Genomic DNA, 115,343 nt, shown 5'->3' with positions numbered 1-115,343 from the left:
CCGAGGATCGCCTGAAGATCCCGCACTGGCAGAACAAAGCCTGGGGCGCTCCGTGCCAGACCTCCTGCCCGAGCCTGATCCCCACCCAGGACCGCATCAACCTGCTCCGTCAGGGGAAAGTACAGGAAGCGCTGGAGATGGTGCTGCACTACTCCCCCTTCCCGGCGAGCGTCTGCGGCCAGGTCTGTCCGAACCTCTGTATGGACTCCTGCTCCCGTCGCCACGTCGACTACCCGGTGGCGATGAAGGAACTCGGCCGCCTCTCCGAGGTTGCCGCAGCCCCCGCCACGAAGGCGGAAACCGGCAAGAAGGTCGCAGTCATCGGCGGCGGCCCGGGCGGCCTCTCCGCTGCATGGCAGCTGAGGCTTCTCGGCCACGAAGTCACCGTCTTCGAAGCTGACAAGGAAGTCGGCGGCAAGCTCCTCCAGGCGATCCCGATGGAGCGACTCCCCCGCGAAGTCCTCTCCAACGAGATCAACCGCATCAAGGGGATCGGCGTGGAGATCCGCACCTCCCAGAAGATCGACAAGGGGAGCTTCGACTCCATGGTCGGCGGCTACGACGCGGTGGTCATCGCCAGCGGCGCCCACAACCCCGTCGTGATCCCCTTCCCCGGCCACGAGCGGCTGGTGAAGGGCCTTGATTTCCTCAAGGGGATCAACAACGGCGAGAACCCGAAAGTCGGCAAGCGCGTCGTCGTCATCGGCGCCGGCAACGCCGGCATGGACGTGGCGCTCGGCGCCTACGCCATGGGAGCCCAGAAGGTCGTGGCAATCGACGTGCAGCGTCCCGCCGCCTTCCAGAAAGAGATCGACCACTTCACCGCGCTCGGCGGCGAGATCCAGTGGCCGGTCTTCACCGAGAGCATCAGCGCGGAAGGTCTGCGCACGAAGGACGGCCGCCTCATCGAGGCAGACACCGTCATCATCGCCATCGGCGAGCGTCCCGACCTCTCCTACGTGCCGCGCGAATGGCTCACCGACCGCGGCATGATGAACGTGAACGACTGCTGGCAGTCCCAGAAGGAGTCGAAGGTGTTCGCCATCGGCGACACCATAAAGCCGGGCCTTCTCACCCACGCCATCGGCGGCGGGCGCGAGGTTGCCGAGTACATCGACCAGTACCTGAACGGCTGGGAGCTGGTGGCAAAGAAGAAGCCGGAGATGATCCCGCAGGAAAAGCTCTCCCGCGAGCTCTTCCAGCCGCAAAACCGCGGGCGTTTCCGGGTGAAGGACGCCAAGGACGAGGTGCACCGCTGCATCTCCTGCGGCACCTGCCGCGACTGCAAGATGTGCCTCGAGTCGTGCCCCGAAGGCGCGATCGTCCGGAACGAGAAGGAAGACGGCTCGTATGAGTACGTCTCCGAAGAGCAGTACTGCATCGGGTGCGGCATCTGCGCCGGCATCTGCCCCTGCGGTGTCTGGGCGATGGAGAAGAACGTTTCCTAGCACGGAAGGCTGCCTCACCCCGCGTGCGGCAGCCATTTCCTTTGAGACGTGCAGAAAGAGTGAAAGCCTCGGAGAGATCCGGGGCTTTTTCTTTTTCTACCGCAACGAGAGCAGCCAACCGTGATTATGTAGCTATAATTACTAGCGCCGCGGGCGACGATGGTTAACTACACTACAGGAGGGTTCGCCATGTATCGAAAGATTGCAGCAGGATTAGCGGTTGCCAGCATGGTAATCGGTCTGGTCTCGGGGTGCAAAAAGGAGGAGTCGGCTCAGAAGGCGGAAATACAACCGACAGAAGCGCCGAAGACGGCCTCGACGCCGGCCCAGACGCCACCGACGACGGAGGGGGCCTCGGGTGAAGGGCTCTTCAAGATGCACTGCTCCGGATGTCACCCGAACGGCGGCAATGTGGTGAAGCCCGAGCACACCCTCAAGCGCGACCACCTGAAGGCGCACAACATAACGAAGGCCGAGGACATCGTGAAGATCATGCGCAACCCCGGGCCGGGCATGAACAAGTTCGACGCAGCCACCGTCCCCGACAAGGACGCCACGGCGATTGCAGAGTACGTCCTGAAAACGTACTAGTTAAACCCACGGGATGCTGCCGGCAGCACGTCCCTCCCCTTTCAAGGGGGAGGACAGGAGGGGGATGGGGTTCAGCTCCCCGGCCGTCCAACCCATCCCCACCCTGTCCCTCCCCTTGAAAGGGAGGGGACGCGTAAGCTCCTGCGCTGCTGAAGAAAAAAAGGAGGAATGTCGGCCTCTCTCTGTGCCGCCTTTCCTCCTCTCGCACCTCGGCCAACCGCTCATGCCGGCGCCGCACAAGCGTATGCCACACTACCGTCTGATCTATCCCCCCTCTTCCTCCTTCAGACCGTGCCTCTCCAGCAGTGCAATGAACTCGTCGAAATCGATAGGTTTCGTCACATAATCGTCCATCCCCGCCCTCAGGCATTCCTCCCTGTCCTTTTCCAGAGCATGGGCCGTCATGGCGATGATGGTGACGTGACCGCCGCGCGCCGCCTCCTCCTCCCTGATCAGTTTTGTGGCGTCTATACCGTCGACGTGAGGCATCTGGAGATCCATGAGGATGATGTCGAACCCTCCTTCCTTCCAGGCAGCAACCGCGCCCTCCCCATCCTTGACGACGCGGAAGGGGATCTCCCTGCGCGAAAGAAGTGTGGCTATCATGTGACCGAGAACGGCGTCGTCCTCGGCTATCAGTATGCGCATAAAGCCCCCTCTGGCATTTCCGCCTCAGTCGATCGGATAGCTGAAGCGGAATGTGCTCCCGGCGCCGATGAAGCTTTCGGCCCACAGGCTCCCCCCCATCGCCGCAACAATCTGCCTGGAAAGAGCGAGCCCCAGCCCGGCGCCGCCATGCTTTCTCCTGGAAGTGGGGTCGACCTGGATGAACTTCCCGAAGATACGCTCCACATTTTCGGGGGCGATGCCGATACCGGTATCACGCACGGAAAAGAGGAGAAACTGCCGCTGCGGTGACGCGAGGTCGCAGAATGTGGAGACAAGAAGCTCCACCTCGCCCCTCTCGGTGAATTTTACCGAATTGCCGAGCAGGTTAACAAGGACCTGTCGCATCCTCCCCTGGTCGCCGCGCACCTTGTCCGGCACGTCCCCCGTCAGCTGCCACCGCAGCTCAAGCCCCTTCTCCCTCGCCTGCAGCGACACCACCTCCACCGCGGAGTTCACGAGGTCGATCAGGGAGAACTCCTGCCTTTCAAAGGAGAGCATCCCCGCCTCCAGCCGGGAGAAGTCCAGGAGATCGCTCATCAGCCTCAGAAGCGACTCTCCGGACCTCTTCGCCATCTCCAGCAGCCCTCTCTCCTCCTGGCCTATATCCATGTCCAGCACAAGTGAGATCATGCCGAGCGTCCCTGCGATGGGGGTGCGCATCTCGTGGCTCATGTTGGCCAGGAACTCGCTCTTGGCGACGTTTGCCGCCTCAGCAGCCTCCTTTGCCTCCGTCAGCTCCTGCTGTCGCGCCTTCGTGTCGGAGACGTCCAGCTTCGTGCCGACCATGCGGGTCGGGGTGCCGTCCGGATCGAAAAAGATCCGTCCGGTGCCGTGCATCCAGCGAACCTCCCCGTCCGGCCGGACGAAGCGGTATTCGAACTCGATGTGGTTTAGCCTCTCGGCGATGGCGTGTGCGAAGAGCGCTTCCAGCTCCGGCAGGTCCTCGGGGTGCACCAGCCTCGCCCACTCCTGATAGCTGAACTCGCCGGAGCTGATCCCGAACAGCTCTTCCATGCCGGTCCACACTCCGTTTCCGGTGATCTGGTCCCAGTCGTACACCCCGACGCGCCCCGCGCGCTGGGCCAGCATGAGGCGTTCCCTCATATTCATCAGCGCGCGCTCCGCGCCCCTGCGCTCTTCCACCTCCCGCCGCAGCGCTTCCGTAGTACGGCGCACCTCCTCCATGTGCATCTTCAGGTCGGCCACCATCTTGTTGAAGGCCGCGGCCAGCTCCCCCAGTTCATCATGGGATCGGACCTCCACCCGGTGGTCCAGATCCCCATGGGCAAGCCGGACCGTCGCGTCTCGCAGCGAAATCAGAGGAAGTGTGAGGGTACGGGAAAAAAGGAGGCTCATGAGGACGGCAAGAACGCCGATGAAGAGGGTTGCGAGGATGGCGATACCGAATACGCTCCCCCGGAATTCGGAGAGGATCTGCCCCATGGTGCGGTGCTGAAGCGCGATTGCCCGCTTCAACGGCTCGTCCGAGAAGATCATCTCTCCAAAGCCGGCTACGTATTCTTCAACACCAATCCGGAAAGTCACCCGGTGCCCCCCCGCCACCTCCTCGATGACCACCGGGGTCGACTCCAGCCGCTTCCGATCGACGCTCAGCACGACACCGTACGACCGGTTCTCCTTCGTGCCGTCAGTCAGCACTTTTCCCGAAGGGTCCGCTATCCGCACCGAGGTTATCGGAATCCCCTTGTACAGGTCGCGGATCGTCCGGTCGATGTACTCGATATTCAGCTCGTACAGAGGGGTGAAAAGCTCCCTGCGCAGGAAATCGGAGACGTTGTACATAGTGGTGTGTTGCAGCGCCTCGAAGCTTGCGACCGTTTCCTCATCCATCCTCTCTTTCAGCGTCTCCGAGCTTTTCCAGATCACCGCTCCCGTCGCCAGAAGGACGGTGAGAAGCAGCATAAAACTTATTGCGCTGAAAAGAAGAGCATACCTGTTGCTTATGCCGAGCTTCACCTGACGCCTCGCAGGTCCTTTGCTACTTTTGCATCTGCTCCCTGATGAACCGGAGGGATTCCCGGTCCGTAGCCGAGAGCGGCTCCATCTTTCTTATCCCCGATGCCTTTTGAAGTACCTTCTGCCCCTGGGGGTCGCGATCCATCTGAACGAGCACGTCCACGATGGCCTTCCTGAGGCCCGGCTTCAGTGCGGGGTGAAACGACGCGACGTACCGGAGAAACGGCCTGCTGGTGTGGATCACCTTCAACTGTTCCTTTTCCGGTGCGGCGACATCCTCCCAGTCGTCGGAACCGAAGGCCGCCGCATCCGCTTTCTTTTCGGTAACCCAGAAAACCTGATTCTTCTCGTGCCCCACCAGGACGTATCGTACAGCGGAGGGGTCAGCCTTTCCCTTCGCCGGCGCCATCCGCATACCCTGCCGCCGGAGCTCGGCCGCAGGTATCAGAAAGGCCGATGTAGATCCCGGGTCCTGGAGTGCCAGCACCTTCCTCTTCAGGTCTTCCAGCCTCGTCAGTCCGCTATCCTTGCGGACGAAGAAGACAGTGCGGTACTCCTTCTTGCCGTGCTTCCACACCAGCAGCGTGGGCTTCATTCCTCCCTTTTCCTGCATCCTGAGGGTCCAGAAAGGGCTCTCCAGCACCACGTCCACCTCTCGCCGGGCAATCATGCGGAGCATCTCCTCCAGGCTGCCTGCCACCACCACCCTGCCGCCGGTAACCCCCTGCGCGGAGAGGTGGGCGGCGACGTACCTGGCCAGAGGGGCATACCCTTCGACCTTCTTCTCCACCGGTTTGTCGCTGATAATGCCGAGGCTGAAGACCTTCCCCTCAGAAACGAGCGGGAAGCACAGAAAAAAGAGTATCAGGAGGAACTTTCGCACTGTCCGCGACATGGGAGCCTCTTCGCACGCTAGAAATAAAGCTGTAGCAGGAGCTGGTGCAGGTTCCTGTTCCGGTCGCTGGCCGCTTCCGCCACCCCCTCGTCGAAGCGGGTATGAATGAAATTATAGGACCATTTGATGCTGTGCTGTAAGAGGTAATGGTTGAAGCCCAGGGTGTACGACCTCTCAATCGTCCCGCTCCCATCTTCATTCTCTATCCTGTCGTGATCGAAGAACTCGAACCGTGCGGCAGGTTCGAGCTTGCCGAGGAGAACCGTCCACGGAAGGAGGTATCCAGCCTGCACATAGGCTCCCCGAGGAGTCTCCCCCCCTTTGTAGTTGAAGTCCCTCCAGAGGGAGACGTATTGAAGCTGTCCCGTGACGGTGCCTGAGGACCCGAAAGTGTACCTGCCGGCAAGGTCGACGCTCACCACTGAAACGTCGGCCTCCGCGGAGGGAACGTCCTCCGTGGCATAGCGCACCCCCTCCTGAAAACCGCCGTCCACCCCCAGGGTCAGGTGGTTTTCGCCGCCGATACCGGTGTCGTCCTTCTTCTTCTCGGTGAAGCCGCCCCTGCCGGCGAACCCGAAGGGAGCGAGTTCCACGCGCCCGACGAACGCCGGCCCCCAGCCATGGTTTTGCACCTCCGTCGCCGCGGGATCGAGATCACGCACCTCGCTGAGATCTGCCACCCCGTCGAGATAGGATAGGTAGTAGCGCAGCGCCCCCTCATTGAAGGAACCGTGCGCCATGATGTGGGGCTGCTCATACCCGCCGAAGGCGTCCTCGGCGACCCCGTCGACGGCGGGGCGCTCGATGAGAAGCTGCCGTGAGGACGACGTGAGAGGAGCGCGCAGAAAGGGGAGCTTGTGCTTCCCGACTTCCACCGCGAAGGCATCGACAAAGGTCCAGTCGCCGTAGATGTAGTGGACATCGACACCGTTGTCGCTGCTTCGGCGCCTGCCGTTTCTGAAGTCCTGGCCGGCCCGGTCCGCCTGCAGGGTGAGGTTGAGATCAAGCTTTTTCCCAAATGGCGGCGTCTTGAACTCCTTGTCGATCTCCAGCCGTATCCTGCGCATGTACAGGTCACTTTCGGTGCGGTAGCGGCCGTCGTCTCCGACCAGGAGGTCTCCGGTGTCGAGACGAGTCTGCGCCCGAACCTTGAGCTCGAATGGGAGCTTCAACTTTGCTGTCTTTGACTCCGTCCCTTCCCCCTTACCCTCCGCCCCCCCCTTCCCCTCCGACGCTGCGACAGGAAGAGGCGGGGCCGACTCGGACAGCTCATTCTTTACCGGAGCAGGCGGCCTCGAACCCGCCACCTCCTTGCTGATCTCATCTTCGAGCTGGCGGGCATCCTCGCGCGTGATCACCCCCTTCTCCACCAGTTTGCGCATCAGCGCGTCCACGGCAGGATTACCCGTCGCGGCACTGGCGGTTCCCGTTATCAGCATCAGAACCACGGTACAGCAAGCACAGCAAGAAGCTTTCATCCCGTAGCCTCCTTCCCGCTCCCCGACGGCACAGGCGTTCAGACAGCGGCATCGTTACATGGAAAATATTGGAAAATAGTACCTCCCAGCGGCGGACAGGGCCACGCCTTGGAGGATAAAAAGCCGGAAGTCCAGCACGCATCGGGACGCACCGGGGTCAGGTCTTGAATTATAAGGTGGCAGCCCCGGGGGTCACGCCAGCACCGGGGTCAGGTCTTGAATTATAAGGTGGTGGTTTACCCGGAGCACCGGGGTCAGGTCTTGAATTAATAGGGTGGTGGCTTACCCGGAGGGTGTGGCGGACGGACGGGTGTCACTGTGGCAGGTGAGATAGTGGTGGAAGGAGCCGGAGGGATCCGGCTCCTATAAGTGGAATGTTGTAAGGCAGAGTCTTTAGGCCACAGAACGCAGCAGGCGGTTCATCTGCCCCCACCCGCCGTTCATTCCAGCGGCTGCGAGGAATTCTTTTACTGCGGGCTTCATCTCTTTGCTCACTTTGCTGATCTCGTCGTTGAGGTGATCCGCCCCTCCCGCCTCGGACGCCATGGCGAAGCTGAAGCTCGAGCTATTTGTTTCAGCAGAAAGGCTCTCAGAAGTTACCGTTGCACCCGTTGAATCTACTTCAACCCGAGTTGACGCCGCCGACAGGGAGGCACGTTGGAACCCGACTCCGAGGGTAAAGTCGATGTCGCCTGCCCCCTTCTTCCCGGAGGTCGTGCCGCTGATGGAAAGGGAGCCGGATTGCGAAAGGAGCGCAGCCTCCGAGAGCTCGACCCGATCGCTCCCCGTCGAAGCCCCTGCTGGCGCGGCCGGAAGGGAAAGCCGTACCTCCGATGTATTGCTGGTAAAGGAAAGGGACGTCGCACTGTAATTTGCCGAAACTTGCATACCCCGCCTCCTGTCTTCACGTATTGCCTTCTTAATCGGCATCAATACGTCCAGACTTGAGCGGGAAATGGGGAGCCGCGCCCCACCTTTTCTGCGCTCTCCTTACCTGATGCGGCTGCGGCGCTTTCCCCCTACTCTTTCACGGGCGCCAGTCCTCTGTTGGCAGGTCCGGTTATCACCTCACCAAACCTGTCATATCGTGAGCCGTGGCACGGGCAATCCCAGCTCTTCTCCAGGCTGTTCCACTTCACCACGCAGCCGAGGTGAGCGCAGAGGGCTGATCGCTTGTAAAGGTTCCCCTGCTCGTCCTTATATACTGCCATCTTCGTCACTCCGAGGCCGATGACAGCGCCCTCCCCCGGCGCGATCTCATCCGGGGAGCCGACGTCCCCGCCGGTGACGTACTCGGAGAGGTACTGGCCGGCAACATTGACGTTCTCGCCGACGAACTCGAGGATGCCGCTCACTCTGAGGCTCTTGCGCGACGGGTCGTAAAGCGGCTCCCACGGGGACTCCCGCCCCATGATCTGGTCGGTGATGAGCATGCCGCCGATGGTGCCGTGAGTCATCCCCATTCCGGAATCGCCGGTGACGATGTACATGTTTTTATCGAGCCCAGGATTGCGCCCGAGGAAGGCGATGCCGTCCACCGGTTCCATGACCTGCCCCGACCAGCGGAACTCCACGTCCCCGATGGGGAAGCGCTCCCGCGCCCATGCCTCCAGGCGCTGGTGCCGCTCTTGGTAATTTTCCGCCTGCCCCGTCTTGTGATCTTCTCCGCCGACGATGAGAAGGTCTTTTGCGCTGCCATCGGCACTCCGCATCGTCTGCAGCCTCACGTAGTGGTAAGGGTCAGGAGTGTCCCAGTACAGCGCCTTGTGAACGGCTCCAGCCGGCACAGTGGCAGCAATGACATAGGTGGTGTACGGCGCCTGCTTCGTATGCATCGATACCAGGTTGGTGACCGGGGTGTTCGTGGCGACGACGATGGCATCGGCAGTGACGAGGCGCCCGTCACTGGTCTCCACCCGCGCACGGGAGCCCCCCGTAATTGAAGCTGCATGGCTGCCGGTGAAGATGCGCCCGCCGCGCCTCTCGACGGCCCGAGCAAGGCCGGCCACGTATTTCGTGGGGTGGAATTGCCCCTGCCTCGGGAAACGCAGCGCCATCCCGGTGTAAAACTCGATGGGGGCCCGCTCGACCTTCTCCACATCGGTAAGCCCCGCCCGGTGCGCCGCCTTCAGCTCGCGGTCGAGCTCTTCCTTTGGCTCCCCCGGCGGTGTAAAAAGGTAACCGTCCACCCGCTCGAAGTCGCACTCTATCCCCTCTTCCTTCGCGATAGCCTCTATTCTGTCGATGGCGGAGCAATGGCTGTCGGCGGCAAGGTGTGCACCCTTTTGCCCATGCAGCCGCTCGATCTCATAGTAGCGGTCGTCGATGGCGCAGGAGAGGTGGGCCGTGGTTCGCGCGGTCATCCCGGAACCGATAGGGCCGTCATCGAGCACCACCACCGATTTCCCTTCCCGCGCCAGAAGATAGGCAGTTGTGAGACCAGCTATGCCGGCGCCGACTATGCAAACATCTGCATGAGTATCGGCGCGAAGCGGAGCATAGGTCGGCACCTCCACCGTCATCCATATCGAAGCTGTTCCTCCAGTTTTATCGTCCATTTGCGATCTCCCCGGTTTCGCCTTCCGTATCACTTCAGATGTGAAGCCACACCTTTAGGATAGCGTAAAGCGTGCGCGTCCGCCGCTACGGGGGGATCTGTAACGGAGAGGGATGGCCTGTGGAAACGCAGGAGTGCACGAACGACGAGAAGGAGTTATTTACGCTACAGGAATTTGGGGGAATGCTTTGGCTGGGGGAAATCGGGTGAGGCAGGGAGAGTTGAGGCGCTGGCTGGGAGAATGGGTCCGAATCTTGGCACCGTAAGGGCGCGAAGCGCCGGCTTAAACGGAAGGCCAACAGGAGGTGAGCAAGGGTCGAATCGGCCTCGACTGGTCCTGCTCGGTGTTGCTTCAACATGCAATGCGAGACGCTTCGCGTCCCTACGCTGTCAAGATTCGAGGCGGTGAAGCGGACGCCAAAGCGCCCTTCCACCGCGGGAAATTTGGTGCCGGACAACCGACCCTCTTAATGAAGCAGCGACCGTGCCGCCGGAGAGCCTAAAAAGGTATACAGTATCGAAGTAGAGGATAAAGATGCATTCCGCACGCTAAAACATTGATAAGTCTACAGGTTGCGCCGCAATGTGGAGAAGCGATACTGTGAGAAAGGATGAAAGAAAGGGACTAAAGTTTTTCCTGGAGGAGGCATAAAGTGTACTGATGGAACACCTGTGCGCCACCTGCGGCACAAAGTGCAGTCTGTTGCGACGGGGGGGCGGAGAATGGGGGACCTCTATATCCCCCACGATCAGATCTGTTGCAGTACTGCGGCAATCGCCTGCTGATCGAGTTTGTGGCCGGTGCTGCAGATGACGTAGCGGTAGTCGAAACCGAGGCTGAAGCTAAGCCAGGAGAAGCAGTCGAGGATGTAGTTCTTCGGGAAGATCTCGACGACCCTGCAGGGGGCCTCGGACCAGACCAGATTGCTCAACCCCGCGCCGTGCGTCGCGACCACAGTTTTCGCGCGGTGAAAAGCGTGTACCTGCTCGGCGAAGGAGAGCTCCTCGCAGTGCAACACGGTAAAGCCGAGGTCGCGCAGCTTCCCCTCGAGAAGGTCCTCGCCAGCCAGGCGCCGCCTTCTGCTTCTTCGCCGCGATACATAGAGGTTCTCCCCGACGTCGGGGTGCCGCGCAACGTTTGTACCCCCCTCCCCCATTACCTTCGACTTCACCTCCGACTTCAGGAGATCCATCACGTCGGGATGGGTGAATTCCGGCACCGTGTGATACTGCGGCATCACGAGTGTCGCCACCCTCACGGGGCTTGGACAGGTAATAAAGCGATCACTTGCATTGGCCCCAAGGGCGGTAGCCAAGCCCTCCGCAATATAGCCCGGAACCTTTTCCGGCACCACGATCTTTACGTCCGGAAATCTGGAGATGGCAAAGAGAAGGTTCGGCAGAACCTCCAGGAGCCAGTGGTAGTAGCTGGCGGGATGGCAAACGACGACCGGTTCCCGCACGTGCAGCTTTCTCACCGGCAGGAGCGGCTCATGCAGGATGTCCCCCCAGTCCATGATGCGGCGCAGGGAACCGACGCTCTCCTCCACTATCCTCTTCTCGATCCACACCATTCCCGAGTGCGGTGATACGACGGCATCGTTCAGCACATACAGGTTACGCTTTCCGAAAGCCGCCTCCGTTCGCAGGAAGGGTGGAAAGGGTGCGTCGATCTCGTGCCTGACAATCTGGGCATCCGCCACCGGAATGATGTCCTGTATGTGCCTCTCGATCTTCGGCAGGTAGGAGAGCTTCTCCAGCGACTCGATGCTCGATTTCGGCATCTTCCCCACAATCGGCCCCAGCAGCGCGCGAGAGACGAGGCGCACCAGCTTTCTCCTTCTCTTGGCCATTCTTTCACTGAACTCGTGCTTCATGGAAATCCTTGACTGCAGGCGGTCCGAGGTGACGCGACGAAGCCGCCAGCAAGGTACCTGTACTACCAAGATCAAATGGTGGTCGCCGGAATCCGGCATTGGACGAGAGATCCTCCGGATCGGCAGACGGAGGATGGATGTACCAGTTTCTCCAGGCGAAATGGAAGGCGGTGACAAGGCTGAATCTCCCCCACCGCCTCGAGTTGCGGCTAGGGTAGGAGTTGGAGGCGGGCGCGAACCTCACCGGACAAACCGCTTAGTTGCTCCTCCGAAAGCAGCTTATGCTGGCGGAGAAGTAACAGTTTGATCAAAAGGTTGGAGCGCCGCCAGTCGTCAAAGCAATCCGCCACCACCCGGTCCGAATCTTCCATGTGTTTGTACAGCTTCACATATTTCTCATGTTCAGACAGAGTTGCAGACGCCAAAATCTGTGCAGCCGATTCGTTGATTCGTCGGTAAAGAGTGGCAAGAAGCGTTTCCCGCAGATTCCGCAGGTACTTCCAATCCCTTTCAGGCAGTGATAATGACATAAGCAGCCCCTCCTGGATAATAAGACAAACAGATGGTACTTGATCAGCCGCGAGTAGTGGAGTTTCCGAAATGTATTGAGGCAGCGACATTTCCTTAAGCTAGAGCAACCTTTTGGTGCCCTGTAAAGATTCTGAGGAGGATATTACACCTTTCCCAACAGGTCAATACGGTGAATTCAAGTTGTAAATGCACCACCGAATGATGCACGCAGAACTTCCGCAGGAGTCCGGTAGCCGAGGCACTTTCGTGGTCGATCGTTGACCTGTTTCACGACCTGCTGAATTTCTTCCTCTGATAGGGTCCTGAAGTCGAACCCCTTCGGAAAGTAGTGCCGCAAGATGCCGTTTGTGTTCTCATTGGTGCCACGCTGCCAAGACGCATAAGGATCCGCGAAATACACGGTAAGCCCTGTCTTAGTTTCCAGATCTTTGAATTCCGCAAACTCACTACCGTTATCAACGGTTACTGTCTGGCAGAGGATCTCGGGCAGAGGGCTGAAGCACCTCGCGCTATGATCCGTCATGGTTGCGGCCCTTCTGTCTGCGAGTCTTGCGGCAAGTAAAAAGCGGCTCTTGCGCTCAACGTACGTGGCAAGGTTTCCTGCGCCTTTCGCACCGTGCAGCGTGTCGCCTTCCCAGTCCCCAAATCGTTCTCTGGTACCAACTACTGCCGGCCTCTCCTTAATTGAGACTCGACCCGGAATGAACCGCCGTCCTGCGCAGTAGCGCGTTTGCCTACGGCGATTCCGCCTCCGACGGCGAAGATGCTTGTGAAGCTCGCCACCTTCTCTGGCGTCTAGGTAAATCCAGCGGTAGATGGTTTCATGACTGATGCGCATCGCCCGGTCCATTGGGAAATCCATTTTGAGCCTGGCGGCAATGGCTTCAGGTGGCCAATCCAGCATCAATTTCTCTTCAACGTAAGCGACCAGATCGGCGTTGTCCTGCCGCCGGAAAGACCTGGGCTGGTGACGACGTTTAAGCGCAGTGCCATGCGTGAAGGTGTACCAGTAAACTCCATCGGGGTATGTCGGGCCGTTGCGCGCAATCTCGCGCATGATGCTTGTGTGATGGCGTCCAAGCCTACGGCCGATTTCGCGAAGGCTAAATTTCGCCACCTTCAAATGGCTGATGACATATCGCTCATTTTCTGTAAGATGCGTGTGGGACATGGCGGGCTCCTCCTGGGGTATGTGTTGGTCGCGCTTCACACACTACCAGATTTGCCTGTCATGTCCTGCTTTTACATCAACTGGTGCAATTAAGAATAGAATCCACCTACCAGCACTGCCTCTGCTGGGGTCAGGCTTTGCATTTGGGCATTTGAGATGCGGGTCACATGATTGGGGCCATCAGCATCGGTGGGGTCAGGCTTCGCGTTTTATGGCTCTGCTGGGGTCAGGCCTTGCATTTGGGCATTTGATCTCGGAGGAGTCGGGGCGGGAGGCTTTGCATATCTGGATTCCGGAGTTACAGTTTCGTAACATCAACGCTAACTACAGCTGGACCCAATGGATCCTTTATGGCCCGCAAAGCTCGCATCCATTACCCCGGCGCATTTTATCACGTCATCCTCCGCGGCAATTGCAGAGCAGATATTTTTTTTGCGGAGGAGGACCGATTAAGGTTGTGCCTCCTCCTGCAGGAGGGAATTGATCGTTTTCAGCACACAATTCACGCATTCTGCCTCATGCCCAATCACCTCCATCTGGTCATGCAGGTAGGACGCATCACCCTCTCCCGCATCATCCATAACCTCTCGTTTCGCTATACCCAATGGGTTAATTGGCGCCACACACGCGTCGGCCATATCTTCCAGGGCAGATACAAGGCTATTCTCGTGGATGCAGATTGCTATCTTCTTGAACTTGTACGTTACGTCCACCTCAATCCCGTACGAGCGGGAATAGCGCCCTCGCCTTCGGAGTACCGTTGGAGTGGCCATGCGGCCTATTCGCAGGAGGCGGTAATTCCGTGGCTGTCTACGGATCACGTGCTCAGTCAATTTTCAAAAGACCGAGAGGTAGCAACTGAGGCGTACAAGCGGTTTGTGGAAGCCGGCACCAGTGAGGGAAGAAGGAGCGACTTCCATGGGGAGGGCAATGACGACCGTAGAATCCTTGCGGGGAAGGAGTTCGTTCGGCACCTGCCGAGGCAAGCAGGCATTGGCGAGTCCCCAAAAATCTCGGTTGGAGATGTCATCTCCGCAGTCTGCACTCGGCTCAACATTGAGCCTGGCGTGCTTGCGCAGCGAGGGAAGAACAGGGTCTCTTCGCGTGCGAGGGGAATGGCGGCGTGGATTGTTCAGGACCTGCCGTCGTGCACGCTGACGGAACTTGCACGCTTCACAGGAAGGGATGTCTCGACTCTCAGCGCTGCAGCACAGCGACTAGAAACGCAGGCTAAGACTAAGGCCGACAGTACCGTTCTCACGGAGAAAGCAGAGATCTGCTCCCAAATCACCAAATGCAAAGCCTGACCCTGGTTAAGTCGCGTTCAAATCCCCAAATGCAAAGCCTGACCCCAGGGTCAAAAAAAAGCCGGGTGGCGGCAAAACCATCCGGCGTTTCTTTTCAGGTGCCCCTTTATGAGCTTCATCAAGAAATTGTGCTCTCACTGTATCCAGCAGAAAGTGGCGGCGGTGAGAGGGGCACATTTACTTCCGGGCGGCCGCCCCCTTCCTCTCCTTCCTGATGCCCCAGGTACGCTTCCTTCACCCGCGGGTCGTGGGCCAGATCCCTTGCACTTCCTTCCAGAACGATCCTGCCCGTTTCCAGAACGTAGCCGCGATCGGCTATCTTCAGCGCCATGTTGGCGTTTTGCTCCACCAGGAGGATGGTCGTTCCCTTCGCGTTGATCTCCCTGATGATCCGGAAAACTTCCTTCACGAGAAGGGGCGAAAGCCCCATGGACGGCTCGTCCAGAAGCATCACCTTGCAGTCGGTCATCATGGCACGGCCAAGTGCAAGCATCTGTTGCTCGCCGCCGCTCAGGGTGCCGGCAAGCTGGGACTTGCGCTCCTCCAGCCGCGGAAACAACCGGAACACCTCCCGGCGCAGATCGGGAATCCTGCTCTTCTCCTTGCAGGTCCAGGTCGCCAGCTTCAGGTTTTCCAGCACGGTAAGGCTCGGGAAGATGCCCCTCCCTTCGGGGACGTGGGCGATGCCGAGAGAGACGATTGAGTGGACAGGCACCGCGGCGATGCTCTTCCCCTGAAAGAGGATGTCCCCCCGTTCTATGGGGAGAAGGCGTGAAACAGCCCGCAGCGCGGTGGTCTTCCCCGCCCCGTTTGCTCCCAAAAGGGAGACGATCTCCCCTTCCTCGATCGTCAGGTCGATCCCCTGCAGCGCCTTTATGGCGCCGTAGGAGACGGTGAGACCCTTTATCTCCAGCAGACTCATAGCCCTTCCTCCTCATCTCCCAGATACGCCTTGATGACCAGCGGATCGCTCGTCACTGCATGCGGGTCTCCGGCAGCTATCGTTTTCCCGAAGTCCATCACCTGGACGTGACGGCAGAGCTTCAGGACTACCGGCATGTGGTGCTCGATGAGGAGGATGGAAAGATCGAAGTCCCGGTGGATGTCGCGAATCAGCCCGATCAGCCCCTCCACCTCGACCGGATTCATGCCGGCTGCCGGCTCGTCCAGGAGGAGGATGCGCGGATTGGTGGCCAGCGCCCGGGCTATCTCCAGGCGCCGCTGCTCGCCGTACGGGAGGTTCTCGGCCAGTTCATGACGGCGGTCGGCAAGGCCGAAGCGCTCGAGGAATTCCATGCTCTCGGAGCAGACCTGCTGCTCCCGCATCTTGAAGAGAGGGAGACGGAAGATCGCGTCGAAGAGTCCGTAGCCGATACGCTGGTGAAAGGCAATGAGGACGTTGTCCCACACCGTCATCTTTCCGAAAAGGCGTATGTTTTGAAAGGTACGGGCGATGCCGCGGCGGGAGATCGCATCGGAGCGGAGACCGGCAACCTCCTCTTCACAGAGCCTGACCTGGCCGGTGTCGGGGCGGTAGATCCCGGTGATCAGGTTGAAGACGGTGGTCTTCCCCGCCCCGTTGGGGCCGATGATCCCCTGGATGTCGCCGGGACCCAGATCGAGGCAGAACTCCTGGGTCGCCGCAAGGCCGCCGAAGGACTTGGAGAGATTTTCTACCTTAAGCATCGCTTCCCTCCGCCTTTTTTTCATCCGGCAGCAGCCAGCGCCACTCGCGATTCCCCATGAGTCCGTACTGACGGGTCAGCATGATGAGTACGAGGATCAAAGGACTGAGGAGCATGCGCATGTCCGCCAGTTGCGGGGCAACGATGCCGAGGATGTTGCGCAGGAGCTCCATGAGGAGGGTGTAGAACACGACTCCGAGGATGGAGCCGGAAAGACTTCCCATCCCCCCCAGGTAGAGCATGACCAGGATGTCGGTCGTCTTCAGATAATCGAAGCTCTTCGGGGTGATGAACTGCTGATACTGGGCGTAGAGCCCCCCCGCCAGACCCGCGAAGGCGGCGGCGATGGTGAAGGCGAGGTTCTTTACCCGGTTCACGTCGATCCCCATCAGCTCGCCGGCGATGGCGTTCTCCCTGATGGAGAGCCACATCCGGCCGTAGATCGAATCGACCAGGTTGCGCAAAATCCAGTACGTCAGGACCGTGCACACCGCCACCGTCACCAGATTGGTCCCCTTGGGGATCGCGGTGAGCCCTCGCGGACCACCGAGGTAATCGATGTTCTGGATGGCGTTCACGATGATCATGTTGAAGCCGAGGGTAATGATCGCCAGGTAATCCCCGACCGTCTTGAAGGTCACCAGCCCCACGAGGTAGCCGACGAGCCCCGCAGCGAGGACCCCACCCGCGAGAGAAAGGGGGAGGCGCGCCAGCGCGGGAAGGGGAAGCTTCAGCGCGATGAGCGCCGCGGCGTAGGCGCCCACAGCCATGAAACCGGCGTGCCCGAGGGCGAACTCCCCCATGTACCCGTTCACCAGATTGAGGCTCGCCACCAGGATGATATTCATCCCGATGATCGCCAGAATGTGCAGGTAGTAGTTGTTGAAGAGGCCGGCATTTCCGAGGAGCTGCACGAGAGCGGCAACTATCAGTGTGGCGACGGCAACGTTGCGGAAGGTGACGTGCGTTTTCCGTGGTTCTCCCATTTTCATACCTTTTTCAGTTCGGCCCTACCCATGATCCCGTTGGGCCGTATCAGAAGGAGGATGATAAGGAGGCCGAAGGCGATGCCGTTTTTCAGATTGGAGGAAAGATAGGCGACGGTGACGACCTCGACGCCGGCCAGAAGGAAAGAACCGATCACCGCCCCTTCGATGGAGCCGATCCCGCCGATAACCGCGGCGATGAACGCTTTCCACCCGAGATCGATCCCCATGTACGGGTCGATGGAGTAGGCCTGGCCGAAGAAGATGCCGCCGGCTGCGGCGAGCGCCGAGCCGACGGCAAAGGTGGTAGCGATGATGAGGTTGAGGTTGATCCCCATGAGCTGGACCGCGTCCCTGTTGTCGGCAACTGCCCGCATGGCCGTCCCGATAAGGGTCTTGTTCACGAAGATCCAGAGGATAACCATCAGAAGAAGCGAAATCACGATGATCAGGAGCTTGTCTTCCGTTATGACGACGCCGTTGGCGAGCTTCAGCACCTTGTTGGGGAGCTGCGCCGGAATCTGGCGGGCCTGGGGACCGACCAGGATCCGCACGAGGTTTTCCAGGAAGATCCCCACCCCCAGCGCAGTGATGACCAGAGACATCCTCTGGGCACCGCGGAGCTTGCGGTAGGCGGCCCTCTCGATGAGGACCCCCACCATCGCGGTCAGAAGCATGGCGAGCGGGATCATGACCGCCACCGGCAGCCCCGGAATCAGGGTCACCAGAAGAAAGCCGATGAACCCGCCGAGCATGAAGATGTCGCCGTGAGCGAAATTGATGAGGCGGATCGTTCCGTACACCATAGTGTAGCCAAGGGCGATCAGAGCATAGACCGCCCCCAGTTGCGCGGCATTGAAAATCTGCTGAATTGCGGTCTCGATCACTAATTCACCGCGCTGTCGAAGACAAACTTGCCGTTGGAGATACGGATGATGACGGCGCCCTTCGTCGGGTCACCGGAGCCGCTGAAGCTGATAGCGCCGGTTGCGCCCTCGAAGTTCTTCGTGGAGGCAATGGCGTCCCTGATCGCCTTCGGATCGGCCTTCCCGGCCTTCTCGATGGCATTCACGAGCAGGTAGACCGAGTCGTAGGTCAGGGCGGCTGCGGCGTCGACCTGGGAGTTGAACTTCTTGGTGTACTTCGCGATAAAGGCCTTGGAGGCCGGGCGATCCACATCCGGGGAGTAGTGGTTGGTGAAGTAGGCACCTTCCATGTCCTTGCCGCCCATCTTGATCAGCTCCTGGTTATCCCAGCCGTCGCTTCCGACGACCTTGCAGGTCATGCCGAGCTTGCGGGCCTGCTGGATCTGAAGCGGCACGTCGTTGAAGTAGTTCGGAAGGAAGAGGACATCCGGGGTCGCGCCTTTGATCTTGCTGAGCTGCGCCGAGAAATCCTTGTCGTTGGTGTTGTAGGTTTCGAAGCCGACGACCTTCCCGCCACTTTTGGCGAACTCGTCGCGGAAGACTTCGGCAATTCCCTTGTTGTAATCGCTGGCTACGTCATAGAGAACCGCCGCGGTAGCCGCTTTCATCTTGTCGCGCGCAAACCCTGCCACGACCTTACCCTGGTACGGGTCGATGAAGCAGGCGCGGAAAACGAACTGCTTCCCGCTGGTCACGTTGGGGTTGGTGGACCAGGGGGAAATCTGGGGAATCCCTGCTGCCTCGGCGATGGGAGCGCCGGCGTTGGAACATTTGCTGGACTGGGAGCCGATGATCGCCACGACCTTGTCCTGGTTGATCAGCTTCTGGAAGACGGTGGCCGCCGCTTCGGGCTTGTTCTCGTCATCCTCGATGATGAAGGTGACCTTCTGCATCTTTCCGCCGACGTTGATCCCGCCCTTGGCGTTGATCTCCTCCTGCGCCAGGAGGACCGCATTCTTGGTGGACTGTCCCAAGGCAGCGATATCGCCGGAGATGGGCGCCGAGACGCCGATCTTCACGCCCTTTTCATTGCACCCGGTAATACATCCCATAACAAACAGCGCCGATAGCAACCATACCGATCTCTTCATCCTGGACCCTCCATTTTTAGTATCGTGCATTAACGGATCACCGCCGTCGCGTGACAGCTGGAAAGCGGAGACGACCACAAGTGTACGCATGCTGGCGCCCTCTCAGGCACAGAGCCCCCTCAATACCACATATACGTAATAAAATAAAGACCTTTAGTAGGATCCACACTTGGACGGGACCGGCTCCTCCAGCCGAAAGAATGAGCGTGTACCTTCATGAGAATCCACCTCCATCCCAGGTCACCGAAATACTTCACCCCCCGGCAGCACGCCCCTCTTCTTTCAAGGGGTCCATCAGGAAATTCCGGGGGAGCGTGAGTACATTGCCACGAAGCACTGCAGAAGGCCTGACGTTCCCCCCTTTGCGAAGGGGGGGCAGGGGGGATTTGATCTTCAAGTCTCCCTCCAGAACCGCAGCCCGTCTAACAGTACATCTCGGTCGTGGAACTGCAATGCTGGGGCAGTCTAAAGATCAACGACATAGGCCCCGCCAATTCTTGCAACTGCAATCAGAGAAATTGCTTGAGATCACAGCAGTTGCGCACTTTGCAGGACCGTTCTGGCCAAGTCAAATCCCCCCTGCCCCCCTTCGCAAAGGTTCTTCCGGAAATTCCGGGGAGCCAGCGTCAGGAAAATCCCCCCTCCCTTGACGGGAGGGGGACAGGGGGTGGGTGAAGCTGCTATGTGGCTGAAATGGTGGCACCTTCCCCCCCACCCTGTCCCTCCCCCGCAAGGGGGGAGGGGACGTCCGACCGGCTGTCCCCGGAATTCCCGGATGAGCCTTCGCAAAGGGGGGGACGCGACGCCTCGTACGGCCCTTGATTGGAACATACTACTGCTTCCCCGGAATTCGGATGAGCCCAAGGGGGAGGACGGGAGGGGGATGGGGTTCAGCGCGACCAAAGACGTGGCACGACACCTGTCAAAGGCGGCAGCGGCGAAGCCTGATGAAGACATTATTAAAGTTCACACATCTAAACCCGAAAAGGGAGGAAGTGCCTGAAGTTTCCGAACCTCCCCCCCTCAGCGCACAGTGCAACATCTGAAACGACAGGGCTTCTGGGGCGCAAGAGGAATCCTTCTGCAACTGCCCTCCCCTGCCGCCGAAGTCTTAACCGAGGAGATTGCCATGAACGACAGCGGAGCTCACCCCGCAGAACATGCGGAAGCGTTGATACTGGTGGTCCATGACGATGCCGCGGTGCGCCAGCTGGCGTGCGCCGCCCTGGAACAGGCCGGCTTCAGCATCGCCGAGGCGGAAGACGGTCGCCAGGGGCTGGAGGACTTCGAAAGGCTGCAGCCCGACATCATCCTGCTCGACGTGATGCTGCCCGGACTCGACGGCTTCTCCATCTGCAGCGCGATCCGGCAACTGCCGGTCGGGAGCGACACCCCCATACTCATGATGACGGGGCTCGACGACACGGAAGCGATCAACGAAGCGTACGAGGCGGGCGCCACCGATTTCATCACCAAGCCGATCTCCTGGCCGGTTCTCTGCCACCGCGTGCGTTACATTCTCCGGTCCAACAGGGCGATCCAGGACCTGCGGGTCAGCGAGTCCCGGCTCAGCAAGGCGCACCGCATCGCCCGCATGGGGGTGTGGGAGTGGGCCTTGCAGCGCGACAAGCTGTACTGGTCAAAGGAGGTGTACCTGATCTTCGGCATCAACCCCGCCGGCTTCGAGGTCACCTACCAGTCCTTCATCGATACCATTCACCCCTCCGACAAGGAGTCGTTCCAGCGGGCGATGGACCGCGCACTTTCCGGCAACAGGATCCTCAGCGTCGACAACCGCATCGTCCTACCAAACGGGGACGTACGCTTCTGCCATACGGAAGGAGAGGTTTTTTACGACGCGCACGGGCGTGCAACGAAGATAGCCGGAACGGTCCAGGACATCACCGAACGAAAGCGGACCGAGGAACAGATTCGCTCCCTCGCCTACTTCGACAGCATCACGGGGCTCCCGAACCGCCTCCTTTTCCACGACCAGCTGGAGCGCGCCATCGCCTTTGCGGCCCGGCACCGCAGGAAGGTGGCGGTGATGTTCCTCGACCTCGACCGATTCAAGGAGATAAACGACACCCTCGGCCATGCGGCAGGGGACGACCTCCTGAAGGGGATAGCCGGCCGCCTGCAGCAGTGCCTGAGAGGGTACGACCTCGTGTCCCGCAACTGCGCCCTGGAGGGAAGCCGGGGCAACAGCACCATAGCGCGCCTGGGGGGGGACGAGTTCACCGTCATCCTGCAGGACATAGGAGGGGTGCAGCACGTAACCACCGTTGCCCGGCGAATATTGAAGGCGGTGGCCGAGCCGTTTTCGCTGGGCGAGGTGGAGATCTGCATCTCCGCAAGTATCGGCATCAGCATCTATCCCGATGACGGTAACGATTCGGGGGCGCTGGTGAAAAACGCCGATGCCGCCATGTATCACGCGAAGAAGGAAGGTCGGAACAACCTGCAGTTTTTCACGCAGGCGATGAACGACGCCGCGCTGGAAAGGCTCGTACTGGAACAGCAGCTGAGAAAGGCGCTGGCAAACGAGGAGTTCACCATCCACTACCAGCCGCAGGTGGACGCGGCGAAGGGGGAGGTGGTCGGGCTCGAGGCACTGATCCGGTGGCAGAGCCCGGAACTCGGGTTCATCTCCCCGGCGAAGTTCATCCCCTTTGCTGAGGAAATCGGGCAGGTGGTGGCGATCGACGAGTGGGTGGTAGCCGCGGTATGCCGGCAGATCAAGACGTGGCTGAACCTGGGGATCACCCCTCCGCGGGTAGCGGTGAACCTGTCGGGGCATCACCTCATCAGGATGAATCTTGTGGGAGTGATGATGAGAAGCCTCGCCGAGGCCGGGATTGAAGGGGAGCTGCTCGAGCTGGAACTTACCGAAGGGGTTTTCATGCAGAAGAGCGAAGAGGTGATCGCCACCCTCCACAGCCTGAGAGAGTTGGGGCTCACCATCTCCATCGACGATTTCGGCACCGGCTACTCATCGCTGAGCTACCTGAAGCGTTTTCCGATCGACACCCTGAAAATCGACCGCTCCTTCGTGAACGAAGTCAGCCACGACGCGGACAGCGCCACCATCACCAGCACCATCATCTCCATGGCCAAGAGCCTGCGGCTCGGCGTCATCGCCGAGGGGGTGGAAACAGAGGAGCAGCGGGAATTCCTCCAGGAAAATGACTGCACGATCATGCAAGGCTACTACTTCAGCCCGCCGGTACCGGCCGAAGAGGTGATCCAGGTGATCACCGACGGCCTCCCCGCCCCCAAAGGCGGATTACTCCTAGGGGCTGGAGTAGCGGCAGTGGGTGTACAGCAGTAGACTGATTCTTCCCCTCCCCTGCGACACCGGCAGCAACGGTTGAGGGAGGGGGAGCCAGCGGTACGGGAATGGAACGCCTCCTGCGCCCGCCCCCGGCAAAACGGTGCGCGGCCAGGTGAGGTCACGCCGTGCGGTAGCAGATCACCTTCTGTTTCAAAGCATCAGCTGAGAGGTACAAGGCATTCCCCCCTCCGGCGATGTCGGCGGCGTGCACAACCCGTACTGCTCCAGCCCAGCGGTCCTCGCCCGGGACGTATTCCAGCAGCCGGTTCGGCAACTCCTTGAAAAACTCCTCACGCAGGAAGTTCCCCCCTCTGCGCGGAAAGAGCGCCAGATAGAGCATATCCATTTCGATCAGCTCGTTCAGAAAGTGCGTGCCGAGCGAGACGTCGGGGGCAAGGTGCTCCCGCATCGCCACGATCTCGCACAGGACGGCGCTGCGGCTGATATCCGAAAAGGTCACCGGAACCCCCAGCGAGGGACAACTGGTGCCCCAACGTCCCGGCCCCATCAACATGACGTTTTCCTGCTGCGGAGAGATCGTCTGGTTCAGGCGGCCGATCAGCCTTGCCACCTCGTACCGTTCCTGCATCGTCATCGAGGAGTACACCTCCGGCACCACGTAGATGAATCTGTCCATCCTGAGGTGACGGCTGTGGCCGATGACAGCCCCGCAAGCGGAGATGACACGATTCTCCTCCGGAGCATCCATGGGAACAGGCGCAGTCGTATCGATCCCCTTTACGGGGAGGGGTCGGCACTGGACCACGTGAATGCGGTAGTCGTCGTACTCCAGGAAGTTGAGGGTGAATTCCACGTCGATTGCGTGGTCGTACGCTTCGTGCAGGACCCGGAGTATCTCCCTGATGTCCTCGACAAAGCCCGTCGTTTCCAGGAGCTTGTCGAATGTGAGGACGTAGGTCGGGCGGTTCGCATTCTCCATGCTCCAGTTCGCGCCGTCGTCGGTGGAGGCAAAAAGGCGCACCGGAACGTCGGGGCTCACCGCAATGACATCGAGGAAGTGGCCGGAAACGAGGCGGTTGGCGTCGAGATCGAGGAAATCGACCCTCCTTTGGGCATACTGCCGCACCTCCTCGAAATTGGTTTCAGGACGTTGCGCCGGGGCGTTCAGCGCGACCACGCGGGTGTAATCATCGTCGGAGCGATCGACCGCCCGGGTTCCGAGCCCGAAGACAAGCCTCATCACTCCTGCCGCAGGGTCGATGTTTTCGTTCCACACATACGGGTTGTAGGAGAAGGCGACGCCGGCGGCGTGGGGATAGAAATATCTGCCGTGGGCCGCTCCAGAGACGCGCATCACCAGCAGGGCCATCTGCTCGTCCTGCTCCAGGAGCCCTTTCTCCCGTCTGTAGCGCAGCGCCTTCTCGCTCATGCTGCTGGCGTAGATGGTGCGCATCGCCGAGATAAGATCCTCCAGCCTCCGTTCCCGTGGCCCCTGATTGGGGCAAAAAATGGTTTCGTACTTCCCGGCGAAGGGATTGCCGAAGTTGTCCTCGAGAAGGGAGCTGGAGCGCACGATGATCGGTGCCTGCCCAAAGTAGTCGAGCATCTGCTCGAACTGCTTCACCATGTATTCCGGGAACTTCCCGGTAAGGATCCGCTGCCGCGCCAGTTCGGAGCCCTCGAGGAATGTCTCGGGATTTCTCTGCTTCTCCCGCACCCACCACGCGCCGTTGCAAACGAGGAAGGTGTAGAAGACGTCCGAGCCGATGTAGAAAGAATCATGCGCTTCCAGCAGCCGTGCCAGACGCTCGGAATGCTTCTGCAGAATCCGCCGCGCCAGGAGCATGCCGACTGTCTTCCCCCCCACCAGCCCGGTCCCGATCATCCTGTGGCGGATCTCTATCAGGTCCTCCAGGCTCAGGTACCGCGAGATGAGCTTCAGCATGACCGGGTCACGGGATATCATCATCCTGGAGAGGCGCCTGAACATCTCCTCTTCCTTTTCCGGTGAGACCCTCCCCCTTTTGACCTCGTCCAGAAATTCCTCCGCCTCCTCGAACGCGCGCTGCCAGATCCCCGGACGCATGTCGGCATTCAGTCCCGACCACGTCGTGGAGGTAAGGATCGAACTAATGACGGAGCTCGCGGTTACCGGGCGGAACTCCTCGTCCCTCCACTCGTGCAGCATGTTCATGGTCGGCGAATAGCGCAGGTGGACCTTCATCGGGTAGATGTAGCGGGTGTCGCGGTGCCGGAAGACGTCGAGAAAGAGCTGGGTCGTCTCCACGATCGGGTTCAGCGCGAGGGATGAGTGATGGTTCCGGAAGAGGGCGAAGTACGCCACCGTCTCGAGGTCGAAGAGGTAGGGACAGGTGAGCATGAAAAAGTTGCCGAGCATCTGGTCGGAATACCAGTCGGCGGCAAGTTCCGAAAGTGAGTCAAAGACGTAGAGCGCGCCTCTGCCGACATTTTCCAGCGTCTCGTGAACGAGAGAGATGAAGGTCTCGAACCCCTCGTTCGCATCGAGGTCCACCCTCATCACCCCGCTCTCCCCCTGCACCAACGGGGGGTGGCTGGCGAAGCGGAAGTACACCACCTTCCTGCCGCTGCCGACTCCGGCTTCGACAAACGGGGTCACCAGCGCCTGGTAATCCTCGATGGCATCCACCTGCCACACGATGTTGTCCCCCGCGAGGATCCCCTTCAGGGCGCCGTCCAGTCCGGGCAACCCTGTGGTGAAAGCAGTCTGATAGCCGTGCATACGCTCCCTCTCTGAACAAGTCTTCTCAGCCGCAGTATACTGATTCGCCGCCCAAAGGTAAGCAAAAAAGAGGCACCGACCTCACGTCGGCGCCTCCATCTGATTCACTGAATGTTCTTTCGCCGGCGGCGACGTATCACCGCCGCTGGTGCTGCTATACGACCCCCTGATCGATCATCGCGTTGGCGACCTTCAGGAAGCCCGCGATGTTGGCGCCCACCACATAGTTGCCGGGGCACCCGAACTCGGCGGCGGTGGTGTATGCGTTGTGGTGGATGTTCTTCATGATCGTCTTCAGTTTCGCATCGACTTCCTCGCGCGACCAGCTCATGAACTGCGCGTTCTGGGACATCTCCAGCCCGGAAGTCGCCACGCCCCCCGCATTGGCCGCTTTTCCCGGCCCGTAGAGGACCTTGTTCTGCAGGAAGCAGTCCACCGCATTGGGATCGCTCGGCATGTTCGCCCCTTCGCTCACCAGCTGGCAGCCGTTCTTCACCAGCGCGCTAGCGTCGGCGCCGGAGATCTCGTTTTGCGTGGCGCTCGGGAAAGCACAGTCGCAGGGGATCCCCCACGGGCGGGCGTCGGCAAGGTACCTGGAGCCGGGGAACTTGAGCTGGTACTCGGAGATACGGCCGCGGCGCACGTTTTTCAGCTCGAACACATACTGGAGTTTCTCCAGGGTGATCCCCTCCGGGTCGTGGATGGTGCCGTGGGAATCGGAGAGGGAGACCGGCTTCGCGCCGAGCTCCAGAAGCTTCTGCACGGTGTACTGGGCGACGTTCCCCGATCCGGAGACCACGCAGGTCATCCCCTCGATGGAGCGCCCCTGCGCGGCCAGCATCTCCTGTGCGAAGTAGACGGCACCGTAGCCGGTCGCCTCCGGACGGATGAGGGACCCGCCCCAGCCGAGCGCCTTCCCGGTGAGCACACCGGTGAACTCGTTTTTCAGCCTCTTGTACTGCCCGAAGAGGTAGCCGATCTCGCGCCCCCCTACCCCGATATCCCCGGCGGGCACGTCGGTGACCGGGCCGATGTGACGGTACAGCTCGGTCATGAAGGACTGGCAAAAGCGCATCACCTCGTTGTCGGACTTCCCTTTCGGGTCGAAGTCGGACCCGCCTTTGCCGCCCCCCATCGGGAGGGTGGTCAGGGAGTTCTTGAAGACCTGCTCGAAGCCGAGGAACTTCAGCACCCCCAGGTTCACCGACGGATGGAAGCGCAGCCCCCCCTTGTAGGCGCCGATGGCGCTGTTGAACTCGACGCGGTACCCCTTGTTCACATGGATCTGCCCCTTGTCGTCGACCCAGGGCACCCGGAACATGATCACCCGCTCCGGCTCGGTGATGCGCTCGAGGATACGCTGATCCTCATATTTGTGGAAGCGCTTGAAAACCGGCTCCAGGGACTCCAGCACCTCCTTGACGGCCTGGTGGAACTCAGGCTCGTTGGGGTTTCTTGCTACCACGGAATTCAGTACAGACTCGACGTACGACATGCGGCCTCCTCTTTGAGGTTGAATCGTAGCAGTGCTACGTTATTGGGCTTGGCTGGTTCCAGCCGGCTCATGCTTCGGCAAAGTCAGGCCAGCGCGAGTCCAGAAGATACTCGTGCATGGCCCGCGCCGCCTTTTTCCCCGCCCCTATGGCAAGGATCACCGTTGCGGCTCCGGTAACTATGTCCCCCCCGGCAAAGACGCCGGGTTTTGTTGTTCTTCCTTCCGCGTCGGCCTTGAAGTAGCCGCGCCTGTCGGTCTCCACGCCGGTAGCAGTGGAGGCCACGATAGGGTTCGCGTTCTGCCCGATCGCCACGACAACGGTGTCCGCCTCGATGACGAACTCGGACCCTGCTACCGGTATGGGGCGGCGGCGACCGGAGGAATCAGGCTCTCCCAGCTCCATGCGCACGCACTCCACGCCGGTGACACAGTTGTGCTCACCGCCGACGATGCGGACCGGGTTCGCCAGGAAAGAGAACTTTACCCCCTCCTCCTCGGCGTTCTCGATCTCCTCGAGACGGGCGGGGAGCTCGTTGCGGCTTCTGCGGTACAGTATCGACGCCTCGTCCGCCCCCAGCCGCAGGGCCACCCTCACGGCGTCCATGGCGACGTTGCCTCCCCCGAGGACAACCACCTTTCTCCCGCCGGCCACCGGTGTGGCATTGCGCGGGAAGTCGTTCGCCCTCATGAGGTTGCACCGTGTCAGGTACTCGCTGGCGGAGTAGACCCCGTTCAGGTTCTCCCCGGGAATGCCGAGAAAGGACGGGGCTCCGGCCCCGTTCCCGAGAAAGACGGCATCGTGTTCCTCGAGGAGCTCGTCCACCGTCGCGGTGCGCCCGACCACGAAGTTGGTCACGAGTCTCACCCCGAGACTGCGGATCAGATCGACTTCCTGCCGCACGATCTCCTTCGGGAGCCGGAATTCCGGGATGCCGTACACGAGGACTCCCCCCGGCATGTGCAGCGCCTCGAAGAGGGTAACCTCGTGCCCGAGCTTTACGAGATCGCCCGCGACGGTAATGCCTGCGGGGCCCGCGCCCACCACGGCGACCTTTTTACCGGTGGAGGGGGGGAGGGCCGGAAGCGGGACATCCGAGCGCAGAGCGTAGTCGCTGACGAAGCGCTCCAGGCGCCCTATCGCCACGGGCTCGTGTTTTTTCCCCAGCACGCAGAGCTGCTCGCACTGCGTTTCCTGGGGGCAGACGCGCCCGCAGACCGCGGGGAGGGCGGAGCTCTCCCTCAGAATCGTTGAGGCCTCGCGGAAGTTCCCACGCGCCGTTTCGGCGATGAAGCCGGGAATGTCTATTTCCGCCGGGCAGCTCGCGACGCACTGCGGCTTCCGGCACAGAAGGCAGCGCTGCGCCTCTTTTACCGCGGTTTCAGCGTCCCACCCGAGTGCCACTTCGTCGAAGTTGCCGACCCGCTCACGGGGGTCCTGGTGGGGCATCGAGTGCCTCGGGATGGCACAGCGTTCGGCGACGGTGAGCTCTCTCATAGACTCCCTCCCATGCACGCCCCGTTGTGGTGATAATTGCTGAGGGCCTCCGACTCCTGCGTCCCGTACATCTTCTGGCGGGACATCATCTCGTCCCAATCCACCTCGTGGCCGTCGAAGTCGATCCCCTCCGAGCAGACGAACCGGGTCTTTCCCCCGACCGTCACCCTGCAGGAGCCGCACATGCCGGTGCCGTCCACCATGACGGAGTTGAGGGAAACGACCGTCTTTATGCCCAGCGGGCGCGTCATCCCCGAGATGATCTTCATCATGATCGGGGGCCCCACTGGGAAAACGAGGCTGATATCCTCCCCGCGCTCCAGAAGGGTGCGCAGCACATCGGAGACGACCCCCTGTGTTCCGTAGCTGCCGTCGTTGGTGGCCACCAGTACCTCGTCGCATACCGCTTTCAGCATCTCTTCACAGATGAGAAGATCCTTCGTCCTCGCGCCCAGCACCGCAACCACGCGGTTGCCGGCCTCCTTGAACCCGCGCGCCACAGGGTATCCGGCCGCAATGCCGAATCCCCCTCCGACCATGACAAAGGTGCCGGGCACTTTTTCTATCTCGGAAGGATTTCCGAGCGGACCGACCACGTCCCTTACGGAGTCCCCAACCGAAAGGGTCGCCAGCAGGTGCGTCGTGGCGCCCAGCTCCTGGAAGTAGATGTCGATGGTGCCGGCGTTTCTGTCCCAGTCGGCGATGGTAAGGGGGATGCGCTCCCCGTTTTCGCGGATGCGCAGCATGAGAAACTGTCCCGGCTCGCACTTGCGCGCCACCAGCGGTGCGTGAAGACGCATGTGCCAGGTGCGCTCCGCCAGCATCTCCTTCAAAAGGATCTTGTGCATGATCAACTCCGTCGAGTATTGAGGTAACACACTCTTCCCGGGGAGGCACCGCACAGAGGGGGCTTCTCCTCGGATTTGCGAAGCGGGTATATCCAGAATTTCCGGATAGGTAAATTTTTTTTTCAAAGGCCCACCCGAACCCACTTTCTGAGTTTGAAAGCTATTCAGAGACTGTGTACGCTGTGCACACACCTCCCTCCACGCGGTACGTCGTGGTGCCCGCACCCTCCCCTTACCACCCGTCAAAGATCGCGAAAATGCAGGCTTTTCAAATGAAGCGTCGCAGGAGGGGCAAACTGAGACTTCTTTCACGTTCACCATGTTGACACGGTACACAGCGCTGAGCCACAATCCACTTAGCCGGCAATCTCGTGAACTATGTAGGAGGGTCATCGATGACTGAGTACCATGCTTCAACTCCCCTCACCCCGGAAAGCCACCGCTTCGGCCAGTTGAACACCGCACTGTACGAAGCGGGGCAGGTCCGCCGTGCACTGCAGTCATCGATCGAGAACTTTCAGGCTTCTCTCGATCAGGAACATGAGGTGGCAATCCGTGTCGCGCCATGCGGGGCACAGGGGGAACTCCACGCAGCAGAGGTCAGGTTTGCTCCGGCGAACCTCGTCGTCTTCCAGGGGTATTCGGTGACCGGCGAGCCTCTCCATCTGGTCCAGCACCTGTCTCAGGTGAACTTCACCCTTGTCGCTGCGAGGAAGGTGCACGAGGCACCCCTGCGGGTCGCTTTCGTGCACGCCGCGGAGCGGGACAGAGGATCTGTATGACCACGACCGAGGCGACGCTGCACCAGCTTCAGAAAAAGATCGCGAGGTTTGGCAAGGAAAACCTGGAAGAGATCGTCTTCACCGCCGCCGAAGGTATTCAGGCAATTTCCGGTCGCGGCAGAATCAGGATCTACCTCGAGGACGTCACGGGGGGCGCGCTCTCCTGCTGCTATGTCGCCGGTCCGCATGGGGAAGAGATCATGGGAACAACCTTCCCGATCGTCTCCAGGAGCTCACTCGTCTCCACGGTCTTTGCCACGCAGGCGCCGCGGATGGTCTCCGATACGGCGAGCTCCGGGCTTTCACTGGACATGCGGCTGGACCGGAACTGCGCCATCGGCTCGACCTGCCAATACCCACTCGTCAACAGGGGGAGGTCGATCGGTGTGGTCTGCCTCGACGAGGAAGCCCCGGGCGCTTTTGCGACCGACCCCAATTCCGAGGCGCTCCTTCGTTTCCTCGTTTCCATCGCCGACAAGGTAGATGAGGCACGGAAGTACAATCAGCAGATCCTTTTGACCCGCCGTGTGGAGGAGTACAAGAAAAGGGAGGCTGCCGCGTTCATGGTGAAGTCGGCGGTGCGGCTCATCGATCGTCTTTCCCTTGCCTCCGTGCTCGTTCCCACCATCGGAAGTCATGGCAGGAAACGGATGGAGATCCTTGCCAGCTACTCCGCCGACCCCCGGCTGAAGGCCCTCTACGACGACCTCGGGGCGATCAAGCTGGGGAGGGGGAGGTCCCTTGTCTCCCAGTACATCGGGGACGACGGCTACATCAATAACGACACCCTGCTGGAGCCGGTTTTCATCCCCAACCTCACCCAGCAGGTGCTGCAGAAACGGGCGCTCACGGAGAAGATGTTTCTCCGCTCGCTGTACATGGTCCCCCGCTACGACCCGGACACCAGGAAGGTCATCTGCCTGGTCAATTACTACTCCAGGGAGAACAGCAGCTTTACCGAGTTCGAGGCCGGTATCCTCCAGACTCACGCGGAGATGGTGGAGCGCGTCATTCGCGAGATCGGCGACGAGCACCTGGAAGTTCGGGTCTTCGCCGAGATCACCGATCTTCTCAGGGAGCGAAAGTCCAATCTCCCGACCTTCCTCGAGAAGGTGCTCTCCAAGGCAACGAAGCTGATCGGCGCCGACACCGGGAGCATCGCCATGGTGCAGGAGCGGGACGGAGAGAAGTGGCTGGTGGTTGAAGAGGAGAACGGGACGATCGTCGGGGCGAAGAACAAGGAGTGGGTGAAGAAAAAGATCCCCGCGTTCCGCGTCGGGGGGCATGAGCTCCCGGTTGCGCAGAGGAGTCTGACCGGATACGTCGCCTGGTCAAAGGATCCGAAGATCATCTCGGACATAAAGGCGGAGATCACGGGAGAGGGCTTCCACTACACCACCAGCGAACTCATCAGGAGCGAGATCGCGGTTCCCATCATCTGCGACGACATGGTGCTCGGGGTAATCTGCCTGAATTCGCTGCGAGAAGGATATTTTTCCGAGGAGCACAAACGCATCCTGCAGATCATCGAGAGCCTCACTTCCCGCCATATTGCGGACATTCAGCAGATCGAGACCCTGCAAAGCCAGGTCGCGCGCCTGACCAGTGACGTCGCCTACAAGGACCCGACCGTCTCCTCCTATCGTCTGGGGAACATCATCGGCAACAGCAGGAAGGCGCAGGAGGTGGTCGATTTCATCAACACCGTTTCCGCCCCTCTTCTGAACCGGATCCTCTTCTGGAGAACCGCCGCCTGGCAGGAGGCGACTATCGGCCTCCCCTCCGTCCTCGTCCTCGGGCCGACCGGGTCGGGGAAGGAGTTCTTTTTCAACAACCTCTACAACAAGCTTACGGAGATGTACCGTGAGCGGGTGAATGCCGGCGTCGAGCTTCCGGTCCGAAAGATGAACATCGCCGCCTACAGCGGGGAGCTTACCTACTCGGAACTCTTCGGCCACAAGAAGGGGGCGTTCACGGGGGCCTACAGCGACCGCAGGGGTATTCTCGAGGAAGCGCAGGGGGGAGTCGTCTTTCTGGACGAGATCGGCGATGCCGATCCGAAGACACAGGTCCAGTTGCTGCGCTTTCTCGACAACGGCGGCTTCATACGGCTCGGGGAGAGCGCGGAGCGTTACGGCCGGGTGCTGCTGGTGGCGGCAACGAACAAGAACCTGCAGGAAGAGATCAAGGCCGGGCGATTCCGGGAGGACCTCTATCAGAGACTTTCCGAGCTATCGGTGACGATACCGCCACTGAGCGAGCGCAAGGAGGACATCCCCGACCTCGCCGTACACTTTCTCGGCAAGCTGCACCGCACCTACCGCGGAAAAGACGATCCGGAGCAGGAGACGCCGGTGCTGAGCGAAGGTGCCAAGGGTGCCCTGGTGAACCACTGGTACGAGGGAAACGTCCGCGAGCTGCGCAGTATCCTGCTGCGAGCTCTTTTCTTCCGCTCGGGAGAGGTGATCACCGAGGAGGACATCCGCCGCGCAATCGGGCAGGCAGCAAACGAGCAGCAGGAAAACTCGCATACCCGGCTGCAAAACCGGGTGGCCGATGACATCGTGGCGCAGATCAGGTCGGGAATGGATTTCTGGGAGGCGGTGTATGAGCCGTACTCGAAAAACCGGATCTCGCGGGACGTGGTCGGGCTGGTAATCGAAAGGTCCCGGTTGGAAGCCGGGCGCACTATGCCGCAGATTGCCAGGCACCTGAAAGCGACGACGGGGGACATAGAGGGAGATCCCGCAGAGCGCCGGAAGTTCTTCAAGTTCAAGAATTTTCTCTACAAGACGGTGCGCATATGAAGTCTGGCGAGGCCGGGTGAGTGACCGCACCACCTTTGCAGCCGACGGATGAGCTCCAGGGAGGATAGATATATATGCTGCACTCGGAACAGTGGCGACAGCACGTAGCGCTCGATGTCGGCACCGCAACGACACGCATTGCCATAGGGGGGTCCCCTGCCATCGAGAAGCCTTCGCGCCTCGGGTCGGAGCCGGCACTGAGCGGGGGGGTTGTGGTCAACGCCGAGGCAATGTCACAAATACTGAAGCCTCTATTGGAAAAGGCACGTTCTTTCGGCGTGATAAAGCCGTGGGTGCTTGCCTGTGCGCCGAGCGACGCGAGCAGTGAGGAACGGCAGTTGCTGACGGAGTCGATAATGGGAGCCGGAGCCGCCTCGGTATCGGTAATTCCCGAGCCGCTTGCCGCCGCCATCGGAGCAGGCGTCGACGTTTCCTCCCCCTATGCGCAGATGGTAATCGACATCGGTGAAGGAGTCACCGACTGCGCGGTGATACGTGCCAGTAAGGTATATGCCACCGCTGCGGTAAGGATCGGGTGCGCCCGCATGCGCGCGCGTCAATCACGGTGTTCCGGCCGCTCCAGCGGCGTCGCCGTTGCGGGCTGCGATTCGGACGCTGCAGCCGTTGCCGTCGCAGAGTTCCCCGTTCTGGCAGAGATCGCCGACACAGTAGATCTTTTTCTGAGGAGCCTGCCGGACCATGTGGGGTGTGAAGTGATAGAGAGCGGCATCTGCCTCACCGGAGGCGGAGCGCTCATTCCCGGCGTGAGGGATTACCTTGCCGGGCGTACCGGCATAGAGGTGAAGGTAGCTGGCAGCCCCCGCAATGCCGTAGTAGAGGGGGCGCGAGTCATCCTGCCCGTCATTCTGATGCTCAACCGGTGGAAGTGATCAAGCCCCATCTTCAGCTCTGCTGGACGCGGCTGCGGGTATCACCCCTCCGCGGGTAGCCGGCAACCTGTCGGGCACCTCATCAGGATGAATCTGGAGGGAGTGATCCTGAAAAGTCTTGCCGAAGGCGCCGAAGAGTCGCCCTGGATTCAACAAGGGCTAGCTGACTGAGCTAGCCCTTGTGAAGATGACGCCTTATCGATTTCTCCTTCCGCGACACCTGCGCCAACCGCCGCTGCAACCGCATCGGCGCCAAATACCCAAATGCAAGGCATGACCCTATCCTCGCCTGACCCTATCCTCGCCTGACCCTATCCTCGCACTGCCCTTCCTTTTGTCCGCTCTGGCACTTTGTTATTGCAGACCTCGTCGTCCGGCACGAGCAGGCAATCTTTACCAATTGCCTTAGGTTTTCATTGACAGAGTGACCTACTTCGCCTATAACGTCGGCATTTTCAATATATATCGGGAGGTAAATGTTGGAATTCGACAAGAGCATTGAACTTACTGAGGAAGCGGAAATCCTGAAGGTCCTCGGGCACCCCATCAGGCTGAAGATCGTTACCGGCCTCTGTTACCAGGCCTGCAACGTCAAACATATCTGGGAATGCCTGGGGCTTCCGCAGGCTACGGTCTCCCAGCACCTCACACTGCTTAAGAACAAGGGCATCATCCGCGGCACCCGCGACGGCGTGGAAGTACACTACTCGGTAATCAACGACTTCACCAGAGGGCTGGTAGGGGTCCTGTTGCAAGGGGGGGAAACAGCAGCTGATGCAGCCAATTACCTGGAGCCGGCCAGCTTTAAGGGGTGGCTGAATAGCGGGAGGGAGGTGCACATAGTGGACCTGCAATCCCCCGAGGAGTATGCCCAGCACCACTTCAAGGGCTCCATTGAAACGAACGCCTACCCCGCCAAGACTGAAGAGGAAAAAAAGCGCCTAGACCCAGCACTCGACATAGTAGCCACCACCAAAGCTGACGTGGTCATCGTCTGCCCCCGCGGCGAGGTGGGCTCCAGGAACGCCTACCAGTACCTGCTGGAGCAGGGAATCGGCGAGGACCGGCTCCACATCCTGGAAAAGGGTGTAGCCGGCTGGCCTTATCCGGAGCTTCTGGAAAAGAAATAGTTTCCGCCACAGCGGCCGCGCCACCTTCCATGCCCGTAGCGCGGAGGCGAGGGGTGCGTCTACACGTTTACCAAACGAGCTCTCTCGGACCAATCCTATTGAGAGATAGGAAAATTCAGACTTGCCGCTAGGCCATACAAGGCGTGCTGAAGCCTCTTCCGCACGGTGCGAGCCTGCGGCTCGTCATCATCGCCGAAAGCGGTGGAAACGGAGGGCGTACGAGAGGGACAGGCGTACGAGGGGGACAGGCACCATTTAATGTGCAGCATCTTGTGGACTGGCACCTGCAGAGCCACTCTCCCCCCCGTCACGGCAAAACAACGGTGGTGTCTGTGGTCTGACAGGAGGGAACTGTAGGGCAGGAAGATCTTGACGTGCAAACCAAAAAAGCGAGACCGAAAGGCCTGGCTGTGAGGTTCCAGGGGTACAAGAAACAGCTGAAAAACCACAAAAAGTTAACACATTACAGAGAGCACCTGAACCTTCAGCGTGTCTAAAGTCAAACACAGTACAGCAGAAATCAGATTATGCTGTCTCGTTAAGCAACAATATGCGGATAGGTTGGCTCCCCGAAATCAATATTTCAGATAGAGCACTGATATTGAAAACGCCCACAAACTTAAGAATGTGGCGGTAGTTTCGCAGACGTTCCAAATCCCAATTTTTTTGGAAAAGTAGAGATTGACGGATTTATCTGAGAATGTCTTTCAGCAACAACAGTCCAAGCAGGAGGAACACACCTATGGCCAAAGATGTCAATATGGGTAACCAGTCTTCTGACCGTATTGGCTGTTTTAATCCACCAGACCACTTTATCGCAGACCAGTAGCTAACTTCTCGCCAAAATTCTTTAGTCTTCACTCTCTTTAGCTCTTTAACCACTTTCATTGAATGTTTAGTTGCTTGCGCCATTTAACCCTGCCAAGGGCGTACGAGGAGCGTGATACGGCATCGGTCTTCCCTTTGTCAGGCAAAGGGGGACTGGCACCTGCGGAGCCAGTCCCCTGCCGTGTCGTGAGAAGGATCAGCTCGCCATAACCACACAGGAGGTGTGGGTGGCTGCAAGGAGGCGCGGCTTGTAGCGATTTTCCCTGATCAGCGGTATCGCCTACTGGTCAAAGGCCAACCTGCGGTGAGTAAGAAGGACACCTTTGGGCAGTAAATGTACAGCGAGTAAATACAAAAAAAGCCAGACCCGAAGGCCTGGCTGTGATGTTTTTTTGGAGCGGGAAACGGGATTCGAACCCGCGACTTCAACCTTGGCAAGGTTGCACTCTACCACTGAGTTATTCCCGCTCAACAAGCTCCCGATATATAGCAAAGCCCGCTTTTGCAGTCAATACTTTTTTTCCTACCTCTGGATTTTATTCACTCTTCTCCGATAATCACGTAATATAGCGCTGGCTGCAATACTCTCCATCCCCTCCCCTTCAACGCTGGAGATGTCGATGCCAAAGAAGGATTCCATACGTGACCTCATCGCTCTGGAGGCGGCCCGTCTCATGTACGAGGAGGGGGTCGGGGAGTACCGCGATGCGAAGCGAAAGGCGGCCAAACGCTTCGGACCGGAGAAGACCCTTTCACTCGGCTCGCACCTCCCCTCCAACGCGGAGATCCACGCCCAGTTGAGACGCCTCATCGAGACGTACGAGGAAAAGGAGCACCCGGAAAGGCTCTTGAGGCTGCGCCTGATCGCCCTCTCCTTCATGGAGATGCTGCAGCGGTTCTCGCCCTATCTCGTCGGCTCGGTTCTCACCGGTGCGGTCACCAGCAGCAGCGACATCGACATCCACCTCTTCCCCCCTTCTGTTGAGGATGTGGAGGAGCTCCTTGACGAGCTCGGGATGCCGTTCGAGACGGAGACGGTGCCGATACGGAAGGGGAACGAGTTTCTGGAGTACACCCATATTTACATCGAGCAGGAGGACACGGAGATTGAGTGTTCCGTCTATCCTGCCGAAGAGAGAAACCGCAGGTTCATAAGCTCCATAACGGGGAAGCCGATGGAGCGGGCAGGGATCGAGAAATTGAAGAAGATTATCGCGCAGGAAGCAGAGGAGAGTAAGAATGGTTAATCGCCAGGGGATGCTTATCGAAACACTTCTCCCCAAGGACACCAACGGATACGGCAACATCTTCGGCGGCGTCATCATGAGCATAATGGACAAGACCGCCGGCGTCGCCTGCTGGCGCTATGCGAAAAAACGGGTGGTGACGGCGTGCGCTGAGCGCATCACCTTCCACACTCCTATCACTGTCGGAGAGGTCGTCTATTCCCGCGCAACCATCATCCATGTCGGGCGCACCTCCATGACGGTGGAAGTGGAGGTGGAAGTGGAGAATGTGGAGAAAGGGACCACACGCCGCGGCGCAAGCGGGCTCTTCACCATGGTTGCGATGGACGATGAGTGGCAGCCCTCTTCGGTTCCCCCGTGGAAGCCTGAGACGGAGGCGGATATTGCCAAGTGGCAGGAAGTGGAGGAGCGGAGGAAGCGGAAATGAGAAGAGTGGCTCTACTGATCCTAGCAGCCGGAATGCTCTCCGGTTGCGAGGGGATGAATGATGCGATGGTGCGCAGATGGCACATGGATCGCCAGCTCGGCACGGAGATGAATGATCAGATACAGGAGGGATACCGCAGGAGAATGGAAGTTCCGCCCGCACCCGCCACAGCCCCGAAAACGCCTGCGCCGACGGGGCTCGATCAGGGGTAGATGTGTGCCCCCTTCAACTGGTCCGTATGGCCTGGCTAAGGGAAATCCCCCCTGTCCCCCCTTCGCAAAGGGGGGAACTCCGGTTCACTTGCAGTGCTTCGTGGCAAATACTCCACTGTTCCCGCAATTCCCGAAAGAAGCATCGCGCCAAGGCCTGCCACCGTGATCCCTACAGATGAAATGAAGCGGAGACGCGGGGGACTGCGGCGGGATCGAAGTTGGCCACTCCCCATTGCAGGATCTCCGACGGCGCTCCCCTTTCAAGATCGGCCGGCGGCTTCTGCCCGAGGAAACGAAGCGCCGACACCAGCAGCTTCCCCCCTTCCCTGCGAAGATCTCGCCCGGCTGCCAGAGAGACCGCGTTCTCCCTTTTGCTCAGTTTCCCGCCATTGCCTCCGATAACCAGCGGCAGGTGGCCGTATTGCGGCGTGGGAAGCCCGAGTAGACGCTGCAGGTAAATCTGGCGCGGCGTGGAAGTCAGCAGATCCGCCCCCCGCACCACCTGGTTCACTCCGGCAGCCGCATCATCGACGACGACAGCGAGATGGTAGGCAAAGGGACCATCTGCCCGCTGGATCACGAAGTCGCCACACTCCCTACCCAAATCCTGCGCACTCGCCCCCATCACCAGGTCCGCAAAGGTCACCGTCTCGTCCGCGACCCTCACCCTCAGTGCGCGCGCGGTTTTATGCGCGGAGAGGCCGTTGCGGCAGGTTCCCGGGTACACCAGCGCGGCATCGTGGGGGGCAGAGGCCACCTGCGCAATCTCCGTCCTGCTGCAGCCGCACGGGTAGACCAGTTCCCTTTCCACCAGCCGATCCACAATCTCCCGATAGTAATCGCCGCGCCTGCTTTGATAGACGATCTCGCCGTCCCATTCAAAGCCCAGGCTCTCCAGCGTCGCCAGCATGTCGTCGGCCACCCCCGCCACCACTCGCGGCAGATCGAGATCCTCCATGCGCAGGAGCCATAACCCGCCGCAGCGCTTCGTCATGAGATAGCTGCCGAGCGCGGCGACCAGGGACCCCAGGTGCAGCGGGCCTGTGGGGGATGGCGCAAATCTTCCTATGGTGAGGGTTTCGTTATTTGATGTCGTCATCAGGCGAAGTGAGTGCGTATCAGGATGAATCAGCTGACATCCCCTGCGCGCCCCCTCCCCTGACGGTTCAGGAGAAGGGGCGGCTATCAGGATTAGAGGAAAGAGCAGCAGTAGTCGGAGACGGTTTTCACCTTCATGGTGAAGCTGGAATTCCCCGGCACCTGGAAGGACTCGCCCCCTTGGACCGTTGCCCAGTCGCTGGAGCCGGGAAGCTGCACCTCGAGTTCGCCGGAGAGGATCTCCATGAGCTCCGGCGCGCCGGTGTTGAAGGTGTATTCCCCGGGCATCATGATCCCGAGGGTCTTCTTGCTCCCGTCGGCAAAGACGATCGTGCGGCTCGTTACCGCGCCGTTGAAGTAGATGTTGGCTTCCCTGACTACCGTTACGTTGTTGAATTCAGACACTGTTGCTCCCCCTTTTCTAAATTACTGCATAAAGATAATGCGACCACCGCATGCACCTGCCGGGTCGCGTTTCTGCCACTAGTGCGGCCATTCACCCGACTCCCACAGCTCCAGCGCCACGGAAGCACGGAAACCGAGGAGCCCCGGCTCCTGGGCGAGTGCGGCGAGAACCGCCGTGCAACGCTTCGGCGCGTAGCGCATCCCGTACACGGCAGCCATCCCTGAAACCGCCGGTTCCTTGTTGTTCAGGAGGACGAGAAACTCCTCGAGCCCGTCTTCCCGCAGCAGCGCGGCAAAAACCCTGTCCAGCCGCTCGGCCTGCAGGGTGGCCGCCTCCTCGTGCATCACTTCCATGGCCGCAGCGTGCGCCAAGGCGGCGCGCTCGAACCAGTCTATAAGCTTTGCCAGCCTCTCTTCGTGTTGCACCGTTTCCCCCAAAAAAGTTGCGTCCTGCTGTTGACAACTCGTTCAAATTAGCAGGTTTTTTCGGGGCCTTCAAGCCATTTTGGCACGGTTCTGGTTGACGCCGCCACGCCTCCGAATCATACAGAAAAAGGCGGGGTCGCCCCCGCCTTTTCCATGCTGCTCTTGCCGCGTGCGGCCTAGATGTCGTAGTAGAGGTGGAACTCGAGCGGCACCGGACGCATGCGGACCGGATTGACTTCGGCTTCCATCTTGTACTCGATCCACTTCTCGATGACGTCGGGGGTGAAGACGTCCCCTTTGAGGAGGAACTCGTAGTCGTCCTTCAGGGCGTTCAGAGCCTCCTCGAGGCTCCCCGGAGCGGACGGGATGTTGGCGAGCTCTTCCGGAGAAAGGCCGTAGATGTCCTTGTCCAGCGGCTGGCCCGGATCGATCTTGTTCTCAATGCCGTCGAGACCTGCCATCAGCATCGCTGCGAATGCGAGGTAGCCGTTTGCCGACGGATCCGGAGTACGGTACTCGATGCGCTTCGCCTTCGGGTTGCTGGAGAACATCGGGATACGCAGGGAGGCGGAACGGTTACGGCTGGAGTACGCCATGTTCACCGGAGCCTCGAAGCCCGGTACCAGACGCTTGTAGGAGTTGGTGGTCGGGTTGGTGAAGGCGCAGAGCGCACGGGCGTGCTTGATGATGCCGCCGATGTAGTACAGGGCCATCTGGGAAAGCCCGCCGTATTTGTCGCCGGCGAAGAGGTTGGTGCCGTCTTTCCAGAGGGACATGTGGCAGTGCATACCGGAGCCGTTGTCGCCGTAAAGCGGCTTCGGCATGAAGGTTACCGTCTTGCCGTTCCTGTTGGCCACGTTGCGGATGATGTACTTGAACCACTGCAGCTCGTCAGCCATGGCGACAAGGGAGTTGAAGCGCATGTCGATCTCTGCCTGGCCGCCGGTCGCCACTTCGTGGTGCTGGCACTCGACGCGGATCCCGACTTTCTGCAGCTCGAGGACCATCTCGTTGCGGAGATCGTTCTGGGAGTCGGTCGGGGAAACGGGGAAGTACCCTTCCTTGTGGCGCGGCTTGTAGCCGAGGTTCGGGAACTCTTCGCGGCCGGTGTTCCATGCACCCTCGGAAGAGTCGACCGAGTAGAAGGAAGCGTTGGCGGTGGAGTCGTAACGGACGTCGTCGAAGATGAAAAATTCGGCTTCCGGTCCAAAGTATGCGGTATCGGCGAAACCGGTCTGCTGCAGGTATGCTTCAGCCTTGCGAGCGATGTTGCGCGGGTCGCGGGTGTAGTCTTCCTTGGTGATCGGGTCGAAGATATTGCAGATGAGGGAGAGGGTCGGGATCGCAGTAAAGGGATCGAGTTTTGCGGTCGTCGGGTCCGGGATGATGATCATGTCGGAGGCATGGATCGGCTGCCACCCGCGGATCGAGGAGCCGTCGAAGCCCTGCCCTTCTTCGAAGGTGTCTTCGCCGAACTCGCTCATGGGCACAGTGAAGTGCTGCCAGATGCCGACGAAGTCGAGGAACTTGAAGTCGACCATCAGCACGCCGTTTTCCTTGGCAAACTCTACTACTTGTTTTGGTGTCATCTGCCTTCTCCTTTGAATGATGATTGAAAATCAGCCCGGGCTACAGTGCGTCTTCGCCGCGCTCACCGGTTCTGATACGAACAACTTCTTCAACGGGGGTGACAAAAATTTTGCCGTCGCCGATGCGCCCGGTTTTTGCCGCCTGCTCGATCACCTCAACTACCTTTGCCACAGTATCGTCGGAGACGATAATTTCCATCTTGATCTTGGGAATGAAGTCCACCACATACTCGGCGCCGCGGTACAGTTCCGTATGCCCTTTCTGACGCCCGAAACCTTTTACCTCACTGATAGTGATGCCCTGAATCCCGATTTCGTTCAGAGCCTCCTTTACTTCGTCCAGCTTGAAAGGTTTGATTATTGCTTCAACTTTTTTCAAAGCGGATCACCTCCGTCCGATTTATGAGTGCGCGGGGAATTATAGATAGCTTGAAATCAAAAAGCAAGGTTAATAAGGAATATCAAACAGCCGTTTCCCTTGTGTCATCAATTGTTTCAGCAATTTGCCTGCCAGTTCCATCGGGCCAAATGACGCGGCCCGTATACCCTCAAAAACAGCCGTTTACAGGATGCGGAAGCACGCCATTAAGATAACCACACAATTGTATGCCGTTTTTATAGGCAAAAGGGTACACAGCTGCCTATTTTATAGCCACCGGGAATGCGGAGAGGGCTTGTCAGGGAAAGACTTCAAGTTTATAGTGGCGCAGCCCGAAATGTGACTGCAGGGAGAAGATCCTGCCTGCACGTGCGAGGGGGCGGAAGACGACACGTGCAGGAGTGTGCGGGAGCGGCGGCGCCAGAAAGATGTGGCGACTCGCAGAGGAGGAAGCCAGATAATGAGGAAGTTGTTGGTGGGCACCCTGCTCATCCTGTCCGTCACGGAGGCCGGGGCGGACTTTTACCGCTACCAGGGGAACGACGGGGTAGAGACCTTTACCAATACCCCCACGAGGAGTGCGGAACGCGTGCTGAAGGAAAAGCCGGCGCCGCGGTCCCGGGAGGGGAGACAGGGCGACGCCACCGGTGGAGGGAGTCGCATCCTCCCGGTGCACGGCAACATAACCTCCAACGTAGGGTGGCGCCACGACCCCATCGACGGCGGGCTCAAACACCACAACGGAGTGGATATCGCGGTGCCGTCCGGGACGCCGGTAAAGGCCATTACGGACGGCACGGTAACCTTCAGCGGCGTGCGCGGCGGCTACGGGAATCTCGTCGTCGTCGAGCACGATGGAGGGCTTGCCACCCTGTACGGGCACAACTCCCAGCTCATGGTGAAGGCCGGTGACCGGGTCGGTGCCGGTGAAACGCTTGCCCTTTCCGGCGCCTCCGGGAGGTGCACCGGGCCGCACCTGCACTTCGAGCTCTGGAAAAACGGTGTGAACACCACGCGAGAGTACCTCGCGGGCACCACCGGCCTTCCTGAAGCCGCCGGCTCCATCAGGAGCTATCTCCACGCGGACGGCAGCATCGTCTTCACAAACTATTGATCGAACGACTCCCACCTGCCCCAGAGAAAACTCGGCAGGCTGCCATTCCGGGCATGCCTGCAAAAAGCTTATAATTCAAGACCTGACCCCGGGGTCAGGTCTTGAATTATAAGGTTCTGTACCTGATGATTCCCAAAAGAAAAAGGAGCCCCCCTTCGGAGGCTCCTTTTTCTTTTTGCATTTCAGCTGCGGATTCTAGAGGTTGAAGAGCATTTCCGCGTAGGTCGGGAGCGGCCAGTAGTCCGCAGAGACGACCTTCTCCAGCGCATCGCCGTTGGCCCGTACTTCGAGCATTTTGGAGAAGACTTCCTCCCTGTAGGCGGCAGCCTGCTTGGCCACGTCGGAGATGTTCGCTGCGTCCTCCACGATCTTCTCCAGCGCCTTCACGTTCTTGTTGAGGGCAGAGAGATTGCTGGAGAGTTCACCCAGCAGATCTTTCTGGGCAGAGACGTCGATGGAGCTGCAGACGGCGGTGACCGCGGCAACGGAGTGGGCGACTTCGGTCACGAAAGAGGTGGCAGCCGGGATGATGCTGCGCTTGGCCATGTCGATCATGGTCAACGCCTCGATGTTGATCGTCTTGGAGTACTGCTCCAGCATGATGTCGTAGCGGGAGTGGATCTCCTTCTCGGTGAAGACGTTGTGTGCCACGAAAAGCTCGACAGCGTCCTTCTTGACGAGCTCCTTCAGAGCCTCCGGGGTGTTGGGGAGGTTGAGGAGGCCGCGCTTTGCCGCTTCCTCGACCCACTCGTCGGAGTAGTTGTTGCCGTTGAATATGATGCGCTTGTGCTTCTTCGCGGTCTCCTGGAGGAGTTTCTCGAGGTCTGCGTCGAAGTCGCTGGACCCTTCCAGCCTGTCGGCAAACTGCTTCAGCGCCTCGGCGACAATCGTGTTGATGACGATGTTCGGGCCGGAGATGGAGAAGGTGGAACCGACCATCCTGAACTCGAACTTGTTGCCGGTGAAGGCGAACGGAGAGGTCCTGTTTCTGTCGGTGGCGTCTTTCGGCAGCGCCGGGAGGGTGCGGACCCCGATCTTCATGTCCGCGCCGATCGTGGAGGACTTCACGGCACCGGTTTCGATCTGCTCCACGATATCGGCGAGCTGGTCGCCAAGGAACATGGAGATGATCGCCGGAGGCGCCTCGTTAGCGCCGAGACGGTGGTCGTTCCCCGCGTTGGCGCACGATGCGCGCAGCAGCCCTGCGTACTCGTCAACCGCCTTGATGGTGGCGAGGAGGAAGGTCAGGAACTGGATGTTGTCGTGCGGGGTGTGCCCCGGCTCGAGCAGGTTCTGCCCGTCGGAGGAGCTCATGGACCAGTTGTTGTGCTTGCCGGAGCCGTTGACGCCTGCAAAAGGCTTCTCGTGCATCAGGCAGACCATGTCGTGCCTGAGGGCGACGCGCTTCAGCGTATCCATGACCAGCTGGTTGTGGTCGGTGGCGATGTTGGTGGTTTCAAAGATCGGGGCGATCTCGAACTGTCCGGGGGCGACCTCGTTGTGCTGGGTCTTCGCGGTGACGCCGAGCTTCCAGAGCTCCACGTTCACTTCCTTCATGAAGGCGCCGACTCTTTCCTTGATGGTGCCGAAGTAGTGGTCTTCCATCTCCTGCCCTTTGGGGGGCATCGCGCCGAAGAGGGTCCGGCCGGCCATGATCAGGTCGAGCCTTCTCTCGAAGAACGCCTTGTCGACGAGGAAGTATTCCTGCTCGGGGCCAACGGTGGAGATCACCCTTCTTGCGGTGGTGTTCCCGAAGAGACGGAGGATTCTCAGCGCCTGGGAGGAAAGGGCCTCCATGGAGCGCAGGAGCGGAGTCTTCTTGTCCAGTGCCTCGCCGGTGTAGGAGCAGAAAACGGTGGGGATGCAGAGGGTGGTGACATCGGCCTCTTCCCTGAGGAACGCAGGGGAGGTGCAATCCCAGGCGGTGTAGCCCCTCGCTTCGAAGGTAGCCCTCAGGCCGCCGCTCGGGAAGGAGGATGCATCCGGCTCGCCCTTGATGAGCTCCTTGCCGGAGAACTCCATCAGAATACCGTTGTCGGTCGGGGTGATGAAGGAGTCGTGCTTTTCTGCAGTAACGCCGGTCATCGGCTGGAACCAGTGGGTGAAGTGGGTTGCGCCTCTATCGACCGCCCATTCTTTCATCGCGGATGCAACCACATCGGCAATGGTCGGGTCCAGCGGCAGACCTTCGTCGATGGTCTTTTTCAGGTTCTTAAAAACAGCTTTAGGCAGTTTTTCTCTCATTACATCTTGATTGAATACGTTCTGACCGAAAATCTCCATACTGGTTCTAACTCCTTTTCTTTGCGTTGGGCGGTACAAGGCTTATTGATTGCGACTTTTTTAAGCAGATCGACTGGGATTATGCAAAAACGTCCTAAAAGAGCAAGACGTATGCCGATGATCAAGACCAGAGAGCGGCCATACCACTAACGCAGCGTATTCTTTCTTCTTTTTACGATAGACCTGTTATGCCATTGCATCTTTTGTGAGAAAGCGCCAAAGTTCCGATGAAAAAAGTGCACACAAAAGAGGCACAGTGCACAAAAAATGATCATTCAGAGTCCATCCGGTGCGGTCGGAGGATCACGGCGGAAAGCACGCGGAGCAGTGCTTCTGCCTCCGGCCGTGCTACATCCGTCGTTTCACCTTCGCAGTCGCCTGCGCCTGCCATGGATCGTCCGGCCAGGGGTGCTTCGGGTAGCGCCCCTTCAGCTCCTTTTTCACCTCCTGATAGGCACCGTTCCAGAAGCTCTTCAGGTCGGCTGTGACCTGGATCGGTCGGCGCGCCGGCGACAGCAGGTGGATGAGCACCGGCACCCTCCCGGAGGCGATCCGCGGAGTCTCGGCGAGGCCGAACATCTCCTGGAGCTTCACCGCCAGATACGGCGCTCCGTGGGGGGGGTAGTGGAGCTGCACCCGCGACCCGCTCGGCACCCGGAGATGCGTCGGCGCCCCCTCCTCCACGAGCTTCTGCTGGCGCCAGTCGAGCATCCCCTTCAGCGCCCCGGTCATGTCGACCCGCCCGAGCTGCGCCATGGAGCGCACCCCGTGAAGGTGCGGTGCGAGCCACAGCTCCAGATTTTCGGAGAGGATTTCGTCCGTGAGCTCGGGGAGTTTCTCCTCGGGAAGCGCTTCCGCCAGGAACGCCACGCGACGCCGGTACTCCAGCGACTCCTCGCTCCAGGGGAGACTCGAGACGCCGCCGGAGCCGCGGATCCCCTCCAGAAGGGCCGCCACCACCTCGTCAGGGGAGGGGTGCAGCACCCTTTCGGAAAGAACGAGCGCGCCGAGCCTCTCCTCCTCCCGCGCGACCACGCGCGACTCCCGGGGGTCCCAGAAGACCCGCCGCTCGCGGGTGACGGTGTCCGTGCATACCCTCCGCACCTCCTCCAGGGAGACCGCGCTCGCGAGATGAATCTCCCCTTCCGCGCCTCCACCCTCCACCTCCACCGCCACGATGAACGCCTCCGCTCGCAGATTGCTGCGAGTGGAGAGGCGGCCGCCGGTGCCGTTCGCCAGGAGGTAGCGCCCGGAGGCGGGGGCGCGCTCCTTCCCGATGCGGTCCGGATACGCCTTCATAAGAAGCGCGCCGACCTCGGCTGCGGTGGGGCCCCCCTCGGCCGCGGGAACGCGCAGCGTCTGCCTGAAGTAGAGGGCGAGGCGCTCGACGGTGCGGCTCGCCTGCGGGTCGCACCGGCGTGCCAGCGCCTCCACCCGGTCAAGGAGATCGCTCTCGGAGAGCTGCCCCGCGCCGCGCGGCAGGAGGTCGCGCTCCGAGAGAATGGCGGCGAGCGTGCAGGCGTGTGCCCCGAGCCGGGCACCGCGGCTGGCGATGAGCATCGCCGCCAGGCGCGGATGCATCGGCAGCGACGCCATCTCCCGCCCGAGCTTTGTGATCGCTCCGCGGTGATCGAGTGCCCCAAGCCTTTTCAGGAGCGACCTCCCCTCCTCCAGGTGCGCCGCAGGGGGCTCGTCGAGCCACGAGAGGGATCGGGGATCATCCACCCCCCAAAGCGCAAGATCAAGGGCGAGAGGAGCGAGATCGGAAACGCGGATCTCCGGCGGTGTGAAAGGAAGGAGCGTCCTCTGGGTGTGCTCCGTCCAGAGGCGGTAGCACACCCCGGGGGCGACGCGCCCTGCGCGACCGGCGCGCTGCTCGGCGCTTGCCGCGGAGATGCGGCGCACCTCCAGGCGGTTCAGCCCGGTCCCGGGGTCGAAGCGAAGCTGGCGGGAGTAGCCGGTATCGACCACCACCCGCACCCCCTCGATGGTAAGGCTCGTTTCCGCGATGTTGGTGGCAAGGACCACCTTCCTCTTCTCGGCGGGGAGGATGGCGCGCTGCTGCGCCGCAAAGGGGAGATCTCCGTACAGCGCGGCGACGACGATGGAATCGCCGAAGGCTTCGTGCAGGAGGCGGTGGCAACGCCTGATCTCCCCTCCCCCGGGAAGAAAGACAAGGACGTCACCGCTTGTCTCCGAAAGGGCGCGCCTCGCTCCGGAGAAGGCGAGCTCCGCGATCCTCTCCCGCGACTCCGCTGCCAGGTAGCGCACCTCGACCGGGAAGCTCCTCCCCTGGCTGGAAAGAAGGGGGGCCTCCCCGAGGAGCGCCGCCACCGGCGCGGCGTCGAGCGTCGCGGACATGACGATGAGGCGCAGGTCGTCGCGCACCTCCTTTTGCACATCGCGGCAGAGGGCGAGGGAAAGGTCGCTTGTGAGGTTCCTCTCGTGGAACTCGTCGAAGATGACCGCACCGACCCCTTCCAGGAGGGGATCGTTTTGCAGTCTGCGGGCGAGGATCCCCTCGGTCACCACCTCGATCCTTGTGGCGGCGCTGACACGCTTTTCAAAGCGTATGGTGTAGCCGACGGTGCCGCCGACCTCCTCGCCCAGCGCCCCGGCCATGAAGCGCGCGGCATTGACGGCGGCAAGCCGGCGCGGCTCCAGCATGATCACGCTGCGACCCTGGAGAAAGGGGGCGGACAGGAGAGCCGGCGGGACCCTCGTCGTTTTACCGGCGCCGGGGGGCGCCTGCAGGACGAGGGCGTTCCGCTCCTCGAGGAGAGAGAGGAGCTCCGGGAGGAGCTCATCGATCGGTGTGCGCTGCATGGGACGGCTCAAAGGAGGAGGCGCAGCCCCCGGAGGTCGATTCCGGCGAGGGATTCCACCACCTTGCAGGCGCCGGAAAGCCTGTCGGGGGGGTAGCTGTTGGTGACGGCGAGGACCTGCGCGCCGGCGCCGGTGGCGGAGAGGATGCCGGCGGGGGTATCTTCGATGGCGAGGGTTTCGGAGGGGGTGACGCCATTTTCGGGGAAGAGTTCCTGGAGCCGTGCCAGGGTGACGCGGTAACTCTCCGGATCCGGCTTGCTCGCCGCGACCTGGTCCGCGGTTACCATGGCGTCGAAGGAGGATTGAAGCCCCAGTTGCGACAGGATCGGCTCGATGTCGGAGAGGAGCGCGCCGCTGCAAAGTCCCAGCGGCACGGTGCCGCTGAGCTCGCGGATCAGCTCCACGACTCCCGCATAGGGGGGAACGCCCCCCGCGACGACGCGGTGAAAGGCGGCCGCCTTCGCGTCGATGAGCTCATGCAGCCTCTCCTGGGAAAGCTCGCGCCCCACGGAGAGGAACGACTCCTTGAAGGCGTCGCGGTCGTCAAAGCCCATATAGTGTTCTACATACTCCTGCCACGAGTACCCCATCCCCAGCGGGACGAGGATTTCCTGGAACGCCTGGTAGTGCAACGGCTCGGTGTCGACGATGACGCCGTCGAAGTCAAAGATTACTGCCTTCAGCATGCTCACTCCTGAAGGTGCCCGAGGCACCCTTGATTCACCCGTCCCCGCTATCGGGGGCGGTTTAAAACGTTCCCTGCAGCGCCACTGCGGCACCCTGCTGCGAGACCGCCGGCACGAGCCGGACGCTCCCTTTCTCCCCTGCGCGAAAGCTCGTCACCGCCCTCCCCGCCAGCTCCCCCAGCGCGGCACCGAGGATGATGTCGCTTGCCCAGTGCTCCTCCTGGTACAGGCGCGAGAAACCGACAAACCCCGCCGCGGTGTAGTACAGGAGCTTCGCCGGGACGCTCTCCGTCTCGGAGGCGAGGACGTGGGCGACGGCAAATGAGCTCGCCGTGTGCATGGAGGGGAGAGAGTCGTACTCCGACTTGAAGCTGAAGGGGCGGAAGTTACCCCGGTCGGTCCCGGTACGCGGCCTGCCGCGCCCCACGGCGCTCTTCAACACGAACCCGGAGAGGTCGGCGAGGATGAGCGCCTCCCCCAGTTCCTCACCGATCCGCTGCAGCCGCGGAGAGTCGGCCAGCGCCCCGGTTGTGTACACGATCGCGGCCCCTCCGAGCTGCAGGTAGGGGTTTCCCACGAACGCTCCCACGTCAGCGGCCCGATGCAGCGCGTCGCTCCGGTTCGCCGCGAGATCGGAGCGGATTTCGCGGTCGTAAATGTAGGTGACTCCGAAGACGCCGAGGGTGGCAAGGGTGGCGGGGAGAAACTCCGTTACCGGCGATTTCACCATTTTCTCCCCTTCCCCTTTCAGCCGGACGAGCTCTTCCTTTGCGAGAGGGCGGCTGTTGAAGAAGTTCTCTCCTGCAAGGGCGGAACTGCCGAAAAAGAGGGGAGCGAGGAGGAGGATAAAACCGAGCCATGACACTTTTTTCAGCACCGTCACGAGGAACACCCACCCTTCCAGGGGAGGAGCGCGACCTTGATCTCCTCCAGTCGCTTGCGGTCCTCCTGGGGGAGGAGCTGGACGTACTCCAGGAGAACGGCCGCCAGCGCGGAGAGGATGAAGGCGGCAAAGGTGCTGGCGAGGATGATGACGGATCGTACCGGTTTGCTCTTTTTCAGAGGGGGAACGGCTTCGTCCAGCACCTGCAGCGACGCCGAATCTTTCGCCTCGCTGAGCTTCGCCATCTCGTACTGCTTTGTCAGCTGCTCGTAAATCGCCTCCTGCACCTTCAGGTTCCTCATGCGCCGCGCGTACTCCACGGCAAGAGCCGGGACGTTCCCGACCGCGGGTATGGCGTCCAGCCCCCCCACCCCTTCCATGGCCGCTACCTGGTGCCGGAGCCGCGCGATCGATCCCTCGAGCGACTTCACCTCCGGGCTCTCAGCGGTGCGCGAGATGGAGAGGGAAGCAAGCTGCACCTCGCGGGAAACAAGCTCAGCCTTTACCTTCGCGAGCCCTTCGATGGTGGCCACCGCCTGCGCCTCCACCTTGATGGAGCGGTTTCTCTGCTGAAAGCCCTTCAGCTCCTCTTCCGCGTTCTTCAGGTCGGACTTCACCACCTCAAGGCGTTTCTCCAGGAAGACGCGTTCTCCCCCCGCCTTCGTCAGGTTGAGCTGCACGCTCTTTTTCCCCAGCTCTGCCACCATGGCGTTGGCGAGATCCGCGGCAAGCTTCGGGCTCTCCATCTCGGCGTTGATGGTGATGATGCCGTCCTTCCCCGCCTGCACCTTCACCACGGAGGAAAGTCTCTTGCGCGACTCCTCCCTGTTCCGGGCATGGAAGACGTTCGTCAGGTCGAGCTTCGCGATGACCGCATCGGCGACGGAGCGGCTCTTCAGTATCCCGACGTAGAGATCGGTGCTGCTGGTGGACCCGAAGAGCCCGGTGGTAAGGCCACTCAGCCCGGACGCCTGCCCCAGAAGGGCCGACAGGTTCGAGGCCCCCTCCTTCTGGGGAGGGAGGACCGTCGCCGTCGCCTTGTACTGCTTCGGCATTGCGAAGGAGACCGCGGCGGAGATGAGGGCGGCGGCAACGCAGGAGGTAATGATAATGCGGCGGCGCCTCGCCAGCACATGCACAAGCTCCAGGAGATTGAGCTCCCCTTCTTCAGGAATCGTCTGTTTCGTCTCTTGCATCGCTACCCCTCGAGGTGCAGCGCGTCCCATTCGAGGGAGCCGCGCACGCTAAGACCGGAAATTGGGCACCGCTACTTGAACCAGAGATACACCGTCCCCGCTGTGAGGGCGATCTGCGACACGATGGTGGTTATATCCTTTATGCTCCTCATCCACGCCGTGCGCTCCAGCTTCTGCGGCACGACGATGGTGTCACCGGGATCGACGCGGCGGTCCATGAAGCCGCCGAAGCTCCACTTCTTGTCGTTCTCGTCCCAGCTCATCCCGAAGGAGGACTGCTGCCTGCTTGCCACCGAGCCGTCCGCTTTCACGACGTAGATATCGTCATCCTCCGCCTCCCGGGTGGGCCCCCCAGACTTCCTGAGATATGAGGAGACGGTACCGCCCTCCTTGTACACGAAGGAGGTCGGGTTGTACACCTGCCCCATGACCGTCACCTCGCTCGGAGTCATCGGGACCTCCAGCCGGTCCCCCCCCATGAGCTCGAGGTCGTTGTCGGTGCTGGACATCAGGTCCGGAGGGAGGAGGGTGATAACCACGCGCCCCTCGGCCTTTCGCTCCTTCAGCTTCTGCAGCGCGGCGAGGAGCCCCTCGAGGGAGGCCTTGGCGGCATCCGCCTCCTCCTTCGACGAGGCGGAAGCGGAGATCTCCCCCTCCTTCTGCATGATCTCTATCTCGCTTCTGGCAATGACCTCATCCATCCGTTTCTGCTGGCTCTCGCGGACGCTTTTCCTGGTGAAGCGCGCTCCCTTCAGGTACGCCTTCTCGGTGAAACCGCCCGCTCTCCTGATGACGGAGCTCAGCCGCTCCCCCTTGGAGATGGAGTAGGTGCCGGGGTAGCGGACCTCGCCGGAGAGGACCACGAAGCGGTCGGAGGCTTCCAGCCACTCGGTGATGCCGCGCACGATGAGCATGTCGTCCGGCTGCAGCGTCAGGTTGTGTGCTGCGTCGCCGGCGAGCGCCTTTCCGAGGTCGACGGTCGAGCGGGTGGCGACGGCGGTGCCGTCCTGCACCTCCAGGCGGGTGAGTTCCGCGTTGGAAAGGAGCGCGTTTCGCTTCAGGCTCCCTGCGGCGCTCACCAGGTCTCGCACCGTCATGTGCGGGTAGAAGGGGTATTCACCCGGCTTCACCACCTGACCGGTGATCGCCACCACCGGGTGCTCCTGCATGTCCCACAGCGAAAATACGTGGACGCTGTCCTGATCCTTCAGCTCCACGTTGTCCGGGTCGCTCCCGGCGAGGGCCTTCCCCAGATCGGCAGATATCAGTTCGCGATGCCGGTCAGGCAGGGCGAGCCTCGTGATCTCCACCGCGGAGAGGTACGATTCCGGGAGGAGCGTGCCGTAGTCGGGGATGAGGTCCTTCAGGCGCATGCCGGGGCGGTACTGGTACTGGCCGGGGTGCTGCACGTTTCCGGTGAGGGTCACCACCCCGCGTGCCGCCTCGAAGACCGGGAATACCTTTACCATGTCCCGGTCCTGCACGGGGAGGGAGGAGAGCTCCTGCTCCGACTTTCCGGAGTAGTCGAGAATGACGCGGGAGTTCCCGGAAAGGCGCTCGACCTGGACGCGGGAGCTGTCCGCCGCTGCGGTCGTCCCCCCCGCCATCTTCAGGATTTCCGCCACCGAGGTCTTCCCCTTCAGCTCGTAGATCGCAGGGCGCCGAGCCTCTCCCGCCACGGCGGCGACCGGCCCGATGACCGGGACAAAGAGGGTGTCTCCGCTTTGCAGCCGCAGATCCTTCGTCTTGTCGCCGCTCACGAACATGTCGTAGAGGTCGAGTTCCTGAACCGTGCTGCCGCCGCGCACGAGGCGTATGGAGCGCAGGGAGCCGTTTTTCGAGGGGCCGCCGGCGGCGGCGAGGGCGCTGATGGCGGTGGAGAGGGAGTTTATGGTGTACACCCCCGGAGCCTGCACCTCACCGACCACGTAGACCTGCATGGTGCGGAGTTTCCCCATGGTGAGGTTCAGGTCGAAGTTCCGGTAGTAACGGGATATCGCCTTCTCGATGACCCCGCGCGCCTGCTCGTAGGTCAGCCCCCACACCTTCACCGCCCCGATCTTCGGGATGGTTATGACGCCGTCGCGGTTGACGACCAGTTCGTGGCGCCCTTGCAGCGCCCCCCAGATGTCCACCCGCAGGGCGTCACCGGGGCCGATGAGGTAGTCGGGGACGACGGGGAGGTTGTCGGAGGAGCTCGTCTCACCGCTGTTCTTGAAGAAGTCGTAGCCGAACTGGGTGAGGCGGCGGTTCAGCTGCAGTTTCTGCCCCCCCTTCGCCCCTCCCTTTACGGTGCCTTGCAGGGAACCTACTTCCTTCGCGAAGGCCCGCTCGATGGGGGAGCCTAATTCCTCCGCCGACTGCGGCGTCACGGCGATCTCGCGGGAGGAGGCGACCTCCTGCCCTGCTGCGCCGAACCCCTTTACCTGGATCAGGTAGAGCCGGTTGTTCTTCACCTCGCGCAGCCGGCAGCTGTTCCCCTTCAGTACGTCGACCGTCTTCCCCCCCGGCTCGACGTCGGAGCGGTACAGGACCTGGTAGCGCACGACCTTCTCCGCGCGCCCCCCCTCCGCTCCCTGCCCCTTCGCACCCCCTCCGGAGGCAGGCTGGGCAGAGAGCTTGCGCGGCTTCTCCGCGAGGTACCAGGAGAGATAGATCTCGCCGTCCCCCGGCTCCGCCAGGAGTCTCACGGTCCGCTGCGCCGAGTCCGGCTCGTCGGGCCACTCCCTCGCGTCCTTCGACTGCTCGACCGGCAGTACCTCGGGATTGCTGCGGTAGGAGCCCTCAAGGCCGAAGTCACCGACGCTGCTTCCCTGCGTCGTATCCCGGCCGCTGGCTCCAGACGTTTCCTCGAGGAGAGCAGCAATGGAAGGAAGAGGAAGGAGAAGAAGGAGAAGTACCAGCCATCGCATCGCACATTTCAGGCTCATTGGTTAACCCCGCTCTATTTTTTGCACATGATAGAATAAGCAGGGAAATACTCATTAGCAACTTGAAAAGTGCAGCTTAAAAAAAAACAGCGCCCGGAGGGGCGCTGTTTTCGATGATGGTGATCCCAAGGGGACTTGAACCCCTGTTACCGACGTGAAAGGCCGGTGTCCTAACCACTAGACGATGGGACCGAAATTGTAAGCCGACTGGAGCGGCGAGTTCTTAATGAATGGCTGGGGTGCAAGGATTCGAACCTTGGATGACGGAGTCAGAGTCCGTTGCCTTACCGCTTGGCGACACCCCAACGTGCGAAGTACCTTGTACCAGAGTATGGCAGCAGAAGTCAAGCTTTTTCCTGAGCAGCGTTGAAAAACGTTCGGAACGTGCGACAGCGGAGAAGCTTCTTCTTCATCTTTATCCCTTTCTCCCGCAAAAAGCACAGTGTCATAAATTGGGGCCAATGTAAACAACCGCGCGAAGGGGAAGACAAGGGGAGTACAATCGGTACGCATCACCCTACTCTTTTGAGGTAGAACCCGATGGATATTGACTTCGCGGCTTGTGATGCACCAATTGACAACACCATTAAAGCTTAACACACCTTCAGCGCGGCGTCTTAGCGACGACACTTCTATTGCAGCCCCGAAAGGAGCGGCGTCATATCTTTATTGCTCAAGTTCTGCGCATGGCTCACACTGTAAATGAGACAAGACAGAGGATGACACGAGCAGCAAGTAAGGAAATCGAACCTTGATTTTGGTTTTCTTTATAGTTTAATTCTATATAATAAGAACAGATACATCGAAAAGGGACAGAGGAGGAGGTAGGCATGGCATCATCGTTATTGGAATTGACGGCCAACATTGTCTCTTCGCACGCGTCCGTTACAGAAATGTCGGGGGATGAGCTGCTTCAGGAACTCCAGAAGGTACACGTGGCACTGCAGAAGTTGGAGGTGGAAAGCGGCGAGATTTCGGAGAAGCCCGAGGCGAAGGGACCCGCGATATCTCTGAAGAAGGCGTTTCAGCCGGACCAGATAACCTGTATGGTCTGCGGCAAGAGCGGAATGAAGACACTCGCTCGCCACATAGCCCAGGTGCACGGCATGAAGCCGAGCGAATACAGAAAGCAGTTCTCCATCCCCAGCAGCCAGGCGCTCACCGCGAAAAACTTTTCGGAGGCGCGCAGAAGGATGGCTCAGGAGAAGGGGCTGGCCGACAACTTGGCGAAGGCCCGGGCGGTGCGTGCCGCAAAGATGCTCGCCAAGGGCGGGGAAAAGGGAAAGCCGGAGAGGTCGAAGGGAGCCCCGAGGGCCTGACCGGAAAGAGAGGGAAACGGTAAAGCCGCACCGGATCGGGGCGGCTTTGCTGCGTCAGGCGGGGTTCTTTCTCCCTCTGAAAGGAGCCTTCAGCCGTTCCGGCCGCGGTCGATGCGGAGCGCCCCCGGAAGAGGGGCCCTTGGCGGCATCACCCTTCAGCCTGCGCACCTCCTCCGCACTGAGCAGCCGGTACTCCCCGGGCTTTAGCTCCCCTATCTCCAGGAAGTCGTAGCGCGACCTCTTGAGCCTCACCACCTGCAGACCCACCGCCTCGCACATCCTGCGCACCTGCCGATAACGCCCCTCGTGAATGGTGATGGAGATCCAGGAATTTTGCGCGCTCTCGCGGACGCGGGTGACGACAGCGGGAGCCGTAAGACCGTCCTCCAGCCGCACCCCTTCGCTCAGCCGCTGTATCTGGCTCTCCGAGACGTGCCCCCCTACCCGCACGAGGTACCCCTTGTCGATCTCGTGGCTCGGATGCATGAGGGCGTGGGCCAGCGCACCGTCGTTGGTCAGCAGGAGAAGCCCTTCCGTATTGTAGTCGAGGCGCCCCACCGGGTAGACGCGTGCCGGGACGCTCTTCAAAAGGTCGCTCACGACGGGGCGCCCCTGCGGGTCCTTCATGGTGGTGACGTACCCTACAGGCTTGTACAGGAGAACGTAGACCCGCTTCTCCCCCAGGTTCAGCTTCTTCCCGTCGACTGTTATAGAGTCCGCCTCCGGGTCCGCCTTCCTCCCCAGTTCGCTCACCACCTCACCGTTCACCGCGACGCGCCCCTCGAGGATGATACCTTCAGCCTCCCGGCGCGAAGCCACCCCCGCCTGGGACAAAATCTTTTGCAGACGCTCTTCCATTCGTTCTCCTGTAGTCGTTGCCGAAGGCGCACCATCGCCTGGCAGTAAGAGTGATAACACAGCGCGAGCACGCACCGCAACCAATAAGGAGCGGCCCGTCGCAATACCCGCGACAGCGCAGAGGCCGGAGGTTTATAATGGCTAATTGACGCGAGACAAACCTCTCCGGAAGGGACCCATGGCAAAGAGAGCATATAACGAGCCGGCACATCCGACCGGTGTACACGACTGCCTCCTGTACCGCAACAGCACCCAGAAAGTGGCACTGATACAGCAAAGCGTGGAGCTTGCCCTGAGGCGGGGGGAGCGCTGCTTTCTCCTTCTCTTCAAGGGTGAAGCCGACAAGGTGATGGAGTCGCTGGCCATATCCGGCGTCGACGCCCCCGCGCACGCCAGGGAGGGTGAGCTCATCCTGCGATCGCCAGAGGATTTCAGCAGATACGCCACTCCCCGCGGTCTAGCCGACTCACTCGCCGAGGAACTCGCCGACACAACTGCAACTCAGAGGAGCACCCTCATCATCATCGACGGAAACATCTGGTTTCCTTCGAACCATCACGAGGAGGAGCTCGACGAAGTGGCAACCTCGGAGACGGTGCGCATTCTGTGCCTCTACCAGCTCAGCAGCTGCATCCCGGAGACCCGCATCGTCCACCTCATGCAGAGCCACCGGCACACCATCTTCGGAGAGCACTCAAACGTACAGAGCCCCGTCACCCCTTCCGAAGCCGGCATAGAGATAGACTACCTGAACGAGGCGTGCGCGCTCCTGCTCCAGGACGAGAACGAGGCGATCTTCCTGTCGCACCCCGACGGGCGGATTTTCCTTTTGAACGACCCCGCCGGCGCGCTTTTGGGCGTAACCCCGGAGGAGGCGCGCGGCCAGAGCATGGCGGTATTGTTTGGCACTGAAGCGGACCAGATACGTGAAAAGGAGCTCCAGGCGCTGGAATCGGGGGAACCCCTCACCTTCAGGCTCGATGCCTGCCGGGACGTGAAAGGCTGCTCCTGGCTCGTCACTGTCGGCGGGTACCGCGGATCCGCCGCCGACGCGCCCTACAACTATTGCATCATCCGCAATGTAACAGAGCTGAAAAATACCCAGCGAAAGCTCAGGTTCACGGCGCATCTGGTGAACATCATCGGGCAATCCGTCATAGCCACCGACCGGCGAGGGACGATCATTTTCTGGAACCGCGCGGCAGAGGTTCTGTACGGCTGGAAGACGGTGGAAGTGCTCGGCCGCAACGTGGCGGACGTGACGGCCTGCCGGATCTGGGCGCAATACGGGATGGAGATTCTGGCGAAGCTCGCGGAGGGACAGAGCTGGACGGGTGAGTTCACAGTGAAGCGGCGGGACGGCTCGGAGTTTCTCGCGCACGTCACCGAATCCCCAATCCGTGACGACGACGGGCGGCTCATCGGAATGATCGGCATCTCCTTCGACATCACCGAACGGAAAAAGGCCGAGGAGGCGCTCGCGGCGAGTGAGGAGCGATTCCGTCGCTATTTCGAGCTCGGCCTCATCGGGATGACCGTCTCCTCTCCCGAAAAAAAGATAATTGAGGTGAACGACAGGGCGTGCGAGATCCTCGGGTATCGCAGGGAGGAGTTGCTCACGCTGAGCTGGCCCGAGCTTACCCACCCGGAAGACCGCGAGGTAGCTATCGTGGAGTACGAGAAGATGCTCGCCGGGGAGTTGGATGGCTTCACAGCCGAGAAGCGATACATCAGAAAGGACGGAGAGATCATCGACGCGGTGATTTCGGTGAGCTGCCTCCGCCGCAAGGACGGCACCCTCGATGCCTTCCTTGCGCTCCTGCAGGACGTAACGGAACGGAAACGCGCCGAAAGAAAGATAGCCGCGTACCAGCAACGGCTAAGCCTGATGACGGAAGAGATGTACCGGATGGGAGAAGAGGAGCGAAAGCACCTGGCCTCGGTACTGCACGACCAGATCGGGCAGAACCTGGCGCTGAGCAAAATGAAGCTGGAGTCGTTGAAGCATTGGGAGCACAGGGACATTCTGAGGCAGGAGATAGCTCAGATCACGGCACTCTTGGACGAGGTGATCGACAAGACGCGCTCCCTTACCACGGAGCTTCGTCCCCCCGTCCTGCACGAGCTTGGGCTGGAAGCGGCGGTCGAGTCGCTGTGCGAGGAATTTCAGGAGCAGACGGGGCTTGTCGTAACTTACCACGACGATGGCAGCCATACATCGCTGCCTGACCACCTGCGCACCCTGCTCTTCCAGGGGGTGCGGGAACTTCTGGTGAACGTCATGAAGCACGCCCATGCAACGGGTGCCGAGGTATCGATGAAGAGGGAGGAGGGGGTGATAACGATATCGGTGCAGGACGACGGCATCGGGATGAACGGAAAAAGGCCCCGTCCGAAGGACAGCTTCGGCCTCTTCAGCCTCAGCGAAAGACTGCGGCATCTCGGGGGAAGGGTGGAGATTTCCTCTCCCCCTGGCGCAGGCACCTGCGTGGCGATGGTGGCGCCTCTTGGCGTCTCCGAGAAAGAGAGCCAAAGCGGCATCTGAGCGGCCTTTTTCCCCGTCCCCTATTAAAAAAGGCTCGTCCGAGAATTCCGGGGAGCTGGGATACATTGGCTCGAAGCGCCGCAGGATGCCTCGCGTCCCCCCTTTGCGAAGGGTCTTCCGGGAATTCTGGGGAAGGTCGTTACAAAGAACTCGGGTACCCCCGCGCTGGACGCGCTGGAGCGTAGGCCTCTTGCCTGCGAGGGCGGCGCAGCCGCCACAGACCGCGCGGCTGGCGCCGCGGCTACAGGCTGGGAAGCCTGTGCTCCAGCGAGGCGCCACTAGCGTACCCCACTGGAGGAGATGAATCAGATCAAGCCGTCGGCAGCGCGTTCCTCCCCTTTCAAGGGGGAGGACAGGAGGGGGATGGGGTCGGCGCGGCCCAACTCTACCCCATCCCCACCCTGTCCCTCCCCTTGAAAGGGAGGGGACGCCTGAGCTCCTGCCCTGCGAAAGACACACAGGGCCGGCGGATTAAAGCAATGCAAGCTTCCCCGGGATTTGCGAAGGGGGGGACGCGAGGCCTCGTGCGGCCCTTCATTGGAACATACTACGGCTTCCCCGGAATTTCTGGAAGAACCTTCACAAAGGGGGGAACGAAAAGCCTGGCCTCCTCGCTGGAGGGCCGACAGATGCCGGTTCCCCGGAATTCCCGGATGAACTTAAAAAGGCGCTCCGGCTACTGCCGGATGCGCCTTTTATGATTGCCAGACCTGCTGAACTGTCAATCTACTCGATAAACTGCGACAGCTTGCGGAACTTCTGGTAGCGCTCCTCAATGAGCTCCTCCGCAGGGAGCCCCTGCAGTTCCTTCAGGTTCCTCGATATCGCCTCGTGCAGCAGCTTCGCCGCCCCGGCGTGGTCGCGGTGGGCGCCGCCGGCCGGCTCCGGAACGATCTCGTCGATGACGCCGAGCGTCTTTATGTCGGCAGCGGTGAGCTTCAGGGCGTCGGCCGCCTGCGCCCCTTTCGTGCCGTCGGACCAGAGGATGGCGGCGCACCCTTCGGGGGAGATGACGGAATAGATGGAGTGCTCCAGCATGAGGATCCGATCACCGACGGCGATGGCGAGCGCCCCGCCCGATCCACCTTCGCCGGCGATGACGACGACGATCGGCACTGTAAGGCGCGCCATCTCGCGCAGGTTCCTGGCGATCGCTTCAGCCTGCCCGCGCTCCTCGGCGCCGATTCCGGGGTACGCCCCGGGGGTGTCGACGAAGGTCACGATCGGCATCCTGAAACGCTCCGCCATCTCCATGAGGCGCAACGCCTTGCGGTACCCCTCCGGGTTCGGCATGCCGAAGTTGCGGAAAACCTTCTCCTTCGTGTCGCGCCCCTTCTGGTGCCCGATCACCATCACCGGCTCGCCGTCCAGCCGCGCGGGTCCACCTACGATGGCGTGGTCGTCACCGAAGTTGCGGTCGCCGTGCAGCTCGATGAAGTCGGTGAAGATCAGTTGCAGGTAGTCAAGCGTGAAGGGGCGGTTGATGTGGCGCGCAACCTGCGCGGTCTGCCAGCGGGTCAGGTTCGCAAACATCTCGGCGCGCATCGCCTCCGCCTTCGTCTCCAGCTTCTCCACCTCCCCCTTCAGGTCCACCCCTTCGGTGGAAAAAGCGAGGAGTTCCTGTATCTTCTTCTCCAGCTCTGCCAGAGGCTTCTCGAAATCGAGATAGGTGGTGTGTTGTTGCTGCACTGCCATCTTTATATTCTCCCGGATTAGATCAATTGTCTGAGGGTGGCTGAAAGTGCTTTCTGCCATGCCTCTGTCCAAGCTCCAGCTTGGTTTCGTACAGTCTGTGAGGAGTGAGAAAGAGACCCTACTCGAAAGACACGGCATTATAGCCGAAGAGGTTACTCACTTCCACTGTTAAATCTTCGCTGGCTGCCACTTTGTACGTCTCCGAAAGCCGTATGGTGACGCGTGAATTGTTCTCTATATCGAGGTGGAGAAAGCTGCGGCAGTTCCCGGCATAGCGGGAAATGATCTCCTTTAGAGTCTCCAGCTTCCCCGGGTCGGCCCCCTTGGCGTCGAGGTTGAAGTTCACCTTCTTCGTCAGCGCCTCGTTCAGGTCGCGCAGGAGGACGATGCTCGTCGCCATGACCTTCGCCCCCTTCTCCCCCAGCTCCAGCGTCCCGGTGACGTGGATCGGGTCGTCGCTTTTCACGTACTCGGAGCAGTTGGCATAGACGTCGGAGAAGATCACCACCTCCACGGAGCCGGAGGTGTCCTCAAGGGAGATGAACCCCATCCGGTCCCCTTTCTTGGTGATGATCTCCTTCAACGAGGTGGCGATGCCGCAGATCTTCACCTCGCTCTTTTCCTTCATCTCCGTAAGGGTCGCCGTGGTGGCGTTGGAGAGGCGCTTTATGTCCCCCTCGTAGCGCGCCAGCGGGTGCCCGGTGATGAAGAAGCCGATCGCGTCCTTCTCGCACCCCAGCCGGTACTTCTCGTCCCACTCCGGTATCTCCGGATAGCGGTTCCCCCCGCTCCCGGCCCCGCGGATCACCTCGTGGATCCCGAAGAGTGAGGCCTGGGCGCTCTCCCGCTCCTGCTGCACCCGCTGCCCGGAGGCGGCCGCATCCTCGAGGACCGCCATGAGCTGGGAGCGCTTGGCGCCTGTGGAGTCGAAGGCGCCGCACTTGATGAGTGCCTCGATGACCCTCTTGTTGCAGCGGCGCAGGTCGACCCTTTCACAGAAATCGAAGAGATCGGTGAAGGGGGAGTCGCCGCGCGCCTCGATGATCGCCTCGATCGCCCCCTCCCCCACGTTCTTCACGGCCCCGAGGCCAAAGCGCATGGAGTTGCCGAGGACGCGGAAGGAGCGGTCCGACTGGTTTATGTCGGGGGGGAGGACCTCGATCCCCATATCCCGGCAGTCGCTGACGCTCTTTATGACCTTGTCGGTGGAGCTCATGTCCTCCGTCAGGAGGGCTGCCATGAACTCGACCGGGTAGTGCGCCTTCAGATACGCGGTGTGGTACGCCACGAGCGCATATGCCGCGGAGTGCGACTTGTTGAAGCCGTACTCGGCGAACTTCGCCATGAGGTCGAAGATACCCGCCGCCTTCTTCGGATCGATCCCCTGGCTCTCGGCGCCGGCCTGGAACTTGTCGCGCTCCTTGGCCATCTGCTCCATGTCTTTCTTACCCATGGCGCGGCGCAGTAGGTCGGCGCCACCGAGGGAATAGCCGGCGAGCGACCGGGAGATCTGCATGACCTGTTCCTGGTAGACGATGACCCCGTAGGTGTCCTTGAGGATCGGCTCGAGTTGCGGCAGGTCGTACACCACCTGCTTGCGGCCGTGCTTGCGCTCGATGAAGTCGTCCACCATGCCGCTGCCCAAAGGACCCGGACGATAGAGGGCGCAGACCGCGATGATGTCCTCGAAGCAGGAGGGCTTGAGCTTTACCAGGAGCTCCTTCATGCCGCTCGACTCCAGCTGGAAAACGCCGGTGGTGTTGCCGGCCTGCAGGAGCTTGTAGGTTTCCGGATCGTCGTCCCCGAGAATTGAAAGGTCGAAGTCGGGATTCACTTTGCGGATGTGTTTTACCGCGTTCTCTATGACCGTGAGGTTCTTTAAGCCGAGAAAGTCGAACTTCACCAGCCCGATCTTCTCCACGTACTTCATGGAGTACTGGGTGGTGAGCGCCCCGGTCTTCTGGTCCATGTACACCGGGCAGAAGTTCTCCATCTGCTTCGGCGCCACCACGAGGCCAGCCGCATGGGTGGAGGCGTGGCGGGCAAGCCCTTCGAGCCTCAAGGCGACAGAGAGGACCTCCTTTACCTTCGGATCCGCCGCGGCGAGCTCGTTCAGCTTCGGCTCCTGGGCGATAGCCTTCTCCAGGGTGATCCCCAGCACCTCGGGGACGAGCTTCGCGATCTTGTCCACGTCGGCAAAGGGGAGATCGAGCGCGCGCCCCACGTCGCGGATGACGCCACGCGCAGCCATGGTACCGAAGGTGATGATCTGACACACCTTTTCCCGCCCGTAGCGCTCCACCATATACTGGATCACCTCTTCGCGGCGGTCCTGGCAGAAGTCGACGTCGATATCGGGCATGGAGATACGTTCGGGGTTGAGGAAGCGCTCGAACAGCAGGTTGTACGGCATCGGGTCGATGTCGGTGATCCTGATGCAGAAGGCGACCAGCGAGCCGGCCGCCGATCCCCTGCCGGGACCGACCGGGATGCCGTGGTCCTTCGCCCAGTTGATGAAGTCCGCAACGATGAGGAAGTAGCCGGGGAACCCCATCTGCTTGATGCAGTCGAGCTCGATCCTCAGGCGGTGGTAGTACGCCTGCTCGTCCTGAACCGTGAAATCTGGGTTCTTGATGCGGATCTTGTTGAGCCGCTGCACCAGACCTTCGGTCGACTCGCGCTCCAGTTGCTGGTCGAGGGTTTCCCCAGGCGGCGGATCGTAGGCCGGGAAGTAGTAGGTCTTGAAGTCGAAGTCGATCTTGCAGCGCTTTGCAATCTCCACCGTGTTGGTGAGCGCTTCCGGAGCGTAGTGGAAGGCCGCCGCCATCTCATCCGGCGTCTTCAGGTAGAACTCTTCCGTGGAAAAACGCATGTGGGAGGGATCCCCCATGGTCTTCCCGGTCTGGATGCACAGAAGGATCTCGTGGGCGCGGGCGTCTTCCTTGTTGAGATAGTGGCAGTCGTTCGTGGCGACGAGCGGCAGGTCGAGCTCCCGGGCGATCTCCATCACCCGCCGGTTGGCGGTCGTCTGCTCCGGGATCCCGTTCTCCTGGATCTCCAGGTAGTAGCTCCCCGGGAAGAGGTCGGCATACCACTGCGCCGCCGCTTTCGCCTCATCCATCTTGCCGCGCAGGGCGAGATAGGGGACCTCTCCCTGCAGGCAGGCGGAGAGGACGATGAGCCCCTCGCTGTGCTGCGCCAGGAGGTCCTTGTCGATGCGGGGGCGCCGGTAGAACCCCTCCTTGTAGCCGGCGGAGACGAGATAGCTGAGGTTTTTGTATCCGGTGAGGTTTTCGCACAAGAGGATGAGGTGGTAGCTGCTGGCCTGGTCGGGGGCGGGAGCCTGCTTGTGGGTGCGCGAGCCGGGCGCGATGTACACCTCGCACCCGATGATCGGCTGGATCCCCTTGTCCTTGCACTTGAGGAAGAACTCGATCGAGCCGAACATGTTGCCGTGGTCGGTCATGGCGACCGCGGGCATGTGGAGCGACTTTACCTTCGCGAGGAGGTCGCCGAAGCGTATGGCGCCGTCCAGCAGGGAGTACTGGGTGTGCACGTGCAGGTGCACGAAGTTCGCGTATTCATCGGCCATATCATTTCATCCTAGGGGAGCTGCGGGGGCTCCGACACGGAAAATGGGAGCCTCTGGTGGGGCTCCCATTCATTCCTGGCGGAGTAAAAAGCGGGGGGATTATGCACGGGTTAGGAAGCAGTGTCAAGCATGACGAACGCGTCTAACTGCAAGAGCAAGCGGCGAAATGGGCGGCGCTGCCTCCTGGGCACCGTGTGGTGAGGAGAGGGAGCGCCGGGAACGCCTGCGGCTTATCCCGGCCTATATTGCTACATTACCTGCAGAGCGTCCCCTACCCTTTTACCGCCTTCAGGATCGCCTCGGCCTCCAGCGCCACTTCCTCCTGCGTGCCACCGTCCATGTTCTTCAGCGGCGCCGTCCCCTTGGAGAGCTCGTCCTCCCCGATGATGAGGGTGTAGCGCGCCTTGAACTTGTCGGCGCGGCGCAACTGGCTCTTCAGGCTTTTCCCTTCGTAGTCGATCTCCACGGAGCTTCCGAGTCGCTGCAACGCGGTCATGAGCTGGAAAGCGCGGCCGTGCGCCACCTCCCCCATGGCGGCGATGAAGAGATCGGGCCTGCGGGCGAAGTCCTTCTCCGCGAGGAGCAGCGCAACCCGCTCCACCCCGATGGCGAAGCCGATGCCGGGGATCTGCGGGCCGCCGAGCTCGCTGATCAGGCCGTCGTAGCGCCCCCCCGCCGCAACCGCGCTCTGGGCGCCGAGCAGGGAGGTCACCATCTCGAAGGTCGTGCGGGTGTAGTAGTCGAGGCCGCGCACCATCCTCTCGTTGATGCGGTACTTCGTCCCCACCGCGTCGAGGTAGCTCTTCGTCTTCTCGAAGTGGTCGCTGCACCCCTGGCAGAGATTGTCGAGCATCGCGGGAGCGCCCTTGGTCGCCTCCTTGCACCCTGCGGCCTTGCAATCGAGGGCGCGCAGCGGGTTCGTCTCGTAGCGCCTCACGCAGTCCTCGCACAGGAGCTCCATGCGGGTGAGGAGGAAGTTCTTCAGCGACTCCCGGTAGACGGGGCGGCACTCGGGGCAGCCGAGGGAATTTATCTCCAGAGAAGGCTCGTCCAGCCCGAGCTCGGCGAAGAAGTGGCTCAACATGGTGAGGACCTGGGCATCGACGGTCGGGTCGGTGACACCGGTGAGTTCCGCACCTATCTGGTGGAACTGGCGGTAGCGCCCCTTCTGCGGACGCTCGTAGCGGAACATCGGCCCCATGTAGTACAGGCGCGCCACCGGATCCTGCGCATAGAGCTTGTGCTCGATGTAGGAGCGCATTACCGAGGCGGTCCCTTCAGGGCGCATGGTGACGCGGTTTTCCCCCTTGTCCACGAAGGAGTACATCTCCTTTTCCACGATGTCGGTGGCGTCACCGATGGAGCGGCTGAAAAGCTCCGTCTTCTCAAGGATCGGTATCCGTATCTCCGAAAGGCCATACAGCTCGAATACGCGGCGCGCCGTCGCCTCGATGTACTGCCACTTCTCCACCTCACCCGGAAGTATGTCGTTGAATCCCTTGATACCGGTTATCGCCACTTTTTTCTCCTTCCATTCCAGTCTTAAATGTAAAGCGGCTCGGTCGCCGTTTCGCCTCGGCGCGAGCCGCTCGATTCCTTCAATCGTGTTTCGACAAAGAGCAAATCCCCCCTGTCCCCCCTTCGCAAAGGTTCATCCGGGAATTCCGGGAATTCAGCCCGGTCGCTTCCGTTGACGTGAGGGGACCCTAGTGGCGCCGCGCTGGAGCACAGGCTTCCCAGCCTGTACCGCGGCGCCAGCCGCGCGGTCTGTGGCGGCTGCGCCGCCATCGCAGGCAAGATGCCTACGCTCCAGCGTGGGGGCACCCGGATTCTTTGTAGCGCGTTCCCCAGAATTCCCGGAAGACCCTTCGCAAAGGGGGGGGGACGCGTGGCCTCGACTTCCTCTTTTTTGCGATCCGTCTGGGCCTTCTGGGTCCATCGCGAACCCGCGGGACGCGGGCTCGTTACCTTCCCACCCTCCCCCCTTGCGGGGGAGGGCCAGGGTGGGGGGGGGAAGGTGCCACCTTTACAGTTGGTGGCAGCTTTTCCACAGGCTTACTCCACCATATTCCCGTACGAGCCGAGCCTTTTATTCGCCCTTTGCAGAGATGTGGAACGCCTTATTCCTGCCGCTCGCCTTCCCGCAGTACATCGCCTGGTCGGCGAGATCGATGAGCTGCGACTTCGTCCTCGCGTCCTCCGGGGAGCAGGCGTAGCCGAGGCTGACGGTGAGTTTCAGAGCGAGCCCCTCGCACTCGGCAAAAACGTTTTTCTCCACCATCCCCCTGATACGTTCCGCGACGATCGCGGCACCTTCGATCCCGGTTTCCACGAGGATGATGGTGTACTCGTCTCCGCCGTAACGGATCACCGCATCCACATCGCGCACACCCTTTCTCACCAGGTCGCCGACCTCCTTCAGGACGAGACTCCCGACGAGGTGGCCGTACTGGTCGTTCACCTCCTTGAAGCGGTCGATGTCCAGGAAGAGAACGGAAAGGTGGGAGCCGTAGCGCTCCGAGCGCCTCATCTCGCGCTCGAGAACGACGTCGAGGTAGCGGTAGTTATAGAGGCCGGTGAGTTCGTCTACGTAGAGGAGATCTTTGGCGACGCTGTAGCGGGCGGCGTTCTCCAGGGCGAGGGAGCACTGGTCGAGCAAAAAGTGCAGATGGGCGCTGTTGTTGTCCCGAGGAATCGGCACGCCGGGGTCGTTCAGAAGGACTACCACACCCTGGAGGACCGCCTTGTGCCGAAGGCAGAGGCATACCCCCTCCTTAACCCCGGGCGCCAACTCCTGGACTCTGGCCGGGAGTGCCTTCAGCCGAAGGAGGGGGCCGGCGCTCTCCGAGATGTCGCAACAGGCGAGGATCTCCTCGCCGACAAGGTGCGCCACCTCCTCGTCCACCCCTTTCACCTCCCGCAGTGTAAGAGGACCGACACCGCAGAAGTACCCGAGCCCTCTGGACACCCCCACCGCCTTCGACAGGGCGTCGATCAGGAGGGGGTAGATCCGTTCCAGCTCGAGACAGTTGGCGATGGTCTGGCTGACCTGGAAGAGATTCAAAAGCGCCTTCAGCTCGAGGTTTTCGTCCAGGAGCCGGCGCTGTTCCATGCACTGCGCGACGATGTGGCTGAACTCGTCGTGATTGATCGGCTTTACCAGATAGTCGCGCGCCCCGTTTTTGAGGGCGACAATGGCGGTCTCCACATTGGCGTGACCGGTGACCATTATGACGTCGACGTTCGGGTCATGGCGCTTCACGTGGGAGAGGATGTCGAGGCCGTTCACGTCCTGCATCACCATGTCCGTCACTACCAGCTGGTAGTCCCCGTTCTCGATCATCTCCAACGCCTCTTCGCCGGAAGAAGCGGTCTCGACGGCGTACCCCTCCCCTTCCAGCAGGTCGGTGAAGACCTTTCTGAAGAAGCTATCGTCTTCGACTACAAGAATCCTCTCCATCAACCGTTTCTCCGTCGTCCCGGGCGCCGGCGGTTACTCCCCCGGATTTGCCGTTAAACTAGCAGAAAGCTCTTTAAAGTGTCAATTAAAATGCCCTTCCCACGGAGTACCTGCCGCCCAGCTCCCATCCGGCGCCAGAACAGCTTCTACGCTTCCTTGCAGGTCGGTTCGGCGTACGTCGATGCCGTGCCTCGCGAGCCTTCCAAGGGTCGACGGCGCGGGGAGGTGAAAAGCGTTTCCGAACCCTGCGCTGACGACAGCAACCCTCGGGGCGCACGCGGCGAGGAACCCGTCCCCCGCGGAGTGACTGCTCCCGTGGTGGGGGACTTTTAAAAGTGTACAGCAAAGGGGCGCCCCCCTCGCCACCAGTTCCTCTTCCGCCTTCCCCCCCACGTCCCCCGTGAGAAGAAGCGCGCTCTTGCCGCAGCGCACCCGCAGGACCAGCGAGGTGTCATTCTCGTCCCACCCCTCCGCCTCGGGGTCCGGGGGGGGCCAGAGCGGCTCCACCGTCGCGCCCCCCGCGAGGAGGGGCGCCATCCCCCCTCGCAGCACGCGTCGGGGCACCTCCCTGGAGGCGAGGACCCACCGGAGTTGCTGGTATTCGCGGCCGCCGCACGGCACCCCGCTCTCCCAAAACTCCCCCACCTCCCAGCGCGCCGCCACCGGAAGGAGTCCCTGCTGGTGGTCGGGGTGCGGGTGCGACAGGACGAGGTAGTCGATGCGCCGCACCTTTAGGGCGAGGAGAGCCGGCACCAGGAGCCGCTCCCCGACCCGCGTGTCCCCTTCCCCGAAGCTCCCGCCCCCGTCGACCAGCATCGTCTTTCCGTCCGGCAGCCGCAGGAGTGCCGCGTCCCCCTGCCCCACGCTGAGAAAAAGAGCGTGCACCCTTCCGTCCCCCTGCACGGCATGCGGGGCGCCGCGCCAGAGAAGGACAATGCAGAGGGTGACGGTGCAGGCGAGAGCTATTCGGCGGGGAGCGATGAAGGTGAGAGCGCACATGGCAAGGAGGGAGAGGGCGAAATCGAGACGATCGGGCTGGTATTCCAGGACCGGGAAGGTGGCAAAGTAGAGAACGGCCCTATCCGCGAAGCCTACCAGATGTCCCGCAACTACCATCAGGAGCCGGGCGAGCGGCAGGAAGAGGAAAAATGAGACAAGGGAGGCGAAGCCAAGCACCACCGAGCCGTAGCCAACAAGCGGCACCACCACAAGATTGCAGATGAGCCCGGCCAGAGAGATGCGGTGAAAGTGGTAGGCGGCGGGGACAGCGGTGGAGAGAATGGCGGCGAGGCTCGCGCCGACGGAGAGAAAGAGGGGGCGCCACCCCTTGATCCCCTCACCGCGCGGCAGGAAGAAGGGTGTGAGAACAGCGAGCCCCCACACCGCGAGAAACGATAGCTGAAACGAGACGTCGAAAAGGGTGGCGGGCGCAACGGCGATAATGGCGCAGGCGGCGAGCGTGACCACATTGACCGGGTCCGTCTCACGCTTCAGGTAGAGTGCGACCGTCAGGGAGGCGATCATCAATAGCGAGCGCACCGTGGCGGCTGCGCATCCGGAGAGAAAGAGGTAAAGGACGGTCACGGGGAGCGCCGCCAGGAGGAGCGCCCTCCTGAGGTTCAAGCGCAGGGTCACCGTCTCGCTCAGGCGCGCCACCCGGAAGAGGACGTGAAAAAGGCAAAGGCATAGGATCCCCACATGGAATCCGGAGATGGAGAGGATGTGATTGACGCCGCTTCTGGCATAGGCGTCCTGGATCTCCGGCGACACGCCGCTGCAGTCACCGATAAGGAGCGCCTTCAGTATCCCCCCCTCCACTCCCGGCACCGTCTCCTCGATGAAGGCTCCGAGCCGGGCTGCGAGGGCGTCGAGGTTCGCACGCCACCCCCCTTCCCGCGATACCAGGAGCACCTCCTCTCCCCTCCGCACAAAGCAGACCCCCTGCACCCCTTTCAGCGCGAGGTAGCCGGGATAGTCGGACTCGCCGGGGAGACCGTAGGAGCGCGGCACCGATACCCGGGAGGAGAAGCGCACCCGGTCGCCGCTGCGAAACCGCACCCGCCCTTCCCTCACGTACAGCAGGAGCCGTCCCTGCATGGCGACAGATCCCTCCTCGTCACTCCAGAGAACGGGGTCCCTGAGATAGAGACGCGTCGCGCCCCCGCTCTCCTCCGGGCGCGACGCCAGCACCCCCTCGACAAGATGCGGCTTTTCCGATGCGTGCCGCTGCCACTCCGGGTCGCGGTGCAGAAACTCCTCCACCGACAGCGACCCCCACACGAAGGAAACGGCCGCAATTCCGACCAGGAACGGTAAGCGGTGAGGACACCAGGATGCGCACAGAAGGCAGGAAAGAAACGCGCACAGGGCCCAGAGAGGCGCAGAGATGCCGAAGAGCCCGGCGCAGCAGATTCCGGCGATTGCACAGAGAAGGGGGAGAAAGAGAGGAGCGCGCAAGGGGATGCCCCCTTCGGCGAGAAAGCCGCCACGGTGTGATCAGGTTAACCTATAGCACGCTGCGATGAGTGTGCAAAATCCTCCTGCCGCTGATGTTTTCCTGTTCAACCTGCGTTCAATCCGCGCAAAGCCGCGCGACAGGCGGATCGAGCAAGAGAAGCTCCTTCAGCGTGTGCATCTTGTGTACAGTCGCACCCTCCGTATTGCAGCGGGAGGGGTGCCGCGCAAGGTGGTGCAAGATCTTGTTATTTCAGCAGTATTCAGAATGAAGGCGAACCTGCCTCCCCCTTGGTACGAGCATTGTAAAGAAAGGGAGCATCGAGCATACAGAGGGGGGAAGTAAGATGGCATACCGCGTCCGCGACACCAAAAACAAATCGGGGGAGTTCGACTATTGCGTGATGGAGGTTCGCCTCCGCAAGAAAGGGGCACCGGCAAACGTTGATGATGCCTGCCGCGTCATGATAGTCGACAGCCATTGGGACACCCTCACCTTCGTCCAGGACAACATGGAGCGTTGCGTGGGGAATATCGTGAAGCTGAAGCGCCTCGAGGAGCACCAGGGAAAGGGGATGGAGGAGAGTGCCGCCCTTTTCCAGAAGTCGCTGGCGCCCCTTGTCTCATCACTGGAGGCGCAGGGTGAAGGGGTGATGGAGAAGCTTTCGGCCTCGCTGAAGAAAGCGCTCCTCCTCATGGTGATGACGCGCTACCAGAGCGACTGGAACCAGGCCTGCCGCGTCCTCGGCATCAGCCGCGAGAAGCTGGAGAGCGAGCTGAAGCTGTGCGGGGTATCCCTCTCCCCCTGACGGAGGGGGCTACCGGGCCGGCTCCTCACAGCAGGAGGCACCCTTCTCTTCCTGGGACTGCTGCCCAGGCTCCGGAACAGGAGACTGGGTGGGGACGGCGGAGACGGAGGGAGGAGATTGGGACTGGTTGAGGGCTGCCGCGTGGGACGAGCTATGAGTCGCGCGGTACTGGGCAAGTTGGCTCAGCGTTTCCTGAACGGTGTTTAGTGACTCCAGCGGGTCCTCGGCATGAGAGGGTCCGGCAGCGGCAAAAAGGAGAATGGAGATCATAAAAGCAGTACGCATAGCAGCACCCCCGGAGTTGATTCCAGCGAAGATTACCACCCGCTAATCCTCTTTTCAACCGGAAAAAAATATCACCCTAAAAACAGAAAAAAGGGAGGGTGCCTTTCCAGGCACCCTCCCTTTTTCTTTCTCTTCATTCTTCAGCGAAGCCGCTAGGCGAGCTTCCCGGCGTAGAGCGGGAAGCGCTTCATGAGGTCATTCACCTGCTGCTTTACCGCAGCGAGGCGCGCTTCGTCTTCCACGTTGGCAAGGGCGTCGGCGATGAAGCCGGCGACGACTTCCATCTCCCCTTCCTTCAGCCCGTGGGTGGTGGCGGCAGGGGTGCCGATACGGATCCCGGAGGTGATGAAGGGGGAACGGGTGTCGTACGGGATGCCGTTCTTGTTGACGGTGATCCCCGCCTTGTCCAGCGCCTCCTCCGCAACCTTCCCGGTAAGGCCGGTGTCGGTGAGGTCGACGAGCATGAGGTGGTTGTCGGTGCCGCCCGAGCAGAGCTTGAAGCCGCGCGCCATGAGGGCCGCTGCGAGGGTCTTCGCGTTCTTCACGATCTGCGTCTGGTACTCCTTGAACTCGGGGGAGAGCGCCTCCTTGAAGGCGACGGCCTTTGCGGCGATGACGTGCATGAGGGGCCCACCCTGGATCCCCGGGAAGATGTTGGAGTTGAGGGTCTTCGCGTAGTCCTCGCGGCAGAGGATCATGCCGCCGCGCGGTCCGCGCAGCGTCTTATGGGTCGTGGTGGTGACGAATTCGGCGTGCGGCACCGGGCTCGGGTGGAGCCCTGCGGCAACGAGACCGGCGATGTGGGCCATGTCCACCATGACGACGGCGCCTACCTTGTCGGCGATGCGGCGGAAGGCTTCGAAGTCGATGATGCGCGGATAGGCGCTGGCACCCACCACGATCATCTTCGGCTTGTGCTCGATCGCGAGACGCTCCGCCTCTTCGTAGTCGATCGTCTGGTCTTCCTTCGTCACGCCGTACGGGACGATGTTGAAGAGCTTGCCGGAGAAGTTCACCGGGCTGCCGTGGGTAAGGTGGCCGCCGTGGGCGAGATTCATGCCGAGGACGGTGTCCCCCGGCTTCAGCACGGAGAAGTACACCGCCATGTTCGCCTGGGAGCCGGAGTGCGGCTGCACGTTCGCGTGGTCGGCCCCGAAGAGCTCCTTCGCGCGGGCAATCGCCAGGTTCTCCGCCTCATCGACGCAGTGGCACCCCCCATAGTAGCGCTTCCCGGGGTACCCTTCCGCGTACTTGTTGGTAAGGACGGACCCCTGCGCCTCCAGGACTGCGGGAGAGACGAAGTTTTCCGAGGCGATCAGCTCGAGGTTGTACTCCTGGCGCTCCGTTTCGTGCCGGATCGCGCTCGCTATCTCGGGATCGAATGTTTCCAGTACTGACATGCTCAATCTCCTAGTCTTGATAAATGAAAACGGGACCGTGACAGTCCCGTCTTTAGATTCCTTACCGTTCTTTGCGGCAGCCTGGTTACTTGCAGCAGCCGTCTTCGAGAGCCGCGATCTTGTCGAGGCGCCCCTGGTGGCGGCCACCCTCGAAGGTCGCCTCCAGCCAGGTCCGCACCATCTCCCTTGCCAGGGAGATCTCCAGCACGCGCCCCCCGAGGACGAGGATGTTGGCGTTGTTGTGCTCCTTCGCCATGCGCGCCATGAAGGTGTCGGTCACAAGAGCCGCCCGGATACCCGGGATCTTGTTCGCCACGATCGACATGCCGATGCCGGTGCCGCACACGAGGATCCCTTTTTCCGCGCCCCCCTCGGAGACGCGGCGGGCGACCCTCTCCCCAAACTCCGGGTAGTCGACGGACTCGCTCCCGTTCGTGCCGAGGTCCTCGCACGGAAGCCCCATCTCGCCGAGCAGGCTCTTGATCTCTTCCTTCAGTTCCAAACCGCCGTGATCGCTGCCTAAAACTATCATGCTACACCTTCTTGAAAAGGAGTGTTGCGTTCGTGCCGCCGAACCCGAAGGAGTTGCTCATCGCTACCTTCACCTCGGCCTCGCGTGCGGTGTTCGGGACGTAGTCGAGATCGCATTCCGGATCCGGCTCGTCGAGGTTGATCGTCGGGGGTACCACGGAGTTCTGCATCGCCATGAGGGTGAAGATCGCCTCCACCCCGCCGGCCGCACCAAGGAGATGCCCGGTCATCGACTTCGTGGAGGAAACCATCAGCTCATCGGCGTGGGAGCCGAAGACGGAGCGGATCGCCATCGTTTCGCCGACGTCCCCGAAAGGAGTGGAGGTGCCGTGGGCGTTGATGTAGTCCACTTCCTCAGGGTTCACCCCGGCGGTGTTCAGCGCCATCTTCATGCAGCGGGCAGCCCCCTCCCCCCCCGGTGCCGGGGTGGTGAGGTGGTAGGCGTCGCTGGAGAGGCCGTAGCCGACGATCTCGGCGTAGATCTTCGCCCCCCTCTTCTTCGCCGACTCGTACTCCTCGAGGATGACGATGCCAGCCCCCTCGGCGAGTACGAAGCCGTCGCGCCCCTTGTCGAACGGACGGGAAGCAGCAGCAGGATCGTCATTCCTGGTGGAGAGCGCCTTCATGACCGCGAAGCCGCCGATACCCATCTGGGTAACGGTGGACTCGGCGCCCCCGGCGATCATGGCGTCCACGTCGCCGCGGCGGATCATGTGGTAGGCATCGCCGATGGAGTTCGTCCCGGTGGCGCAGGCGGAAACAGAGGAGAGGTTCGGCCCCTTCGTGCCGTAGCGGATGGAAATCTGCCCGGGAGCGAGGTTGATGATCAGCATGGGAATGAAGAAGGGGGAGATCTTCTTGTACCCCCCCTCCGCGACGGCGGTGTGGTACCGCTCCAGCGCGGGGAGGCCGCCGAGTCCGGCGCCAACGAGGACGCCGACCCTCTCGGCGTTCTCCTCGGTGACTGTGAACCCGGAGTCTTCCATGGCGAAGTGTGCAGCACCGAGAGCGTACTGGATGAAGAGATCCATCTTCTTGATCTCTTTCTTGTCCACGAACTCTTCGGCGTTGAAGTCTTTCACTTCCCCGGCGATGCGCACCGGCAGATCGGAGGCATCGAAGCGGGTGATGCCGGCGATCCCCGATTTTCCCGAAGTCAGGGCCTCCCAGTTCTTGCTGTTTCCGGTCCCGAGCGGGGAAACCAGGCCGATCCCCGTCACTACGACTCTTCTCATACGGTAAAGCTCCTTCTCAATCTGACCGCATACCCCATTACATGAAAAAGGGGAAGAAGCTCTCCTCCCCCGGCTCTGCTAGGTGTGATCGGTGATATAGTCGATGGCGTCCTGTACGGACTGGATCTTCTCGGCGTCCTCGTCGGAGATCTCGATCTCGAACTCCTCCTCGAGAGCCATGACCAGTTCCACGGTGTCGAGGGAGTCGGCGCCGAGGTCGTCCATGAAGGAGCTCTCGCCCGTTACCTGCGACTCGTCCACGCCAAGCTGCTCAGCCACTATCTCTTTGATGCGTTTTTCAATTGAAGCCATCTATACACCTCCATGTGTTTTTGGGTATCGTGCAGACGTTCCCGGAGTTAAGTCTGCTTGTTGTCATAGCATGAAAAGATCATTTTGCAAAAGCTATTTTTTTCGCGAAAAGCGCCCTCAAAGAGGGGCTACATGTGCATTCCGCCGTTCACCGAAAGGACCTGACCGGTGACGTACCCTCCCCCCGGACCGACGAGGAAAAGTACCGCCAGCGCGATGTCTTCGGCGGCGCCGAGACGCCCCAGCGGGATCTGCTCCAGGAGGGAAGTCTTCACCTTCTCGGAGAGCTCGTGCGTCATGTCCGTCTCGATGAAGCCGGGGGAAACCGCGTTTACGGTGACGTTGCGGCTGGCAAGTTCCCGCGCGACGCTCTTGGTGAGGCCGATAAGCCCCGCCTTCGAGGCGCAGTAGTTCGCCTGCCCCGGGTTCCCCATCTCCCCCACCACGGAGGAGACGTTCACGATGCGGCCGTAGCGCGCCTTCGTCATCGTCTTGGCAGCGACCTTCGTGCAGTTGAAGGCCCCTTTCAGGTTCACGTCGAGCACCTGGTCCCAGTCCGCCTCCTTCATGCGCAGCAGGAGCCCGTCCTTGGTGATCCCGGCGTTGTTGACGAGGATGTCCACCTTCCCGTACTTCTCCACAGCGGCGGCAAAGAGCGCCTCCACGTCTGCGGCGACGGAAACGTCAACCTTTACGGCGAGGGCGTCGCCCCCCGCCTCGATGATCTCGTCGGCGACGCGCTGGGCACCCTCCGCCGTGGTGGCGGTCGTGACGACGGCAGCGCCGTTTGCCGCCAGAAGCTTCGCTATCGCCTTGCCGATGCCGCGCGATGCGCCGGTCACCACAGCTACCTGTCCCTGAAGACTCATCTCAAGCCACCTCCGCAAGCGTTTTCACGCCTTCCGGGTCCTGCACGTTCACGGCAGGAACCCCTTTGTCAATCCTCTTCACCAGGCCGCACAGGACCTTCCCCGGGCCGATCTCCAGGAAGTTCGTGACGCCGAGGGAGATCATCTCCTTAACGGAAGCGTCCCACAGGACCGGCGCGCAGACCTGCTGCACCAGGAGATCCTTCACGCGGCCGGCGTCGCTGTTTGGCTTCGCCTCCACGTTCGTGACGACCGGGACCGCGATCTCGCCGACGGCTACCCCGGAAAGGGTCTCCTGAAGGCGCTGCGCGGCGCTCTCCATGAGGGGGCAGTGGAAGGGTGCGCTCACCGGCAGGAGCATCGCCTTTCGGAAGCCGCGCTCCTTGGCGATCTCGATGGCGCGGTTCACCGCGCCTGCGTGGCCGGAGACGATGATCTGGCCGGGGGAGTTGAAGTTTGCCGGAGTGACGAGCTCACCTTCGGAGGCATCGGCGCAGATTGCGGCGATCTCGTCCGCCTCGGCCCCGAGGATTGCGGCCATGGCTCCGACACCGACCGGCACCGCGTCCTGCATGAAGCTGCCGCGGGCGCGCACCGTCTTCAAGGCGTCGGAAAGGGACAAGGCGCCTGAGGCGACGAGCGCCGAGTATTCGCCGAGGGAGTGACCCGCCAGGAAGGAGGGGGTAAGGGAGGTCTCTGAGGAGATGACCCGCAGCGCCGCAATGCTCGTGGCGAGAATGGCAGGCTGGGTGTTCGCGGTGAGGCGCAGCTCCTCCTCGGGACCTTCGAAGCAGAGGGTGGAGAGGGAGAAGCCGAGGGCGTCGTCCGCCTCCTCGAAGACCTGCCTCGCCACCGCAAAGGCGCCGGCCAGCTCCCGCCCCATTCCGGCGTACTGCGACCCCTGTCCGGGGAAGATGAAGGCGTACTTTTGCATGAGGAATTCCTTTAGTCAATAGGCGGCCGGGCGCGAAAAGGCGGGGACGGCAGCCTGCATCACAATGCACTTTTTGTCTGAAGGGGGATGAAGAGAGGTGCCGGGCGCGAAAGGAAAGCGCCTCAGGACAGCGCCTTCTCGTCACTTCCCCTGCGATCCCGGGCGAGATCGGGGAAGCTCTCCAGGAGCTTTTCGGCGATCCTGCCATTTACACCCTTCATGGCGTACTCGTGGGCGAAGCGGACCGCGTTCTTTATCGCCTTCGCGTTGGAGCCGCCGTGGCAGATCATCGCCACGCCGTCCACCCCCAGAAGGGGTGCTCCGCCGACCTCGGCGTAGTCGACCGTCTTTCGGAACTCCTTGAAGGCCTTCCGGCACAGGAGGTAGCCGAGCTGGGAGAGGAGGCTCGACTTTATCTCCGCCTTCAGCATCTTCCCGACGGTCTCGGCGAGCCCCTCGGAGAGCTTCAGCACCACGTTTCCGACAAAGCCGTCGCACACGACGACGTCGACGGCCCCGTTGAAGACATCCCGCCCTTCCACGTAGCCGATGTAGTTGATCGGCTTTTCCTTCAGAAGGAGGCTCGTCTCGCGGGTGAGCTCGTTCCCCTTGCTCGCCTCCTCACCGTTGGAGAGAAGACCGACGCGCGGCGACTGGATGCCGAGGACGAAGCGCGAGTACACCTCCCCCATGACGGCGAACTGCACCAGGTGCATCGGCTTGCAGTCGACGTTCCCTCCGACATCGAGGACCAGGGTCTTTCCGGTGAGGGTGGGGAAGAGGTTGGCGATGGCGGGGCGATCGATACCCTTCAGCCTTTTCAGGACGAACATGGCGGCGGCCATGGTGGCACCGGAATTACCTGCGCTCACCACCGCTGCCGCCTCGCCGTTCCTGGCCAGGTCGAAGGCGACCCGTATGGAGGAGTCCTTCTTCTTGCGAACCGCATCGGAGGCCGAATCGTGCATCCCCACGACCTCGCTGGCGTGCTTCACCTCGATGTCGAGACCGCTCACGTTGTGGCGGGAGAGCTCCGCGCGAACCCGCTCGGTGTCCCCCACCAGTGTGACGGGGACCCCGAACTCGCGGGCTGCGGCAACCGCTCCTTCCACCTCGACATGGGGGGCGTTGTCTCCCCCCATCACATCCACAGCAACTCTCATAGTACTCCTGCGGGCCGAGCGACTACAGCTCTTCGGCCTTCAGAACCTGCCTTCCCTTGTAGGTGCCGCAGGAAGGGCAGACGCAGTGGGGGAGCTTGGGAGCCTTGCACTGGGGGCAGGTGGACACCGTCGGGGGGGTGAGGAAGTCGTGGGCCCTTCTCATATTTTTGCGCGATTTGGACGTTTTCTTCTTGGGTACTGCCATGGTGAGGTCTCCTTTTACTTTTCTATCTTGATCTTCTGCAATGCACTCATCTTCAGGTTGATGCCGCCTCTGTTGCAGCCGCACTCGGCGACATTCAGGTCCTGACCGCACTCGGTGCACAGCCCCTTGCACGCCTCGCGGCAGAGCGGCTTGTACGGCACTTCCATCATCACCTGCTCGGCGATCTCGAAATCGAGATCTATCTCGTCCCCCTGGTATGTCGCAGCCACCAGGTCTTCCTCGGAGAGCTCCACCTCTTCGTCGGCGGGGGACTCGTCCCTGGCCTGACTGTAGATGATGGTGAAGCTCGATTCCAGAGGGGTTTCAAATTCGGTAAGGCAGCGCGAGCAGGTAAGGGCGGCGGCTGTCGCCACCTTCCCGGCGACCCTCACGTGGTCGTGCTCCCAAAAGGCGCTCACCTCGACGTGCACCGGGGCGGTAAAGCGGGCCTCTCCGCTCTTCTCCACTTCCGCCAGAGGGGCGTAATGTTCCGCCGGCTCGTCCTCTTCCAGGGTGAGCCGCTTCTTCTTGGTCTCTTCGACGCGTATCTTCACGAGATCCCCCAGCCCCCCTTTTTCAAAGCTCCTCAGTATATAGATGGCGATCTGTTTGTCAAGGTAAATATCCGCTAGTTAGAGAGCTCCCGCCCCCCTCCATGAGGTACTCCACCCCGACTCCCCGGGGGGACGAGAGGGCGAGACGCTCGGCGACCCCCTGCACCAGCAAATCCCAGGAGGGGCGGCGTTTCTGGGGGGCCTTGATGACCCGCGGCTCCCCTTTCATCCCGGCGAGCCGCCCCGCCTCTTCCACCGCCTCCTGAAGCGTCCCGAGCCGGTCCACGAGTTTCAGTGAGAGCGCCTGCTCTCCCGAGAGGATCCTGCCGTCGGCGATGCGGGAGACCTCCTCCACCGGGAGGCGTCTCCCCTGCGCCACCGCCGCCACGAACTGCCGATAGGTCGAGTCTATCACCCCCTGGAGCATCTGGCGCTCCTCGGGGGTCATCTCGTGCAGCGGCGAGCCGGAGTCCTTGAAGCGCCCGCTCTTCAGCGTCAGCCCCTTTACCCCGACCTTCCCCATCAGCCCCTCCACGTTGGTGAACTTCATGAGGACGCCGATACTCCCGGTGATGGTGCCGGGGTTGGCGAATATGAAGGAGGCGGGGGCCGCTATGTAGTACCCGCCGGAAGCGGCGACGCTCCCCATGGAGACCACGACCTTCTTCTTCGCGGCGAGCCGCTTCACCTCGGAGTAGATCTCCTGCGAGGGGCCGACGACGCCGCCGGGGGAGTCGATGCGCAGGACGACCGCGCGCACCCTCTCCTCCTTGCCAAAGGCGTGCAGCTGCCGCACCGTCTCCTGGCCGTCCACGATCATCCCCTTCACCTCCACGAGCCCGACCCCGTCGCCGAAGCTCGGCCCGTCGGAGAAGAAGAGAAGAGAGATCACGATCCCGGCGAAGGCGAGGACGACGAGGCTCCCGAGGAAGATCAAGATCCGGCGCAAAAGCTTCCCTATCATGCGGCCCTCCGATTTTTCTTGTCTTGGTGACGCTGAATGTCCTATAGGAGAAGAAAAAGGACCGGGACGCCCCCGGAAAGAAGGAGAGTATGAAGATCCTGGTATGCTCCGACAGCCATGGCGACTACGCCCGCCTCTTCCGGGCCCACGAGGCGGCCGCGCCCGTCGATCTCACCATTCACCTGGGGGACGGGACAGAGGATGCCCGCCTCCTGGAAGAGGTGATGGAAACCCCGGTCGTGCGGGTTCCCGGAAACTGCGACCACGGTTCCACTCTCCCCGGCGACATCCTCCTGAACCTCGAGGGGGTGCGGGTCTTTGCCACCCACGGAAACCGCTACGGGGTGAAAGGGGGGCTTTCGTGCCTCCTCGCCCGCGGTGCGGAGGTCGGTGCCGGCGTCGTTCTGTACGGCCACACCCACATCCCCTCCATCAGGCGGGAAGGGAGTATCCTCCTTCTGAACCCCGGCCCCCTCGCCGGCCTCGGCAGCTACGCCCTCCTTACCCTCGGAGGTCCCCCCCCGCACGCCGAACTCTTCACCCTCCCCCACCCTGGGACGGGCAGCGCTTGAGGGCGGCGGCCTTTCTCTGCATCGAACTGAGGATCATGTCGAGGCACGCCTGCTGCTTCGCCTCGAACTTGTTCAGAACCGCAAGGCAGCTCCCCATCGGGAAGCGCTCGTGCAGGTACTCCGGATCCCGGGCGGAGAGGATGACGATCCTGTTCTTGTCCATCCCGGAGGAGAGCGCGCTCTCCAGCAGGTCGATCCCCGGCGGGGCCGGGAGCTCCAGGTCCATGAGGAGGAGATCGACCCGCTCCCCCTTCAGGATCTCGCGGGCCTGCAGCGCGTCCCCCGTCGTCTCCACCTGGAGCAGCGGGTAGAGCGCCTTTATATTTTCCGTCAACCCCTCCACGAAGAGGGGGTCGCCGTCGACTATCAGAATTCTCGCCATCGATACCTCAAAACTGTCACTTCAGCACCTTCGTCGCCGCCGAAAGGACCGAGAGGGGGACATGCAGGTCGAGCGCCCTCGCGGTCTTCATGTTCACGATCAGCTCGACCCGCTTCGGCGTGAGTACCGGCAGCGCCGCGGCTTTTCGCCCCCCGAGGATGCGCGCGGCGTACTCCGCTCCGTCCTGCCCCTGCTCCACCGGGTCAATCTCCATGGCGATGAGCGCCCCCTTCGCCGCGGCACCGGGCATCTGGGAGAGCACCGGTATGCGCGTCTCCCCGGCGCGGTGCACGATCTTCTCGAAGCTCCGGCAGCAGGCGGAGCACTCGGAAACATAGATATAGTCTACTCTGGCCGCAAAGAGTGTGGCAAGTGCGGCATCGATCCCCGCCGCGGAGGCGACGTTCACTTCGGTGACGGTGAGGCCGAGCTGAGCCGCGATCCTCCTCGCCTCCCTGAGCTGCACGAGCGACCCCTCCTCACGCGGATTGTACAGCACCCCGAGCCCCTTCCCCCCCTTCAGGTCGAGCGCTGTCTTTATGAGGGTCACCAGCGGGACCCGCGAGCTCACCCCCGCCACGTTCTTCCCGGACCCCGACATGCTGTGCACCACCCCCGTCTCCACCGGGCCGTAGACGTCCACGAAGACGACCGGTATCTCGCTTTGCTCCTTTATGGCGGCAAGGGCCGCGGGAGCCCCGTACGCCACGATCAGGTCCGCGCCGATGGCGTTGAACTTGCGGATGCTGTTCGCCCAGGAGATAGGGTCGGGATTGGGGGTCTGGGTGATCATCTCCAGGTTGCTCTGGTCGTACCCCTTCTGCCCGAGCGACTTCATAAAGGCCTTGTGGGCGTCACGGTACCGGGGGAGGTCGCAGGTCAGGAGCGCCGCCACGAGCTTTCCGCTCGCGCCGGAGCGTGACGCAGGGAGCGCTGCGCACACGACCAGCGCGAGGAGTATGATCCGGATCGCCCTCAGAGTCTCTCTCCTCACCATCTGGCCGAAAGGTAGGCGGCAACGGCGTGGACCGTCCCGTTGTACGTGCTGTAGGGGGGGGTCCCCTCGTGGTAGTCGTTCAGCGAATACTCCAGCGAGCCGGAGAGCCGCTCCGTGAAGCGCTTTTCCGCGCGGGCGGAGAGGGTGCTGATGGTGGTCTCCTGCTCGGTGAGCTCACGGACCCCGGAGGTGTCCGAGGTCGCGGAGAAGGCGACGATCTGCGGGCGGAAGGCTGCGTGGGAGCGGACCTGCTGCAGCATGAGCTGCAGGTCGAGGGTCTCGCTCGCCCCGTACGTCCCGTTCAGGGCGTAGACGTGCGCACGGTTGAAGTAGTTGGCAAAGGCCTCGCTGCCGCTCCCGATCCCGGTGAAGAAGACCCCCTGGTCGACGGAGTTCTCCAGGTAGGAGTAGTGCGCGCTGACGGTCGTTCGCGCCAGCGGCGCCACCCACACCGCCAGGTTCGCGCTGCGGCTCTCGCGGGAGCGGGAGATGGGGGGGGCGGTGCTGTAGCTTATCGGGTCGAAGGGGTAGTTGAGGAGAAAGCGCTGCACCTCGTCGTTGGAGTCACGCCGCTCCCGCACCCCCGCCGTCGCCCCCCAACGGCTGCCGCTGGTGTAGGAGGCGAGGAGTTCCCCTTCGTGGCGCTCGGCAAAGGAGGCCCCGTAGGAGGGGTGGTCGGTCGTGGAGTAGCTGTACCTGGCGTTCAGGCGCGCCCCCCTCTTCGGGCGGTAGATGAAGGAAAGGGTGCCGCGCTGGGTGTTCGAGTGCTCCGGCAGCGCGAAGTAAAGGGCGCTCGGGGTCGGCGCCACCTGCTCCCTGGAGAGGAAGTCGCCACGGTACTCGCCGTTTACCGTCGCCGTGCGGGAGAGGCGGTACGAAAGGAGCGCCGTCACCTGGTCCTTCACCGTGTCCACCCCCGGGCGCAGCGGCTGGCTCGTGGTGAAGAAGGAGTTGGAAAGGGCCGCCGGGCCGTCGTGATCGAGCTCCTGGTGGCGGTACTTCACCGAGAGGGTGAATTCCTTGCACGGGGTGTAGGTGACATCCCCCGCCCCCCCCTGGACGTCCACCGTCGCGTGCTTCACCCCGGCCGTATCGGTGAGGCGCGACAGGTTTTCCCGCCGCTCGAAGGTGTAGGAACCGGTCGCGGCGAGCCCCCCCGCGAGGGAGGTGTGCGCCTTTACCGTGTGGGAGTAGAGCCGGCTGTCCGGGTTTTCGTTATGCTCCTGCACCCCTCCGAAGCGGTCCACCGTCATCCCGTCGGTGCCGGTGCGCGACAGGTAGTCGTGGGTCGGGATCGGCTCGCGGTCCTCGAACTGGCGCACCTTGAAGGCGTAGATCAGGTCGACAGGCCCGAGATGCGAGTCGAGCGACACGCTCCCCTCCTCCGTGCGCTGATCGACCGCGCGCGCTTCCGCAAAGACGTTGTTCTCCGCTCCGCTCGCCAGAGCGCCGCCGGTACCCTCGAAGGAGGTGTCGGCAAAGCGCTGCTGGATCGTCCCCTCCCGGATGAGCCTCCAGTAGCCGAAGTTCGCGTGCAGCGGGAAGTTGTGCAGGCGGTACCGGAACTGCGCGAGGTCCTGGGTGACGCTGATCCCGTACCCCTGCTCCGCATCCTGATTGGCGTGATAGCGGGCGCGGTTTCCGGTCGTGGGGTCGTTGCTGTCGAGGATGAAGTCGGGGGTGAAGAGAAGCTCCCGGTCGAGGTTGTGGTACAGGCTCTCCGTGCGCAGGTGCAGGCGGTAGTCGCCGCGGTAGTCAAGAAGGAGGTCCCCGTTGTAGTCGTTGCGGTTTAAGAAGGCGCCCTCGACCTCGATGTTGCTGTCCGCCTCCAGGCGGCGGTAAAAGAGGGTGCCGGCGGCGGAGGAGTGGAGGTAGCTGTACGGCAGGGCGCGGGAGGGGTTGTCCTCGCGAAAGACGGAGCGGTAGCCGATGGAGCCCCCCTTCTGCTCCAGGGTCTCCACGTGGCGCTCCTCCCCTACCGCGGCGCGCTCGTCCGCCCCTGCCGGTTCCGGAGGGAGCTCTGCCGGCTCCTCCCCCCGCACCGGAGCCGTCGCCAGCGCGAGGAGGAGCAGGCTTCGTACCAGGTGCTCGGCTACACTCCCCCCTCTTCTCATCCCTTTCTCCCTTCGCATTTACTGGCGCAGCGTCCCGCGCCCGGTAAGGGCCGGGGAAGGGGTGTCGCTGCCGTGGATCTGCGAGTGGCAGTCGGTGCACCGGTTGGTGAAGAGCCCCTTTATCCCCCCGGATGTTCCGGGAAGCGCCTGCGCGGAGCCGAGGACGTGCCCGTTGTGGCACTGCAGGCAGAGAAAGGGCATCGCCGCGTTCAGGAGACGGCTGTGCACCGAGCCGTGGGGGGTGTGGCAGTTCAGGCAATTTTCTGCGACGTCGGCGTGCTCGAAGGCGAAGGGGCCCTGCTTCTCCATGTGGCAGCGGGTACACGTCTCCTTCAGACTCGTCCCCTTCAGCATGTAGTCGAGGGTGGAGCCGTGGACCTCGTGGCAGTCGACGCATACCATCTTCTTCTCCCGCAAGGGGTGATGGGAGTAGAGCGCGTTCTCCCCCCGCACCTCCGGGTGGCAGCCGTAGCAAAGCTCCGCCATCTCCTCGCGGCTGACCTTCTGCTGCGGCCCCCGGTGCAGCTTGTGGCAGTCGGAGCAGCTCACGTCGTTAAGGGCATGACCGCTCCCGTTCCAGTGGGCGAGCGCGGGGACCGAGGCGGCGGAGTGGCACTTGAGACAGATGAGGGACTGGGCCTGGGGGGGGAGGTGCATGAGGTCGAGGAAGGTCGAGGTGTCGCACTTCTTCTTCTCGAGGGTGTTTTTCTCCCGGTTGTCGTCCAGATGCGCGATGGCGAGGCTCCCCGGCCCGTGGCACGACTCGCAGTTCACCAGGGGGAGCCCGCTCTCCGGCTTTATCTGCTCCCCGTGCACACTGTGGGAGAAGTCCTCGGTGATCTTGTCGTGGAAGTGGCACTTGGAGACGCAGTTCGAGGTCCCGACGTACTCCGCGTCGAGGCGCCCCACGATCATCCTTTCGTACTCCCGGACCGGGAGAAGCGGTTTGGACTGCTTCAGATCCGCGCAGGAGGCGCACAGGAGCGCGCCGAGGGAAAGGATGATGACGAAGGGATGTGCGCCTCGTTTTACCGACATCTACTCTCCCCTTATACCTTTCGTGGTGGTGTAGATGAAGCCGCGCACGACCGGATTCTGGCTGCGTTTTATCTCGGCCGGGGTGCCGACCTCCACGATGGAGCCCCCGTGCATCATGGCGATGCGGTCCGAGATGTACAGGGCAAAGTTCAGGTCGTGCGTGACGATTACCGTGGTGTTCTTCGTGCTTTCCTTCAGCTTCAGGATGGTGTTCGCCAGCTCGTCGGTCGTTACCGGGTCGAGCTCCGCCGTCGGCTCGTCGTAGAGGATGAGGTCCGGGTTCATGGCGAGGGAGCGGGCGATCGCCACCCTCTTCTTCATACCGCCGGAGAGCTCCGAAGTGCGCAGCCCCTCCGTCCCCACAAGCCCCACCATCTCCAGCTTCTCGCGGATGATCTCGCGAATGCGCTGCTCCTTGCAGATCCTCTTCTCCCTGAGCCAAAGCCCCACGTTTTCCCCCACAGTGAGGGAGTTGAAGAGGGCGGAGGACTGGAAGACCATGCTGTAGCGGTAGTCGCGGGGGGGTGCCTTCTCCTGGGCGAAGATCGGGTTGCCGTCGATGAAGATCTCCCCGTTGTCCGGGGTCTCCAGCTTCACGATGTGCTTCAGAAGGACGCTCTTCCCCGTACCGGAGGGGCCGATGATGCAGAAGGTCTCGCCGGAGCGGATCTCCAGGTTTATGTCCTTCAGCACGTGGGTGGAGCCGAAGTACTTGTTCAGATGGGAGATGCGGATATCGACGCCGCGCGTGTCGTTCAGATCGACCGCGCAGGCGCCGTTATCGGCCTGCAGGATGGAGCTCGCCAGGCCGTGTTTCAGTTTTGCAAACGTCTCGAACACGTATTCGATTCCTTTTCGACGCTAAAGTCCCGCCCCGCGCGGCTCCACGTGCTTTAATTAGAGCCGCGGCGGCGTAACATACTATCAGAGATGAAAGGGGTGTGGCAAGGAAGAATCTGTATATCGGCTAACAAAGGAGAACGGAGGGAAAGGTGGAGAGGAGAGGCCTCTGGGGAAGTGCGAGAGTGCGGATACAGAAGAGCGTCAATGTAGGCCGGGATAAGCCGCGAGGCGTTCCCGGCAGTCCACGACAGACAGGGCGCAGCAGCGAATGCCGGAAACGCTACGCTTATTCCGGCCTACATGCCAGCGCGCCTAAGACTCGCGTTTCCTCACTCAGGTAGGGGCGCCGGAGTTGCCTGCTCTCCGGATAGGGGCGCGCCGGCGGCTTCGCCGGTAGGGCGGATGAACCTACTCCTTCGGCGGGATGCGCAGCCTCGCATGCTCGCGGAGCATGCACAGGTCCATGACTACCGCAAGCCCCGCGGCCTCAGCCTTCGCCGCGGCCTCGGGATTCTTGATGCCGAGTTGCATCCACACGACCTTCGCCCCCTTCGCGATCGCCTCATCCACCACGGGAGGTACGGACTCGCTGCGGCGGAAGATCTGCACGACCTCCACCTCATCGGGAATATCGGTCACACTCCGATAGCAACGCTCGCCGAGGACGGTGTCGCAGGCGGGGTTCACCGGGATGATGCGGTACCCCGCCTTCTGCATGTAGTGGGAAACCTCGAAGCTTGGCCTGGAGGGATCGGGGGAGAGACCGACTACGGCGATGGTGCGGTAGTCGGTGAGGATCTTCCTGATGTCCGGTTCCTGCATACGCCACCCCTTCTGTGATCATCGATCGCCAAGAGATTTGCGGGAGAACCGGGTGCGACGCTCGCCCCTCCCGCGAGGCGGTACTACCTTCCTCAACTATTTATAATACTATTTTCGCTTACGCATGCCGCTCAATGTGACGAAGAAGAAGATCACGGCCATGACACCCGCGATGAAAATCCAGTCCCCCGCGCTGAATCCGAACATCCCACCCTCCTTTTCCCGTGCTTCCGGGCGCAGGGGGAAGGGGCGGCTTCCGGAGCGCCCGCTTTCTTCCGTCACCCGCACCGGAGGAAGGGGACTGTACCGTTTCGTGCCGGAGAGGTCAACGGGAAAGTGCAGAGGGAACGGACCCTTCGCCCCCCCCTTTTTCACATTTTCTTTTGATATTTGATGCCGAATCTGTATATTTGTAAAGCAGTGAAAGATTCCTAATTACAGGAACGAGGGAAGCTATATCATGAAAAAGCATGTCGGCGAGCTCCTGGTCGAGGCGGGAATCATTACGGTGAAGACGCTGGAGCGGGCACTGAAGAGGCAGCAGGGGACCGGGAAAAGGCTCGGGATCATCTTCGAGGAGATGGGGGTGATCACCCAGGAGGAGCTCATGCAGGCCATCGCCCGGCAGTTCGACCTGAAGACCGTGACCGACATCGCCGCGCACTCCTTCCCGCACACGCTCCTCGACCTCGTCCCGGAGGACATGGCGGTCCAAAAGCTCGTCTTCCCGCTCAAAAAACAGGGAGGAGTGCTCGCTCTCGCCGTAAACGACCCCTTTGACGTCGACACCATAGATTTCCTGGCGAAGAAGACGGCGCTGAAGATAGTCCCGGTTCTTGCCACCAGAAACGAGATCCTTGCCGCAATAAGGAAGCACTACCTGAAGGGAGTGGCCGCTGCTCAGGAGAAGGCGCAGACCGTCCTCGTGGTGGACGACTCCCCTTCCGTGACCGCCATCATCGAGAGCGCGCTGAAAAAGGAGGGGTACCACGTCATCACCGCCAGCGACGGGGTGGAAGGGCTGAAGCTCGCGTTTTCCACCATCCCGAACCTGATCATCTGCGATGCGGTCATGCCGCGCATGGACGGCTTCGCCCTCATGCGCGCCATAAAGGCGAACCCGGCAACGCAGGAGATCCCCATGATCCTCCTCACCTCGAAGGCATCCCCGGAGGAGGAGCACCGGGCCCTGAAGTCCGGTTTCCACGACTTCATCGCGAAGCCGGTCATGACGGTGCGGGTGGTATCGAGGGTGAAGAGGGCCTTCGAGATCATGCAGCGCATGAGCAGGGCGCCGGAGACGCCGGCGGCCCAGGAAGGATAACGGCTAGCTGTGCTCTTTCAGAGCCTGTGAGAATACCTCCAGCGCCTCGTCCAGCTCGGCGTCCTTCACGTTCATCGGGGGGATGAAGCGCACCACGTTCTTGCGCAGCCCGCACGGGATAAGGATTACCCCCTTGCGGAAGGCGCTCTCCAGCACCTGGCAGCACCGCTCCGTGTTCGGCTTCCCCTCCCCGTCCACAAACTCCACCCCGATCATCACCCCGTGCCCCCTCACGTCCCCGATCTCCGGGTGCTCCGCGGCGAGCGCCTGCAGCGCAAGCTGCACCCGGGTCCCGCTCTGCCGCGCGCGCTCAAGGAGCCCCTCGTCCCTCACGGCGTGCAACGTCGCCACCGCCGCCGCGCACGACACCGGGTTCCCCCCGAAGGTCGTGCCGTGGCAGCCGTGCTCCCAACGGTCCATGACCCCTTTCGAGGAGATCACCGAGGAGAGGGGAAAGCCGGAGGCGATCGCCTTCCCCACCGTCATGATGTCCGGAACGACTCCCGCATGCTCGCCGGCGAACCAGCGCCCCGTCCTCCCGATCCCCGACTGCACCTCGTCGAAGATGAGATAGATCCCGTACTGGTCGCAGATGTCCCGCAATCCCTTCAGAAAGAGGGGTGGAGCCGGGTGGTACCCCCCTTCTCCGAGGAAGGGCTCGATGATGATTGCCGCCACCTCCTCCGGGGGGATCTGGTGCTCGAAGAGGCGCACCAGCGCATCGAGGCAGCGGGTGCCGCACTCATGGGAGCTTTCGCCGCAGGGGCAGGAGAAGCAGGTCGGATACGGGACCTGGTACACGGAGGGGAGAAGCGGGTGGTAGTGGGCGCGGTAGGCGGCGCTGCTGCTGGTGACGGAGACGGCGCCGAAGGTCCTGCCGTGAAAGGCGCTGGTGAAGGAGATGATCCCCTGGCGCCGGCTGGTGTAGCGCGCCAGTTTCAGTGCTCCCTCCACCGCCTCTGCGCCGGAGTTGGAGAAGAAGAGCATGTCCAGCCCGGGGGGAGTGACCTGCAGGAGCTCTTCCGCCGCCTGGACCGTCGACTCGTTGTAGTAGATCCCTCCGGTGTGCACGAAGCGCTCCAGCTGCGCCCGCGCTGCTGCGACGACTGCCGGATGGTTGTGCCCGAGGTTCAGCACCGCGAGCCCGGAGGAGAAGTCGAGGTAGCGCTTTCCGTCAGTGGAGATGACCTCGGTCCCCCTCCCCTCGGCGATGGCGAAGTTGTAGTAGGTATGCTGCGCCGGCGTGAAGACCGACACCCCCCGCTGTACGATGCCGCACCCGTCGGCCATGGAGCCCTCCGTGTCTACAAGCTTTCAGAAACAGCTGTATAATAGCACGGTAGACTCCTGCCGCAACCGCTCCCGGCGCCACTTCTCCTGCTTCTCTTCTTTCCCCCCGCCTTGCAAAGGGAGACTCTGTATAATAGACTAATAAAGGAATACCAATGAGCTATTACGGTTTGTTATCGCAGGCAACTGCCGACGAGGAGGCGCACATGTTTAGGGAAAAGCGGAATTTTGCAAGGCTGGCGCTGCACGCTCGCGCGAACATCACGCAGGACGGGCAGGTACTCGAAGGCGAAGTAGAAAATCTGAGCATGAAGGGGGTGTTTGTGAAGTCGCCGCGGCGTATGGATATCGGCGACAACGTGGCGGTCACCATCTACCACACCCTCACGCCGCAGGTACTCTGTGATCTGAAGGCGAGGGTCGTCCGCACCACGGAGAAGGGTATGGGACTGCAGTTTGAAAAGACCCTCCTCGACTAGCCGCACCCTACCCCGGTCCCGGCCCGGTGGTACACCGGCGCACCAGGGGGATGACCCGTACACAGCTCCGGGTCATCCGTAGAGCATCCTATTCCCGAAAAAAAACCTGAAGAGCCCCTGAAAGAGACGAGAACGGAAAGATCGGGTGACGCCAGAAGGCGTCAGACCCGGCCTCAGCAGATTCGCGGCAACTGCTCCCCTGCAAGCATCTCCACCCCCCTCACCCCACCGACTGCGGTCTCCATCTGTACTTTTCCCGCGGAAACCGCGGTGACCTCACCGATGACAGCGGCCTCGGCACCGAGCGGGTGACGGCGCATGATCTCCAGCGCCCGCTCCGCCGCCTCAGGGGCGACGAGCGCGAGGAGTTTTCCCTCGTTCGCCACATACAGCGGATCGAGCCCGAGGAGGGCGCACACCCCCTTCACCCCGCGCCGCACCGGGAGCTCCCCCTCCTTAAGCGAGACGGTCACCCCCGACTGCACCGCAATCTCCTTCAGCGTCGTCGCAACCCCTCCCCTTGTGGGGTCGCGCAGTACGTGCAGCGCGCCGCCGAGTGCCAGAAGCTCCTGCACCAGGCCGTTCAGTGCCGCCGAGTCGCTGGCGACGTCGCTCTCGATGGAGAGCCCTTCGCGCGCGCACAAGACCGCCATGCCGTGGTCCCCGATCGTGCCGTTTACGAGGACCTTGTCACCGACCGCCGCAGCGGCGCCGTCGATGCGCAACCCGTGCTCGACCACGCCGATCCCGGAGGTGTTGATGAAGATGCGGTCCCCCTTCCCCCGCGGCACGACCTTCGTGTCGCCGGTCACTATCTTCACCCCGGCGGCGTCCGCCGCGCTCCTCATGGAGGTGAGGATGACGGAGAGTTCCCCCTTGCTGAACCCTTCCTCCAGGATCAGCCCGACGCTCAGGTAGAGGGGGCGCGCCCCCATCATGGCGAGGTCGTTGACAGTGCCGTTTACCGCAAGGTCCCCTATGTTCCCCCCGGGGAAAAAGATCGGGTCGACGACGTAGGAGTCGGTGGTGAAGGCGAGGCGTCCGCCGCCGACCTCCACCAGCGCCGCATCGTTCTGCCCTGCCGGGGGAGTACCGGAGAGGGTCTTCACGACCACTTCGTCCAGCAGCTGGTGGGAGAGCTTCCCCCCGCTGCCGTGCCCCAACAAGATGATATCGGTATCCACAGGTGCTCCTTTTCCCCGGGCCGCCGTGACGGAACAGGGTGCCGCGCCGCATCTGCCGCACGGCGGGTGGTTTGTCAGGTGCCGTACTTGTAAGCGGCGGCGCAATTCCCCTCGGAGGAGACCATGCAGGCGCCGGCGGGGTCCTCCGGGGTGCACACCGTTCCGAAGAGGGGGCAGTCAAACGGGGATCGCTTCCCCTTGAGGATCTCCCCGCACAGGCACCCGGGGTGCTCGCGCGTCTCCTCGACGGTGACCGGGATCGCAAGCTCTGCGTCGAACGAGGCGTAGCGCTCCGCGATCTTCAGCCCGCTCCCGGGGATGAGGCCGATGCCGCGCCACTGGGCGTCGCAGGGGGTGAAGACCTCGGCAAGAACCTTCTGTGCCCGCAAGTTCCCCTCTGCGCTCACCACCCTCTTGTATTGGATCTCCACCCGGCTCTCCCCCGCCAGGACCTGGCGGGTGAGCATCTCCACCCCCTGGAGGATGTCTGCCGGCTCGAACCCCGTCACCACGCACGGGATCCCGTGCCTTTCGCTGAGGAAGCGGTACGCGTCCGCACCGATGATGGCGCTGACATGGGCGGGGCAGATGAAGCCGTGCACCGAGAGCTCCGGGTCGGAGGAGAGGATCTCCATCGGGATCGGGATCGTCTTGTGCGAGGCGAGGACGAAGAAGTTCGTGAGCCCCATCGACTCTGCCGCCTGGATGCTCCCGGCGATGATCGGCGCTGTGGTCTCGAAGCCGACCCCCAGGAAGACGACGCGGCGCTGCGGGTTCTTCGCTGCGTACTGCACCGCGTCGAGCGGGGAGTAGACGATCCGAACGTCCGCCCCCCGGGCGCGCTCCTCCATGAGGGACGAGGAGGAGCCGGGGACCCTCAGCATGTCGCCGAAGGTGGTGATGGTGACGTCCGGGAGACGGCTCAGCGCCACCGCCCTGTCGAGGTACGGGTTGGCGGTAACGCAGACGGGGCAGCCGGGCCCCGAGATAAGGCGCACCTGCGGCGGGAGGAGGGAACGGATGCCGTACTGGTAGATCGCCATGGTATGGGTGCCGCACACCTCCATGAAGGTGAGCTCCCTCTCCACCCCCTCTGTGAGAGCGGCGATGCGCCGGGAGAGCCCCAGCACCAGGTCCCGGTCGCGAAACTGATCAAGATAGTTCATTGCACCCCCTTCGCCCTTGGGCGAATCGTCGAGTCGGTACGGAATGAAGTTACTCCCCCTGGAACGATCTCCCCGCTATCACCGTCTGCCCGAGGGCGAGCCCGCCGTCGTTGGGGGGGACAAGCCGGTGGCGATAGGTGTCGAATCGTGCCGCGGCGAGGAGGAGAAAGACGTCCTCGGTGAGGAGACGGTTCTGGAAGACCCCGCCGGAGAGGACGACCCGCTCCACGCCGCTCTCCTCCCGGATGGCGCGGCACGTCTCCAGGATCGCCGCAGCGACCGTGCGGTGGAACGCGCGGGCGATATGGCGCGCTTCCCTCCCGGCGGCGAGATCGCCGCAGATCGCCGCCATCGCAGGGGAGAAGTCGAGGACGTGGCGCTCCCCGTTCACCATCAGAAAGGGATACGGCTCGTCCGCCTCCCCCCGCTCCGCCAGCGCCTCCAGCTCGATTGCCGCCTGCCCCTCGTAGCTTACGGTGCCGCGCACCCCGAGAAGGGCGGAGACGGCGTCGAAGAGGCGGCCGCAGCTGGAGGTAAGGGGGGAGTTGATGCCGCGCTGCAGCATCTTCAGGAATATGGGGCGGTCACCATCCGGGATCGCGCAAAGAAGGGGGTGGCTCACCTCGAAAAGCCTGTCGCCGTGCACCGAGTAGAGCGCCGAGAGCGCCATCCGGTACGGCTCCTTCACCGCGGCGTCCCCCCCGGGCATGCGCAGGGGGGAGAAGTGCCCGCGTCGCTCGAAGCGCCGGTATCCCCCGAGGAGGAATTCCCCCCCCCAGATCGTGCCGTCCGTGCCGTACCCGGTCCCGTCCAGGATCACCCCGAGGACCTCCCCCTCCAGGCCGTTCTCCGCCATGCAGGAGGCAAGATGCGCGTGGTGGTGCTGCACGGCGACCCGCGGCAGTTCGATCTTTTCTGCGTAGAGGGTAGAGAGGTAGTCCGGGTGCAGGTCGTGGGCCACGACCTCCGGCTCTATCTCCAGGAGGCGGCAGAGGTGCGAAGCTGTCTCCTCAAGGGAGGCGGCGGTCGCCGCATTTTTCAGGTCGCCGATGTGCTGGCTCATGAAGGCCCGGCTGTCGCGGGTGAGGCAAAGGGTCCCTTTCAGCTCCCCCCCGACGGCCAGTACAGCCGGCTGATGCGCCGGGAGAAGTACCGCCCGCGGCACGTAGCCGCGGGAGCGCCTGAGAAAGAGGGGCTCCCCCGCAAAGAGGCGCAGGACGGAGTCGTCGGTGCGCGTGCGGATCTCCCTGTTGTGGGTGAGGAAAAGATCGGCAATCCCCGAAAGGGTGCGGAAGGCATCCTCCTCACGGTAGGCGATCGGCTCATCCGAGAGGTTCCCGCTCGTCATCACCAGCGGTCCGCCAAAAAGGCGCAGGAGGAGGTGGTGCAGAGGGGTCCCCGGCAGCATGACCCCGAGCCAGCGGTTCCCCGGCGCCACGAGCTCCGAGATCTCCTGCAGCGGGAGCTTCTTCAGAAGGACGATCGGGCGCTCCACCCCCTGCAGGAGCCGCCCCTCCTTCTCCGGGCACTCGGCGTGGCGCCGCACGGAAGCGAGATCGGGGAACATGACCGCAAACGGCTTCTCGTCCCGCTTTTTCCTCTCCCTCAGTCTGCGCACCGCGCCTTCATTGAGCGGATCGACGGCGAGATGGTAGCCGCCTATTCCTTTCAGCGCAACAATGCGCCCCTCCTTCAGGGCGGCGACCGTCTCCTGCAGGGGGTCGCCGGGGAGGTTGGCGCCGTCGGCAGAGAAGAGCGCGAGGGATGGGCCGCAGACCGGGCAGGCGTTCGGCTGGGCGTGGAAGCGGCGGTTCCCGGGATCGTGGTACTCCTGCAGGCACGCCGGACACATGGGGAAGGCCGCCATCGTGGTCGCGGGACGGTCGTACGGTATGGCATCGATGATGGAGTAGCGCGGCCCGCAGTTTGTGCAGTTGATGAAGGGGTAGAGATAGCGTCGGTCGGCGGGGTCAAAGAGCTCGGAGAGGCAGTCGGCGCAGACGTCGCAGTCCGGCGAGACCCCACCTCCGGGCTCCCCCCTGCCGCTCTCGAGAATGTGGAAACCTTCCCCGCCGCAGAGGGATTTCTGCTCCACCACGACCTTCCCGATGACGGCAAGGGGGGGGGCTTCGGCGACGATGGCGTCGCGGAAAAGCTCCACGGCGCGACCCTCCCCTTCCACCTCCAGGAGAACCGCGCTCCCCAGGTTTTTCACCCACCCGGAGAGGGAATGCCTCGCGGCGAGGCGGTACACGAAGGGGCGGAAGCCCACCCCCTGGACGATCCCGTCGATCTCCATGCTGATGCGGCTGCGGCTGGGGATCTCCATCGGACGGGGCTACGCCCCCTTCGCCTTCCGCACCCCTTCCTGCAGCCAGGAGTACCAGGCGTCCATCCCCTCACCGGTGCGGCTGGAGAGCTCGAAGATGGTGATCCCCGGGGAGACGCGGCGGGCCATCTCCTTGCACCGCTCCACGTCGAAGTCGAGGTGCGGCAGGAGGTCCACCTTGTTGAGGAGCATGATCGTCGCGGCGTGGAACATCTGGGGATACTTCAGCGGCTTGTCCTCCCCCTCGGTGACGCTCAAAACCACCACCTTGTGGTGCTCGCCAAGATCGAAGGAGGCGGGGCACACCAGGTTCCCGACGTTCTCGATGAGGAGGAGGTCGAGGTCGGAGAGGTTGAAGTGGGCGGCCGCGTGGAGCACCATGTGGGCGTCCAGGTGGCATCCTGCGCCGGTGTTGATCTGCTTTACCGGAACGCCGGTGGCGGCGATCCGCTGCGCGTCGTTGTCGGTCTGCTGGTCCCCTTCGATGACCGCGGCGCGGCAGGTCGAGCCGAGATCCTTCAGGGTCCGCTCGAGGATCGTGGTCTTTCCTGAACCGGGGGAGCTTACCAGGTTGAGCACGAAGAGCCCCTTCTCCTTGAAGAGAAGGCGGTTTTCCTCGGCAATGGCGTTGTTTTTGGAAAGGATATCGGTCTGCACCACCACCTTCCGGGTGACCTGCGCCTCCGGGCGGCGTGTCTCCCCTTCACCGTGGTGGTGATGGTGATGGTCGCCATCGTGGTGGTGATGGTGGTGATCGTGGTCGTGGTCGTGGTCACCGTCGTGGCCGTGGTGGTGTCCGTCGTGGTGGTGTCCGTCGTGATGGTGATCGTGGTGGTGGTCACCGTGGGCATGGTGGTGGCCGTCGTGGTCATGATCGTGATGGTGGTCCACCGGGGTGGCGCAACCGCAATCGATGCACATGAATCAAACCTCCAGATGTACGCTCATTAGGGATTAGGGGATCGAGCAATTCGAGCCTATAGTATTCCCGCGGAAAGGTCAAGCGAACCCGCCTCCGGTACCGTACACGGTATTTTCCATCGCGATGGGAGAAGCGTATCAGGGTCGCGCGCTTTCACTGGGATGAAACCTTATAATTCAAGACCTGACCCCGGGGTCAGGTCTTGAATTATAAGCTTCTGTACGATGGCACCCGATGGTGACGATGCTGAGTTGTGGCAGGACTCGGGGTGTTAGCAGGATGGGTAAAGAGGAAGAGAAGGTGATCGCCTCAGTTACTCTGCGGAAAGGAAAACGCCGGCGTGTTGCGCCGCTGAAGGAAGGGGGGCGCCTTTCCCGATAGCGCCGATGCTGCTCCGGTTGAGGATCTCCGCCACCTCTTCGGGAGGAAGGGGACGGCAGAAGAGGTTTCCCTGCATCTCGTCGCAGGCGATGGAGCGGAAGAATGCCAGCTGCTCCATCGTCTCAACCCCTTCGTGGATGACTTCCAGGTCGATGCTCCGCGCCAGATGCACGAAGGCGGAGGCAAACTCGGGATCGTTCTCGATCTCCCCGACGCAGGAGCGGTCGATCTTCAGGGTGTGCACCGGCAGGCGCCTCAGGCAGCTCAGGGAGCTGTACCCCTTCCCGATATTGGCCACCGAGATCTGCACTCCCAGCCCCGTCAGCCGCCTCAGTGTCTCCAGGCTCTCCTCGCCGCTGCGCATGAGGAGCTCCAGCGAGATTTCCAGGTCGAGCCACCTCCCTTCGAGGCCGGACTGCGCCAGAGCCTCCACCACGGAGTCAACGACATCGGGCCTCGTGAACTGCCGCTCCGAGAGGTTCACCGCCACCCGTACCGGGGAAAGCCCCGCGAGCTGCCACTTCCTGTTCTGGGTGCAGGCGGTGCGCAGCACCCACTCCCCCAGAGGAATGATGGAGCCGGTCTCCTCGGCCGTCTGGATAAACTCGGCAGGGAGGAGGAGCCCGAACTCCGGGTGGTTCCAGCGGATCAGCGCCTCCAGGCACACGATGCGGGAGGTCTTCACGTTTACCTTCGGCTGGTAGTAAAGGACGAATTCCTGCTCCCTCAGCGCCCGCCGGATGCTGTTTTCAAGGGTCAGCCGCTCCATTGCCTTCTTGTTCAGCTCCGGATTGTAGATCTTGTAGCCGTTTTTGCCGTGCTCCTTTGCGAAGTACAGCGCGGTGTCCGCGTTTCTCACCAGCCGGTCGGCATTGTCGCCGTCGTCCGGGTAGATGCTGATCCCTATGGAGGTGCTCGCGAAAAGCTCGTGCCCCGCCAGGTAAAACGGCTCCTTGAACGCTTCCACCACTTCCTGGGCGATCTTTGCCGCGGCAGCGACGTCCGAAATTTCCGTCAGGATCACCACGAACTCGTCCCCCCCCTGCCGCGCGATGGTGTCCTCCTCACGCCTGCAGCACTGCCGCAGCCGCCTGGCGACCTCCTGCAGCAGGAGGTCCCCGATGGAGTGCCCGAGGGTGTCGTTTATCACTTTGAAGCGGTCGAGATCGAGAAAGAGGAGCGCCACCTTCTCCTTGCGCCGGTGCGCCTGCACCAGCGCGAGGGTGAGACGGTCGTTGAAGAGCCGACGGTTCGGGAGCCCCGTCAGGGGGTCGAAGTCGGCCAGGAGGCGCACGCTCTCTTCCGCTTCCTTCATCTTGGTGATGTCGTGAAGCGACTCCAGGATAAAGCGGCGGGAACCGTCGCCGGCGCTGAAGATGGTGGCGCTAACCTGGCACCACTTCCTCTTCCCGTCCGGCGCCACCCACTCATGGTCCCCCGTCACGGTGCACGCCTCCAGCGATTCCCCGAGCGCCTCCAGGCCGCAGAAAGAGCGGCCGGCGTGAGTCGGGCAGGGGCGGTCAAGGCCGTGCAGCACCCGGAAGCAGTACCCCCCCCCTTCCCCCATGTCCGATCTGAAGCTGCGGGCAGCGCGGTTCAGCGCCACGACCTGGTGGTCAAAGCCGATCACCACCACCGGCTCCGCGAGGGCATCCAGTATCCCCTGCAGGAAGGAGCGGGATTCCTCCAGTTCCTTCTCCGCGAGGCACTGCCGTCCGAGTTCCAGGACCAGCGCCCGGTTCTTCTCCGTGAGCCGGGCGGTGACCTCCCTTTCTCTGCGCCGGCGCACTCCGCTGAAGATCCCGGCGGTGACGAGACAGCAGGCGGCCCCGCCGAGGCAAATCTCCGAGAGGATCGTGAGGTCCCCGGGGGGGAGAGGCCAGACGCCCGACCCGGTCGCCACGCACGCCCTTGCAGCACCGGCACCCTCCCCCCCCGCGGCGGGAAGCGCGACGGGGAGAAGGAGTGCCACGCAGAAAGCGGCGGCAAGAATGGCGCTGTGCAGAGAAGGGGAGTCCTTGGGCATCAGCCCCTCCATGACCGGTCCATGAGGTCCACGATCCAGAAGGTGAAAGTGCACCGCCGCCGGACGGTGGCCGTGCCGGCGGCGGCGTGGTGATACGCGCTGAAGCGGGTGAGGTCAGGTGATGCAGGTCTGCAGGGTGAAGTAGAAGGTGGCGCCCTTCCCCGGCTCCCCTTCCGCCCAGATCCGCCCGCCGTGGCGCAGAATGATCCGCTGCACCGTGGTGAGGCCGATCCCGTTGCCGGGGAACTCAGAGCTGTTGTGCAGCCGCTGGAAGGCGTGAAACATACGTTCCGCGTTGGACATGTCGAATCCTATGCCGTTGTCGCGCACAAAGCAGGTCCTCTCGTCGCTGGCGGTGGTGGTTCCGAACTCTATGTGGGAGGTGTCCCTCATGCGGGTGAACTTCCAGGCATTCCTGAAGAGGTTCTTCATGGCTATCTCCAGGAGGTGCCGGTCGCCGAAGGTGCGCACCCGTGGCTGAATGACGAACTCCACCGCCCTTTCCGGCGTCCCCTGCCGGAGCTCGATGGCGGTGGCGGTGGCGATCTCGCTCAGGTCGACGAGCTCCCTCTTTATATTGAGGTGCGAAAGCTGCGAAAGCTGCAGGAGCGCGTCGATGAGCTCGTTCATCTGCTGCGACGACTTGAAGATCCTCTCCAGATAATCCATCCCTTCCAGGTCGAGCCTGTCGGCGTAGTGCTCCTGCAGGGCGCGGGTGAAGCCGGAGATACGCCGCAACGGGGCGCAGAGGTCGTGGGCGACCGAGTAGTTGAATGCCTCCAGATCCCGGTTTATCGATTCCAGCCTCTCCGTCTGCTCCGTGAGCAGGCGCTCGATCTGCTGCGTCAGCACGTTCACCTCGGCGCTGTCGTGCTCCTCGCCGAGCATGTTGCGGATCGACTCGAGGGAGGTGTGTACCGCCGTCTTCAGGTCCGCGTGCGGCGCGTTCAGTATGTTGTCTGTCAGCTCCTTTTCCAGATCCAAGTATTTCCCCTCCTCGGGCGCCGTCTTCTCTTTCAGCATCTCGGCCATAAAGGCTCCTTTACGACCACGTCTAAAGCGCCTGTTCCGGGCCTGCCGCACCTTTCTTCTGCGGCATCCGGTCCCGCTTGTCACGGTGCCGGCTGGCGGGGGGAGCCCGCCTCCGAGAGGGGGTCCACACCGAATCCCAACGGGCCCCCCCCCTGTACCCTCAACTGGTCGTTCAGCACCTTGACGGTGTTTTCCGCCTGCACCCGGTCCGTTATGTCGAGCCCCACGATCCAATTGTTCCAGCCGGGAATCCGCACGAAGCTCGAGATATTCGACCACGATACCTGCCGCAGCGACCCGTCCTTGCAGGCGATGGGCCACTCCCTGTCCCTGTAGTTCCCCCCGTCCGACGGGTGGGCCGCGAGCATCTCGTCGCGGGCGGCTCCATCCAGCAGCAGGAGTTCCACGATGCGCTTCCCCATGACCTCTTCCGCCCGGAAACCGGTGACGAGCTCGTACTCGTGGTTGCAGGCCACGAGACGGTTCTTGCTGTCGAATGCTCCTAGCATGAGAGGGATGTGCTGCAGGATCGTCTGGATGCGCCTCTTGTAATCCTGCAGCGCTTCATTTTTCTCGTGAAGCTGCAGTTCGCTGCGGCGCAGGGCGTCCTCCTCCCTCCATACCTCGCAAATTTTCTGGGCCAGAGTCGCGTGGGCCTGCTCCAGATCCCGGCGCAGCTTCTCCTGCTCGTTCATGAGCCCTGCCGCCTGCTCGACCGAGTTGAGAAAGATTTCCAGTTCGCTGCTGCGGCGGGTCGGGACGAGATAGCGGTCCGGCGCGATGAAGAAGCTGTTGCGGCAGACTTTTCCCCCTAGGTGCAGGTGGGAGTGAATCTTTGCGATCTCCAGCAAAAGCTCCGGAGGGAAAAGGGCGCGGTCGTACAGACACATGATGGTGAGCTCGTGGTCCGCCGCCAGGTAGTTCAGATGCGCCTCGAACTCGGTCAACCGGCCGTGCCCCACCTCTTCCCGCACGACCCACCCCATGTCGCAGATCAGCCGCGTTCCTTTGAACCCCTCGGTGCCGTTGGTGAGGCACAGGGAGCCGAGGAAACGGAGCATCTTTTCTCCGTGGAAGGCGCCGCCGCGCAGGAACGATTCCTCCTTCGAGAGCATGATGACCGCGGCGCGCTGCTTCGGGCTCGTCGTCCCGCTGACGAGGAGGTGCTGCAGCTCGGGGCGCAGGTTCATCCCTACGCAGCGCTCCCCCAGTGCCAGCCCCCCCTGGATGAACTCGGTCACCGGTGCCACGGTTTCCTCCTCCTCGTGGAAAAAGAGGGAGAGGTGGTCGTGGCGACAGATTTCCTGGAAGGTAAGGGTATCTGCTGTCACCTCTTTTTTGTCAGCCATAACGCCATCTCCTGAACGGCGAAAACGTTAGAAATTTCTATAAAAATATCGGAAGTGGCCGAGATTGCAACGTCTGGGAGGGCGATTGTCACCGGAATTGCATAGCAGGCGGGGCGTGACGGCGGCGGTCCGGGGGGCAAGGCGGATCTATGAGGGTGAGTGTTCTTTGGAGAGAGTGCGGGAGCGACGGGGACAGGTGGTGCGTGAAGCAGGAGGTGCCGGGTTCCTGGCAGAGCCGGTTTCCAAGGTGCATCTCTCACTCGTTCCCGAGGTCACCTTGGGAACGCACAAAGCTCCAGCTTTGCATCCGCGTCAGCGGCAGGGATAAAAGGCGGGCGTGGCGAGGCGCACCCTCGCGGGCAAGTGCGCTCCCAGGCCGGAGCTTGGGAACGAGCAAAAAGTGCAGCAGCAAGAAAGCGGTGGTAGCACTGGATGGAGGATCTAGTGCCGCGCGTTCAGGCGCGAGTGCGGGCGCCCCCTAGCGCCCCTTCCCTTTCGCCAGACTTTTCCCCTGGGGCAGTCGCGCCAGAAAGACGACGTGGCGCAGGCCACCGCGCCCCGGACGCTCCGAGGTGACTGAAAAACCGGCTGCGGAGAGGCGCCGGGCGAACCCTTCGTCGTAATTCTCTCCCCAGATCGCGAATGCGCCTCCCGGCTTCAATGCGGCGCGGGCCCGGTCTATGGCGCCTGCCCCGTAGAGCGGGTCGGAGGGGAGGGTCTTCGCGTGCGGCCCCTTGTACAGGTCGAGGACGATGGCGTCGAAGGTGGCGCCGCCTTTGGCTGACCTCTTTATCACGTCCGCCACGTTCGCTATCTCCACGGTGACCCGGGGGTCGGTGACGGCGCTCCCGGTGAGGGAAGCGAGGGGCCCCTGACACCACTTGAGCACCACCGGGTTCAGCTCGGCGACGACGACCTCGGCGTCGGCGGGGAGATTGTCCAGCACCGCCTTCAGGGTGTACCCCATCCCCAGCCCCCCGACCAGCACCCGCGGTGCCGGGCGCTCCATCAATCCCGCGCAGGCGAGGGCACCGAGAGCGACCTCGGAGCGGTGGGCGAGGCTGTTCATAAGGACGAGGTTTCCTACCGTGATGAGAAAGTCCCCCTCGGCGCGCTGCCTGAGCTCCAGTATCCCCTCGTCCGTCTCAATTTTGTCCAGTACCTTCCACGGCTGTGCCACAGATCCTCCACGGGGTAACCCCCTCATTTCATCAGGTCGGGTTCTTCCAGGCGCGCCGCTGGGCGCTCTGCTCTTCCGCCTCAGCCTCCTGAAGGATCTCCAGATACCTCTCGTATCGCTCCGCGCTCAGGGCACCCTCTTCCACCAGTGCCATGACCGCGCACCCCGGCTCGCGGCGGTGCCGGCAGTTGTGGAAACGGCAGGCCCCCTCCTCCAGATCCTCGAACCCCGGGAAGTGCGCCACCACATCCTCCGGAAAGATCTCCACGAGTCCAAACTCCCGGAATCCCGGAGTATCCACCAGCTCCCCCCCCCCCGGTACCTGGTGCAGGGTGGAAACCGTCGTGGTGTGGCGCCCCATGCCGTGGTATTCGCTCAGAGCGCCGACCTTCAGATCGATGTCCGGGATGAGCGCGTTCAAAAGGGAGCTCTTCCCTACCCCCGTGCTCCCCACGAACGCGCCGCGGTGCCCCTGGGCCAGAAAGGCGTGCAGGTCATCGAGGCCGTCGCCGCGCACCGCGCTGACGGAAAAGATCTCCGTGCTGGAGCCGTACGTATCGCGCATCATGGCGGCAAGCTGCCGCGACTCGGGGAGATCGCACTTGTTCACCACGAGGAAGGGGGCAAGATCCGCCGCCCGCGCCGCGATAATGGCACGGTCGGCGAAACCGGTGGGAGAGGCGGGAGCAAGGACCACCCCCAGTGTGTCGAGGTTCGCGGCCACAAGCCGAACGGAGCCGCGGGCGTCGCGCCGTCTGAGTTCGGTCCTTCTGGGGAGCCGCTCCAGCGTTTCGCCGGAGACGGTGACGTAATCCCCCACTACATGCCCGGAGTTGCGCTTTACCCGGACGGTGCGGCGCTCCCCCCCGGGGAAGGCGACTTCCACCGCGACGCCGTAATGAGCCACGATCATGGCCGCCTCGGCAGGAATCGGCGTCATACCCGTGCCGGCGTCTTTGGCCGTATCTGAACCTCTCAAACCTCTGTCACCTTACCTCTCCTTTCCCTTCCTCGTCTCTCATCCTATCAGCAGCGCCAGCTCCCCGAGCGAACCGACCGCTACGTCGGTCAGTTCGGGCCACGGAAAGGCGCCGCTTACATCCACATGTACCGTTGCCGCCCCGGCAGCCCGTCCCGCCTCGAGATCGAAGCGGTAGTCCCCGACCATCACCGTCTCGCTCGCAGCGACCCCCCAGCGGCTGGCAAGCCTGAAAATTCCATCCGGGTGCGGCTTCGCCAGCGCCTCCTCCCGCCCGAGGATGTCGCCGGCATGGAAATAGGCGCCAAGCCCTATGTGCTCGAGAGTGCGCAAGGCGTTTCTTCTGGTGTTGCGGGTTACCACCCCTAGGCGCACCCCGCGCCGCCTGAGTAGCTGAAAGAGCGACAGCGCGCCGGTGGCGGCCATCGTCTGCACGCAAAGCTCCTCTTCCATCAATTCGAGCTGCCGGTAGCGGCTTGCCGACTCCTCCTCGCAGAGGGAGCCGAGGTGCCCGAGTATGTCCGCACCGGCGGGGATCTCCAGCGCGCGGCGGATGGCGGCGAAATCGTGCACGGCGACGGTCAGTGTGCCGTCGAGGTCGAAGATCCAGGAACTTCTCGCCGCTATCTCTGAGAGCGCAACCATATCCCCCTTGTAGCAGATTTGCAGGCGATTGTGAACATCTTCCCGACCAGCGCCACACGCGGATCGACGACCCGCCCCTCCCGTCCCGAGGCAGCCAGGTTTCGGACGAACTCCGCTATCGCGGCATGCACCTCCTCCGCCCCCTCCCCTGCGAGGATCCCGTGGCGCCTGCGGGGAAAGATGCGGTACTTCTTCTCGCCACTCCCCAGCATCTCGAAGAGGCGCCGCGAGCCGCGCGGATCGACAACCGGGTCGAAGTCCGCCTGCACCACGAGGGCGGGAACGGAGATCGCTGCAAGCTTTCGCTCCAGTTGCCTCATGAAAAGCTCCAGCTCCCAGACCGCGCGGATCGGCAGGCGGTGGTAGTTTATCTGCGGCCGCTCCGGGACGATCTGGGCGTACTCCATCTTCACCCCCCGCAGCTTCAGAAAGTGCATGACCCGGTTCCACACGGCCATGGCGGGGACGAAGCGGGAGGAGATGTCCATGAGCCGGTGAGGCGGGCAGACCGCGAACACCCCCGCCACGCCCCTGACACGACTGGCGCAGTCTAGCGCGATCCCCCCTCCGAAGGAGAAGCCTCCCAGAACGACTGCGCGGCAGATCCCTTTCATGAGCGCATAGCCGCGGTCCACCGACTCCATCCAGTCCTTCCGGGTGCGCAGGGCGAGGTCCTCCGGCGCGGTGCCGTGCCCCTTCAGCCGCACCAGGTAGACCCAGAGTCCCTGCGAGTGGAGGTATCGCGCCAGTTCGGCGACTTCCGCCGGCGCAGCGAGGAAGCCGTGCACGAGGACGACCCCGAGGTCGCGGGAGCGCCCCTTCAGAAGGAGCGGCGCCCCGATGTCGCGCCCCTTCCTCTCCTTCGGCCGGGAGAAGCGGCTGTAGTCCTCGTCGAATTCCGCAAGTGCCTGCCGCTCCACCCTCTCCACAACACGCCGACGCACCAGCCACTCCGGCATCCAGGCGACTTTCCACACCTCCCGCTGCAGCACCTGCAGCGGACGCACCTGATGCGCCAGGAGTTTTAACGGGTCGCCAACCGGATCGTGCCCCCCCTTTACCAGCCGTTCCCCTATCTGTGTCACCCCCCCCTTTTCCTCCGCCACCTCCAGGAAATCACGATAGCGGTGATGGCGGTCGTCGGTAAGGAGCGCCACCTGGTCCTTTTCCAGCGTCCGGTGGCACGGCACTCCCCTTTCCTTCACCGAGGAGGCGAGGAGATAGATCCTGCGGCGAAAGTCCTCTTCCCCTATGCTGCGCAAGGGGATGGCGCTGAGAAGCGAGGCGAAGAGGTGGTCGTGATTGATGGTGGTAGCGGCGTGGAGCCGCGCAAGGCAGAGGTCCATGAGCCTCTTCACCCCCTGCCGCAGGAGGGGGAGCGAGGAAAGCTTCCTGTCGAAATCGAGGGGGAGAAGGGAGCGGATGTCGCGCTGGATGAGGGGGTGCGCAAGGAAGTCCGTCACCTCCAGCGGCGCTCCGAAGCGCATGTCGATGTCGACGGAGGAAAAGAGCATCGTCCCCTCGGAGAGGATCTCCTCCGTGCGTGGCGCTGCTCCCTCGGAAAAGAGTTCCGCAAGGAAGACCAGCACCTTGTCCCGCGCCCGCAGCGGATAGCAGGAGAGATTGACCGGCACGAGAAAGATTTTTCTCCCCTCGGCAGCCACCGGCTCCATCTGCAGGAGTTCCGCGATCCTCGCAACCTCGTCAGGGGCGCTCCGGGAGAGGCGAAGGAGGCGCTGCCGGTAAAATTCGGTCCGCACGGCGAGCGCCGCAGGATGCAGGAGGAGGTTCCCGGTGCGGGATTCTGCGCTACTTCCAGGCCCGGCATTTTCGTCGAGATAGGTGACCCAGTTCGCCTGCCCGGCAAGGAGCGGCTTCACCATCTGCCGCTCCCGGTCCGGATTCGCGGTGCAAACGGTTCCGGCGCGAAGAAGGAGGTTTTCGAAGGGGGGTGCGCAAAAGGAGGAGTCCGCGAGGGACCAGACGGGACTGCCGGTGAGGCGGCAGAGATGGAACGGCACGAGGAGCGTCTCCAGCCTCGTGAAACGGTTCACCACGAAGACTACCGAGCCGCCGGGGATAAAGGTGCGGTTGTGGAGGCGCACGCGGAGCCTGGTGAGCCCCTGCATGAGGGTGGCGAGTCGGCCGGTGGCGAGGTAGGCGTAGCGATCCATGACGTACCCTCCCCCCTCCGGCGGGAGGGGGCGAGCCGTCAGGCTGGGGGAGCGCCGGGGAGTATGCCGCGCAGGTACCCGGGGCGGTTGGTCATTATGGAATCGACACCAAGCGCGTGCAGCCTGAGGGCCTCACCCTGATTATCCACCGTCCAGAGGTGGATCTCCAAGCCGTTTTTGCGCAGCATCTCCACGAAGCGGGAATCGACGAGGGGCCTCGCGCGGGAGGCGATTCCGTCGGCACCGCAGCGGCGCGCCGTCTCCACGACCTCTTCCGGGGTCGGACGCCAGCCGGCGCGAAACCGGTAGTCGGTGAGCCAGCAGGCCCGGTAGGAGGGGAGCGCCTCCTTGAGAGCCGCGATGACCTCACTGTCGAAGGAGAGGAAGCGGATCCGGTCGGGATCGAAACGGGAGGAGAAGAGAAGAGCCTTCAGTGGCGCGATGATGGAGGGGCCTATCTTGATCTCCAGGAAGAGGGACTTCCCCTCCGGGACGATCTCCAGCGTCTCTGCGAGGGTGGGGATGCGCTCCCCCCTGAAGGACTCCCCTTTCCATCTCCCGACGTCGAGGGAGCGGATTTCCTCCGCTTCCGTCTCGGCGACCTTCAGATCGCGCCCAGCGGTGCGCCCGGTCCTTTCGTCATGGAGGCAGACGATGGTGCCGTCGCGGGTGAGGCGGAAATCGGCCTCTATTCCGTCCGCCCCCTGCAGAAAGGCGAGCCTGAAGGCGGCGGCGGTATTCTCGGGGGCGTCCCGGGAGGCGCCCCTGTGCCCTATGATGAGGGGGGGCACGACCTCCCTCCTAGGCGAGCTTGAACTGCTGCACCATGTGCTGCAGTTCGTCGGCGAGGGAGGAGAGGTGCCGTGCCGCGGTGGCGGAGTCGTGCGCCCCGCTGGCGGTAAGGTGGACGACCTCCGCGATCTGCTGCAGGCTCGCGCTGATCTCTGCGGTCGTCGCCGTCTGTTCCTCGGCGGCGATGGCGATCTGGTTCACCTGGGAAGTCACCGCGTCGATCTCCCCCAGAATCCGCTGCAGCGCCTGCCCCGACTCCGCGGCCTCTGCGCCACCCTGCTGGACCTCCTGCACCCCCTGCTCCATGGCGGCCACCGCCCCCTTCGTCTCTGCCTGGATCGCCCGTATCATCCCGTCGATCTCCCTCGTCGCCTTCGTGGTGCGCTCCGCCAGGGCCCGCACCTCGTCGGCAACGACTGCGAAGCCGCGCCCCTGTTCCCCGGCCCGCGCCGCCTCGATGGCCGCATTGAGCGCGAGGAGGTTCGTCTGGTCCGCGATGTCCTCGATGACTTCAATGATAGCGCCGATCTGGTCGGAGCGGTCGCCGAGCGTCTCCACCGTCCCTGCCGCTGTCTGGACGTGGCGGGCGATGCGCTCCATGATGTCGATCGTCCCCTTCACCACCTGCACGCCGGAGGCGGCGGCGTCGGTGGCGACGTCCGCCCCTGCCGCGGCGACCTGACAGCTCTGGGCGATGCCGGCAGAGGTGGATGCCATTTCTTCTCCGGAGGTTGCGGCAGTGGAGAGCCGCGAGGCAACCTGCTCCGCCCCGGTCGCCATCTGCTCGGAAGTCGCGTGCACCTGCTCGGCGGTGACCATAACCCGCTCGGCGCTGCTGGTAACCCCGCCGATCAGCCGCACCATCGCCTCGCGCATGGCGTTGAAAGAGCGCCCGACCTGGCCGAGCTCGTCGTCACTGGTGTTGGTGGCAACGGCAGTCAGATCCCCCCCCGCCATACGCGTCGTCGCGAGGACCAGGTCGGCCGAGCCGCGCCTGATGGAGCCTATGACCAGGAGGTTGATGGCGGTGCCAAGGGACATGGCAAGAAAGATCGCGCCCCAGGCGACCACGCGCCCGCCGGAGAATTTCTCTTTCGCCTCTTCGTAGCGCCCTCTGGCCAGGGCAACCTCCCCCTTCTCCAGGTCGTCCGCGCTCTTCAGGGCCTGCTCCGCGAGGGGATTGACCGATTTGGTAACGATTCCCTCCGCCTTGTCGAAATCGCCCGCCTCGACGGCGGCAACGGCAGGAAGCACCCCTTCGCGCACCAGCCGCTCCTGCGCCGCGCCGAACTGCTCCTCGAGCTTTTTGCGCTCCGAGCTCTTTTCTCCGGCGGCGGCGTACTCCTTGAGGAGCGAAGCGCTCTCCTGGAGATGGTCCGCTATGCGAGTCGTGTGGAGGCTCAGCGGATGACTGTGCGCCGTTCCCAGGCGCGGATCGTGCCGCATGGCGAGAAGAAGCTCAAGCCTCGTGTCGCGCAGCGCCGCGTTCATGCGGCTCACCTTTTCCACGCGCAGGAGATGCTCCTGGTAAAGGAGGTCGACCGATTTCCCTGCCTGCTGCAGCCCCAACAAGATCAGGCCGCCGAGGAAGAGATAAAACGCCCCGGAAATGATCCCCATCGCCAGCAGGCGCTGTTTTATGCTTCCCTTCACGAAAACCATAGATATCTCCTTCAGATTCATAGGCACGACTCTTGTTGAGCGTATCGGTGGGTAATGGAAAAAGATGAGAAAAAAGGAAGCACCTTCTCGAAGGCGCGACGAGCAAAGAGGAGCGGCTTTTTTTGGCGTAACATACTACTATGAGGGAAAGTAAAGGAACAGGCGTGGCGCTCATGATCATCATGGAAAAGGAAGTCAGACTGGCCCCTTTCACCTCTTTCCGCATCGGCGGTGCGGCCAAGCTCTTCTGCGCCGTCTCCACGAAGGACCAGCTGCGGCAGGCGATCACCTTCGCCCTGCAGAAGGATCTCCCCTACCACATCCTCGGCGGCGGTACGAACATCCTGGTAAACGACAGCGGCTTCCCCGGGATGGTGATCCAGATGAACCTGGACGGGATGCGGCTGCGCGGGGAGTCTGTAGAGGTCGACGCGGGGGTGGAGCTTATGCGTCTCGTGCAGTGCGCAACGCAGGAGGGGCTGGGGGGGATGGAGCGGCTGGCCGGGATTCCCGGCACCGTGGGGGGAGCTGTGCGCGGCAACGCCGGGGCGTACGGCACCGCGATCGGGGAAGTTGTGCGGGGGGTGGTGGCGCTCGACCTGGAGCGGATGGAGTTCATCCCCCTGACGCGCGAGGAGTGCGATTTTCACTACCGCAGCAGCACCTTCAAGAAGACGAAGCGGCTGGTGGTGGTTTCGGCGCTCCTGGACCTGCACAGCGCGCCGCGGGAGGAGATAGCGGAGAAGGTGGAGGAAACGCTGGCGAAGCGCCTCGCAAGGAACCTGCAGGCAGAGCTCAGCGTCGGGTCCTTCTTCATGAATCCGGTCGTGACGGAGAGGAGCCTCGTGGAGGCGTTCGAGGGGGAGCGCCGGGTGCACTGCCGTGACAACAGGATTCCCGCCGGGTGGTTCATCGAGCGGGCGGGGCTGCGCAACAGGAGGGTCGGCGGGGCGATGGTGAGCGAGAAGCACGCGAACTACATCATCAATACCGGAAATGCCACCGCTCGCGATGTGCGGGAACTGGCGGCGCTGATAAGGGATGAGGTGGCGCAAAAGACCGGGGTGCTCCTGCAGGAAGAGGTGTGCTACCTGGGATTTTGAAGGTTCATCCGGGAATTCCGGGGAAGGTCGTTATAAAGAACGCGGGTGCCCTCGCGTGGAGGAGATGAATCAGAGCAAGCCGCCGGCAGCGCGTTCCTCCCCTTTCAAGGGGGAGGACAGGAGGGGGATGGGGTCGGCGCGGCCAACTCTACCCCATCCCCACCCTGTCCCTCCCCTTGAAAGGGAGGGGACGCCTGAGCTCCTGACCTGCTAAAGACACACAGGGCCGGCGGATTAAAGCGATGCAAGCTTCCCCAGAATTCCCAGACGAACCTTCGCAAAGGGGGGAACGTAAAGCCTCGCGTACTGCTTATTCGCAGACACAACAGTGGCTTCCACGCACTTCCCGGATAAGCCACCTTAATGCCGGCAACGCTTCGCTTATGCCGGCCTACATTTACCTACATCCCACAGGAAACCTACATCACACCGGATCCGCGGCGCCGACTTCCTCCTTGAAGGTGGCGAAGGCCCGTTCCAGCTGGAGGTACAAAAGATCGGCGCCAAGGAGAGTCCCCTCCCTGGTGAGCGCTTCGAGACGCGCTGCGATCTGGCGCATCTCCTCCGCCGCGATGCTTGCGGCCGCCCCTTTCAGGCTGTGCGCCTGGCGGTGTACCCCTTCCTCCTCCCCCTTCTTCACATGCCCCCGCAGCGCCGCGAGGATGTCGGTGGAACTCTCCACAAATTTCTGCACCAGGAACCCGACGCACTCCTCGCTCCCGCCGATCCTCTCCAGAAGCCCCTGCCGATCAAAAACGGCGACATTTCCCTCCGAGCTCCCGACCGCGGGCGCGCGCCTCCCCGCCTCCGCAGCACTGACCTGCACCCCGGGGGGGAGCCAGCGCGCCAGGACGCTTCGCAGCTCGTCGAGCGAGAAGGGCTTGCTCAAATAATCGTCCATCCCCGCCGCGAGGCAGCGCTCCCGGTCCCCGGAGATGGCGTTGGCGGTAAGGGCGACGACGGGGATGCGCCCCCCTTCCCTCGAACCCTCCCGCTCCCGGATGGCGCCCGTGGCGGCAAACCCGTCCATCTCCGGCATCTGGCAGTCCATGAAGATCAGGTGGTAGCTTCCCCCCTCCCACATCTCCACCGCCTGCACTCCGTCCTCGGCGAGCGCCACCCGGCACCCCAGAAGCCCCAGCATGTGCTTTGCGACGTCGCGGTTTACGAAGTTGTCCTCCGCGACGAGAATGTCCGCGTCGTAGATCGTCTCCTCGCTCGGTCGCGCGGGAGCCCCCCCTTCGGCGGACGCGGAGGAGGAGGAAAGGGCGCTGGTGAGGCACTCGATGAGGTTGGAGGGGCTCACCGGCTTGCTGAGGCAGTGCAGCGCCCCCGCCTCCAGCGCCTCCGCGATCTCCCCGGGGTTACCCGCGGAGGTCAGTATCACCAGGTGCACCCCGGAGATCTTCGCATCCGATTTTATGGCGCGGGCCAGCTCGATGCCGTTCATCTGCGGCATGTGCATGTCCAGAAGCGCCATCTGGTAGCCGTCCCGGGCCGACCACTCGCGGAGCATGACGAGAGCGGTCGCGGCGTCCGGCGCGGTGTCGCAGCGCATGCCGAAGGAGCTCACCTGGTGGTGCAGGATGCACAGGTTCGTGCTGTTGTCGTCCACCACGAGGATCTTCACCCCGGCGAGATCGGCAGGCGCGGAGTCGGAGCGCCCCGCCTTCTGGTCGAGCTCCAGCCGCGCCGTGAAGCGGAAGGTCGACCCCCTTCCCGGCACGCTGGCGACCCCGATGTCCCCCCCCATGAGCTGGCAGAGCTGCTTCGCGATGGCGAGGCCGAGCCCCGTCCCTCCGAAGCGGCGGGTGGTGGAGTAGTCGGCCTGGGAGAAACTCTCGAAGATCCGCGCCTGCGCCTCTGGGGTGATGCCGATCCCGGTGTCGCGCACCTCGAAGGAGAGGAAGGCCTCCCCCTCCCCTCCGCGCAGCTCCTCGATCCCCAGAACGACCTCCCCCGCTGCGGTGAACTTTATGGCGTTTCCGATCAGGTTGATGAGGATCTGGCGCAGCCGTACCGGGTCCCCGAGGAGGTAGCGCGGCACCCCGGCGGGGACGAGGCAGCTGAGCTCCAGCCCCTTGCGCTGGGCGCTCTCCGCAAGCATCTCCAGGACCTCCGCAACGACCGTCTGCAGGTCGAACGGTATCGTCTCCAGCTCCATGCGACCCGCCTCGATCTTGGAGAAGTCGAGGATGTCGTTGATGATGGAGAGGAGCGCCTCGCCGGAGTTTCGCACCGAGGTGGCGTAGCGGCGCTGCTCGGGGCGGAGGTCGCTGTGCAAAAGGAGGCTCACCATCCCCAGCACCCCGTTCATCGGGGTGCGGATCTCGTGGCTCATGTTGGCGAGAAACTGGCTTTTCGCGAGGCTCGCCGCCTCCGCAGCCTCCTTCGAGCGCTTCAGCTCCTCCACCGTGTCGGAAAGTTCCCGGTTCGCGCCGGAGAGCTCCGCGGTGCGCTGCCCCACCGTCTGCTCCAGCTCCTCCCGGTAGCGCTCCAGCCTCTCGTCGCGCGCCTGGATCTGCCCGAGCATCTCGTTGAACCCCTCGATGAGGGAACCGAGCTCGTTGTCGCTCTCGCTCCTGGCGCGCAGCGCGTAGTTCTTCCCGGAGGAGACCTCCTTCATGATCTGCGCGAGATGCACGATCGGCTCGGAGATGATGCGCTGCAGTCTGCCGGAGACGAAGTACAGAAGAACCAGCGCCCCTGCCATCACCACGAGGACGAGGACGAAGAACCAGAAGAGGTCGTCGACGAGCTGCTTGCTCTCCGACTGGATCACCACGGTCCCTATTTCCTGGCCGTCCAGAATGATCGGCTTCACGCCGTACAGGTCGAGCCATACCGCCCAGGGGGAGTGCGCCTCGGCGATGACCCGCTGCAGGCGGGCACGGTCGAGCTGGAGAGGGGTGCCTGGCCGCAGGAAGGGGAGCTTCTCTGTCGCTACCCCCCTGGCGAGATACTTCGCCAGTACCACGTCGTCTTTCCCTATTACGAAGGCGGCACGGATGTGCTCTTTTGCCCTCAGTCCCGAAAGGGTCTCCTCCGCCGCGTTATGGTCGTTGAAGGCGACCGCCGCGGAGGTGTTGTTGCCGAGGATTTCCGCCAGCGCCGCGAGCTCCGCGCCGGCGCCGGTGCGGAAGTGCAGCGCCTCGTTGGCCACAAAGACCAGCGCCACCACGGTGAGCGCGAGGCAGTTGCTTGCCAGTATGATCCCCATGAGCTTGCGGCGTATGGAGAGGTTGCGGAAAAAAGCTGTCATTTCCTTTCCTTCCCTATTCAAAGACGCTGCGCGCGAGCTTCAGAAGCTGCGAGCTGATGCGTACCCTGGCACGGTTGGCCGCCCCGACATTTACCTCGAAGCCGACCTTGTTCCTGGAAGAGATCAGGTTGATCATCCCCCCCGCCTCGCAAAACCCCTCCTGGTCCCCGACGGTGAGGGTGTGGGTCCCCTGCAGCGCCCTCAGCACGTGGGGAAGGCGCCCCTTCTCCGACTCCGAGATGAAGAGGACATCGCACTCTTTCACCTCATCGACCCGCCGGAAGCGCGCGATCACCACCTTGCGGCCGCGGGCGGTCTTCCCCCGCACACCGTCGAGGGCGTCTCCGAAGGTATCCTTCCCTAGGACGCCGAGACAGATCGTCCCTGAGGCGGGGGCATCGGGAAATTCCGTGAACTTGAGGAAGTTGTACAGGAAGGCTGCCTTGACCTGGGGGGCGGACGCGGCAGAGGTCTCCTCGGCGGGGGCGCGTGACACGAAAAGCCCCATGAGGAGAAGCGCGCAGAGAAGAAAGCTCCCCACCACGCGCAACCCCGGCAGCTCCCCCTTTCGGCGGGGAGCAGGGGATAAATTTTTCGGCCACACGGTCATCCAACCCTCTGAAGATGCGGGTATTCTCTCGGCACGCCGCGCCTCCTGGTGAAGTCGCGGCTTTTGTGCGGCCACCCCCTCGCGGATGACGGAGGAACGATTCCCCCGCCCCAATGAAAACGGTGAGGCACGCCAGCACATGAGGACATTTCGGCAGCAGGGGGAGAAACTTGAGGGGAAAGGGGGGGGGACGCTCCCCTCCCCCGCAGACGGTGGGGGAGAGGTGCCGGGTCTCGCGGGAAGGCTACAGCGATATCCCTTCCGCGAGGCGGTTCTTTTTCTGCTTCTGGGCAGCCTTCACCCGCTTCTGGGCGAGGGCGATCAGCATCTGCTGGCAGCCGTCAGCGTGCTCCTCGCTCTGGGGGGTGCGCTGGAGGTAGCTCCCGTCCGGCTGCATGTCCCAGGCGGAGCGCTGGTCGGCGTCGTGGGCGGCGAAGATCAGCGCGATCTCCCGGGTGAGTTCCGGAGCTGTCACCGGGGAGAGTATCTCCACCCGCGCCTCCAGATTGCGCTTCATGGCGTCGGCCGAGGCGATGAAATATTCTTCCTGTCCGCCGTTTCTGAAGTAGTAGATCCGGGAGTGCTCGAGGAAGCGCCCGACGACGCTCACCACGCGGATGTTGTCGGAGAGCCCCGGTATCCCCGGGCGCAGCCGGCAGGTGTCGCGCACGTACAGGTGCACCTTCACCCCCGCCTGGGAGGCGCGGTACAGCGCCTTCACGATGTCGCCGTCCTCCAGCGCGTTCATCTTGAACCGGATCGTGCCCTCCCCCTTTTCCGCGTGCAGCGCCATCTCCCGCTCGATATTGGCAAGGAGCGCCTTCTTCAGGTAGCGGGGGGCGGGTGCCAGGGCGGAGTAGTTGCGTTTTGCGGTGAAGCCGGTGGTGAGATAGTTGAAGAGCTCGGTGACGTCCTGACCGATCATGCGGTCGCAGGTGAAGAGCCCGAGGTCGCTGTAGATGCGGGCGGTGTCGGTGTGGTAGTTCCCGGTGCCGATGTGCACGTAGCGCCGCAGTCCGGTGTAGTCCTGGCGCACCACCAGAATGACCTTGCAGTGCGTCTTTAAGCCTACGACGCCGTAGGTGACGTGGATCCCCGCCTCCTCCATCCGCTCCGCGAGGAGAATGTTCGCCGCCTCGTCAAAGCGCGCCTTCAGCTCCACCACCACCGCCACCTGCTTTCCGTTTTGCGCGGCGGTGATGAGGGCGTCGATGATGCGGCTCTTCTTGGAGGTGCGGTACAGGGTCATCTTGATCCCCAGGACCTTCGGATCGGTCCCCGCCTCCCTCAGGAAGCGCTCCACCGAGGTGGAGAACGACTCGTAGGGGTGCTGCAGGAGGATGGAGCCGGCATCGCGGATGGTGTGGAAGATGTTTCGCGCCGGCGGGATGCGCGGGTGGTCCACCGGGTGGTGCGGCGGATCGTGCAGGCGCGGGTAGTCGAGGGAGGCGATCTCGAAGAGGTCGCGCATCGAAAGCATCCCGGAGACCTCGAAGACGTCGCTCGCCTCGTCGAGCTCAAACTCCGAGGCGAGACGCCCCCGGTGCAGGGGGACCATTCCCGCGCCGACCTCCAGCCGCACGATGGGGGCGAATTTTCGCTCCTGCAACTCGGACTCGATCATCGCCAGGAGGTCGTCCGCCTCCTCCTCGTCCCTCTCCGTATTGGCGTTCCGGGTGACGCGGAAGATCTCGCAGGCGACGATCTGCATCCCCGGAAAGAGCATGTCCAGGTTGTGCATCATGAGCTCTTCCAGGAGGATGAAGTGGTCCAGTTTCCCCACCCTCAGAAAGCGGGGAATGCCGTTTCCCACCGGAACTTTCACCCGCGCGAGGGAAAGCTCCTCCGTCTTCGGGTGGCGCAGGGTGACCAGGAGGTTCAGCGAGAGGTTCGAAATGAAGGGAAAGGGGTGGGCGGGATCGATCGACTGGGGGGTGAGGAGGGGGTAGATGTTCTCGTAGTAGAGCTCCCGCAGGCTCCTCTTCTCCTTCGCGGTGAGGGCATCGTAGGGGTGGATCACGATCCCTTTCTGCTCCAGGAGGCGGAAGACCTCGTTGTAGGCGTCCCGCTTCTGGGCGTGGAGCTCGCGCAAGACCCCCTGGCACTCGCGCACCTGCTGCAGCGGCGTGCGCCCGTCGAGGGTCAGTTCCTTCACCCCCGCAGCGACCTGCTGCTTCAGACCGCCGATACGCTTCATGACGAACTCGTCGAGGTTGCCGCTGACGATCGCCAAAAACTTCACCCGCTCCAGGAGCGGGGTGCGTTCGTCCTCCGCCTCGTGCAGCACGCGCCGGTTGAACTGAAGCCAGGTAAGCTCCCGGTTGAGATACCACCGGCTGTCGGAGAGGTCGAAGGCCGGTTGCGTCTGCGCCCCTCCATCCTTCTTCTGTTTCCCCTTCACTTTCCCCTTTTTTATGGGCTTTTCCGGGGATCCCTTCGCCGCACCCGGGGGTGCCGCTTCCGCCTTGCCGCTTTTGCCGTCATCCTTGCGCGACACGTCCCGAAGGACGACGCGCGCCGCCGTTCCCTTGTCTTGCACGGAGTCGCTCCAGTCCTGCTGCTGTAATTTCCGCCCTCTCCCTCTGACTGAGGGAGAACTCTAAGATATCACAAGATCGATATGTCGCAGCAAACGGGATGAAATATGGGGGGGGTTACCCGCGGCTGAGTTCCGCGACCTCGGCGCTCTGGGTTTCGGAGAGACTCTCGAAGCAGACGCCGACCCCGGGGATGGAGCGTCCGGAGCCCCAGGGGATGGACCAGCAGACCCTGCAGCGGATCGGGGCGGGATCGTCGAAGCCGGGGAAGGAGAGCCACACGGTCTCCCCCTTCGCCAGCGGCACCGTGGTGTGGACGAAGGCGCCCCCTCTGGAGAGGTTGACGGTGAAGCTCTTCGCGCTCTCCTTCTCGGAGAAGGTTTCAGCGACGCAGAGATAGACGCTCAGGCAGATAGTGGTCCTGTGGTACTTGCGCAGCGAACGGGGGGGGAAATTCCTGCACCTGTGCTCGACGAAGTAGCGCAGCGACGCTTCGCTGTCGGAGACAAAGGACTGCTCCAGGAGACTCAGGTTGATCTCCTTCTTGCGACCGTCCCATTTGACACGGATGGAGGGGTACAGGTTGATGCAGTCGTAGGCGATGAGCTTCTCGTCCTTGTCGCTGCGCACGAGCGTCAGGATGTCGATGACGACGCCGCTAAAGGCCCTCTCGATGGAGAGCTTCAGCGCCTCCCCGAAGGAGGAAGCGACCTCGTACCCGACCCCGATCCGGCAGAGCGCTTCCTCGTAGGCGCTGCGCGCGTCTTCCCCCTTCACGACCAGCAATATATTGGTATCTGGCATAGAAAATCCTTACTGGAGTCACGGGGCCCAAAAGGCCCCTCGGTCACCCGCCGGGACGGGTGCTGCCAGCTTCTGCCAGCGACGCTAACTATCAGTGCACGTCGTACACTATTCTGTTGTCCTATCGGAAGTTGCACGGTCCATCTTTAGCGTTTTCTTTCCTGTCCGGCACGGAAAAGGGCCCGCTCCGGTGGAGCGGACCCTTCTGTGTCGCTGCCTCCGTTTTACCCCCTTCAGTACGCCCCGTCACCTCTTGTCGTGCTGGCCGCCGACGATGTAGCCGCCGAGCGCTCCCGCGGCGCCACCGACTGCCGCGCCGACCGCGGGGCTTCCCCCGGTCACCGCACCGAGGAGGGCGCCGCCACCCGCGCCCATCGCGCCGCCGCTCAGGGTGCTCTGCTGCCGCTGCGACATTCCGGTGCACCCGCAGGTTACCGCCACTACAAGTATCAGAAGGGATCTTTTCGCCGTTGTCATACATCGTCTCCTTGTGTAGAGACCGGACCCGCCCCCCTACGGCGGCACCCGACTCACCCCGTCAGCGCCGGAGCCGCGGGGGTGTCAGTCTCGCCCACACCGGGCTATCTGGACTGGTCAGTCTCCGGGTTTACCGGCTGGTCCGCTATGCCTTGCTTGAGCTTTGGCTTCACCATCTCCCGCCAGATCACCTTCATGACCGGCGTGTCGAGATTCTGCGGATGGTTCCGGTAGTAGTTGTCAATGCCTTGAACGATGGAGTCCATCGGCACCCCTGTCAGCCCTTCGGAGAGCTTCTCTGTAAAGTCGCTCCGTTTCAGCTCCGGATGCTTTTGTACCACGTGCTTCTCGACCGTGACTACATGGCCGATGCCCCAGATAAAGGCGGTCTTTGAGTCGCTGCTCATCTTCTGCCAGAGTTGCCCTGTCAGAACCGGCATCTCCATCGCTCTGTCCCTGACCA

91 protein-coding genes, 3 tRNA genes and 1 pseudogene (2 of these 95 running past the window's edge) are annotated in these 115,343 nt (G+C 62.4%); 20 read left to right on the top strand and 75 right to left on the bottom strand.

The features are described from left to right. Positions 1 to 1,448 carry the 3' portion of an FAD-dependent oxidoreductase gene (locus LPW11_RS15575; RefSeq protein WP_230994791.1) on the top strand. It extends 868 nt beyond the left edge of the window, so only the last 1,448 of its 2,316 coding nucleotides appear in the window; the start codon falls outside the window, past its left edge; its stop codon occupies positions 1,446 to 1,448. A gap of 189 nt (positions 1,449 to 1,637) precedes the next feature. Further along, positions 1,638 to 2,039 (top strand): c-type cytochrome, encoded by a 402-nt coding sequence (locus tag LPW11_RS15570; protein WP_230994790.1) that lies wholly within the window; start codon positions 1,638 to 1,640, stop codon positions 2,037 to 2,039. 264 nt (positions 2,040 to 2,303) lie between these two features. On the opposite strand, the gene LPW11_RS15565 is transcribed toward LPW11_RS15570, so the two are convergent. The 9 genes from LPW11_RS15565 to LPW11_RS15525 form a co-directional block, all read right to left on the bottom strand. Continuing rightward, positions 2,304 to 2,687, bottom strand: a complete 384-nt coding sequence (locus LPW11_RS15565) for a response regulator (RefSeq protein WP_230994789.1) — start codon at positions 2,685 to 2,687, stop codon at positions 2,304 to 2,306. A gap of 24 nt (positions 2,688 to 2,711) precedes the next feature. Then, the gene (locus LPW11_RS15560) at positions 2,712 to 4,685 is read right to left on the bottom strand and encodes an ATP-binding protein (protein WP_230994788.1); all 1,974 of its coding nucleotides are present in this window, start codon (positions 4,683 to 4,685) and stop codon (positions 2,712 to 2,714) included. 22 nt (positions 4,686 to 4,707) lie between these two features. Then, complete coding sequence (locus LPW11_RS15555) at positions 4,708 to 5,580, bottom strand: phosphate/phosphite/phosphonate ABC transporter substrate-binding protein (protein ID WP_230994787.1); 873 nt, start codon at positions 5,578 to 5,580, stop codon at positions 4,708 to 4,710. 17 nt (positions 5,581 to 5,597) lie between these two features. Then, positions 5,598 to 7,019, bottom strand: a complete 1,422-nt coding sequence (locus LPW11_RS15550) for a porin (RefSeq protein WP_230994786.1) — start codon at positions 7,017 to 7,019, stop codon at positions 5,598 to 5,600. A gap of 432 nt (positions 7,020 to 7,451) precedes the next feature. Then, entirely contained in the window at positions 7,452 to 7,946 is a 495-nt protein-coding gene (locus tag LPW11_RS15545) for a hypothetical protein (protein WP_230994785.1), read from the bottom strand. 131 nt (positions 7,947 to 8,077) lie between these two features. After that, positions 8,078 to 9,616, bottom strand: a complete 1,539-nt coding sequence (locus LPW11_RS15540) for an FAD-dependent oxidoreductase (protein WP_230994784.1) — start codon at positions 9,614 to 9,616, stop codon at positions 8,078 to 8,080. Between the two features lie 748 nt (positions 9,617 to 10,364). Then, on the bottom strand, positions 10,365 to 11,468 hold the full coding sequence (locus LPW11_RS15535) for a glycosyltransferase family 61 protein (RefSeq protein WP_230994783.1): 1,104 nt from the start codon (positions 11,466 to 11,468) through the stop codon (positions 10,365 to 10,367). Between the two features lie 233 nt (positions 11,469 to 11,701). Then, on the bottom strand, positions 11,702 to 12,022 hold the full coding sequence (locus LPW11_RS15530) for a hypothetical protein (RefSeq protein WP_230994782.1): 321 nt from the start codon (positions 12,020 to 12,022) through the stop codon (positions 11,702 to 11,704). Between the two features lie 176 nt (positions 12,023 to 12,198). Beyond that, the gene (locus tag LPW11_RS15525) at positions 12,199 to 13,194 is read right to left on the bottom strand and encodes an IS30 family transposase (protein ID WP_230994357.1); all 996 of its coding nucleotides are present in this window, start codon (positions 13,192 to 13,194) and stop codon (positions 12,199 to 12,201) included. Positions 13,195 to 13,544: 350 nt separating this feature from the next. On the opposite strand from LPW11_RS15525, the gene LPW11_RS15520 reads away from it, so the two are divergent. Then, positions 13,545 to 14,501 carry a transposase gene (locus tag LPW11_RS15520; protein WP_230994781.1) on the top strand — a complete coding sequence of 319 codons (957 nt, stop codon included), beginning with the start codon at positions 13,545 to 13,547 and terminating at the stop codon, positions 14,499 to 14,501. Between the two features lie 118 nt (positions 14,502 to 14,619). On the opposite strand, the gene LPW11_RS15515 is transcribed toward LPW11_RS15520, so the two are convergent. From LPW11_RS15515 to LPW11_RS15495, 5 genes are read right to left on the bottom strand one after another with little or no spacing between them, the layout of a single operon-like run. Next, complete coding sequence (locus tag LPW11_RS15515; protein ID WP_230998304.1) at positions 14,620 to 15,417, bottom strand: ABC transporter ATP-binding protein; 798 nt, start codon at positions 15,415 to 15,417, stop codon at positions 14,620 to 14,622. Between the two features lie 2 nt (positions 15,418 to 15,419). Beyond that, positions 15,420 to 16,187, bottom strand: coding sequence for an ABC transporter ATP-binding protein (locus LPW11_RS15510; RefSeq protein WP_230994780.1), 768 nt, complete (start codon positions 16,185 to 16,187; stop codon positions 15,420 to 15,422). Further along, positions 16,180 to 17,172 (bottom strand): branched-chain amino acid ABC transporter permease, encoded by a 993-nt coding sequence (locus tag LPW11_RS15505; RefSeq protein ID WP_230994779.1) that lies wholly within the window; start codon positions 17,170 to 17,172, stop codon positions 16,180 to 16,182. The genes LPW11_RS15510 and LPW11_RS15505 overlap by 8 nt, the downstream gene beginning before the upstream one ends. A gap of 2 nt (positions 17,173 to 17,174) precedes the next feature. Then, a complete protein-coding gene (locus tag LPW11_RS15500; RefSeq protein ID WP_230994778.1) occupies positions 17,175 to 18,059 on the bottom strand; it encodes a branched-chain amino acid ABC transporter permease in 885 nt (294 codons plus the stop codon). Beyond that, on the bottom strand, positions 18,059 to 19,189 hold the full coding sequence (locus tag LPW11_RS15495) for an ABC transporter substrate-binding protein (protein ID WP_230994777.1): 1,131 nt from the start codon (positions 19,187 to 19,189) through the stop codon (positions 18,059 to 18,061). The genes LPW11_RS15500 and LPW11_RS15495 overlap by 1 nt, the downstream gene beginning before the upstream one ends. Before the next feature lie 1,129 nt (positions 19,190 to 20,318). On the opposite strand from LPW11_RS15495, the gene LPW11_RS15490 reads away from it, so the two are divergent. Continuing rightward, positions 20,319 to 22,520 (top strand): putative bifunctional diguanylate cyclase/phosphodiesterase, encoded by a 2,202-nt coding sequence (locus tag LPW11_RS15490; protein ID WP_230994776.1) that lies wholly within the window; start codon positions 20,319 to 20,321, stop codon positions 22,518 to 22,520. A 121-nt stretch (positions 22,521 to 22,641) separates the two neighbouring features. Here the strand turns inward: LPW11_RS15490 and LPW11_RS15485 are convergent, their stop codons facing one another. The 4 genes from LPW11_RS15485 to LPW11_RS15470 all read right to left on the bottom strand — a co-directional run bounded on the left by LPW11_RS15485 (position 22,642) and on the right by LPW11_RS15470 (position 29,083). Continuing rightward, entirely contained in the window at positions 22,642 to 25,245 is a 2,604-nt protein-coding gene (locus tag LPW11_RS15485) for a PEP/pyruvate-binding domain-containing protein (protein WP_230994775.1), read from the bottom strand. Positions 25,246 to 25,399: 154 nt separating this feature from the next. Then, positions 25,400 to 26,740 (bottom strand): NADP-specific glutamate dehydrogenase, encoded by a 1,341-nt coding sequence (gene gdhA, locus LPW11_RS15480; RefSeq protein ID WP_230994774.1) that lies wholly within the window; start codon positions 26,738 to 26,740, stop codon positions 25,400 to 25,402. Positions 26,741 to 26,807: 67 nt separating this feature from the next. After that, positions 26,808 to 28,235 carry an NADPH-dependent glutamate synthase gene (gene gltA / locus LPW11_RS15475; RefSeq protein ID WP_230994773.1) on the bottom strand — a complete coding sequence of 476 codons (1,428 nt, stop codon included), beginning with the start codon at positions 28,233 to 28,235 and terminating at the stop codon, positions 26,808 to 26,810. Further along, positions 28,232 to 29,083 (bottom strand): sulfide/dihydroorotate dehydrogenase-like FAD/NAD-binding protein, encoded by an 852-nt coding sequence (locus LPW11_RS15470; protein ID WP_230994772.1) that lies wholly within the window; start codon positions 29,081 to 29,083, stop codon positions 28,232 to 28,234. The genes gltA and LPW11_RS15470 overlap by 4 nt, the downstream gene beginning before the upstream one ends. 395 nt (positions 29,084 to 29,478) lie before the next feature. Here LPW11_RS15470 and LPW11_RS15465 point away from each other — a divergent pair, with 395 nt between their 5' ends. The 5 genes and pseudogenes from LPW11_RS15465 (at position 29,479) to LPW11_RS15445 (ending at position 34,692) form a co-directional block, all read left to right on the top strand. After that, on the top strand, positions 29,479 to 29,865 hold the full coding sequence (locus LPW11_RS15465) for a DUF6173 family protein (protein ID WP_230994771.1): 387 nt from the start codon (positions 29,479 to 29,481) through the stop codon (positions 29,863 to 29,865). Then, positions 29,862 to 32,672 (top strand): GPMC system transcriptional regulator, encoded by a 2,811-nt coding sequence (locus tag LPW11_RS15460; protein WP_230994770.1) that lies wholly within the window; start codon positions 29,862 to 29,864, stop codon positions 32,670 to 32,672. The genes LPW11_RS15465 and LPW11_RS15460 overlap by 4 nt, the downstream gene beginning before the upstream one ends. A gap of 74 nt (positions 32,673 to 32,746) precedes the next feature. Next, positions 32,747 to 33,562, top strand: a complete 816-nt coding sequence (locus tag LPW11_RS15455; protein WP_230994769.1) for a rod shape-determining protein — start codon at positions 32,747 to 32,749, stop codon at positions 33,560 to 33,562. 479 nt (positions 33,563 to 34,041) lie between these two features. Beyond that, a pseudogene (locus LPW11_RS15450) lies at positions 34,042 to 34,311 on the top strand (ArsR/SmtB family transcription factor); the annotation flags it as partial. Beyond that, positions 34,312 to 34,692 (top strand): rhodanese-like domain-containing protein, encoded by a 381-nt coding sequence (locus tag LPW11_RS15445; RefSeq protein WP_442899826.1) that lies wholly within the window; start codon positions 34,312 to 34,314, stop codon positions 34,690 to 34,692. A 1,221-nt stretch (positions 34,693 to 35,913) separates the two neighbouring features. Here the strand turns inward: LPW11_RS15445 and LPW11_RS15440 are convergent. After that, a tRNA-Gly gene (locus tag LPW11_RS15440) sits at positions 35,914 to 35,988 on the bottom strand. 152 nt (positions 35,989 to 36,140) lie between these two features. Between LPW11_RS15440 and LPW11_RS15435 the strand changes: the two genes are divergently transcribed. From LPW11_RS15435 to LPW11_RS15425, 3 genes are read left to right on the top strand one after another with little or no spacing between them, the layout of a single operon-like run. Continuing rightward, positions 36,141 to 36,767: a hypothetical protein gene (locus tag LPW11_RS15435; RefSeq protein WP_230994768.1), complete on the top strand. Its 627-nt coding sequence runs from the start codon at positions 36,141 to 36,143 to the stop codon at positions 36,765 to 36,767. Further along, a complete protein-coding gene (locus LPW11_RS15430) occupies positions 36,760 to 37,194 on the top strand; it encodes an acyl-CoA thioesterase (RefSeq protein WP_230994767.1) in 435 nt (144 codons plus the stop codon). Before LPW11_RS15435 ends, LPW11_RS15430 begins: the two co-directional genes overlap by 8 nt. Further along, entirely contained in the window at positions 37,191 to 37,406 is a 216-nt protein-coding gene (locus tag LPW11_RS15425) for a hypothetical protein (RefSeq protein WP_230994766.1), read from the top strand. The genes LPW11_RS15430 and LPW11_RS15425 overlap by 4 nt, the downstream gene beginning before the upstream one ends. A gap of 169 nt (positions 37,407 to 37,575) precedes the next feature. Here LPW11_RS15425 and gluQRS read toward each other — a convergent pair whose 3' ends face one another. The 5 genes from gluQRS to LPW11_RS15400 all read right to left on the bottom strand — a co-directional run bounded on the left by gluQRS (position 37,576) and on the right by LPW11_RS15400 (position 41,303). After that, entirely contained in the window at positions 37,576 to 38,508 is a 933-nt protein-coding gene (gene gluQRS, locus LPW11_RS15420) for a tRNA glutamyl-Q(34) synthetase GluQRS (RefSeq protein ID WP_442899825.1), read from the bottom strand. A gap of 89 nt (positions 38,509 to 38,597) precedes the next feature. Then, the gene (gene ppnP / locus LPW11_RS15415; RefSeq protein ID WP_230994764.1) at positions 38,598 to 38,909 is read right to left on the bottom strand and encodes a pyrimidine/purine nucleoside phosphorylase; all 312 of its coding nucleotides are present in this window, start codon (positions 38,907 to 38,909) and stop codon (positions 38,598 to 38,600) included. A gap of 78 nt (positions 38,910 to 38,987) precedes the next feature. Next, positions 38,988 to 39,335, bottom strand: coding sequence for a hypothetical protein (locus tag LPW11_RS15410; RefSeq protein WP_230994763.1), 348 nt, complete (start codon positions 39,333 to 39,335; stop codon positions 38,988 to 38,990). A gap of 176 nt (positions 39,336 to 39,511) precedes the next feature. Further along, positions 39,512 to 40,924, bottom strand: a complete 1,413-nt coding sequence (gene glnA, locus LPW11_RS15405) for a type I glutamate--ammonia ligase (RefSeq protein WP_230994762.1) — start codon at positions 40,922 to 40,924, stop codon at positions 39,512 to 39,514. A gap of 40 nt (positions 40,925 to 40,964) precedes the next feature. Further along, the gene (locus LPW11_RS15400) at positions 40,965 to 41,303 is read right to left on the bottom strand and encodes a P-II family nitrogen regulator (protein ID WP_230994761.1); all 339 of its coding nucleotides are present in this window, start codon (positions 41,301 to 41,303) and stop codon (positions 40,965 to 40,967) included. A 460-nt stretch (positions 41,304 to 41,763) separates the two neighbouring features. On the opposite strand from LPW11_RS15400, the gene LPW11_RS15395 reads away from it, so the two are divergent. Continuing rightward, entirely contained in the window at positions 41,764 to 42,417 is a 654-nt protein-coding gene (locus LPW11_RS15395) for a M23 family metallopeptidase (RefSeq protein ID WP_230994760.1), read from the top strand. A 195-nt stretch (positions 42,418 to 42,612) separates the two neighbouring features. Here the strand turns inward: LPW11_RS15395 and LPW11_RS15390 are convergent, their stop codons facing one another. The 8 genes from LPW11_RS15390 to LPW11_RS15355 form a co-directional block, all read right to left on the bottom strand. Continuing rightward, a complete protein-coding gene (locus tag LPW11_RS15390) occupies positions 42,613 to 44,700 on the bottom strand; it encodes a glutamine synthetase III family protein (RefSeq protein WP_269145347.1) in 2,088 nt (695 codons plus the stop codon). 348 nt (positions 44,701 to 45,048) lie between these two features. After that, positions 45,049 to 47,526 carry an ATP-dependent helicase HrpB gene (gene hrpB, locus LPW11_RS15385; RefSeq protein ID WP_230994758.1) on the bottom strand — a complete coding sequence of 826 codons (2,478 nt, stop codon included), beginning with the start codon at positions 47,524 to 47,526 and terminating at the stop codon, positions 45,049 to 45,051. An 8-nt stretch (positions 47,527 to 47,534) separates the two neighbouring features. Beyond that, positions 47,535 to 48,212, bottom strand: a complete 678-nt coding sequence (locus tag LPW11_RS15380; RefSeq protein WP_230994757.1) for an HAD family hydrolase — start codon at positions 48,210 to 48,212, stop codon at positions 47,535 to 47,537. Between the two features lie 61 nt (positions 48,213 to 48,273). Beyond that, entirely contained in the window at positions 48,274 to 49,104 is an 831-nt protein-coding gene (locus tag LPW11_RS15375) for a phosphatase PAP2 family protein (RefSeq protein WP_230994756.1), read from the bottom strand. Further along, positions 49,092 to 50,291: a GumC family protein gene (locus LPW11_RS15370; RefSeq protein WP_230994755.1), complete on the bottom strand. Its 1,200-nt coding sequence runs from the start codon at positions 50,289 to 50,291 to the stop codon at positions 49,092 to 49,094. Before LPW11_RS15370 ends, LPW11_RS15375 begins: the two co-directional genes overlap by 13 nt. A 71-nt stretch (positions 50,292 to 50,362) precedes the next feature. Next, entirely contained in the window at positions 50,363 to 53,221 is a 2,859-nt protein-coding gene (locus LPW11_RS15365) for an SLBB domain-containing protein (protein WP_230994754.1), read from the bottom strand. A 117-nt stretch (positions 53,222 to 53,338) separates the two neighbouring features. Beyond that, positions 53,339 to 53,413 (bottom strand) — tRNA-Glu (locus tag LPW11_RS15360). Positions 53,414 to 53,452: 39 nt separating this feature from the next. After that, positions 53,453 to 53,526 (bottom strand) — tRNA-Gln (locus LPW11_RS15355). Positions 53,527 to 54,051: 525 nt separating this feature from the next. Between LPW11_RS15355 and LPW11_RS15350 the strand changes: the two genes are divergently transcribed. Then, positions 54,052 to 54,540, top strand: a complete 489-nt coding sequence (locus LPW11_RS15350; RefSeq protein WP_230994753.1) for a MucR family transcriptional regulator — start codon at positions 54,052 to 54,054, stop codon at positions 54,538 to 54,540. A gap of 54 nt (positions 54,541 to 54,594) precedes the next feature. On the opposite strand, the gene LPW11_RS15345 is transcribed toward LPW11_RS15350, so the two are convergent. After that, the gene (locus LPW11_RS15345) at positions 54,595 to 55,398 is read right to left on the bottom strand and encodes a pseudouridine synthase (RefSeq protein WP_230994752.1); all 804 of its coding nucleotides are present in this window, start codon (positions 55,396 to 55,398) and stop codon (positions 54,595 to 54,597) included. Positions 55,399 to 55,576: 178 nt separating this feature from the next. Here LPW11_RS15345 and LPW11_RS15340 point away from each other — a divergent pair, with 178 nt between their 5' ends. Continuing rightward, positions 55,577 to 57,943 carry a PAS domain S-box protein gene (locus LPW11_RS15340; RefSeq protein WP_230994751.1) on the top strand — a complete coding sequence of 789 codons (2,367 nt, stop codon included), beginning with the start codon at positions 55,577 to 55,579 and terminating at the stop codon, positions 57,941 to 57,943. 726 nt (positions 57,944 to 58,669) lie between these two features. Here the strand turns inward: LPW11_RS15340 and LPW11_RS15335 are convergent. The 5 genes from LPW11_RS15335 to LPW11_RS15315 form a co-directional block, all read right to left on the bottom strand. Further along, entirely contained in the window at positions 58,670 to 59,638 is a 969-nt protein-coding gene (locus tag LPW11_RS15335) for an acetyl-CoA carboxylase carboxyltransferase subunit alpha (protein WP_230994750.1), read from the bottom strand. 118 nt (positions 59,639 to 59,756) lie between these two features. Beyond that, positions 59,757 to 63,230 (bottom strand): DNA polymerase III subunit alpha, encoded by a 3,474-nt coding sequence (dnaE, locus tag LPW11_RS15330; protein WP_230994749.1) that lies wholly within the window; start codon positions 63,228 to 63,230, stop codon positions 59,757 to 59,759. 271 nt (positions 63,231 to 63,501) lie between these two features. Next, positions 63,502 to 64,749, bottom strand: a complete 1,248-nt coding sequence (gene hisS, locus LPW11_RS15325) for a histidine--tRNA ligase (protein ID WP_230994748.1) — start codon at positions 64,747 to 64,749, stop codon at positions 63,502 to 63,504. 570 nt (positions 64,750 to 65,319) lie between these two features. Further along, positions 65,320 to 66,690 (bottom strand): GGDEF domain-containing response regulator, encoded by a 1,371-nt coding sequence (locus LPW11_RS15320; RefSeq protein WP_230994747.1) that lies wholly within the window; start codon positions 66,688 to 66,690, stop codon positions 65,320 to 65,322. 81 nt (positions 66,691 to 66,771) lie between these two features. Next, positions 66,772 to 69,147 carry a DNA internalization-related competence protein ComEC/Rec2 gene (locus LPW11_RS15315; RefSeq protein WP_230994746.1) on the bottom strand — a complete coding sequence of 792 codons (2,376 nt, stop codon included), beginning with the start codon at positions 69,145 to 69,147 and terminating at the stop codon, positions 66,772 to 66,774. A 344-nt stretch (positions 69,148 to 69,491) separates the two neighbouring features. Between LPW11_RS15315 and LPW11_RS15310 the strand changes: the two genes are divergently transcribed. After that, complete coding sequence (locus tag LPW11_RS15310) at positions 69,492 to 69,953, top strand: hypothetical protein (protein ID WP_230994745.1); 462 nt, start codon at positions 69,492 to 69,494, stop codon at positions 69,951 to 69,953. Positions 69,954 to 69,962: 9 nt separating this feature from the next. Here LPW11_RS15310 and LPW11_RS15305 read toward each other — a convergent pair whose 3' ends face one another. The 11 genes from LPW11_RS15305 to sppA all read right to left on the bottom strand — a co-directional run bounded on the left by LPW11_RS15305 (position 69,963) and on the right by sppA (position 78,405). Continuing rightward, positions 69,963 to 70,238, bottom strand: coding sequence for a hypothetical protein (locus LPW11_RS15305; protein ID WP_230994744.1), 276 nt, complete (start codon positions 70,236 to 70,238; stop codon positions 69,963 to 69,965). 152 nt (positions 70,239 to 70,390) lie between these two features. Next, positions 70,391 to 71,638 (bottom strand): serine hydroxymethyltransferase, encoded by a 1,248-nt coding sequence (gene glyA / locus LPW11_RS15300; protein WP_230994743.1) that lies wholly within the window; start codon positions 71,636 to 71,638, stop codon positions 70,391 to 70,393. Between the two features lie 85 nt (positions 71,639 to 71,723). After that, on the bottom strand, positions 71,724 to 72,170 hold the full coding sequence (gene rpiB, locus LPW11_RS15295) for a ribose 5-phosphate isomerase B (RefSeq protein ID WP_230994742.1): 447 nt from the start codon (positions 72,168 to 72,170) through the stop codon (positions 71,724 to 71,726). Position 72,171: 1 nt separating this feature from the next. Then, a complete protein-coding gene (gene fabF, locus LPW11_RS15290; RefSeq protein WP_230994741.1) occupies positions 72,172 to 73,404 on the bottom strand; it encodes a beta-ketoacyl-ACP synthase II in 1,233 nt (410 codons plus the stop codon). Positions 73,405 to 73,482: 78 nt separating this feature from the next. Further along, a complete protein-coding gene (gene acpP, locus LPW11_RS15285; RefSeq protein ID WP_230994740.1) occupies positions 73,483 to 73,716 on the bottom strand; it encodes an acyl carrier protein in 234 nt (77 codons plus the stop codon). Positions 73,717 to 73,844: 128 nt separating this feature from the next. Continuing rightward, positions 73,845 to 74,585, bottom strand: coding sequence for a 3-oxoacyl-ACP reductase FabG (gene fabG / locus LPW11_RS15280; RefSeq protein WP_230994739.1), 741 nt, complete (start codon positions 74,583 to 74,585; stop codon positions 73,845 to 73,847). Position 74,586: 1 nt separating this feature from the next. Further along, a complete protein-coding gene (gene fabD / locus LPW11_RS15275) occupies positions 74,587 to 75,519 on the bottom strand; it encodes an ACP S-malonyltransferase (RefSeq protein ID WP_230994738.1) in 933 nt (310 codons plus the stop codon). A gap of 122 nt (positions 75,520 to 75,641) precedes the next feature. Further along, a complete protein-coding gene (gene plsX, locus LPW11_RS15270; RefSeq protein WP_230994737.1) occupies positions 75,642 to 76,682 on the bottom strand; it encodes a phosphate acyltransferase PlsX in 1,041 nt (346 codons plus the stop codon). 22 nt (positions 76,683 to 76,704) lie between these two features. Beyond that, a complete protein-coding gene (rpmF, locus tag LPW11_RS15265; RefSeq protein WP_012531545.1) occupies positions 76,705 to 76,887 on the bottom strand; it encodes a 50S ribosomal protein L32 in 183 nt (60 codons plus the stop codon). A gap of 14 nt (positions 76,888 to 76,901) precedes the next feature. After that, complete coding sequence (locus LPW11_RS15260) at positions 76,902 to 77,441, bottom strand: YceD family protein (protein ID WP_230994736.1); 540 nt, start codon at positions 77,439 to 77,441, stop codon at positions 76,902 to 76,904. A gap of 58 nt (positions 77,442 to 77,499) precedes the next feature. Then, positions 77,500 to 78,405, bottom strand: coding sequence for a signal peptide peptidase SppA (sppA, locus tag LPW11_RS15255; RefSeq protein ID WP_230994735.1), 906 nt, complete (start codon positions 78,403 to 78,405; stop codon positions 77,500 to 77,502). 89 nt (positions 78,406 to 78,494) lie between these two features. On the opposite strand from sppA, the gene LPW11_RS15250 reads away from it, so the two are divergent. Further along, on the top strand, positions 78,495 to 78,977 hold the full coding sequence (locus LPW11_RS15250) for a metallophosphoesterase family protein (protein ID WP_230994734.1): 483 nt from the start codon (positions 78,495 to 78,497) through the stop codon (positions 78,975 to 78,977). Here the strand turns inward: LPW11_RS15250 and LPW11_RS15245 are convergent. The 6 genes from LPW11_RS15245 to LPW11_RS15220 all read right to left on the bottom strand — a co-directional run bounded on the left by LPW11_RS15245 (position 78,943) and on the right by LPW11_RS15220 (position 85,173). After that, entirely contained in the window at positions 78,943 to 79,359 is a 417-nt protein-coding gene (locus tag LPW11_RS15245; RefSeq protein ID WP_230994733.1) for a response regulator transcription factor, read from the bottom strand. The two genes, LPW11_RS15250 and LPW11_RS15245, sit on opposite strands and share 35 nt — an antisense overlap. A gap of 16 nt (positions 79,360 to 79,375) precedes the next feature. Further along, complete coding sequence (locus LPW11_RS15240) at positions 79,376 to 80,356, bottom strand: ABC transporter substrate-binding protein (protein WP_442899790.1); 981 nt, start codon at positions 80,354 to 80,356, stop codon at positions 79,376 to 79,378. Continuing rightward, complete coding sequence (locus tag LPW11_RS15235) at positions 80,350 to 82,470, bottom strand: hypothetical protein (protein ID WP_230994731.1); 2,121 nt, start codon at positions 82,468 to 82,470, stop codon at positions 80,350 to 80,352. The genes LPW11_RS15240 and LPW11_RS15235 overlap by 7 nt, the downstream gene beginning before the upstream one ends. 18 nt (positions 82,471 to 82,488) lie before the next feature. Beyond that, positions 82,489 to 83,508, bottom strand: a complete 1,020-nt coding sequence (locus LPW11_RS15230; protein ID WP_230994730.1) for a DmsE family decaheme c-type cytochrome — start codon at positions 83,506 to 83,508, stop codon at positions 82,489 to 82,491. Continuing rightward, the gene (locus LPW11_RS15225; protein ID WP_442899789.1) at positions 83,509 to 84,348 is read right to left on the bottom strand and encodes an ABC transporter ATP-binding protein; all 840 of its coding nucleotides are present in this window, start codon (positions 84,346 to 84,348) and stop codon (positions 83,509 to 83,511) included. 411 nt (positions 84,349 to 84,759) lie between these two features. Further along, positions 84,760 to 85,173, bottom strand: a complete 414-nt coding sequence (locus tag LPW11_RS15220) for a CoA-binding protein (protein WP_230994729.1) — start codon at positions 85,171 to 85,173, stop codon at positions 84,760 to 84,762. Positions 85,174 to 85,633: 460 nt separating this feature from the next. Between LPW11_RS15220 and LPW11_RS15215 the strand changes: the two genes are divergently transcribed. Next, positions 85,634 to 86,497 (top strand): response regulator, encoded by an 864-nt coding sequence (locus LPW11_RS15215; RefSeq protein ID WP_230994728.1) that lies wholly within the window; start codon positions 85,634 to 85,636, stop codon positions 86,495 to 86,497. Positions 86,498 to 86,500: 3 nt separating this feature from the next. Here LPW11_RS15215 and LPW11_RS15210 read toward each other — a convergent pair whose 3' ends face one another. Beyond that, a complete protein-coding gene (locus LPW11_RS15210; RefSeq protein WP_230994727.1) occupies positions 86,501 to 87,787 on the bottom strand; it encodes an aspartate aminotransferase family protein in 1,287 nt (428 codons plus the stop codon). A gap of 206 nt (positions 87,788 to 87,993) precedes the next feature. Between LPW11_RS15210 and LPW11_RS15205 the strand changes: the two genes are divergently transcribed. Next, on the top strand, positions 87,994 to 88,266 hold the full coding sequence (locus tag LPW11_RS15205) for a PilZ domain-containing protein (RefSeq protein WP_230994726.1): 273 nt from the start codon (positions 87,994 to 87,996) through the stop codon (positions 88,264 to 88,266). Between the two features lie 173 nt (positions 88,267 to 88,439). On the opposite strand, the gene hypE is transcribed toward LPW11_RS15205, so the two are convergent. From hypE to LPW11_RS15140, 13 genes are all read right to left on the bottom strand, one after another. Further along, positions 88,440 to 89,450, bottom strand: a complete 1,011-nt coding sequence (hypE, locus tag LPW11_RS15200) for a hydrogenase expression/formation protein HypE (protein ID WP_230994725.1) — start codon at positions 89,448 to 89,450, stop codon at positions 88,440 to 88,442. 74 nt (positions 89,451 to 89,524) lie between these two features. Further along, complete coding sequence (gene hypD / locus LPW11_RS15195) at positions 89,525 to 90,616, bottom strand: hydrogenase formation protein HypD (protein ID WP_230994724.1); 1,092 nt, start codon at positions 90,614 to 90,616, stop codon at positions 89,525 to 89,527. A 49-nt stretch (positions 90,617 to 90,665) separates the two neighbouring features. After that, positions 90,666 to 92,945: a carbamoyltransferase HypF gene (gene hypF, locus LPW11_RS15190; protein WP_230994723.1), complete on the bottom strand. Its 2,280-nt coding sequence runs from the start codon at positions 92,943 to 92,945 to the stop codon at positions 90,666 to 90,668. A gap of 9 nt (positions 92,946 to 92,954) precedes the next feature. Beyond that, the gene (gene hypB / locus LPW11_RS15185) at positions 92,955 to 93,866 is read right to left on the bottom strand and encodes a hydrogenase nickel incorporation protein HypB (RefSeq protein ID WP_230994722.1); all 912 of its coding nucleotides are present in this window, start codon (positions 93,864 to 93,866) and stop codon (positions 92,955 to 92,957) included. 314 nt (positions 93,867 to 94,180) lie between these two features. Then, positions 94,181 to 96,274, bottom strand: a complete 2,094-nt coding sequence (locus LPW11_RS15180; RefSeq protein WP_230994721.1) for a putative bifunctional diguanylate cyclase/phosphodiesterase — start codon at positions 96,272 to 96,274, stop codon at positions 94,181 to 94,183. 114 nt (positions 96,275 to 96,388) lie between these two features. Further along, the gene (locus LPW11_RS15175) at positions 96,389 to 97,306 is read right to left on the bottom strand and encodes a sensor histidine kinase (RefSeq protein ID WP_230994720.1); all 918 of its coding nucleotides are present in this window, start codon (positions 97,304 to 97,306) and stop codon (positions 96,389 to 96,391) included. Positions 97,307 to 97,386: 80 nt separating this feature from the next. Next, complete coding sequence (locus tag LPW11_RS15170) at positions 97,387 to 98,655, bottom strand: MEDS domain-containing protein (RefSeq protein ID WP_230994719.1); 1,269 nt, start codon at positions 98,653 to 98,655, stop codon at positions 97,387 to 97,389. A gap of 478 nt (positions 98,656 to 99,133) precedes the next feature. Then, complete coding sequence (locus LPW11_RS15165) at positions 99,134 to 99,835, bottom strand: spermidine synthase (protein ID WP_230994718.1); 702 nt, start codon at positions 99,833 to 99,835, stop codon at positions 99,134 to 99,136. A 31-nt stretch (positions 99,836 to 99,866) separates the two neighbouring features. Further along, positions 99,867 to 100,814 carry a ribosome small subunit-dependent GTPase A gene (gene rsgA, locus LPW11_RS15160; protein ID WP_230994717.1) on the bottom strand — a complete coding sequence of 316 codons (948 nt, stop codon included), beginning with the start codon at positions 100,812 to 100,814 and terminating at the stop codon, positions 99,867 to 99,869. Between the two features lie 39 nt (positions 100,815 to 100,853). Next, positions 100,854 to 101,459, bottom strand: coding sequence for an HAD family hydrolase (locus tag LPW11_RS15155; RefSeq protein WP_230994716.1), 606 nt, complete (start codon positions 101,457 to 101,459; stop codon positions 100,854 to 100,856). After that, positions 101,438 to 103,633 carry an alpha/beta hydrolase gene (locus LPW11_RS15150; RefSeq protein ID WP_230994715.1) on the bottom strand — a complete coding sequence of 732 codons (2,196 nt, stop codon included), beginning with the start codon at positions 103,631 to 103,633 and terminating at the stop codon, positions 101,438 to 101,440. The genes LPW11_RS15155 and LPW11_RS15150 overlap by 22 nt, the downstream gene beginning before the upstream one ends. A gap of 38 nt (positions 103,634 to 103,671) precedes the next feature. Next, on the bottom strand, positions 103,672 to 104,424 hold the full coding sequence (locus LPW11_RS15145; protein ID WP_230994714.1) for a glycerophosphodiester phosphodiesterase: 753 nt from the start codon (positions 104,422 to 104,424) through the stop codon (positions 103,672 to 103,674). A 10-nt stretch (positions 104,425 to 104,434) separates the two neighbouring features. Then, the gene (locus LPW11_RS15140; protein WP_230994713.1) at positions 104,435 to 106,087 is read right to left on the bottom strand and encodes a methyl-accepting chemotaxis protein; all 1,653 of its coding nucleotides are present in this window, start codon (positions 106,085 to 106,087) and stop codon (positions 104,435 to 104,437) included. 173 nt (positions 106,088 to 106,260) lie between these two features. Here LPW11_RS15140 and murB point away from each other — a divergent pair, with 173 nt between their 5' ends. Then, entirely contained in the window at positions 106,261 to 107,190 is a 930-nt protein-coding gene (gene murB, locus LPW11_RS15135) for a UDP-N-acetylmuramate dehydrogenase (protein ID WP_230998301.1), read from the top strand. Positions 107,191 to 107,614: 424 nt separating this feature from the next. Here the strand turns inward: murB and LPW11_RS15130 are convergent, their stop codons facing one another. From LPW11_RS15130 to LPW11_RS15105, 6 genes are all read right to left on the bottom strand, one after another. Further along, a complete protein-coding gene (locus LPW11_RS15130; protein WP_230994712.1) occupies positions 107,615 to 110,452 on the bottom strand; it encodes a response regulator in 2,838 nt (945 codons plus the stop codon). Positions 110,453 to 110,465: 13 nt separating this feature from the next. Continuing rightward, a complete protein-coding gene (locus LPW11_RS15125) occupies positions 110,466 to 110,996 on the bottom strand; it encodes a YfiR family protein (RefSeq protein ID WP_230994711.1) in 531 nt (176 codons plus the stop codon). 310 nt (positions 110,997 to 111,306) lie between these two features. Beyond that, positions 111,307 to 113,601 (bottom strand): polyphosphate kinase 1, encoded by a 2,295-nt coding sequence (ppk1, locus tag LPW11_RS15120; RefSeq protein ID WP_230994710.1) that lies wholly within the window; start codon positions 113,599 to 113,601, stop codon positions 111,307 to 111,309. Between the two features lie 115 nt (positions 113,602 to 113,716). Next, positions 113,717 to 114,403 (bottom strand): PilZ domain-containing protein, encoded by a 687-nt coding sequence (locus LPW11_RS15115; RefSeq protein ID WP_230994709.1) that lies wholly within the window; start codon positions 114,401 to 114,403, stop codon positions 113,717 to 113,719. A 246-nt stretch (positions 114,404 to 114,649) separates the two neighbouring features. Beyond that, positions 114,650 to 114,880, bottom strand: coding sequence for a YMGG-like glycine zipper-containing protein (locus tag LPW11_RS15110; protein ID WP_230994708.1), 231 nt, complete (start codon positions 114,878 to 114,880; stop codon positions 114,650 to 114,652). A gap of 104 nt (positions 114,881 to 114,984) precedes the next feature. After that, positions 114,985 to 115,343, bottom strand: the 3' portion of a protein-coding gene (locus LPW11_RS15105) for a hypothetical protein (protein ID WP_230994707.1). Its footprint extends 103 nt past the window's final position; only the last 359 of its 462 coding nucleotides appear in the window; its start codon lies off the right edge, out of view; the stop codon is at positions 114,985 to 114,987.

It is taken from the genome of Geomonas sp. RF6 (assembly GCF_021044625.1).
Lineage (GTDB): Bacteria > Desulfobacterota > Desulfuromonadia > Geobacterales > Geobacteraceae > RF6.
This window is presented reverse-complemented; position numbering and strand designations above follow the sequence as displayed.

Bases quoted from the DNA above. Each gene is read 5' to 3' on its own strand.
- LPW11_RS15150 (WP_230994715.1), bottom strand. From the start codon at position 103,633: ATGGATCGCTACGCCTACCTCGCCACCGGCCGACTCGCCACCCTCATG.
- LPW11_RS15230 (WP_230994730.1), bottom strand. From the start codon at position 83,508: ATGTCGGTAAAACGAGGCGCACATCCCTTCGTCATCATCCTTTCCCTC.
- LPW11_RS15520 (WP_230994781.1), top strand. From the start codon at position 13,545: ATGGCCCGCAAAGCTCGCATCCATTACCCCGGCGCATTTTATCACGTC.
- LPW11_RS15320 (WP_230994747.1), bottom strand. From the start codon at position 66,690: ATGGAGAGGATTCTTGTAGTCGAAGACGATAGCTTCTTCAGAAAGGTC.
- LPW11_RS15350 (WP_230994753.1), top strand. From the start codon at position 54,052: ATGGCATCATCGTTATTGGAATTGACGGCCAACATTGTCTCTTCGCAC.
- LPW11_RS15215 (WP_230994728.1), top strand. From the start codon at position 85,634: ATGAAAAAGCATGTCGGCGAGCTCCTGGTCGAGGCGGGAATCATTACG.
- LPW11_RS15250 (WP_230994734.1), top strand. From the start codon at position 78,495: ATGAAGATCCTGGTATGCTCCGACAGCCATGGCGACTACGCCCGCCTC.
- LPW11_RS15545 (WP_230994785.1), bottom strand. From the start codon at position 7,946: ATGCAAGTTTCGGCAAATTACAGTGCGACGTCCCTTTCCTTTACCAGC.
- gdhA (WP_230994774.1), bottom strand. From the start codon at position 26,740: ATGTCGTACGTCGAGTCTGTACTGAATTCCGTGGTAGCAAGAAACCCC.
- LPW11_RS15140 (WP_230994713.1), bottom strand. From the start codon at position 106,087: ATGGTTTTCGTGAAGGGAAGCATAAAACAGCGCCTGCTGGCGATGGGG.
- murB (WP_230998301.1), top strand. From the start codon at position 106,261: ATGATCATCATGGAAAAGGAAGTCAGACTGGCCCCTTTCACCTCTTTC.
- LPW11_RS15530 (WP_230994782.1), bottom strand. From the start codon at position 12,022: ATGTCATTATCACTGCCTGAAAGGGATTGGAAGTACCTGCGGAATCTG.
- LPW11_RS15435 (WP_230994768.1), top strand. From the start codon at position 36,141: ATGCCAAAGAAGGATTCCATACGTGACCTCATCGCTCTGGAGGCGGCC.
- LPW11_RS15205 (WP_230994726.1), top strand. From the start codon at position 87,994: ATGTTTAGGGAAAAGCGGAATTTTGCAAGGCTGGCGCTGCACGCTCGC.
- glyA (WP_230994743.1), bottom strand. From the start codon at position 71,638: ATGTCAGTACTGGAAACATTCGATCCCGAGATAGCGAGCGCGATCCGG.
- rpiB (WP_230994742.1), bottom strand. From the start codon at position 72,170: ATGATAGTTTTAGGCAGCGATCACGGCGGTTTGGAACTGAAGGAAGAG.
- sppA (WP_230994735.1), bottom strand. From the start codon at position 78,405: ATGATAGGGAAGCTTTTGCGCCGGATCTTGATCTTCCTCGGGAGCCTC.
- LPW11_RS15455 (WP_230994769.1), top strand. From the start codon at position 32,747: ATGCTGCACTCGGAACAGTGGCGACAGCACGTAGCGCTCGATGTCGGC.
- LPW11_RS15390 (WP_269145347.1), bottom strand. From the start codon at position 44,700: ATGGAGATTTTCGGTCAGAACGTATTCAATCAAGATGTAATGAGAGAA.
- LPW11_RS15495 (WP_230994777.1), bottom strand. From the start codon at position 19,189: ATGAAGAGATCGGTATGGTTGCTATCGGCGCTGTTTGTTATGGGATGT.
- fabF (WP_230994741.1), bottom strand. From the start codon at position 73,404: ATGAGAAGAGTCGTAGTGACGGGGATCGGCCTGGTTTCCCCGCTCGGG.
- LPW11_RS15220 (WP_230994729.1), bottom strand. From the start codon at position 85,173: ATGCAGGAACCGGACATCAGGAAGATCCTCACCGACTACCGCACCATC.
- LPW11_RS15180 (WP_230994721.1), bottom strand. From the start codon at position 96,274: ATGCCCAAGGACTCCCCTTCTCTGCACAGCGCCATTCTTGCCGCCGCT.
- LPW11_RS15245 (WP_230994733.1), bottom strand. From the start codon at position 79,359: ATGGCGAGAATTCTGATAGTCGACGGCGACCCCCTCTTCGTGGAGGGG.
- LPW11_RS15370 (WP_230994755.1), bottom strand. From the start codon at position 50,291: ATGCAAGAGACGAAACAGACGATTCCTGAAGAAGGGGAGCTCAATCTC.
- LPW11_RS15470 (WP_230994772.1), bottom strand. From the start codon at position 29,083: ATGCACAAGATCCTTTTGAAGGAGATGCTGGCGGAGCGCACCTGGCAC.
- LPW11_RS15345 (WP_230994752.1), bottom strand. From the start codon at position 55,398: ATGGAAGAGCGTCTGCAAAAGATTTTGTCCCAGGCGGGGGTGGCTTCG.
- LPW11_RS15490 (WP_230994776.1), top strand. From the start codon at position 20,319: ATGAACGACAGCGGAGCTCACCCCGCAGAACATGCGGAAGCGTTGATA.
- LPW11_RS15110 (WP_230994708.1), bottom strand. From the start codon at position 114,880: ATGACAACGGCGAAAAGATCCCTTCTGATACTTGTAGTGGCGGTAACC.
- LPW11_RS15485 (WP_230994775.1), bottom strand. From the start codon at position 25,245: ATGCACGGCTATCAGACTGCTTTCACCACAGGGTTGCCCGGACTGGAC.
- LPW11_RS15510 (WP_230994780.1), bottom strand. From the start codon at position 16,187: ATGCTTAAGGTAGAAAATCTCTCCAAGTCCTTCGGCGGCCTTGCGGCG.
- LPW11_RS15550 (WP_230994786.1), bottom strand. From the start codon at position 7,019: ATGCTGATAACGGGAACCGCCAGTGCCGCGACGGGTAATCCTGCCGTG.
- LPW11_RS15335 (WP_230994750.1), bottom strand. From the start codon at position 59,638: ATGGCAGTGCAGCAACAACACACCACCTATCTCGATTTCGAGAAGCCT.
- plsX (WP_230994737.1), bottom strand. From the start codon at position 76,682: ATGAGAGTTGCTGTGGATGTGATGGGGGGAGACAACGCCCCCCATGTC.
- LPW11_RS15465 (WP_230994771.1), top strand. From the start codon at position 29,479: ATGACTGAGTACCATGCTTCAACTCCCCTCACCCCGGAAAGCCACCGC.
- glnA (WP_230994762.1), bottom strand. From the start codon at position 40,924: ATGACACCAAAACAAGTAGTAGAGTTTGCCAAGGAAAACGGCGTGCTG.
- LPW11_RS15555 (WP_230994787.1), bottom strand. From the start codon at position 5,580: ATGTCGCGGACAGTGCGAAAGTTCCTCCTGATACTCTTTTTTCTGTGC.
- LPW11_RS15170 (WP_230994719.1), bottom strand. From the start codon at position 98,655: ATGGCTGACAAAAAAGAGGTGACAGCAGATACCCTTACCTTCCAGGAA.
- LPW11_RS15310 (WP_230994745.1), top strand. From the start codon at position 69,492: ATGGCATACCGCGTCCGCGACACCAAAAACAAATCGGGGGAGTTCGAC.
- rpmF (WP_012531545.1), bottom strand. From the start codon at position 76,887: ATGGCAGTACCCAAGAAGAAAACGTCCAAATCGCGCAAAAATATGAGA.
- LPW11_RS15540 (WP_230994784.1), bottom strand. From the start codon at position 9,616: ATGGACGATAAAACTGGAGGAACAGCTTCGATATGGATGACGGTGGAG.
- hrpB (WP_230994758.1), bottom strand. From the start codon at position 47,526: ATGCAGCGCACACCGATCGATGAGCTCCTCCCGGAGCTCCTCTCTCTC.
- LPW11_RS15395 (WP_230994760.1), top strand. From the start codon at position 41,764: ATGAGGAAGTTGTTGGTGGGCACCCTGCTCATCCTGTCCGTCACGGAG.
- LPW11_RS15130 (WP_230994712.1), bottom strand. From the start codon at position 110,452: ATGACAGCTTTTTTCCGCAACCTCTCCATACGCCGCAAGCTCATGGGG.
- acpP (WP_230994740.1), bottom strand. From the start codon at position 73,716: ATGGCTTCAATTGAAAAACGCATCAAAGAGATAGTGGCTGAGCAGCTT.
- LPW11_RS15565 (WP_230994789.1), bottom strand. From the start codon at position 2,687: ATGCGCATACTGATAGCCGAGGACGACGCCGTTCTCGGTCACATGATA.
- LPW11_RS15340 (WP_230994751.1), top strand. From the start codon at position 55,577: ATGGCAAAGAGAGCATATAACGAGCCGGCACATCCGACCGGTGTACAC.
- LPW11_RS15155 (WP_230994716.1), bottom strand. From the start codon at position 101,459: ATGGTTGCGCTCTCAGAGATAGCGGCGAGAAGTTCCTGGATCTTCGAC.
- gltA (WP_230994773.1), bottom strand. From the start codon at position 28,235: ATGAGAGAGCTCACCGTCGCCGAACGCTGTGCCATCCCGAGGCACTCG.
- fabG (WP_230994739.1), bottom strand. From the start codon at position 74,585: ATGAGTCTTCAGGGACAGGTAGCTGTGGTGACCGGCGCATCGCGCGGC.
- LPW11_RS15525 (WP_230994357.1), bottom strand. From the start codon at position 13,194: ATGTCCCACACGCATCTTACAGAAAATGAGCGATATGTCATCAGCCAT.
- LPW11_RS15235 (WP_230994731.1), bottom strand. From the start codon at position 82,470: ATGAGAAGAGGGGGGAGTGTAGCCGAGCACCTGGTACGAAGCCTGCTC.
- LPW11_RS15460 (WP_230994770.1), top strand. From the start codon at position 29,862: ATGACCACGACCGAGGCGACGCTGCACCAGCTTCAGAAAAAGATCGCG.
- LPW11_RS15365 (WP_230994754.1), bottom strand. From the start codon at position 53,221: ATGAGCCTGAAATGTGCGATGCGATGGCTGGTACTTCTCCTTCTTCTC.
- LPW11_RS15305 (WP_230994744.1), bottom strand. From the start codon at position 70,238: ATGCGTACTGCTTTTATGATCTCCATTCTCCTTTTTGCCGCTGCCGGA.
- dnaE (WP_230994749.1), bottom strand. From the start codon at position 63,230: ATGGCCGATGAATACGCGAACTTCGTGCACCTGCACGTGCACACCCAG.
- LPW11_RS15115 (WP_230994709.1), bottom strand. From the start codon at position 114,403: ATGCCAGATACCAATATATTGCTGGTCGTGAAGGGGGAAGACGCGCGC.
- LPW11_RS15430 (WP_230994767.1), top strand. From the start codon at position 36,760: ATGGTTAATCGCCAGGGGATGCTTATCGAAACACTTCTCCCCAAGGAC.
- LPW11_RS15505 (WP_230994779.1), bottom strand. From the start codon at position 17,172: ATGGGAGAACCACGGAAAACGCACGTCACCTTCCGCAACGTTGCCGTC.
- hypB (WP_230994722.1), bottom strand. From the start codon at position 93,866: ATGTGCATCGATTGCGGTTGCGCCACCCCGGTGGACCACCATCACGAT.
- LPW11_RS15570 (WP_230994790.1), top strand. From the start codon at position 1,638: ATGTATCGAAAGATTGCAGCAGGATTAGCGGTTGCCAGCATGGTAATC.
- LPW11_RS15210 (WP_230994727.1), bottom strand. From the start codon at position 87,787: ATGGCCGACGGGTGCGGCATCGTACAGCGGGGGGTGTCGGTCTTCACG.
- LPW11_RS15240 (WP_442899790.1), bottom strand. From the start codon at position 80,356: ATGGTGAGGAGAGAGACTCTGAGGGCGATCCGGATCATACTCCTCGCG.
- LPW11_RS15425 (WP_230994766.1), top strand. From the start codon at position 37,191: ATGAGAAGAGTGGCTCTACTGATCCTAGCAGCCGGAATGCTCTCCGGT.
- LPW11_RS15175 (WP_230994720.1), bottom strand. From the start codon at position 97,306: ATGGCCGAGATGCTGAAAGAGAAGACGGCGCCCGAGGAGGGGAAATAC.
- hypF (WP_230994723.1), bottom strand. From the start codon at position 92,945: ATGGAGATCCCCAGCCGCAGCCGCATCAGCATGGAGATCGACGGGATC.
- fabD (WP_230994738.1), bottom strand. From the start codon at position 75,519: ATGCAAAAGTACGCCTTCATCTTCCCCGGACAGGGGTCGCAGTACGCC.
- hypD (WP_230994724.1), bottom strand. From the start codon at position 90,616: ATGAACTATCTTGATCAGTTTCGCGACCGGGACCTGGTGCTGGGGCTC.
- LPW11_RS15380 (WP_230994757.1), bottom strand. From the start codon at position 48,212: ATGCTGAAGGCAGTAATCTTTGACTTCGACGGCGTCATCGTCGACACC.
- LPW11_RS15535 (WP_230994783.1), bottom strand. From the start codon at position 11,468: ATGGCCAAGAGAAGGAGAAAGCTGGTGCGCCTCGTCTCTCGCGCGCTG.